Source organism: Bifidobacterium pseudocatenulatum DSM 20438 = JCM 1200 = LMG 10505, from assembly GCF_001025215.1.
GTDB classification, from domain to species: Bacteria; Actinomycetota; Actinomycetes; order Actinomycetales; family Bifidobacteriaceae; genus Bifidobacterium; species Bifidobacterium pseudocatenulatum.
In genome coordinates, this window is sequence record NZ_AP012330.1 from 633701 (window position 1) to 749043 (window position 115343).

At 56.4% G+C, this 115343-nt stretch carries 92 protein-coding genes, 5 tRNA genes and 3 pseudogenes (2 of these 100 running past the window's edge); 75 read left to right on the plus strand and 25 right to left on the minus strand.

Annotation, left to right across the window (positions count from 1 at the left end; genetic code table 11):
• On the minus strand, positions 1-192 hold the start of the coding sequence (locus tag BBPC_RS02600; protein ID WP_004219681.1) for a LacI family DNA-binding transcriptional regulator. It extends 816 nt beyond the left edge of the window; the window shows 192 of its 1008 coding nt (coding positions 1-192); its start codon is at positions 190-192; its stop codon lies beyond the left edge, outside the window.
• Between the two features lie 236 nt (positions 193-428).
• On the opposite strand from BBPC_RS02600, the gene BBPC_RS02605 reads away from it, so the two are divergent.
• From BBPC_RS02605 to BBPC_RS02615, 3 genes are read left to right on the plus strand one after another with little or no spacing between them, the layout of a single operon-like run.
• Positions 429-1358: a carbohydrate ABC transporter permease gene (locus BBPC_RS02605; protein ID WP_370622450.1), complete on the plus strand. Its 930-nt coding sequence runs from the start codon at positions 429-431 to the stop codon at positions 1356-1358.
• 57 nt (positions 1359-1415) lie between these two features.
• Positions 1416-2429: a carbohydrate ABC transporter permease gene (locus BBPC_RS02610; protein WP_004219678.1), complete on the plus strand. Its 1014-nt coding sequence runs from the start codon at positions 1416-1418 to the stop codon at positions 2427-2429.
• A 39-nt stretch (positions 2430-2468) separates the two neighbouring features.
• Complete coding sequence (locus BBPC_RS02615; protein ID WP_004219676.1) at positions 2469-4538, plus strand: beta-galactosidase; 2070 nt, start codon at positions 2469-2471, stop codon at positions 4536-4538.
• A gap of 98 nt (positions 4539-4636) precedes the next feature.
• Here BBPC_RS02615 and BBPC_RS02620 read toward each other — a convergent pair whose 3' ends face one another.
• Positions 4637-6196, minus strand: coding sequence for an alpha-N-arabinofuranosidase (locus tag BBPC_RS02620; RefSeq protein WP_004219675.1), 1560 nt, complete (start codon positions 6194-6196; stop codon positions 4637-4639).
• A 278-nt stretch (positions 6197-6474) separates the two neighbouring features.
• Between BBPC_RS02620 and BBPC_RS02625 the strand changes: the two genes are divergently transcribed.
• The 5 genes from BBPC_RS02625 (at position 6475) to BBPC_RS02645 (ending at position 11602) form a co-directional block, all read left to right on the plus strand.
• Positions 6475-7833, plus strand: a complete 1359-nt coding sequence (locus BBPC_RS02625; RefSeq protein WP_004219673.1) for an ABC transporter substrate-binding protein — start codon at positions 6475-6477, stop codon at positions 7831-7833.
• 259 nt (positions 7834-8092) lie between these two features.
• Complete coding sequence (locus tag BBPC_RS02630) at positions 8093-9460, plus strand: ABC transporter substrate-binding protein (protein WP_171025391.1); 1368 nt, start codon at positions 8093-8095, stop codon at positions 9458-9460.
• Between the two features lie 20 nt (positions 9461-9480).
• Positions 9481-10128, plus strand: a complete 648-nt coding sequence (locus BBPC_RS02635) for a response regulator transcription factor (RefSeq protein WP_004219669.1) — start codon at positions 9481-9483, stop codon at positions 10126-10128.
• A 188-nt stretch (positions 10129-10316) separates the two neighbouring features.
• Positions 10317-11156 (plus strand): sensor histidine kinase, encoded by an 840-nt coding sequence (locus tag BBPC_RS02640; protein ID WP_197540803.1) that lies wholly within the window; start codon positions 10317-10319, stop codon positions 11154-11156.
• A gap of 26 nt (positions 11157-11182) precedes the next feature.
• Positions 11183-11602, plus strand: a complete 420-nt coding sequence (locus tag BBPC_RS02645; protein WP_033524263.1) for a nuclear transport factor 2 family protein — start codon at positions 11183-11185, stop codon at positions 11600-11602.
• Positions 11603-11747: 145 nt separating this feature from the next.
• On the opposite strand, the gene BBPC_RS02650 is transcribed toward BBPC_RS02645, so the two are convergent.
• Both BBPC_RS02650 and coaBC read right to left on the minus strand, forming a co-directional pair.
• Positions 11748-12518 carry a type III pantothenate kinase gene (locus BBPC_RS02650; RefSeq protein WP_004219663.1) on the minus strand — a complete coding sequence of 257 codons (771 nt, stop codon included), beginning with the start codon at positions 12516-12518 and terminating at the stop codon, positions 11748-11750.
• A gap of 58 nt (positions 12519-12576) precedes the next feature.
• Positions 12577-13860, minus strand: coding sequence for a bifunctional phosphopantothenoylcysteine decarboxylase/phosphopantothenate--cysteine ligase CoaBC (gene coaBC, locus BBPC_RS02655; protein ID WP_033524264.1), 1284 nt, complete (start codon positions 13858-13860; stop codon positions 12577-12579).
• A 201-nt stretch (positions 13861-14061) separates the two neighbouring features.
• On the opposite strand from coaBC, the gene BBPC_RS02660 reads away from it, so the two are divergent.
• From BBPC_RS02660 to BBPC_RS02710, 11 genes are all read left to right on the plus strand, one after another.
• Positions 14062-15717: an ABC transporter substrate-binding protein gene (locus tag BBPC_RS02660; RefSeq protein WP_004219657.1), complete on the plus strand. Its 1656-nt coding sequence runs from the start codon at positions 14062-14064 to the stop codon at positions 15715-15717.
• Positions 15718-15907: 190 nt separating this feature from the next.
• Positions 15908-16888 carry an ABC transporter permease gene (locus BBPC_RS02665; protein ID WP_004219655.1) on the plus strand — a complete coding sequence of 327 codons (981 nt, stop codon included), beginning with the start codon at positions 15908-15910 and terminating at the stop codon, positions 16886-16888.
• Entirely contained in the window at positions 16885-17805 is a 921-nt protein-coding gene (locus BBPC_RS02670; RefSeq protein ID WP_004219653.1) for an ABC transporter permease, read from the plus strand. The genes BBPC_RS02665 and BBPC_RS02670 overlap by 4 nt, the downstream gene beginning before the upstream one ends.
• Positions 17802-18587, plus strand: coding sequence for an ABC transporter ATP-binding protein (locus BBPC_RS02675; protein WP_004219652.1), 786 nt, complete (start codon positions 17802-17804; stop codon positions 18585-18587). Before BBPC_RS02670 ends, BBPC_RS02675 begins: the two co-directional genes overlap by 4 nt.
• A gap of 38 nt (positions 18588-18625) precedes the next feature.
• Entirely contained in the window at positions 18626-19378 is a 753-nt protein-coding gene (locus tag BBPC_RS02680; protein WP_004219651.1) for an ABC transporter ATP-binding protein, read from the plus strand.
• A gap of 439 nt (positions 19379-19817) precedes the next feature.
• Positions 19818-20828: a cystathionine beta-synthase gene (locus tag BBPC_RS02685; protein WP_004219641.1), complete on the plus strand. Its 1011-nt coding sequence runs from the start codon at positions 19818-19820 to the stop codon at positions 20826-20828.
• Between the two features lie 78 nt (positions 20829-20906).
• The gene (locus tag BBPC_RS02690) at positions 20907-22088 is read left to right on the plus strand and encodes a cystathionine gamma-synthase (protein WP_004219637.1); all 1182 of its coding nucleotides are present in this window, start codon (positions 20907-20909) and stop codon (positions 22086-22088) included.
• Between the two features lie 218 nt (positions 22089-22306).
• Positions 22307-25102, plus strand: coding sequence for an ABC transporter ATP-binding protein/permease (locus BBPC_RS02695; protein WP_004219634.1), 2796 nt, complete (start codon positions 22307-22309; stop codon positions 25100-25102).
• 26 nt (positions 25103-25128) lie between these two features.
• Positions 25129-27054 (plus strand): DNA helicase RecQ, encoded by a 1926-nt coding sequence (gene recQ, locus BBPC_RS02700; RefSeq protein ID WP_004219632.1) that lies wholly within the window; start codon positions 25129-25131, stop codon positions 27052-27054.
• 166 nt (positions 27055-27220) lie between these two features.
• Positions 27221-27706, plus strand: coding sequence for an S-ribosylhomocysteine lyase (locus tag BBPC_RS02705; protein WP_022245363.1), 486 nt, complete (start codon positions 27221-27223; stop codon positions 27704-27706).
• A 108-nt stretch (positions 27707-27814) separates the two neighbouring features.
• Entirely contained in the window at positions 27815-28351 is a 537-nt protein-coding gene (locus tag BBPC_RS02710; RefSeq protein WP_022245364.1) for a GNAT family N-acetyltransferase, read from the plus strand.
• Positions 28352-28547: 196 nt separating this feature from the next.
• Here the strand turns inward: BBPC_RS02710 and BBPC_RS02715 are convergent, their stop codons facing one another.
• Complete coding sequence (locus tag BBPC_RS02715) at positions 28548-29975, minus strand: amino acid permease (RefSeq protein WP_004219622.1); 1428 nt, start codon at positions 29973-29975, stop codon at positions 28548-28550.
• A gap of 243 nt (positions 29976-30218) precedes the next feature.
• Between BBPC_RS02715 and alr the strand changes: the two genes are divergently transcribed.
• The 6 genes and pseudogenes from alr to BBPC_RS02745 all read left to right on the plus strand — a co-directional run bounded on the left by alr (position 30219) and on the right by BBPC_RS02745 (position 38702).
• Complete coding sequence (alr, locus tag BBPC_RS02720) at positions 30219-31577, plus strand: alanine racemase (RefSeq protein ID WP_033524280.1); 1359 nt, start codon at positions 30219-30221, stop codon at positions 31575-31577.
• A 105-nt stretch (positions 31578-31682) separates the two neighbouring features.
• The gene (gene dnaG, locus BBPC_RS02725; RefSeq protein ID WP_033524266.1) at positions 31683-33767 is read left to right on the plus strand and encodes a DNA primase; all 2085 of its coding nucleotides are present in this window, start codon (positions 31683-31685) and stop codon (positions 33765-33767) included.
• A 360-nt stretch (positions 33768-34127) separates the two neighbouring features.
• A pseudogene (locus BBPC_RS02730) lies at positions 34128-35319 on the plus strand (SLC13 family permease).
• Between the two features lie 188 nt (positions 35320-35507).
• Positions 35508-36497: a DMT family transporter gene (locus tag BBPC_RS02735; protein ID WP_004219611.1), complete on the plus strand. Its 990-nt coding sequence runs from the start codon at positions 35508-35510 to the stop codon at positions 36495-36497.
• 53 nt (positions 36498-36550) lie between these two features.
• Positions 36551-36627: transfer RNA gene (locus BBPC_RS02740), tRNA-Arg, on the plus strand.
• Positions 36628-36713: 86 nt separating this feature from the next.
• Positions 36714-38702, plus strand: coding sequence for an elongation factor G (locus tag BBPC_RS02745; protein ID WP_004219610.1), 1989 nt, complete (start codon positions 36714-36716; stop codon positions 38700-38702).
• 128 nt (positions 38703-38830) lie between these two features.
• Here BBPC_RS02745 and BBPC_RS02750 read toward each other — a convergent pair.
• From BBPC_RS02750 to BBPC_RS02765, 4 genes are all read right to left on the minus strand, one after another.
• A tRNA-Gly gene (locus tag BBPC_RS02750) sits at positions 38831-38906 on the minus strand.
• A 33-nt stretch (positions 38907-38939) separates the two neighbouring features.
• A tRNA-Val gene (locus BBPC_RS02755) sits at positions 38940-39012 on the minus strand.
• Positions 39013-39057: 45 nt separating this feature from the next.
• A tRNA-Val gene (locus BBPC_RS02760) sits at positions 39058-39129 on the minus strand.
• Between the two features lie 84 nt (positions 39130-39213).
• The gene (locus tag BBPC_RS02765; RefSeq protein WP_226555485.1) at positions 39214-39822 is read right to left on the minus strand and encodes a GNAT family N-acetyltransferase; all 609 of its coding nucleotides are present in this window, start codon (positions 39820-39822) and stop codon (positions 39214-39216) included.
• 273 nt (positions 39823-40095) lie between these two features.
• Between BBPC_RS02765 and BBPC_RS02770 the strand changes: the two genes are divergently transcribed.
• The 12 genes and pseudogenes from BBPC_RS02770 (at position 40096) to BBPC_RS02825 (ending at position 51104) form a co-directional block, all read left to right on the plus strand.
• The gene (locus BBPC_RS02770; protein WP_004219607.1) at positions 40096-40752 is read left to right on the plus strand and encodes an amino acid ABC transporter permease; all 657 of its coding nucleotides are present in this window, start codon (positions 40096-40098) and stop codon (positions 40750-40752) included.
• Entirely contained in the window at positions 40739-41413 is a 675-nt protein-coding gene (locus BBPC_RS02775; protein WP_004219606.1) for an amino acid ABC transporter permease, read from the plus strand. The genes BBPC_RS02770 and BBPC_RS02775 overlap by 14 nt, the downstream gene beginning before the upstream one ends.
• Positions 41406-42254 carry an amino acid ABC transporter ATP-binding protein gene (locus tag BBPC_RS02780; protein WP_004219604.1) on the plus strand — a complete coding sequence of 283 codons (849 nt, stop codon included), beginning with the start codon at positions 41406-41408 and terminating at the stop codon, positions 42252-42254. The genes BBPC_RS02775 and BBPC_RS02780 overlap by 8 nt, the downstream gene beginning before the upstream one ends.
• Before the next feature lie 69 nt (positions 42255-42323).
• Complete coding sequence (locus BBPC_RS02785) at positions 42324-43232, plus strand: cysteine ABC transporter substrate-binding protein (RefSeq protein WP_004219603.1); 909 nt, start codon at positions 42324-42326, stop codon at positions 43230-43232.
• A 254-nt stretch (positions 43233-43486) separates the two neighbouring features.
• Positions 43487-44509: a ketopantoate reductase family protein gene (locus BBPC_RS02790; RefSeq protein ID WP_033524267.1), complete on the plus strand. Its 1023-nt coding sequence runs from the start codon at positions 43487-43489 to the stop codon at positions 44507-44509.
• 39 nt (positions 44510-44548) lie between these two features.
• Complete coding sequence (locus BBPC_RS02795) at positions 44549-45427, plus strand: MetQ/NlpA family ABC transporter substrate-binding protein (protein ID WP_004219599.1); 879 nt, start codon at positions 44549-44551, stop codon at positions 45425-45427.
• A gap of 155 nt (positions 45428-45582) precedes the next feature.
• Positions 45583-46644: a methionine ABC transporter ATP-binding protein gene (locus BBPC_RS02800; RefSeq protein ID WP_004219598.1), complete on the plus strand. Its 1062-nt coding sequence runs from the start codon at positions 45583-45585 to the stop codon at positions 46642-46644.
• 5 nt (positions 46645-46649) lie between these two features.
• Positions 46650-47309: a methionine ABC transporter permease gene (locus BBPC_RS02805; RefSeq protein WP_004219596.1), complete on the plus strand. Its 660-nt coding sequence runs from the start codon at positions 46650-46652 to the stop codon at positions 47307-47309.
• 62 nt (positions 47310-47371) lie between these two features.
• Positions 47372-48550: a pyridoxal phosphate-dependent aminotransferase gene (locus BBPC_RS02810; protein WP_004219595.1), complete on the plus strand. Its 1179-nt coding sequence runs from the start codon at positions 47372-47374 to the stop codon at positions 48548-48550.
• Positions 48551-49003: 453 nt separating this feature from the next.
• Positions 49004-49504: pseudogene (locus BBPC_RS02815) on the plus strand (PLP-dependent transferase); the annotation flags it as partial.
• 187 nt (positions 49505-49691) lie between these two features.
• On the plus strand, positions 49692-49949 hold the full coding sequence (locus BBPC_RS02820; RefSeq protein WP_004219588.1) for a mycoredoxin: 258 nt from the start codon (positions 49692-49694) through the stop codon (positions 49947-49949).
• A 255-nt stretch (positions 49950-50204) separates the two neighbouring features.
• Positions 50205-51104: an SPFH domain-containing protein gene (locus BBPC_RS02825; RefSeq protein WP_033524268.1), complete on the plus strand. Its 900-nt coding sequence runs from the start codon at positions 50205-50207 to the stop codon at positions 51102-51104.
• On the opposite strand, the gene BBPC_RS09765 is transcribed toward BBPC_RS02825, so the two are convergent.
• Positions 51064-51291, minus strand: a complete 228-nt coding sequence (locus tag BBPC_RS09765; protein WP_072043341.1) for an AAA family ATPase — start codon at positions 51289-51291, stop codon at positions 51064-51066. The two genes, BBPC_RS02825 and BBPC_RS09765, sit on opposite strands and share 41 nt — an antisense overlap.
• Positions 51292-51578: 287 nt before the next feature.
• Positions 51579-52016: a hypothetical protein gene (locus BBPC_RS02830; protein WP_004219580.1), complete on the minus strand. Its 438-nt coding sequence runs from the start codon at positions 52014-52016 to the stop codon at positions 51579-51581.
• 297 nt (positions 52017-52313) lie between these two features.
• Here BBPC_RS02830 and BBPC_RS02835 point away from each other — a divergent pair, with 297 nt between their 5' ends.
• From BBPC_RS02835 to BBPC_RS02845, 3 genes are read left to right on the plus strand one after another with little or no spacing between them, the layout of a single operon-like run.
• Entirely contained in the window at positions 52314-53048 is a 735-nt protein-coding gene (locus BBPC_RS02835) for an ABC transporter ATP-binding protein (protein ID WP_004219579.1), read from the plus strand.
• Between the two features lie 24 nt (positions 53049-53072).
• Positions 53073-54194 carry a COG1361 S-layer family protein gene (locus tag BBPC_RS02840; RefSeq protein WP_004219577.1) on the plus strand — a complete coding sequence of 374 codons (1122 nt, stop codon included), beginning with the start codon at positions 53073-53075 and terminating at the stop codon, positions 54192-54194.
• Between the two features lie 2 nt (positions 54195-54196).
• Positions 54197-55669 carry an ABC transporter permease gene (locus tag BBPC_RS02845; protein ID WP_033524269.1) on the plus strand — a complete coding sequence of 491 codons (1473 nt, stop codon included), beginning with the start codon at positions 54197-54199 and terminating at the stop codon, positions 55667-55669.
• Positions 55670-55757: 88 nt separating this feature from the next.
• On the opposite strand, the gene BBPC_RS02850 is transcribed toward BBPC_RS02845, so the two are convergent.
• Positions 55758-57674: a 1-deoxy-D-xylulose-5-phosphate synthase gene (locus tag BBPC_RS02850; protein ID WP_004219574.1), complete on the minus strand. Its 1917-nt coding sequence runs from the start codon at positions 57672-57674 to the stop codon at positions 55758-55760.
• Between the two features lie 171 nt (positions 57675-57845).
• On the opposite strand from BBPC_RS02850, the gene BBPC_RS02855 reads away from it, so the two are divergent.
• From BBPC_RS02855 to uriT, 11 genes are all read left to right on the plus strand, one after another.
• Entirely contained in the window at positions 57846-58835 is a 990-nt protein-coding gene (locus tag BBPC_RS02855) for a zinc-binding dehydrogenase (RefSeq protein ID WP_004219569.1), read from the plus strand.
• Positions 58836-58898: 63 nt separating this feature from the next.
• Positions 58899-59396, plus strand: coding sequence for a 5-(carboxyamino)imidazole ribonucleotide mutase (gene purE, locus BBPC_RS02860; protein ID WP_004219566.1), 498 nt, complete (start codon positions 58899-58901; stop codon positions 59394-59396).
• The gene (gene purK, locus BBPC_RS02865) at positions 59380-60549 is read left to right on the plus strand and encodes a 5-(carboxyamino)imidazole ribonucleotide synthase (protein WP_004219564.1); all 1170 of its coding nucleotides are present in this window, start codon (positions 59380-59382) and stop codon (positions 60547-60549) included. Before purE ends, purK begins: the two co-directional genes overlap by 17 nt.
• Before the next feature lie 80 nt (positions 60550-60629).
• On the plus strand, positions 60630-61034 hold the full coding sequence (locus BBPC_RS02870) for a Fur family transcriptional regulator (RefSeq protein ID WP_033524281.1): 405 nt from the start codon (positions 60630-60632) through the stop codon (positions 61032-61034).
• Positions 61035-61325: 291 nt separating this feature from the next.
• Positions 61326-63386, plus strand: a complete 2061-nt coding sequence (locus BBPC_RS02875; RefSeq protein WP_226555494.1) for an LTA synthase family protein — start codon at positions 61326-61328, stop codon at positions 63384-63386.
• Between the two features lie 17 nt (positions 63387-63403).
• Entirely contained in the window at positions 63404-64501 is a 1098-nt protein-coding gene (locus tag BBPC_RS02880; protein WP_004219558.1) for a PfkB family carbohydrate kinase, read from the plus strand.
• A 193-nt stretch (positions 64502-64694) separates the two neighbouring features.
• Positions 64695-65690 carry a carbohydrate kinase family protein gene (locus tag BBPC_RS02885; RefSeq protein ID WP_004219556.1) on the plus strand — a complete coding sequence of 332 codons (996 nt, stop codon included), beginning with the start codon at positions 64695-64697 and terminating at the stop codon, positions 65688-65690.
• 53 nt (positions 65691-65743) lie between these two features.
• Complete coding sequence (locus BBPC_RS02890) at positions 65744-66439, plus strand: phosphoribosylanthranilate isomerase (RefSeq protein WP_004219554.1); 696 nt, start codon at positions 65744-65746, stop codon at positions 66437-66439.
• 3 nt (positions 66440-66442) lie between these two features.
• On the plus strand, positions 66443-67606 hold the full coding sequence (locus BBPC_RS02895; protein ID WP_004219553.1) for an iron-containing alcohol dehydrogenase: 1164 nt from the start codon (positions 66443-66445) through the stop codon (positions 67604-67606).
• 115 nt (positions 67607-67721) lie between these two features.
• The gene (uriH, locus tag BBPC_RS02900) at positions 67722-68663 is read left to right on the plus strand and encodes a uridine-preferring nucleoside hydrolase UriH (RefSeq protein ID WP_004219551.1); all 942 of its coding nucleotides are present in this window, start codon (positions 67722-67724) and stop codon (positions 68661-68663) included.
• Positions 68664-68695: 32 nt separating this feature from the next.
• Positions 68696-70111, plus strand: coding sequence for a uridine transporter UriT (uriT, locus tag BBPC_RS02905; protein WP_004219549.1), 1416 nt, complete (start codon positions 68696-68698; stop codon positions 70109-70111).
• 155 nt (positions 70112-70266) lie between these two features.
• Here uriT and purD read toward each other — a convergent pair whose 3' ends face one another.
• From purD to purF, 3 genes are all read right to left on the minus strand, one after another.
• The gene (gene purD, locus BBPC_RS02910; RefSeq protein ID WP_004219547.1) at positions 70267-71529 is read right to left on the minus strand and encodes a phosphoribosylamine--glycine ligase; all 1263 of its coding nucleotides are present in this window, start codon (positions 71527-71529) and stop codon (positions 70267-70269) included.
• 99 nt (positions 71530-71628) lie between these two features.
• A complete protein-coding gene (purM, locus tag BBPC_RS02915) occupies positions 71629-72663 on the minus strand; it encodes a phosphoribosylformylglycinamidine cyclo-ligase (protein WP_004219545.1) in 1035 nt (344 codons plus the stop codon).
• 18 nt (positions 72664-72681) lie between these two features.
• Complete coding sequence (purF, locus tag BBPC_RS02920; protein WP_033524270.1) at positions 72682-74196, minus strand: amidophosphoribosyltransferase; 1515 nt, start codon at positions 74194-74196, stop codon at positions 72682-72684.
• 262 nt (positions 74197-74458) lie between these two features.
• On the opposite strand from purF, the gene BBPC_RS02925 reads away from it, so the two are divergent.
• Both BBPC_RS02925 and BBPC_RS02930 read left to right on the plus strand, forming a co-directional pair.
• Positions 74459-76093, plus strand: coding sequence for a Y-family DNA polymerase (locus BBPC_RS02925; protein ID WP_022244936.1), 1635 nt, complete (start codon positions 74459-74461; stop codon positions 76091-76093).
• Positions 76090-76317, plus strand: coding sequence for a hypothetical protein (locus BBPC_RS02930; RefSeq protein ID WP_004219532.1), 228 nt, complete (start codon positions 76090-76092; stop codon positions 76315-76317). Before BBPC_RS02925 ends, BBPC_RS02930 begins: the two co-directional genes overlap by 4 nt.
• Positions 76318-76437: 120 nt before the next feature.
• On the opposite strand, the gene BBPC_RS02935 is transcribed toward BBPC_RS02930, so the two are convergent.
• From BBPC_RS02935 to purT, 3 genes are all read right to left on the minus strand, one after another.
• A complete protein-coding gene (locus BBPC_RS02935; RefSeq protein ID WP_004219530.1) occupies positions 76438-80172 on the minus strand; it encodes a phosphoribosylformylglycinamidine synthase in 3735 nt (1244 codons plus the stop codon).
• A 108-nt stretch (positions 80173-80280) separates the two neighbouring features.
• Complete coding sequence (gene purC / locus BBPC_RS02940) at positions 80281-81033, minus strand: phosphoribosylaminoimidazolesuccinocarboxamide synthase (RefSeq protein ID WP_004219527.1); 753 nt, start codon at positions 81031-81033, stop codon at positions 80281-80283.
• Positions 81034-81169: 136 nt separating this feature from the next.
• Positions 81170-82423, minus strand: coding sequence for a formate-dependent phosphoribosylglycinamide formyltransferase (purT, locus tag BBPC_RS02945; protein ID WP_033524284.1), 1254 nt, complete (start codon positions 82421-82423; stop codon positions 81170-81172).
• A 26-nt stretch (positions 82424-82449) separates the two neighbouring features.
• Between purT and BBPC_RS02950 the strand changes: the two genes are divergently transcribed.
• Entirely contained in the window at positions 82450-83640 is a 1191-nt protein-coding gene (locus tag BBPC_RS02950; RefSeq protein WP_004219521.1) for a glycosyltransferase, read from the plus strand.
• A gap of 132 nt (positions 83641-83772) precedes the next feature.
• On the opposite strand, the gene BBPC_RS02955 is transcribed toward BBPC_RS02950, so the two are convergent.
• Both BBPC_RS02955 and BBPC_RS02960 read right to left on the minus strand, forming a co-directional pair.
• On the minus strand, positions 83773-84798 hold the full coding sequence (locus BBPC_RS02955; protein WP_004219520.1) for a threonine aldolase family protein: 1026 nt from the start codon (positions 84796-84798) through the stop codon (positions 83773-83775).
• A 111-nt stretch (positions 84799-84909) separates the two neighbouring features.
• A tRNA-His gene (locus BBPC_RS02960) sits at positions 84910-84982 on the minus strand.
• A gap of 277 nt (positions 84983-85259) precedes the next feature.
• On the opposite strand from BBPC_RS02960, the gene BBPC_RS02965 reads away from it, so the two are divergent.
• From BBPC_RS02965 to gmk, 11 genes and pseudogenes are all read left to right on the plus strand, one after another.
• Entirely contained in the window at positions 85260-86300 is a 1041-nt protein-coding gene (locus BBPC_RS02965; RefSeq protein ID WP_033524271.1) for a bile acid:sodium symporter family protein, read from the plus strand.
• A gap of 744 nt (positions 86301-87044) precedes the next feature.
• Positions 87045-87416 carry a 30S ribosomal protein S12 gene (gene rpsL, locus BBPC_RS02970; protein WP_003808601.1) on the plus strand — a complete coding sequence of 124 codons (372 nt, stop codon included), beginning with the start codon at positions 87045-87047 and terminating at the stop codon, positions 87414-87416.
• Positions 87417-87421: 5 nt separating this feature from the next.
• A complete protein-coding gene (gene rpsG / locus BBPC_RS02975) occupies positions 87422-87892 on the plus strand; it encodes a 30S ribosomal protein S7 (protein WP_003836460.1) in 471 nt (156 codons plus the stop codon).
• A gap of 30 nt (positions 87893-87922) precedes the next feature.
• The gene (gene fusA, locus BBPC_RS02980) at positions 87923-90052 is read left to right on the plus strand and encodes an elongation factor G (protein WP_004219516.1); all 2130 of its coding nucleotides are present in this window, start codon (positions 87923-87925) and stop codon (positions 90050-90052) included.
• Positions 90053-90221: 169 nt separating this feature from the next.
• Complete coding sequence (gene tuf / locus BBPC_RS02985; RefSeq protein WP_003836467.1) at positions 90222-91421, plus strand: elongation factor Tu; 1200 nt, start codon at positions 90222-90224, stop codon at positions 91419-91421.
• Positions 91422-91602: 181 nt separating this feature from the next.
• Entirely contained in the window at positions 91603-92166 is a 564-nt protein-coding gene (gene efp / locus BBPC_RS02990; protein ID WP_003836469.1) for an elongation factor P, read from the plus strand.
• Positions 92167-92188: 22 nt separating this feature from the next.
• Positions 92189-92629: pseudogene (gene nusB / locus BBPC_RS02995) on the plus strand (transcription antitermination factor NusB); the annotation flags it as partial.
• Positions 92630-92746: 117 nt separating this feature from the next.
• Positions 92747-93937, plus strand: a complete 1191-nt coding sequence (gene carA, locus BBPC_RS03000; protein ID WP_033524285.1) for a glutamine-hydrolyzing carbamoyl-phosphate synthase small subunit — start codon at positions 92747-92749, stop codon at positions 93935-93937.
• Positions 93930-97310: a carbamoyl-phosphate synthase large subunit gene (gene carB, locus BBPC_RS03005; RefSeq protein WP_004219514.1), complete on the plus strand. Its 3381-nt coding sequence runs from the start codon at positions 93930-93932 to the stop codon at positions 97308-97310. The genes carA and carB overlap by 8 nt, the downstream gene beginning before the upstream one ends.
• Before the next feature lie 2 nt (positions 97311-97312).
• Positions 97313-98254 carry an orotidine-5'-phosphate decarboxylase gene (gene pyrF, locus BBPC_RS03010; RefSeq protein ID WP_022244927.1) on the plus strand — a complete coding sequence of 314 codons (942 nt, stop codon included), beginning with the start codon at positions 97313-97315 and terminating at the stop codon, positions 98252-98254.
• A gap of 72 nt (positions 98255-98326) precedes the next feature.
• Positions 98327-98914: a guanylate kinase gene (gene gmk / locus BBPC_RS03015; protein WP_004219511.1), complete on the plus strand. Its 588-nt coding sequence runs from the start codon at positions 98327-98329 to the stop codon at positions 98912-98914.
• Positions 98915-99061: 147 nt separating this feature from the next.
• On the opposite strand, the gene ilvD is transcribed toward gmk, so the two are convergent.
• Positions 99062-100921 carry a dihydroxy-acid dehydratase gene (ilvD, locus tag BBPC_RS03020; RefSeq protein ID WP_004219507.1) on the minus strand — a complete coding sequence of 620 codons (1860 nt, stop codon included), beginning with the start codon at positions 100919-100921 and terminating at the stop codon, positions 99062-99064.
• A 212-nt stretch (positions 100922-101133) separates the two neighbouring features.
• On the opposite strand from ilvD, the gene rpoZ reads away from it, so the two are divergent.
• The 5 genes from rpoZ to fmt all read left to right on the plus strand — a co-directional run bounded on the left by rpoZ (position 101134) and on the right by fmt (position 106903).
• On the plus strand, positions 101134-101418 hold the full coding sequence (rpoZ, locus tag BBPC_RS03025; RefSeq protein WP_003836480.1) for a DNA-directed RNA polymerase subunit omega: 285 nt from the start codon (positions 101134-101136) through the stop codon (positions 101416-101418).
• A gap of 176 nt (positions 101419-101594) precedes the next feature.
• The gene (gene metK, locus BBPC_RS03030) at positions 101595-102809 is read left to right on the plus strand and encodes a methionine adenosyltransferase (RefSeq protein WP_022244924.1); all 1215 of its coding nucleotides are present in this window, start codon (positions 101595-101597) and stop codon (positions 102807-102809) included.
• A 14-nt stretch (positions 102810-102823) separates the two neighbouring features.
• Positions 102824-105055: a primosomal protein N' gene (locus tag BBPC_RS03035; RefSeq protein ID WP_004219505.1), complete on the plus strand. Its 2232-nt coding sequence runs from the start codon at positions 102824-102826 to the stop codon at positions 105053-105055.
• Positions 105056-105133: 78 nt separating this feature from the next.
• Positions 105134-105844 carry an HAD family hydrolase gene (locus tag BBPC_RS03040; protein WP_033524272.1) on the plus strand — a complete coding sequence of 237 codons (711 nt, stop codon included), beginning with the start codon at positions 105134-105136 and terminating at the stop codon, positions 105842-105844.
• A 96-nt stretch (positions 105845-105940) separates the two neighbouring features.
• Positions 105941-106903 carry a methionyl-tRNA formyltransferase gene (gene fmt, locus BBPC_RS03045; protein WP_004219500.1) on the plus strand — a complete coding sequence of 321 codons (963 nt, stop codon included), beginning with the start codon at positions 105941-105943 and terminating at the stop codon, positions 106901-106903.
• Between the two features lie 137 nt (positions 106904-107040).
• On the opposite strand, the gene serB is transcribed toward fmt, so the two are convergent.
• On the minus strand, positions 107041-107715 hold the full coding sequence (gene serB / locus BBPC_RS03050) for a phosphoserine phosphatase SerB (RefSeq protein ID WP_004219498.1): 675 nt from the start codon (positions 107713-107715) through the stop codon (positions 107041-107043).
• A gap of 133 nt (positions 107716-107848) precedes the next feature.
• On the opposite strand from serB, the gene arc reads away from it, so the two are divergent.
• The 5 genes from arc to pafA all read left to right on the plus strand — a co-directional run bounded on the left by arc (position 107849) and on the right by pafA (position 113727).
• Positions 107849-109393, plus strand: a complete 1545-nt coding sequence (arc, locus tag BBPC_RS03055; RefSeq protein WP_022244921.1) for a proteasome ATPase — start codon at positions 107849-107851, stop codon at positions 109391-109393.
• Between the two features lie 43 nt (positions 109394-109436).
• Positions 109437-111020: a depupylase/deamidase Dop gene (dop, locus tag BBPC_RS03060; protein WP_033524273.1), complete on the plus strand. Its 1584-nt coding sequence runs from the start codon at positions 109437-109439 to the stop codon at positions 111018-111020.
• 132 nt (positions 111021-111152) lie between these two features.
• Entirely contained in the window at positions 111153-111983 is an 831-nt protein-coding gene (locus BBPC_RS03065) for an inositol monophosphatase family protein (protein WP_004219491.1), read from the plus strand.
• Between the two features lie 86 nt (positions 111984-112069).
• A complete protein-coding gene (locus BBPC_RS03070; RefSeq protein ID WP_004219490.1) occupies positions 112070-112261 on the plus strand; it encodes a ubiquitin-like protein Pup in 192 nt (63 codons plus the stop codon).
• On the plus strand, positions 112261-113727 hold the full coding sequence (gene pafA / locus BBPC_RS03075) for a Pup--protein ligase (RefSeq protein WP_004219489.1): 1467 nt from the start codon (positions 112261-112263) through the stop codon (positions 113725-113727). The genes BBPC_RS03070 and pafA overlap by 1 nt, the downstream gene beginning before the upstream one ends.
• A gap of 140 nt (positions 113728-113867) precedes the next feature.
• Here pafA and BBPC_RS03080 read toward each other — a convergent pair whose 3' ends face one another.
• The 3 genes from BBPC_RS03080 to BBPC_RS03090 all read right to left on the minus strand — a co-directional run.
• Positions 113868-114668, minus strand: coding sequence for a hypothetical protein (locus BBPC_RS03080; protein ID WP_004219488.1), 801 nt, complete (start codon positions 114666-114668; stop codon positions 113868-113870).
• On the minus strand, positions 114665-115024 hold the full coding sequence (locus BBPC_RS03085) for a hypothetical protein (RefSeq protein ID WP_022244919.1): 360 nt from the start codon (positions 115022-115024) through the stop codon (positions 114665-114667). Before BBPC_RS03085 ends, BBPC_RS03080 begins: the two co-directional genes overlap by 4 nt.
• Positions 115025-115170: 146 nt before the next feature.
• Positions 115171-115343, minus strand: partial view of an HU family DNA-binding protein gene (locus BBPC_RS03090; RefSeq protein ID WP_003808664.1) — the 3' portion only. The gene runs 109 nt beyond the window's last position; only the last 173 of its 282 coding nucleotides appear in the window; the start codon falls outside the window, past its right edge; its stop codon occupies positions 115171-115173.

The following is a 115343-nucleotide window of genomic DNA, read 5'->3' on the forward strand; positions in this document are numbered from 1 at the left end:
GTTGAAATGTCCGCTTTTCAAAGCACGTGCCGCATAATTCGGCCTGTATCCGAGATGCTCCATGGCTGCCTCGACCTTAAGTTTCGTCGCTGGGCGTACGGCATCGCTCCCATTAGCCACTCGGGAAACGGTCTGCGGTGAAACCCCTGCTTCCCTGGCGACGTCTTGCAGCGAGACTGAGTTGCGTGCCATGTGTATCTACCTTCCGAACGAAAATGCGTACTGTGCTTAATTTTACATGCTTACTTCTGTATTGTTTTCGTCACCATGCAATTTGTTCGATGAAGTGAATATGTGGTCTAGAATGTGCGAAAAGTAGACACTTTTGGAATATGGTGTTATTATGATAACGCAAACATTTGGAAGGAGCTGTTTTACGGGGGTGTAAATTGCCCTGTGAAATGGTATTGCCTCGAAGGAGAGGAATGATGTCAGCAACGGAAGTTGTTGCCAATATGCCACTGCATTCGGCAACCGTGCGTGTCAATAAACACAAGGCGGATTGGCGTGGTTGGAAGTTCATGTGGCCGTTCGCGTTGGTGTTCGTGTTCGTGTTCGTGATCCCGATTCTGTACGCGATCTACATCAGCTTCTTCCAGAAGCAGATGATCGGCGGCACGAAGTTCGTGGGAATCAGCAACTACATTCGTCTGTTCCACGACCAGCAGTTCTGGAGCTCGGTCGGCAGGGTCGCGCTGTTCACCTGCGTGCAGGTGCCGATCATGCTGTTCCTGTCGGCGGCGATGGCCCTGGCGTTGGATTCCATGAAGCTGCACGGCGCGAAGTTCTTCCGCATCTCCACGTTCCTGCCGTACGCGGTGCCGGCCGTGGTGTCGACTTTGGTGTGGGGCTTCATGTACGGCGCGAAGTACGGTCTGGTCGGCTCCCTGAACGACTGGCTGGGCACGAACCTCGACGTGCTGAGCCCAAGCGTGCTGCTCGCTTCGATCGGCAACATCGTGACGTGGGAGTTCACCGGCTACAACATGCTGATCTTCTACAGCTCGCTGTCCACGATCCCGCATTCGCTGTACGAGGCCGCCTCGATCGACGGCGCGGGCGAATGGCAGATCGTCAAGTCCATCAAGCTGCCGGAACTGAAGGGCTCGCTCGCGATCACGGTGATCTTCTCGATCATCGGCTCGTTCCAGCTGTTCAACGAGCCGAGCATCCTGCAGAACATGGTGCCGGGCAACGCGATCACCACGTACTACACGCCGAACATGTACGCGTACAACCTGAGCTTCGCGGGCAACCAGTCGAACTACGCCGCCGCCCTGGCGATCACGATGGCCGTGATCACGATGGCGATCGCGTACGCGGTGCAGCTCAACAGCATGAAGGAGCAGATGAAGTAACGCCCGGTGGCGCGAACCATCCGCATATAGGGGAAGAAACGCTAAGGAGCATCGAAAATGAGTGACGCAACAATCGCCGCGGGCACGGAGCAGAGGCTCACCGCTCAGGAGCTCAAAGCCCAGGAGAAGGCCGCGAAAAAGACCGAGAAGGAACGCCTCAAGAGGGTCGCGCGCGACGAGAAGGCCGAGCGCAAGAGGGCTGCGAAGTCCGGCTTCGCGAACGTGGCGAACCCGCGCAGGAGCACGCTGCTGACCATCGTGTGCGCGCTGTTCGCGGTGTACTGCCTGTTCCCGTTCGTGTACCTGCTGATCAACGCCACGAAGACGCAGGCGGACTTCACGTCCACGTTCGGTCTGGGCTTCGGCCGCACGTTCGCTTTGTGGGACAACATCAAGACCGTGTTCACCTACCAGGACGGCATCTTCGGACGCTGGTTCCTGAACACGATCCTGTACGTGGTCGTGGGCGCCGGCGGCGCGACCCTGCTCGCCATCATGGGCGGGTACGGCCTGGCGAAGTTCCGTTTCCCGGGACGCAAGGCCGTGTTCGCGGTGATCATCGGCGCCATCTCGGTGCCGGGCATCGCCCTGGCCGTGCCGCAGTTCCTGCTGTTCGCCAAGCTGAACCTGACGAACACCCCGTGGGCCATGATCATCCCGAGCCTGGTGTCGACGTTCGGCCTGTACCTGATGTGGATCTTCTCCGACCAGGCCGTGCCGACCGAGCTGCTCGAAGCCGCCCGCGTGGACGGCGCCGGCGAGTTCCGCACGTTCTTCCAGGTATCCCTGCCGCTGCTCGCCCCGGGGATCGTGACGACGGCCCTGTTCACGATCGTGGCGACGTGGAACAACTACTTCCTGCCGTTGATCATGCTGAAGGATTCGAACTGGTATCCGCTGACGATCGGTCTGAACCAGTGGAAGGACCAGGCGAGCACCGCTGGCGGCCAGGCGATCCAGAACCTGGTGGTCACGGGTTCGTTGATCACGATCGTCCCGTTGGTCATCGCGTTCCTGTGCCTGCAGAAGTACTGGCAGTCCGGCCTTGCCGCAGGCGCCGTCAAGGAATGAATTTGTTAGGATAGTTGACAAAAAAACAAAGGAGTGGATATGACTCAACGTAGAGCCTATCGTTGGCCGCAGCCGTTGGCTGGACAGCAGGAACGCATCTGGTACGGAGGTGACTACAACCCGGACCAGTGGCCCGAGGAAGTGTGGGATGATGACGTCCGTCTGATGAAGAAGGCGGGCGTGAACCTCGTGTCCGTCGGCATCTTCTCGTGGGCGAAGATCGAGACGAGCGAGGGCGTGTACGATTTCGACTGGCTCGACCGCATCATCGACAAGCTGGGCGAGGCCGGTATCGCAGTGGACTTGGCGTCCGCCACCGCGTCGCCGCCGATGTGGCTCACCCAGGCGCATCCCGAGGTGCTGTGGAAAGACTACCGCGGCGACGTGTGCCAGCCGGGCGCCCGCCAGCATTGGAGGCCCACGAGTCCGGTGTTCCGCGAGTACGCGCTGAAGCTGTGCCGTGCGATGGCCGAGCATTACAAGGGCAACCCGTACGTGGTCGCATGGCATGTGAGCAACGAGTACGGCTGCCACAACCGTTTCGACTATTCCGAGGACGCCGAACATGCGTTCCAGCAGTGGTGCGAGGAACGCTACGGCACCATCGACGCGGTGAACGACGCGTGGGGCACGGCGTTCTGGGCACAGCGCATGAACGACTTCAGTGAGATCGTGCCTCCGCGCTTCATCGGCGACGGCAACTTCATGAACCCGGGCAAGCTGCTCGACTTCAAGCGGTTCAGCTCGGACGCGTTGAAGGCGTTCTACATCGCCGAGCGCGACACGCTTGCCGAGATCACGCCGGATCTGCCCCTGACCACGAACTTCATGGTGTCCGCGTCCGGTTCGGTGTTGGACTACGACGATTGGGGCGACGAGGTCGATTTCGTGTCGAACGACCATTACTTCATTCCGGGCGAGGCCCACTTGGACGAGCTCGCGTTCTCCGCGAGCCTGGTCGACGGCATCGCACGCAAGGATCCGTGGTTCCTGATGGAGCATTCCACCAGCGCGGTCAACTGGCGTGAGATCAACTACCGCAAGGAGCCCGGCCAGCTGGTGCGCGACTCTTTGGCTCATGTGGCCATGGGTGCGGACGCGGTGTGCTACTTCCAGTGGAGGCAGTCCAAGGCAGGCGCGGAGAAGTTCCATTCCGCGATGGTGCCCCACGCGGGCGAGGATTCCGCCGTGTTCCGCGACGTGTGCGAGCTGGGCGCCGATCTGAACAAACTGTCCGACGAGGGCATTCTGGGATCGAGGCTCGCGAAGTCCCGTGTGGCCGTGGTATTCGACTACGAGTCCGAATGGGCCACCGAACACACCGCCACGCCGACCCAGCACGTGCATCACGTGGACGAGCCATTGGCGTGGTTCCGCGCTTTGGCCGATCAGGGTGTGACCGCCGACGTGGTGCCGGTGCGCGGCGCCTGGGATGACTATGAGATGGTCGTATTGCCGAGCGTATACCTGCTTTCCGAGGAAACGACCCGCAGGGTGCGCGATTACGTCGTGGGCGGCGGTCGACTGGTCGTGACCTACTACACGGGCATCTCGGACGAGAAGGACCACGTGTGGCTCGGCGGGTATCCGGGCTCGATCCGTGACGTGGTCGGCGTGCGCGTGGAGGAATTCATGCCCATGGGCGACGATTTCACGGGCGTGCCGGATCGCCTCGAGTTGTCGAACGGCGCGGTCGCGCACGATATCGCCGACGTGATCGGCTCGGTCGACGGGACGGCCACCGTGCTGGAAACGTTCAAGGACGATCCGTGGACCGGCATGGACGGCGCTCCGGCGATCGTCGCGCACACGTTCGGCGAAGGTCGCAGCGTGTACGTGGGCGCGCGCCTCGGGCGGGACGGCATCGCGTTGAGCCTGCCGGAAATTCTTGATTCGCTCGGCATGGCCGAAGCGGGCGGAAACGACGGCCGAGTGCTGCACGTCGAACGTGAGGGCGCGGACGGTTCGAGGTTCGTGTTCTCGTTCAACCGCACGCATGAGACGGTCCGGGTTCCGGTGGAAGGCGAAGTCGTGGTCTCCTCGTTCGCGGACGTGGACGGCGAAACGGCCTCGATTAAACCGAACGGCGTGATCGTCACTAAGCAGTAAGCGGACAGCAAGCAAATAATCGCAACATTATGGGTGTCGGCAGGTTGATGATTGTCAATCTGCCGACACCCATTTAATTTATACTATTCGAATAAAAACTAGGCGTGGAATTCCACTGCAGCCCAACTGATTGCTGGCAAAGTGCAGTGAACTGATCCATTGTCGATTGTTGCATGAAGCTCTTGGGGTGTCACTGCGGTTGGGTCGTCTGCGGAATTACGCTGATATGGATTGTCGTCATGCAGAATAATGGCCTTGTCTATATGGAAGTCGGATATGTCGAAATACGGCAGTTGAGACAGAGAAGCCGTAACCTTATGTGCGTCGGATGCGTCGCGATTCACCATAAGCAGAAGACCGGAATGATTCGTTTCGTCCCAAGTGATTACTGAATCAAGGGCATTGACCAAGCCGAAAGATTCAGTCTCTACGTTGGGAGAGTCGATGACTGGACTGTAGGCAATGCCATGGGCGTGTTGTGCGGCTTCGGCAAACGGATAGAAGACAGTTTGACGCCATGCGGGACCGTTCTTTTCGGCCATGATTGGCGCAATCACATTGACCAACTGCGCGCGCGAGGCAGAACGCACTCGGTCGCAGTGCTTAAGCAGAGTGATCATCAGCGACCCTTCTACCACTGCATCGGCTGCATTGTAGATATCTTCGAGCAGACGCGGTGCTTTCGGCCATGACTCATGATGAAGATCCTTGCCTGATTGGGCTTTCCATTCAGCTTCCTGCTGATTCCAGACGTCGGAATACCAGACGCCCCACTCATCAAATGACAGTGCTATATCATGATCGCCTGTGTGGGCATTTTTGGCTTCGTCTGCACATGCCGCCACGGTGGAGATGAACGTTTGCATGTCTTGTGAACTTGCCAGATAATCTTGCAACGATTTTGCCCCACGTTCGTAGTAGTAGGCATGGCAGGAGACGAAATCGAGATTGTCGTACGCTTTGGTAAGCACGCTGCGTTCCCAGGATCCAAACGTTGACATATGGGCGCTGGAGGAGCCGCAGGCCACGAGTTCCAAGCCTGATTCCGCGAGTTTCATGGCGTGTGCGACTCGGTCCACGGCTGCGGCATACTCGTCAGGGCTCATATGTCCCACCTGCCAAGGGCCATCCATTTCATTGCCGATGCACCACATTTTGATGTCCATTGGTTCGGTGATTCCGTTACGTACGCGGCGATCGGCAAGCTCGGTGCCGGGCGCTCCGTTGACGTATTCCAACTCTTCCAGTGCGGCCTTCAATCCTCGGGTGCCCATATTGACGGCAAGCATGATTTCGGTACCGGTCTTCTTGCTCCATCGGTAGAAATCGTCGATACCGACTTCATTGGTTTCGGTGCTGTGCCATGCGAGATCTCGTCGTATTGGGCGTTGCCCCCGTGGCCCTGTGCCATCCTCCCAATTGTAGGCAGAGACGAAATTGCCGCCGGGGTAACGCACGCAGGTCACACCAAGTTCTTTGACTAGATTGATGACGTCTTGGCGGAATCCGTTTTCGTCGGCTGTGGGGTGACTTGGCTCATAAATGCCTCCGTAGACACAACGTCCAAGATGTTCTACAAATGATCCGAAAATGCGGGGTGGTATATCGGCAATTGCGCTGTTTTTTTGCACTGTGATTGTGCTGGTTCCGGAAGTCATGCCGTTCCTTTCGATGAGTGGTCTGATGAAATGTCTGCGTTGCGCGAGCTTCGACGGATATGCATACGTCTAGTATGCAATCATATCGTGTTTGCGTAGCTAAACAAAATATGCTAGGTAACTAAAGAAATACTGTAAAATCAACGATTTGCCTATTTGTTTGCGTAAACATAACTTTTGTGTTATCCTCATGACTGTCGGAAGGGTCAATGAATGATTCATAGCCGATAATGTTGGTCGATGTAGGAGGTCGGCCATATTTAAAGGAAGGAAGAACGATGAAGTTCACTGCATCCAAGAAAACAATCGCTCTGGTTGCTGCTGCTGCGATGCTGACTAGTGTCGCAGCCTGCGGGAGTTCCTCGAATTCGAGTTCTTCGGGGGTGACAGAGGGTGGTAAGACTGAAATTACGGTATGGTCTTGGGATTCCACTTTGCCGCGTACCGTGAAGGATTTTGAAAAGGCCAATCCGGACATCACTGTTAAGGTGACCAATGCCGGCACGAACAAGACCGAATACACGGCTTTGAACAATGCGCTTTCTGCAGGTAAAGGTGCGCCAGATTTGGTGCAGATTGAGTATTATGCACTTCCCGAATATCAGGTTCGTGGAGAGATTGAAGACCTGAGTCAGTTTGGTGCGGGCAAGTTCTCGGATTTCTATACGCCGGGCACGTGGGCTTCTGTGAAACTTAATGGCGGTGTGTATGCACTGCCGATGGATTCCGGACCGATGGCATGGTTCTATAACAAGGATGTGTTTGATAAGGCCGGGGTCGATCCGACTCGGGTGAGGACGTGGGATGAGTTCTACGATGCTGCCAAGAAGGTTCGCGCAACAGGGTCCTACATTACGTCCGATTCTGGTGATGCTGGCTTCTTCGATTCCATGACATGGCTGGCGGGCGCGACGCCGTTCTCCACTGGTTCCGATGGACAGTCCGTCACCATCAACCTCAGCAATGATTCCAAGGTCAAGACTTTTGTTGATTTCTGGCAGAAGATGATTGATGATGATCTTATCGATACCAAGACCGCAGGCTGGAGTGATGATTGGAACAAGAGTTTGAATGACGGCTCTATCGCTTCGCTGCTGACCGGTGCTTGGATGCCGTACAACTTGCTTTCCGGTGCTCCTGACGGTGAGGGGAAGTGGCGTGTTGCTCAGATGCCGACTCCGGATGGATCTGAAACCAATTCCGAGAACGGTGGTTCTTCGCTGGCGATGGTCAAGACGGATGACAAGGCCAAGGCCGAAGCTGCATACAAGTTCGCTGAATATGCGTGCCACAATGCCGAAGGCATCAAGACTCGCGTCGCTGGCGGCGCATTCCCTGCCGATAACGACACTCTCGCTTCTGATGACTTCCTGAACATGACCTCTCTGACTGATTCCGATGGCAATGCGCACGAATACTTCGGTGGTCAGAAGTTCAATGAGGAGCTCGCCAAGGCTGCGGCCAATGTTTCGACTGGCTACAAGTTCCTGCCGTTCGAGGTTTATGCGCGTGGCGTATATAGCGATGATGCCGGTGGTGCATATACCGACAAGTCCGTCACCCTTGCTGAAGGTGTTCAGGCTTGGGAAAAGAATATCAAGGATTATGCATCTCAGCAGGGCTACACCGTGAAGTAGCTGCATGATTCCATAGTGGAATCGGTAAATATGAGCGTCTGTGGATTGAGGGATTGTCAATCGGCGGACGCTTTTTTGAGCTATCAGTGGATTGCGTGGCTGAATCGAAGAGATTGGAGGATTGTACGCTGGCTTTCGGGTGACTGACGTACACTCGAATGCGTATGTCTGTACGTACGTTTTCGTGTGGGAACATCAAACGGAAGGAATCGGCTTGAAACTGGTGAAACGACTCATCGCCATCTGCTGTGCGGCCATTATGGCAGTCAGTGCGGCCGCTTGCGGAGCCAACGTCGATTCCCGCACCGAAATCACCGTGTGGTCGTGGGAGCCGAGCATGAAACAGGTCATTGCCAGCTTCGAAAAGGAAAACCCCGACATCCACGTTATTTGGAAGAACACAAGCGGTTACGACAATCTCAACAACGCCATTCAAGACGGTTACGGCATTCCCGACGTGGTGCAATTGGAATACTATGCGTTGCGCCAGTACGCGGTAAGCGGCCAGCTGGTGGCGATCACCGGGCGTACGGAAGGCTACGGCGATTTCTACACGCCCGGTACGTGGGCTTCGGTGCAGCTGAACGGCCGCGTGTACGGCCTTCCCATGGATTCCGGTCCAATGGCGTTCTTCTACAACGACAGCGTGTTCGAGCAGGTAGGCATCGATGCCTCCAAGATTCGCACGTGGGACGACTATTACGAGGCGGCCAAAAAGCTGAAAAGCATCGGCGTGTACATCGCAGCCGATTCGGGTGACGCCAGCTTCTACGACACGATGATCTGGCTTGCCGGAGGCCGTCCGTTCTCCACCTCCAACGACGGCAAAAACGTGACGATCAACCTCACCGACGATGAGGGTACGAGAACCTTCACCGAATTCTGGCAGAAAATGATCGACGAAGGTTTGGTCGCCACCAATCTGACCACATGGTCCGATGGGTGGAAGGAAGCCGTGGGGGAGGGGAAGATCGCCTCCATGTTCTCCGGTGCTTGGCTGCCGTCGCTGCTCATGTCGAACCTTCCCGGAACTGCGGGTTTGTGGCGTGTGGCACAGATGCCCACGCCGGATGGCAGTTATACCACGTCGGAAAACGGCGGTTCGGCGCTGGCTGTGTTGCAGCGTTCGCGCAAGCCCGAAGCGTCATATCGTTTCATCGAATACGCATGCCATAACGCGGAAGGCATCAAAGCCCGTGTGGACGGCGGTGCGTTCCCCGCCGATAACATCACGTTGTCTGATCGGGAATTCCTGCGCAAAACCACCGTGACCGACGAACGTGGCATTGAAATCCCGTATTTCGGCGGTCAGGAATACAATCGCGTGCTTTCCCAAGCCGCGGAAAACGTGTCGACCGGTTACCAGTATCTGCCGTTTGAAGTGTATGCGCGAAGCGACTTCCGCACTACCGTAGGCAAGGCCTACAAATGGTCGAGCCGGTTGCGCAAAGAGCAGGACAGGCTGAATATCATCGCGGCCGGTGGCAAAGTGTCCGACAAATCCGCCATCGGCGACGCGTTGAAGGAAACTGATTCCGCTGATCGTCTCAAATTGAAAAGCGGTATTGCGCTGTGGCAGAAGGATTTGAAGGAATACGGAGCCAATCAGGGCTTCACTATTCAATAAATATTAATTATTCATATAAGATGTCAGACTATAACCTGACCGCAGACGGCTACGGCATGACTTCTGCCCTAAATGCCAGAACCGCAGCCGACGCCATCCGCCAGCGGGAATTTGATTTAGCGCTGCTGGACATCAACCTGCCGGATGGAAATGGTTTTGAGATGTGCAAGCTGATAAAGCCCCAACACCCAGACACCATCGTGATTTTCCTAACCGCCAACGATCAGGAGAGTGACCAGATACGGGGCTATGAGGCGGGCGCGGTGGACTACATCACAAAGCCCTTTGTAATCGGGGCCTTGCAGCGAAAAATCAAAGCCATGTTCACCATGCTGAAACACCACAGACCGGCCAAGGATATTTACGACGACGGGCGGCTGTTTCTGGACTTCCCGGAGCAGACGGCTTCCTTAAACGGCAAGCCCCTGACCCTATCCCCGATGGAGTACAAAATGCTGAACCTGTTCCGCAAAAATCCCCGGCAAGTGCTGACCCGCGGGCAGCTTTTGGAAAAACTGTGGGATATAGACGAAAGGTTTGTGGACGAACACACCCTGACAACCTCCATCAGCCGGATTCGCAGCAAGATCGAAGCCGACGGCGGCGCACCCTACATTAAGACCGTTTACGGCATGGGGTATCGATGGACGGGAGGCGAGGCAAAATGAAGTTTCAAAACCTCTCAGTAAAGCGGCTGTTTGGCCGGGTGGCAATAGGGTTGTCCTCTCCGTGTCCGGGATCACCATAGCCCTGTTTCTTGTGACAAAACAGGTTGCGGTGCTGCTGACGGGCGGGGCGCCGCTGCTTGTGCGCCCTTGTGGGGATTTTTGTACTGACGCAGGCGTTTGGAAAGCGGTTGTCACAGTTTACCGCTGACCTGTGCCAGACTTTAAACCACATGATCGCCGGGAATGAAGCGCCCCAGCGCCCAGAGGACAGCGAAACCCAGCTTGCCAGAATCGGACACCGGCTGGCAAGGCTTTACCAGATCATGCAGGAGAACCGCCGCCGGGTGGACGAGAAACGGCAGGAGTTACAAACCCTTGTATCAGATATTTCCCATCAGGTAAAAACGCCTGTAAGCAATCTGAAAATGGCGACGGACACCCTGCTGGAAAAGCCCATGACCGAGGTGGAGCGCACCGATTTTATCCGGGGAATCCGCAGCCAGACGGATAAGCTGGACTTTCTCTTTCAAGCCCTTGTGAAAACCTCCCGGCTGGAAACGGTCGTGATCCAGTTGGATAAGAAATCGGGCCGCCTCTTTGATACCGTGGCGCAGGCCATGAGTGGGATCGTGTATGCAGCGGAGAAAAAGGAAATCGCCGTGTCTGTGGACTGCCCGGAGGATTTGACCGTTTCCCATGACAGCAAGTGGACATCCGAAGCCCTCTTTAACCTGCTTGACAATGCAGTGAAGTACACCCCGGCAGGCGGGAAGATCTCTGTGTCGGTGGTACTGTGGGAAGTGTATGTGGAGATCAAAGTGACCGACACCGGCAAGGGCATTTCCGAAAGCAATCAGGCCGCCATCTTCCGGCGCTTCTATCGTGAGGAAGAAGTACACGAGCAGCAGGGCGTGGGCATTGGCCTGTATCTGGCCCGCGAAATCGTAACGTGGCAGGGCGGCTATATCAAGGTGATTTCGGAGCCGGGCAAAGGTTCGAAATTTTCTATTATGCTCCCTACAAAATGAAAGTAAATGAGCGAGGTGTTTCTATTATGAATGAACGAGAAAAAACGATCCGACTGTGGTTTGATATGTGGCTTTATCAGAAAGATATGGGTATTGATGATATTTTTACAGAAGATGTCCTCTATACAGAAAGTTGGTGTCCCCAGTATAGCAATCGTAAAACCGTAAAGCATTGGTTTCAGGAATGGAATACCCGTGGAAAAGTGGTAATTTGGGAAATCAGGCAATTCTTCCATAAAGACAATCAAACGATTGTAGAATGGTATTTCAAAAATGAAATGAATAATGGGGATATAGAGGAATTTGACGGCGTTTCTTTGGTCGAATGGACAGAGGACAATAAAATAAAAGCATTAAAAGAGTTTGGGTGTAACCGTAATACTTATAATCCCTATCAAGAAAGCGACATCCCTCAATTTAGAAATCAAAAGGCGAATTGGTTTTAGAAGTGTATGAAGTTCTACGCAATTCGGAGAGGCTTGTATTTTCTTAAAATACAAAAATAATGATGGTTGTCTTGTATTCGATTGAAAGCAAGACAACCATCATTATTATGTACTGAGATTGCACATATCTAAAATATAAGATTTTCTATCGTACGTTACGCTCGTAAATATGCAGCATGCCTTTGAAAATCAGATCAGGGTCATAAATGTCGATCATGTCGGTATCGTCGGCGAACACGCGGCTTAATCCGCCCGTCGCAACCACGCGGAAATCCTCGTCGATTTCACGATGGAATTGCGCGATCGTACGTTCGATGCCGCCAAGGAAGTTGTAATACAGGCCGGCCTGCATGGCTGGCCTGGTGCTTTTCGCCAGAATCGACGAGGGGCGCGTGATCTCCACTTCCGGCAACTGGGCCGTGGCATCCCACAAGGCGGCCGCGCCTGTGCGAATGCCGGTGGTGATGAGCCCGCAAATCACCGACGCATCGGCGGTCACATAGTTGAATGTGGTGGCCGTGCCGAAATCCGCCACCAGAATCGGCCCGCCATACTCGTAGTAGGCTCCCGCACAGTCGGCAATGCAGTCCGCGCCCATATTCTGCGGATTGTCCATGCGAATATTGATGCCGGTTTTGACTCCCGGTCCAACAATCATCGGATCGATATTGAGGAATTTCACAATGCTGGCACGGAACGAATGCATGACCTTCGGCACCACCGACGTGATGATCACATCGTCCACATCGCCCGGCGCATAGCCGCTCAGCCGCAGGAATTGCGTGATCATCAGGCCATATTCATCCGACGTGTGGTTCGCCTTCGTGGTGATGCGATACGTGCCGGCGATATGCCCGTCATCGAGAAAGCCGATCACCACATTGGTGTTGCCGATGTCGACTGCGACCAGAAGCATGTCGAATTCTCCTTACGATTGCTGTATTGACGCTATTTCCTGTGATGTTGGTTGATGGTTACGATGCTTGCGATTCAGCGGATTCGGTATTGCGCAACGCTGCCAATTCGGTGAGGATGCGTTCCGCCAATTCCTGCTTGCTCATCTTGTTCCAATGCTCGATGATCGGTTCGTCGGTGGTTTCGCCGGGTTTCAGCACGGTCACCACATTCGTATCCACCGCGAATCCGGCGCCGGGAGTGTTGAGATTGTTGGCCACCAGCATGGAACAATGCTTGGATGTGAGTTTTTTCGCTGCGTTCGATTCAAGATCCTGCGTTTCCATGGCGAAACCGCACAAGGTTTGACCGGCGGTTTTATGCGCGCCTGCCCATGCGAGAATATCGGGATTCGAAGTGAGCCGCAGATCGATATTGACGCGCCCGTTCTTCTTGATTTTCTCCGAAGACTGCTCAATCGGGCGGAAATCGCCGACGGCAGCGGCCATAATCGTCAAATCGGCCTGCGTGAAATGCTCTTGCACCGCGTTGAACATTTGCTGCGCGGTGGTGACGTGAACCGTATCAATGCCGCGGGGAGCGCTCAATGTGACAGGGCCGGATACCAGCGTCACATCCGCGCCCATATCGCGTGCCTGCTCGGCGATCGCATAGCCCATTTTTCCAGTGGAATGATTGGTGAGGTAGCGCACGGGATCAAGCGGCTCCTGTGTGGGGCCGGCGGTGACGAGCACATGCAATCCGTGCAATGGCAACGTTTCTGCGGGCTGGTCCGCACGCAGCAGATCAGCTACGGCAGCTTCGATCGCAGCAGGCTCCTCCATGCGCCCCTTGCCAACATCCTGGCAGGCAAGCATACCGGATCCCGGCTCCACAATGGTCCATCCAAGTTCACGGCAGGCATTGAGATTGCGTTGCGTCACGGCATTCTCATACATGTGCACGTTCATGGCAGGGCATAGGATTTTCGGTCCCTCGCTATAGGCAAGCACGGTACTTGTCAGCTGGTCGTCGGCAATGCCGCATGCGATTTTCGCAATGATATCGGCGCTCGCGGGAGCAATGACGAGCATGTCCGCCCATTTCGCATCATCCACGTGATTGATATGCAGCGGATCGGATGGCGTATGCGCAACATCGCCGTCATTGCGCTGTGCTGCGAACATGGACGTGCGCGTCTGCGTATGCGTGAGCGAGCTGAACGTCAACGGGGTGACGAACTCCTGCGCGGCCGCGGTCATGGCTACGCGAACCTCATGTCCCTGCTTGCTCCAGTCGGAGGCGAGATGGCAGGCCTTGAATGCGGCGATGCTGCCGGTCACGCCGAGAAGAATATGCGCCATAGCCGATATTGTCCTTCCCTTGACGTTGGCAAGACTTACGAAAACTGCGTCAAGTATATATCGAACCGGCTGAGGCATGCGGCATTGCGGCATTGCCGTCAGATGAATCCTGCGGGCATGGCGGATTGTAGAATCAGACTTTGGTGATCGACCCGTACAGGCGGTCAACCAGAACAAACACATAATCAAACAGGAGCAATCATGTCGCAATCTTCAGGTGCGTACGGCGAAGCCGACGCAACCGAACAGAAGAACGAACAACACAACAATCAGCCCGCAAACTCGGCAAGCACCGACGCAACTTTGAACGCGCGTGCCAAATCACCGAAATCCAAGGGGCCCAACAAGTGGATCATCGCCATCATTGCAGTGATCGCAGTGGTCGCCATCATTGTGGGCGTCGTCGTGTTCCGTAACAACAACGCATCCAGCGATACCGCGGAAAATGGCGCCTCCAACACCGTGACCATTGGACTGAAACTCGCCCCCGTAAGTCTCGACATTCGTCACCAGTCCGGATCGGCGATCGAACAGGTGCTGATCGGCAATGTGTACGAAGGGCTGCTGTCGCGCGATTCCGACAACAAAGTGCAGCCGGGACTGGCGAAAAGCTGGGATATTTCCAACGACGGCACAACGTATACGTTCCATCTCAACGAGAACATGAACTTCTCCAACGGAGACACGTTGGACGCCGAAGATGTGGCCTGGTCCATTAACCAGCTCAAAGAACAGCAGTATTACAACGCCAATCAGGTCGAAAGCCTCGAAAAAGCCGAAGCGGTCGATAGCGACACCGTGAAGCTCACGCTCAGCACCCCCGATTCCAACCTGCTGTGGTACCTGACCGGACGCCCCGGCCTGGTGTTCGATAAGGACGCCGAATACAACGCGAAAACCGAAGCCGTCGGATCGGGCCCGTACACGGTGGAATCCTTCGATTCCGCCAGCAAAATGGCGCTCAAAGCCAACCCGAAGTATTGGGGAAGCGCACACAAGGCCGCAACCGAAAACGTGATCATCAAATTCCTCACCGACGATAACGCAGCCGTCAACGCGCTGAAAAGCGGCGAAGTCGACGTGCTTTCCCCGGTGAACGCCACGCTCGCCAAATCGCTTGACACCAACACGTATCAGGTGTCCGCGGCGGACGGCAGCGACAAATACGTGCTCGCCTTCAACTGCGCGAACAGCAAGCTTGCCGACAAGCGCGTGCGTCAGGCAATCCGTTACGGCATCAACCATGAGGAAATCATCGCTTCGCGCGGTAACGTCGACTATGCGCTCGGCGGGCCGATCCCATCCGTGGACCCGGGCTATGAGGACTTGACCGACCTGTACCCGTACGATGTGAACAAAGCCAAGGAATTCATGGCTGAAGCCGGCTATTCCACCGATAATCCGCTGAAACTCACCCTCACCTACGCCAACACGTACGGCACGGAACTCGGCGACCAACTGCGTAGCCAGCTCGCCAAAATCGGCATTGATCTCAGCATCAACTACGTGGAATTCTCCACATGGCTGCAAGACGTGCACGCCAACGGCGACTATGAACTTTCGTTGGTGGACCACGCCGAAAGCCACGACTTCTACAAGTGGACCACGCCCGACTACTACTTCCACTACGACGGCAAGCAAGCCCAAGAACTGTATGCCAAGGCGCTCGCCGCCACCGATGAGGAATCCAGTGCAAACTACCTGAAGCAGGCTGCGAAAGCAGTAAGCGAGGATGCCCCCGCCGACTGGCTGTTCGGCTATCGTGTGACGGTGGCATACAACAAGAACGTGCAGGGATTCCCCAGCAAGCTGAGCCAGACGGTGCTGCCATTGTGGCAGATCACCAAGGCGCGGTGAATCGACGAAAAATCGATGGAAAATCGGCGGAAAACAAGTGATGAAAACTGATGTGTGGCGGTGTTTGCAGCGGCATCGTTGCGGCACCGCCACACGTTGGCGCGATATTGTTGGGTAGGGTAATGACGGTGAATAGGTGCGTATCGCTGCAAACGCACGGATCGAGCGATAGACCAATGGTGGTTCAACTATGAGATTTGTAGTCAAACGGCTGGGACTGTTCGTCGTGGCCCTGTTCGGTCTGTCGCTTCTGGTGTTCGTGCTGTTGCGCATGCTGCCGGGCGATGTGGCTGCGGTGATCGCAGGAACGAACGCAGCCCCTGAACGTATCGCGTCGCTTCGTACCGAACTTGGCTTGGACAAATCGTACGTGGCGCAATACGGCGATTGGATGCTGGGATTGCTGCATGGCGATCTTGGTGTGTCCACCATCGGAGGCAAAGCGGTGTCGGCACAGGTTGCGTCTCGTGCTTCGGTAACGTTTCCACTGATCATCGTGAGTTTGCTGATCGCATTGGCGATCGGCCTGCCGCTTGGTTGCGCTGCTGTGCTGACCCGTAATGCCCGCTTGCGTGGGCTTTGTCACGGTATTGCGATTGTTGCCGGCGCCATTCCCGCATTATGGGGCGGATTGCTGTTGATTCTGCTGTTCTCACGCGGTTCAGGACTGTTGGGATTGCTGCCTGCTCAAGGTTTTCCCGATAATGGCTGGGGCGCGCCCTTGCAGGCGTTGGCTTCTTTGATACTTCCGGCGCTCGCCACCGGCGTTACCGCAGGCGCGTCCATTATGCGTTACACGCGTGCCGCCGTGGGGGACAAGGCCTCGTCTCAGGCGGTCGACATGGCCATGGCATGCGGCATGACCCGCAAACAGGCGGTATTGCGCGTCGCTTTGCGTCTTGCCACACCGCAATTGGTGTCGGTGATCGGTTTGACGTTCGCCCAGATGGTCACCGGTGTAATGGTGGTTGAGAATCTGTTCGCGCTTCCGGGGCTTGGCACCATGCTGGTCACCGATGTTGGCAATCGAGATCTGATTGCAGTGCAGAGCGAATTGTTCCTGTTGGCTACGTTCTTCCTCTTGCTTGGATTAGTGGTTGATGTGGTGCATCGTGCGCTTGATCCGCGTCTGAAAGATGCCGGATTGGTGTCGGGGGAGGTGCTTGCATGATGAAACAGTCTGCTGAGAAAACTACTTCGAAAAACGCTGTGAAAACCGTGATTCCCTCCATATGGCGTACCGCTGGTGGCAAGTATTCGCTGATCATGCTTGCGATATGGCTGGTTGTGTCGGCTATTTCGCTGGTGTGGACGCCATATTCGCTGCTTGATACTGACGGATTCAACACGTGGGCTTCGCCGTCCGGCGCTCACATGTTGGGTACTGATGGTGTTGGCGCTGATGTGTTGAGCTGGCTGATGGCCGGTTCCCGTACGAATCTTGCGATCGCGCTGCTTACCGTGGTGGTTGCCGCGGCCATCGGCCTGCTGCTGGTGGCGGCCATGGTGTCTCGCCATGGCGCATTGGCTTCCACGTCGGTGGTTGTGGTGGATGCGTTGATTTCCATTCCAACAGTGCTGATCGCCTTGATGCTTTCCGTGCCGTTCGGCGCGTCGGCAGCGGTGATCATCGCCGCATGCGGACTTGCATACGGGCTGAATTTGGCGCGTATTCTACGCCCCGCGGCCATGCTCGCCGCACGTTCTGACCATGTGGAATCGGCTTTGTGGTCGGGTGCGAGTTCGTTACGCGTGTTTTTCACGCATATTGTGCCGAATACGGTTCCGGTGTTATGCGTTCAGCTGTCGATGAGTGCGGGCACGTCGCTCTTGGCGGAGGCTGGATTGACGTATCTGGGTGTTGGCGTCGGTGCGGGAGTGCCCAGTTGGGGGCATTCGCTTGCCACGTCCGTGAAATTCATCAGCATTTATCCGATGGCTGTGGTGTGGCCGGGATTGGTGGTCACCTTGATGGTGATAGCGCTGAATCTGTTTGGCGATGCGTTGCGTGACGCCATCGATCCGCTGACGAATCCGGCATTGCGGCAAGGTGAAGCCACCCATGTTGAATCGGAGGAACGCGCATGAGCGTCAGCATCCGTAATCTCAATATCGTCATCGATGGAATGCCGATTGTGCATGATGTCGATATGGACATCGCCGACGGTGAACGTGTCGGTTTGATCGGTTCGTCCGGTTCCGGCAAATCCATGATCGCCAAATCCATCATGGGCTTGCTGCCGCTTTCCGCGCAGGTTTCCGGCAGTATTGACATGGGTGGTACTGAAATCGTCGGAGCGTCGGATCAAGCGATCGCCGATCTGCGTGGTCGTTATGTGGGCATGGTGTTCCAGAATCCTTCCGCCGCATTGAATCCGGTGATGACCGTGGCGCAGCAGGTCGCGCTGCCACTGCGTTTGCATTACGATCTGACCCGTGACGAACGGTTGGACCGTGTCAAAGCAATGTTCGCCAAAGTCAGGCTGCCGGAAGATGTGCTGAACAAATATCCGCATGAACTTTCCGGCGGACAACAGCAGCGCGTCGGCATCGCGGCCGCATTGGTCACGTCGCCGCGCCTGATTATCGCCGACGAGCCAACCACCGCGCTGGATTCGATCACGCAACGGCAGATCGTCGATCTGCTGGCATCGTTGGTGGACGATTCCGGCGCATCCATGCTCTTCATCACCCACGATTTCGCGGTACTCAATCATGCAACCACACGCTGTTATGTACTTGCTGATGGACGTGTTGCCGAATCAGGACAAACCGCCGATATCCTGCAGTCGCCGCACACTAAAGTCGCTTCGCAATTGGCGACTTCGGCACGTGCGCTGTCGTTGCGGATCGATGCCGAAACCAAATAAGGAGAACGGTTGTGACGGGCGAAAACGAAAAAACCACAATGCTGCAAGGTCGCGGCATCAACAAATACTACGGTGCGAAACAACAGCGTCGTCAGGTGCTGCACGATGTTGATATCGACGTACGTTCGGGGGAGTGCCTTGCGGTGATCGGCGGATCCGGATCCGGCAAAACCACCCTTACACGAGTATTGCTGGGGCTCGAACACGCTGAAACGGGCGAGATTACGTATTTCGGCAAGCCTGTGCAAGGCGAAGTCGCCGGCGAACTGCGGCGTAGCTGCGGATTGGTGTTCCAAAGCCCATTCGGCTCGTTGGATCCGCGTTGGAGGGTCGGCAGATCCGTTGCCGAACCATTGCGGTTGCATCACCCTGATTGGTCGCAGGAACGGATTGCGGAACGCGTGTCGGAAGCCTTCCGCATGGTGAGTCTCGACCCTGCCGCATATGAAAATCGGTTCCCCGTGGACCTCTCTGGCGGTCAGGCGCAACGCGTGGCCATCGCACGTGCCATTGCGGATCATCCGAAAGTATTGCTTGCCGACGAGCCGATGAGCGCCGTCGACGTGGCCGCACGAACGCAGATTCTCGCATCGTTCGCTGCGATTCGTAGCGGCGAACCTGATATGGCGCTGATCATGGTGTCACACGATTTGGGAGTGGTGCAGCATATCGCAGATCGCATTATGGTGTTGCACGACGGTTGCGTTGAGGAATGCGGACTTACGGAAACCGTGTTGCACCATCCGACCAGCGATTACACCAAACGATTGCTGGACGCGGCTTCGCTCTGATTTGTGACACTGCGCAAAAAGCCTGCGATCATGTTGAAATCCGCATGATTGCAGGCTTTTTTGCCGCTATATGAACAGGTAAGACACGCCGATGTCGTTACGTGTGCTATTGTGTGAGCCATGTTCAATTTCTCTTGTTGTTGCTGTCGCTGACCAACCGCCCGAGGGGCGCGTGGTTCATCGAAGCATAACTTGAGACAGGGCATTCTTTTTCGGCATACGCAACTTGCGTTGCATGCCAGAGTATCGCAGAAATCATCCCATAACCAGTGCCTTACGCGGTTGGTATTACGCGGCATATGTGGATGAACCGCAGCGAAAACACCATCACAGGTCCCGTTTCAAATCATTGCAAGTGATAAACGCGAGCTTCTCGAAATCAAAACAACGAAATCATTCATCGGAAGCCAACGGAAATCACTCTTCGCAAGGAAACGACATGACCATCCACAACTCCCTTTCCGAGCTCATCGGCAACACTCCGCTCGTCAAACTCAACCATGTGACCGACGGCATCAAAGCCACCATCGCAGTCAAAGTCGAATATTTCAATCCTGGCGGCTCCTCCAAAGACCGCATTGCGGAACGCATCATCGACGCGGCCGAACGCAGCGGCGAACTCAAGCCGGGCGGTGTGATTGTGGAACCGACCTCCGGCAACACCGGCGTAGGACTTGCCCTCGTGGCCCAGCAGCGCGGATACCGCACCATCTTCACCCTGCCAGACAAGGTTTCCGAAGCCAAGCGTGCGGTACTCCGCGCATACGGTGCAGAAGTGGTGGTAACCCCTACCGATGCTGGTCCGGATGATCCGCGCTCCTACTACCAGGTGGCGGAACGCCTCGCCAAAGCGATTCCCGGCGGATACCGCCCGAACCAATACGACAACCCGAACGGACCGGAAAGCCACTACCACACCACCGGTCCGGAAATCTGGGAAGCCAGCGACCATCAGGTCACGCATTTCGTGGCTGGCATCGGCACTGGCGGCACCATTTCCGGCACCGGACGCTACCTGAAGGAAGCTTCCGACGGCGCAGTACAAGTGATCGGCGCCGACCCGGAAGGATCCATCTATTCCAATCCGAACGACGTGCATCAGTACAGCATCGAAGGCGTGGGCGAGGATTTCTATCCGAAAGCGTTCGACCGTGAACTTCCCGACGAAATCGTGCAGGTCAACGATGCCGAAGCATTCGAAATGACCCGCCGTTTGGCTGCGGAAGAAGGTCTGCTGGTCGGAGGCTCGTCCGGCATGGCCGTTACGGCAGCGCTTAAATACGCACGCGAGCACGATTTGGACGAAGACCAGCTGGTCGTGGTGTTGCTGCCGGATTCCGGTCGCAGCTATATGGAAAAGATCTTCAACGACGATTGGATGCGTGCCAACGGATTCGCCGACGTTGTGGAACGCACGTCCAAGCCAAGTCTTGCGGAGCGGTATCTGTAGACCGCCAATTCATATCTCAACATCATGCCCATCATTCGTTCAACCCAAACCATTCGATATTTTCAAGGAGTTCCCATCATGACCATCTCGACCAACACCGAAGCCCTGAACGCCACTGCACTCGCCACCCGCGCCATTCACGCAGGTCAGGAACCCGATCCGACCACCGGAGCCGTGGTCACTCCTATTTATATGACATCCACGTTCAAGCAGGATGGTGTCGGCGGCCTGCGCAACGGTTATGATTACAGCCGTTCCATCAATCCGACCCGCAACTCTTTCGACGAGCAGCTCGCCGCGGTCGAAGGCGCGAACTACGCGCTGAGCTTCGCTTCCGGACTGGCCGCCATCGACGTGCTGTTGCGTGCCACGTTGAAGCCGGGCGACAATATTCTGCTGGGCAATGACGTATATGGTGGCACCTACCGTTTGCTTTCCAAGGTGTTCGTGCCGTGGGGCGTCGGTCTTGACGTGGTGGACATCACCGACACGGCGGCCGTTTCCGCGGCGCTCAGCCAGAAGCAGTACCAGTACATTTGGGTGGAAACCCCGTCGAACCCGCTGCTCAACATCACCGATATCGCAGCCACGTCAGCGGTCGCTCACGCGCATGACACCAAAGTGGTGGTAGACAACACCTTCGCATCCCCGGTATTGCAGCATCCGTTGACGGATGGCGCCGACGTGGTCGTATATTCCACCACCAAATACATCGGCGGACATTCCGACGTGGTCGGCGGAGCTGTGGTGCTCAACGACAAGGAAATCCGCGATGAAGTGGCGTTCCTGCAGAACGCGGCCGGAGCTGTGCCATCTCCGTTCGACTCCTGGCTTGACATTCGTGGCCTCAAAACGTTGGATCTGCGCGTCAAGCAGCACAGCCGTAACGCCATGAAGGTGGCGCAATGGCTGGAAACCCGCCCTGAAGTGGAACGCGTATGGTACCCGGGACTGGAATCCCATCCAGGCCACGAGATCGCGGCACGACAGATGCATGGCGGCTTCGGAGGCATGATCTCCGTACAGATCGCAGCCGGATTCGAAGCGGCCAAGAAGTTCGCCGGTGCTACGGAAGTGTTCACTTTGGCTGAGTCGTTGGGAGGCGTGGAATCCCTGATTGAGCATCCGGGCGCCATGACCCACGCTTCCGTTGCCGGTACCACGCTGGAAGTGCCCGCCAATCTCGTGCGACTTTCCGTCGGTCTTGAAGATGCTGACGATTTGATCGCGGACTTGGAGCAGGCATTTCGTCGTGTTTGAGATAAGATCGCAGCCTCGTTACGGTTTTGTGTAATCCGTCAAAAAGGCAAAACGTGCATAAATCCTCGCCATCGGATTCGCCAAAAGCGTATATTATGCTATTTCGAATCTGCTTATGGCGAGGGTTTTGCCATATAATACTTTCGACAACGTTCGTGTTCATCTACCAGCGCATTCTCTGTGGAATCGAACGCCCATGATTATCGAGACGAGGCGGCATGCTGCAAATTCAAGGCATCTCCAAACAGTATAAAACCGGCGACTTCGTGCAGCGGGCGCTGGATAACGTCAGCCTTAACCTGCGTGACAGTGAATTCGTGGCCATTCTCGGACCTTCCGGCTCCGGCAAAACCACACTGCTCAACATCATCGGCGGACTTGACCACTATGATTCCGGCGATCTGGTGATCAACGGCATTTCCACCAAACAATACAAAAGCCGCGATTGGGACTCCTATCGCAACCACACCATCGGTTTCGTGTTCCAGAGCTACAATCTCATTCCCCATCAGACCATTCTGTCGAATGTGGAACTTGCCCTAACCATTTCGGGCGTATCGCATTCGGAGCGTCGAGAGCGTGCGCGCAAGGCGCTTGAACAAGTGGGTTTGGGCGAGCATGTCAACAAAAAGCCGAACCAGCTTTCCGGCGGTCAGATGCAGCGCGTGGCCATTGCGCGCGCGTTAGTGAACGATCCGGACATCGTGCTCGCCGACGAGCCGACCGGTGCGCTTGATTCCGATACTTCCGTGCAGATCATGGATCTGCTCAAAGAGGTTGCCAAAGACCGCCTCGTGGTGATGGTGACACATAACCCCGAACTGGCCTACCAGTATGCCACGCGCATTGTGGAGCTCAAGGACGGTGTGATCCGTTCCGACTCCGACCCGTTCGAACCAGCCCAGAACGAAACGGCCACCGCTCCCGTGCACAAGACCATGGGCCGCGCATCCATGTCGTTCGGCACGTCGTTGGCATTGAGCTTCAACAATTTACGCACCAAGAAGGGCCGCACGTTCCTTACGGCATTCGCAGGATCCATCGGCATTATCGGCATCGCATTGATTATGTCCGTTTCGGCAGGCGTGAACACTTATATCGACAATATTCAGCGCGAGACGATGACTGCTTACCCGATCAGTATCGACGAACAGACCTTCGACCTGACCAGCATGATGACTTCCGGTCAGCAGAGTGCGGACAATCAAGGCAAGAAGCATAAGAGCGACGCGATTTATCCGGATGATGCCGCCATCAAGGGCACCGCTTCGATGACCAGCAGCATTACCGAAAACAATCTGAGCGCGTTCAAGAAATACCTTGATAATAAGGACAGTGACATCAATCGGTATATCGGTTCCGCGGGAATCCAGTATTCGTATGATACGAGGTTCTCCGTATTCTCACACGATCCAGACGGCACGCTTGTCAACGCCGATGGTGTGACGGTGGGCAAAACCGGCACCAAATCGATGGCCGACCAGATGGCGGATGGTTCGCTGATGTCTGCCGACTCGTCCACCTTTACGTCGACGCGCGTGAGCATGCTCACGGGTAAAACCGACCAGAATGCTGCACCGAGCTCGTTCCATGAGATCATGCCAAGCGCTGATGGCAAAAAGAACGTCGGCAAGGTCATTTCCGACAATTATGAGGTAGTCGAAGGATCCTGGCCAAAGAACAAGAACGAGGTTGTGCTCGTACTTGACGAGAACAATTCATTGTCGTTAACCGCTGTGTATGAGCTAGGCCTCAAATCCGCCAGTGAATACCACGATATGATGAACCAGCTCAATTCCGGCGACGATGTGAAAACCGATACCAAGAAGATTGACTATTCCGACGTTATCGACCGCACGCTGAAGCTGCTGCCGGCCTGCGACCAGTATGTCAAAGGCGATAACGGCCATTGGACGTACGTGGGCGACGATGTGGACCAGATTAATGCGCTGATCGACTCCGACAAGGCCATCGATCTGAAGATCGTGGGCGTGGTTAAGCCGGTAGAGGATGCTGACGCAACCCCGCTTTCCTCCGGTGTGGGCTATACGCGTGCTCTGACCAATGAGCTGATCGACCGTGCCGAATCCAGTGAAATCGTCACCGAACAGCAGTCCGATAAAGACCACAATGTACTCAACGGCATGACGTTCTCGCCATCCGACGATGCCACCAAGGCCCAGGATGCCCGCGATTACGTCGCATCCCTCGGCGTAAGCAGCAAGGCGCAGATGGCGCAGAACATGATGGCGGCCGCAGACGCATCCGGAGGTGACTCCCAGCAGGCCGCGGCCATGGCTCAGATGGGCGAACAGCAGCTCGCCGACCAATTCGACGCCTATATCGCCACCGCCGACGAGGCCACGCTGGTCGCCATCTACAACCAGTACGTGTCCACCGGCTCCTACAACGATAATCTCGCTGATTTCGGCGTGGTCAGCCGTGACGCACCAAGCTCCATCAACATTTACGTCGACAGCTTCGAAGACAAGAATTCCATCAACGACGCCATCGACGAATACAATAAGACCGCCAAGGAAAAAGACAAGATCACCTACACCGACTACGTTGGTCTGATGATGAACTCGGTAACCACCATCATCAACGTCATCACCTATGTGCTGATCGCTTTCGTGGCTGTGTCATTGGTGGTCTCGTCGATCATGATCGGCATTATCACCTATATTTCCGTACTGGAACGTACCAAGGAAATCGGTATTCTGCGCGCCATGGGCGCATCCAAACGCAATGTGTCGAACGTATTCAACGCGGAAACCGGCATTATCGGCCTGCTGGCCGGTCTGATCGGCGTTGGTGCCACCGTGCTGCTCAACTTCCCGATCAACATCGTGCTGCACCACTTCATGGGTACCACCGAGGTCAGTGCCGTGCTGCCGGTCGGTAATGCCATCGCTCTGGTGATTCTCAGCGTAGTGCTCACCCTGATCGGCGGCCTCATCCCAAGTCGTGGCGCCTCCAAGCAGGATCCCGCCACCGCCCTCCGCACCGAGTAGAGGCGGTGGATACTAGACTGCTGCGTATGACAGAGTTTACGTCGGCGCGTGACGCCCTACGCACCTACTTCGGATATGACGCCTTCCGTCCTGGTCAAGAAGGCATAGTCAATGCGATTATCCAAGGTCGTGATGCGCTCGGCGTCATGCCCACCGGTGCAGGCAAGTCAATCTGCTACCAAATTCCTGCCACGCTTCTTCCGGGCATGACCGTCGTCATTTCCCCGTTGATCTCGTTGATGCGCGATCAGGTCGACGCGCTCAACGACGTGGGCATTCCAGCCGCATTCATCAATACCACGCAAAGTCCCGACGAACAGGATCTGGTGTTCGTGCAGGCGTTGTCGGGACGGATCAGACTGCTGTATGTGGCTCCGGAACGTTTGGAAACCGAACGTTTCCGCACGTTCGCCAGTCGTGTGCCGATTTCTCTGGTCGCCGTTGACGAGGCGCATTGCGTGTCGCAATGGGGCCAGGATTTCCGTTCGTCATATCTTGGTATCGGCGATTTTCTGAAGGCGTTGCCGACCCGTCCGACGGTTGCCGCGTTCACTGCGACCGCGACGGAACGGGTGCGCCGCGATATTATCGGAATTCTCGGATTGCGTGATCCGTCCGTCACCGTCACCGGCTTCGACAGGGCCAACCTGTATTTCGACGTGATCAGGATGGAAAGGAAACATAAGGCTTCGTGGGTGGCTTCGTATATTGCGGATCATCCTGACGAATCCGGCATCGTGTATTGCGCGACCCGCAAGGAAGTGGAGTCACTTGCCGAATCGTTGAATATCGCCGTGCGCGAGCTGCGTGCGGCGAAAGGTGAGGATGCGACGCGAATCGGCACGGTCGCGGTCGCCTATCATGGCGGTATGTCGGCCGAAACGAGGGATCGGGCGCAACGTGATTTCGTAACCGACCGTGTGCCTGTGGTGGTTGCCACGAATGCGTTCGGCATGGGAATCGACAAGTCGAACGTGCGTTATGTGATCCACCATAATATGCCGGAATCGATCGAAGCGTACTATCAGGAGGCAGGTCGTGCGGGGCGTGACGGCGAGCCGAGCCGGTGCACGTTGCTGTGGAATGAATCTGATATTGCTACGAGGCGGAGGCTGCTTGATTCGGATTATGAGAACGAGCGTTTGACCGCTGAAGAGCAGGAGGTTGTGCGTGCATCGAAACGGCGTCTGCTCAACGCTATGATCGGTTATTGCCGTACTACGGATTGTCTGCACGAGTATATGACCAGGTATTTCGGCGAGGCCGGGGGAGCAGCCGTCCGCGATGACGGCGCATGCGTGGGAGGATGCGCGAACTGCGGGAATACGTTTGAAACCGTTGACGTCACGGATATCGCGCGGGCCATCAGCCGCTGCGTGCATGACGTGAACCAGAAGGTCGGTTCGGGGAAGATCGTCAAAGTGCTGCGAGGGTCAAAAGCGCAGGATTTAAACTATCTTCATCCTGTCGATCTGCCGACGTACGGCATGTTGAGCGCGACTTCGGAGGTACAGATTCGTGACGTGCTCAGCCAGATGGCGACGGATGGTTTTCTTTCCATTTCGGAAGGCTCCATGCCGATCGTTCGCTTTGGTGAACGTGCGGCGGAAACGGTAGCGCCGAATTTTCATTATGAAATCAAGAAGATCGAACGGAAGCACGCTACGAAACGTGCGGAATCGCCGTCCGTAGGCTCTCAGGCCATGGGATCGTATGTGCCGGGCGACGGAGACGAGGAATTGTTCGCCAAACTGCGCGCGTTGCGGCTTGACATCGCCCGCGAACTCGGTAAACCCCCGTATATCGTCTTTTCCGATAAAACGTTGCGCGATATGGTGCGTGTCAGGCCGGTCACCGGCGAGCAATTCTCGCAAGTCAATGGCGTTGGTGCGCTCAAATTGGAAGCGTATGGCGAACGGTTCATGGAAGTGATCCGCGATTTCGTTGCATGAATCATGTGACGTGTCAGCTTGAGGAATAATCGTATCGATTATTGCAAAACCCTGCGTTTTATATGATACGTAACACGTTATCGGCAACATGTATGGCGGTGAGGTTGACGTATGCCGGCAAAACGGCGACAGTAGAGACGAACAGTTGTTGAAGAAAGGATTGATGATGGCAGAAGACAAGCCGGTTGTGGAAAGCTTCCAGCTCGACCACACCAAGGTGAAGGCTCCGTATGTGCGCTATATCGACACGCAGACCGGTCCGAATGGCGATGTGATTTCCAATTATGATTTGCGTTTGGTGCAGCCGAATGAGAATGCGATTCCGACCGGTGGCCTGCACACCATCGAACATACGATTGCGGTGCTGTTACGTGAACGTATCGACGGTTATATCGATTGTTCCCCGTTCGGCTGCCGTACCGGTTTCCACCTGTTGACGTGGGGTGAGCATTCCACAGAAGAAGTGGCTCGCGCGTTGAAGGAGGCGTTGGAATTCATCGCATACGAGGCCACATGGGATGATGTTCCTGCCACCACCATCGAAAGCTGCGGCAATTACCGCGACCATAGCCTGTTCACGGCGAAGGAATGGTGCAAGGATATTCTTGCCAAGGGCATCAGCTCTGACGCGTTTGAGCGCCGTCTGGTCTGATTCGCGCGTGGTTGCAAGTCTGCTTTTCGGGCATATTGCGAATACTGTGCCGTGGGCATGGTATTTTTAACGCTCGGAAGAAGACAAGGCGATGCAAAGGTGAACGAGATGGGTGAGGAGAGCGTCATTACTTCTGAACGGCGGTTCCGCCGCGCCACTATGGCTGATTGGCCGACCATGCAGAAGATTTATGAGCATGCCCGCAAGTTGATGGCCTCCAATGGCAATCCCACGCAGTGGGGTGATAAGTTCCCGCGTGAGGAAGTGGTTCGTGACGATATCGAATCGCAACGCACTGTGCTGCTTGTTGATACGGTTGATGGCGAGGAACGTGTGCTCGCCCAGTTCGCATTGTGTCCGGGCGTCGACCCGACGTATGTGAATATCGATGGTGCCTGGCTGGATGACGATCCGTATGTGACCATCCACCGGATTGCCTCGTCGGGTCTCGCCAAGGGTGCGGCGAAGGACTGCATCAACTGGTGCATCGAACATTACGGCAATGTGCGTGCGGATACGCATCCCAACAACAAGGCCATGCAGCATGTGCTCGAATCGAATGGTTTTGCGCGCTGCGGCTTGATTCAGTTGCTTGACAGGCCGTTCGATACCACTCGTATCGCCTATCAGCGTCATGAATGGTGAGATTTGCGGATTTATATGGATTGGTATCAATCAATATAAATTCATCGCAAACAATCGCAAACAATCTTCGATATTGAGAAACAAAAATCCCGTTGAATATCGTATTTCAGATGTTCAACGGGATTTTTATATCCGATTGCGTTGTTTTTGATATATCTTACGAAAGATATATCAAAAACAACAGTATTGCCGGTTTTTAGAACAGTCCTGGCTCGTTCAATGCGGAATGCTTGCGGCTGTACACGAAATACACAATCAAACCAAGGGCGAACCAGATTGCGAAACGCACCCAAGTCTCCCAATTCAAACCGCAAATCAGAATGAAGCAGAAAATGATTGCGCAGATCGGCGTGAACGGTACGCCCGGAGCGCGGAAGCCGCGGTGTGCGTCCGGCTGGGTCTTACGCATCCACAGAATGCCTGCGGACACGATGATGAATGCCGACAGCGTACCGATGTTCACCAATTCGAACAGCACGTTGATGTTGATGAAACCGCCGGCGATGGCCGTTAGAATACCGAAGAACCATGTACCTTTGAACGGGGTGCGGTACTTCGGGTGCACTTCGCCGAAGAACTTCGGGAACAGGCCGTCGCGGCTCATGGCATAGCAGATGCGGGACTGGCCGTACAGCTGCACCAGCATCACCGTGGTCATGCCGATCAGAGCGCCAAGATTGACAACGAACGCCAGCCAGTTGAGACCGGTTTCGAGAATCACGCCGGCCACCGGAGCATCAATGAAGTTTGCGAACTCCTTGTATGGCACCACACCGGTCATGATCAGCGTCATGACGATGTAGAGCACGGTGGACACGGCCAGCGAGATCAGAATGCCGCGCGGCAGTGTCTTGTTCGGATTGATGGTCTCCTCGGCGGAAGAGGACACCGCGTCAAAGCCGATGAAGCTGAAGAACACGATCGACGCGGCCGGCACGATGCCGTACGGCTGCGTCGAGCCCGGCTGGAACGTGTAAATGCCGTACGGGGAGAACGGCTTCCAATTGGCGGGATTGATGTACCAGACGGTGCACACGATGAACAGCACGATGATGGCCAGTTTGATCATCACCATAATATCGTTGGTTTTCTTCGTCTGGTTGATGCCGATGGACAGCACCCAAGTGATGATGAGCACGATCACGAAACCAGGCAGATTGAAGTATGTGGTCACGCCTGGTGTGGTGCCGTATGCCGCGGTCAGCTCAACTGGCAGATGCAAGCCGAAACCTTCCAACAGTTTGTTGAAATATCCGGACCATCCGGCGGACACGGTGGCCGCCTGCAATGCGTATTCCAAAATCAAATCCCAGCCGATCACAAACGCGATCAGCTCGCCGAACGCCAAATACGCGTACGAATATGCGGAACCGGACACTGGTGCCATCGCGGCGAACTCCGCATAGCACAATCCCGCGAAACCGCAGCAGACCGCGGCCAGAAGGAAGGAGACGCACAATGCCGGACCTGCGGTGAGGGCACCCTTACCGGTGAGCACGAAAATGCCGGTGCCGATGATGGCGCCGATTCCCAGCATGGTAAGGTCAAACGTTTTCAATGTGCGTTTCAGCGGAGTCGACTCGGACACGAGCTGGTCCACTGACTTTTTGCGAAAAAGATCCATGGTCTTAATTCCCTAAAAATGGTTTTATATGGGCTGGACCGGACGGATTTCCGGGACTCTGGCACGCCTCAAACGCCAGAAATCAAAGAAGGGCTGAACGCCTCATATACGGGAGGTGTACGCGCCTTATGTAAGGAGAGTGTAAAAACCTGGCGCGGACAAAACCGTGAAAACCCCGTGAATCGTCTCACCATGTGTGCGCGCCTTTCCGAAGCCGTCACGTGGGAGCGCAACAATAGAGCCATGACTTTCAACGCTGCCCGTGAATGGCAATTCTCATCCGAACAAGGCAAGGCCAATTATGAGGCCGCCCAAAAGCAATATCCGGCGCAGGCCATCGTCGATATGGCCGCATTGCGAAACAACATGCGTCATCTGGTGAGCGTGGTTGGCGGCCCGAATTCCGGCACCGCCGTGATGGGTGTGGTCAAGGCCGACGCGTACGGGCATGGTCTTATTCCGGCCGCGCTCGCGGCACTTGCGGGAGGTGCGACCTGGCTGGGTACGGCGCAATCACATGAGGCGCTGCTGCTGCGCAAGGCGGGCATCGGGCCGGACCGCTGCCACATTCTGACATGGGTATATAACGGCATGGCTGTGCCTTTTGACGAGCTGATCGACAATGATATCGATATTTCCGTCGGATCATTGCCGGGCATTGACGGCGTTGCGGCTGCGGCGCGTCGTCTTGGAAAAACCGCACGTGTGCATGTGAAGGTCGATTCCGGTTTCGGCCGCAACGGGTTCACGCCCGCCACGTTCGACGCGGCGCTCGCCAAGCTGGTGCCGCTCGCCAAGGAGGGTGTGCTGCATATCGTCGGCCAGTGGAGCCATTTGGCGGTGGCGGACGCTCCGGACGTTCCTGAATTCGTGGCATCCACCGACAGGCAGATCGAGAATTTCAAGGATTTCACCCGTCGTATGGAGCAGGCGGGCATTGCGCCGGAGATTCGTCATCTCGCCAATACCGCTGCCACGCTTTCACGTTCCGAGATTCATTTTGAGCTGACGCGCCCGGGTATCGGCCTGTATGGTTATGAGGCTGATCCGGCCATGGGCACGCCAGGTACATACGGTTTGACGCCGGCCATGACGTTGCAGGCGCAGCTTGGTACGGTCAAGGATGTTGAAGCGGGCCATGGCATTTCCTATGGCCGCACGTACCTGACTCCGTCCGATACGTCCACCGCGATCGTGCCTGTCGGCTATGCGGACGGCATTCACCGTTCCGCTTCCGGTTTTGATATGGAAGGCGCGAAGCATGTGGTCAAGCCAGGAGGCCCGGTGCGTGTGATGACCACGGAAGGTCCGCGCCTCTACCGTGTGTCCGGTCGCGTGTGCATGGATCAGTTTATGCTTGACCTGCACGGTTCCGCGGAAAAGCTTGGCGTGCATGAGGGCGACACCGTGCAGCTGTTCGGACCGGGTCGCGGAGAGGATTATGCCGAGCCGACCGCCGACGATTGGGGCCGTGCCGCAGGAACCATCAGCTATGAGATCTTCACCTGCCTGTGCAACCGTATCCCGCGCCTGTACGAGCATGCCTCTGACGTGCTGTCGGTCGAAGATCTCGCCAAACTCGATCCCGCAACCCTCCTATAAAGAATCAGGCGTGCGATGGGAGGCACGCCGTGAAAGTCAATATGGTGGGCGCGGTACGTTCGGCGGTTGGTCAACGTGCCGCGCTTGCTGTTAAGGTGGTGAGCTATGCCAGGAATGATTCTGAAGGAAGATATCGAAAAAGTTCGCGCCACCGCCGATCTGTACGACATTGTGTCCGCAACGGTTACGCTCAAACCTTCAGGAACTGGCACATACGTGGGGCTGTGCCCGTTTCATGACGAGAAAACGCCAAGCTTTTCCGTACGTCCGGCGCTCGGTGTGTGGCATTGCTTCGGCTGCGGTCTTGGCGGAGACGTGTTCGGCTATGTGGAGCATCAGGAGAACGTCGACTTTCGTGATGCCGTCGAGCTTTTGGCCGATCGATACCATATCGAATTGCGTTATGACCAGTCGAACGCCAAGAAGGAGCATACCGGTTCGAAACGTGCCCGCCTGTTGGAAGCCAACGAGGCCGCGCAGGAGTTTTTCGTCTCGCAGCTGATGACCAAAGACGCGCTCGCCGCGCGCAAACTGCTTGATGGCCGTAATTTCAGCCAGGCCGATTGCCAACGATTCGGTTGCGGATATGCTCCGCAAGGCTGGGATAATCTGGTGCGGTACTTGGCAGGCAAGGGCTTCACACAGCAGGAAATGTTGGACGCAGGTTTGGCCCGTCAAGGCCAGCATGGGGTGTATGACTATTTCCGTGGCCGCGTAACATGGCCGATTCGCGATTCAACCGGACGCACGCTTGGTTTCGGCGCTCGCAAGTTGTATGAGGATGATTCGATTAGCGCGAAATACATTAATACTCCCGACACGCAGTTGTATCGGAAAAACCAGGTGCTGTATGGCATTGATATGGCGAAGTCGGCGATTGTGAAGAAACGTCAGGCGGTGATCGTCGAAGGGTATACGGATGTGATGGCCATGCATTTGGCCGGCATTGATACCGCGATCGCGACATGCGGCACCGCGTTCGGTGCCGAGCATGCCAAGATCGTGCGTCGTCTGATCGCCGACGATTCGTTGGGTGCGGTACAGCTGGTTGGTCCGTTGAAGGTTGAAGGACAGGCGTTGAGTTCGCGTATCGTGTTCACCTTCGATGGCGATGCGGCCGGTCAGAAGGCTGCGATTCATGCGTTCGGCTTGGATTCCGCTTTTTCGACGCAGGCGTTCGTTGCTGTGGCCGACGACAATCTCGACCCGTGCGATTTGCGTATCAAGCGAGGTAATGAGGCGGTTCGCGCGTTGATCGATCATGCCGAACCACTGTATGATTTCGTGATCAAAACCGCGATCGGGCGTTTCGACACCACTTATACCACTGGGCAGATGGGCGCAGTCAAGGCGGTGGCGCCGTTGATCGCACAGATTCGTGACCGTTCCCTGTTGGATTTGTATTCACGCAAGGCGGTGCGCCAGATCGGCGTCGACTTGGATATCATGCAGCGTGAAGTGCGTGACGCACGACGCAAACTGCAGGTGCGGGACGAAGATGCGTACGCTCCGAAACGTCGTTTTGCAGGCAATGCCGGAGCTGCGGTGGAACCGCGTATGGAACAAGGCACGAATCCGTATGCGAATCCTTCCGCGCGGAAGGCGTTGGAACATCGTGATGCGGCGGAGCAATCCTACTATCGCATTGATGATGCCGTGTTCATTTGCGAACAGCAGTTCATGGCAACCCTGATTCAAGTGCCGCTTGCCGTTGATCCGACACTGTTCGCCAGTCTTACGCTGTCGAGCTTCATGACCCCCGTATTCCGCACGTTATTCCAAGCGGTCGCGGCGGCCGGGGGACTGCCGTCTGCTGATACCCCGCAAGGATTGTGGATGCACAATCTCACCAAAGCGGGTGGTCCGATGTTGGAATCCGTCATCAACGAGCTTGCCGTCATGCCATTGCCGCTTCCTCCGAGCGATACTGACGCAGAACGTGCGTCGCAACAATCGCAGGAAGGCAACGTGCAATTGCGCAAGCCGACCGATGACGAACGCAGATACGCGTCTGAACTCATCATTCGACTGCTTGACACGGGCATCATGCGCAAAATCGGCGCGGACCAGCGTCGCATGGCGCAACTGCCGGACGGTGCCGAGAAAATCGAGCTGCTTGGCCAGATTACCAAGCTGGAAACGTTGCGCAAGGATCTGCAGACGAGGGTGTTCGGCAATAACGTCGCCTGAATATTTGGTGTGCCGGAGCGTCAACCCCCGAACGTCTTTGTCGTTCACCTGAATTTGCCACATGCCTGAGTGCGGTATGAACAGCCGGCGAACGTGTGGTGAACGCAGGAAGAATACTTAACGAATTCTTGGCTGGTGCACGGTATCCTTCGGCGTGTTTTGCAATTGCAAAACAGTTTTGCCGGTTTGCAAAGTCAGGGAACAGTAAGGCGTAGTGGCTGAAAAACGTTGGAATGGTCGGAAAAATAGTATGCCAAGGGTATGTGGTACGCGATTTTTCGGGTAAAGTGAATACGGCGTTTCTTGAGTAAATCGCCCGGGGCTGCAAACGGTTTGCAAACTGGATTCACGGAGGAATGAATGCGACGATTGGTCGTCAAAATCCTGAAAAACGAGACCATTCTCGTAGTTGCTTCCATACTTGCTCTTATTTCATGCTTTATCGTGCCTCCTGACAAGGAGTATGCCGGATATATTCATGCCAGCACCATTTCGCAGCTGATCTGCCTGATGCTGGTGGTGTGCGGTTTCCAGCGCATCGGTGTGTTCCGCATCATCGGTTCGCGGTTGCTGCATCATGTGAGCACCGCCCGCGGATTGGTGATCACGCTGATTTCGCTCACCTATTTTTCCGGCATGCTGATTACCAATGATGTGGCGCTGGTCACGTTCATTCCATTCGCGATCGCGGTGCTCACCATGGCTCACATGGAGGAGCATGCGGTGCTGGTCGGCACGTTGATGACCGTCGGTGCGAACGTGGGCAGTATGTTGACGCCGATCGGCAATGCGCACAACCTGTATTTGAAAGCGTTGACGGGCATGCCGTCCGCTGAAATGATCGGCATTATGGCACCGTATTCCGTTGCTGCGGCGGTATTGCTGGTGGTCATCGTCTGTGTGGTGTTCGGTAAGAAACCTGTTTCCGAATTTTCCTCTATCGACGGCAGCGGCATCGAACAGAATGTGCTCGCTCCGAATTCCGATCAGCCGCAGCCGGATGAGATTCGTGTGACCGGCTACGGCGCAGGTTACGGTGGTTGGCGCACGATCGTATATTGCGCGCTGTTCATCGTGTGTTTGCTGGCTGTGAGCGATTTCATTCCGCTATGGGCCATGTGCGTGATCGTGGTGGTGGCGTTCCTGTTCTGCGATCGCCGCGTGTTCCGCAATATCGACTGGGGATTGCCGCTCACGTTCTGCATGTTCTTCATTTTCATCGGCAATATGAAACGCGTGCCGGAATTCTACGAGCTGGCCGCCTCCTTGGTGGGGGCGCATCCGCTGGAAGTGTCCGTGGTGTCCAGCCAGTTCATCTCCAACGTGCCGACCACGTTGCTGCTGTCGGGCTTCTGCGATCAATGGCGTGCGCTGATCATCGGCACCAACCTTGGTGGCATGGGTACGCTGATCGCATCCATGGCGTCGCTGATCGGCTACAAGAACGTCACGCGCCTACCCGGACAAGAAAGGCTGTTATCTGGCCGTCTACACCGCGGTGAACGTGCTGTTCGTCATCGTGCTCGTCGGCCTGAGCTGGATTATCGAGTAGCGTTTGGCCGTCGACCGGTTTCCCTGACCGCTAATCTCAAGGTCGCCGGTTCGCACCTTTTGCTGGGATTGCATGAAAACCCTTGGAATCATTGGATTTCAAGGGTTTATTGTTACGTCGGCTGATGGTCTGGTGCTGTGATAATCTGTGCCGGGAAGCGTGTGCCGAGAAACGTAGGAAGGCTGAACATGCTGCAAGGATTGCTGGGAATTTTCTCCGGACTGATCACGCCGGTGCAGACCGCGGTGAACACGCGGCTCGGCCGTTCCATCGGCTCGCCGTTGCGCGCCTCGCTGGTGTCGTTCAGCGTCGGCCTCATTGCGATGCTGACTTTGACGCTGCTGCTTGGCCCGTATCCGCTGATTCCCGCCACCGCGGCGAACGGCCCATGGTGGATGTGGTTCGCGGGCGTGTTCGGTGTCACTTTCCTGACCGGCAATGTGCTGCTGCTGCCGAAACTGGGCAGTCTCAAAACCGTGATCATGCCAGTCACCGGGCAGATCGTCATGGGCCTGCTGATCGACGCTTTCGGCTGGTTCGGCACTACCGCGCAGCCGATTTCCCCGCTGCGTATCGCAGGCGCGGCGATCACGCTGGTCGGCTTCCTGCTTGCCGTCGCCGGACCGAATCTGCGATTGAGGCCTGCCATCGATCGCCCGGCTGGCGGTTCGGAAAATTCCGGCGATTCCGAAAAATCCGAAACTGACGGAAAAGCCGTACATGTGCCAGGTTCCGCGACTGTGCTGTGGAGTTGCGCAGGCATCGCGTTCGGCATGTGTTCGGCCGTGCAGACGGCGTTGTTGGGCAAGCTGGGCGTCGCGTTGGGATCGCCGGTGAAGGCATCGCTCGCCTCGTTCGTGGTCGGTCTGATCTCGCTTGCGATCGTCGTCGCATTCGTCGACCGCACCTACAGCCTCGGCGACGCGCTGAAGAAAGGCAATCCGTGGTGGATGTGGGTAGGCGGATTGCTGGGTGCGATGCTGGTGATGTGCAACGCGTACCTGTCCGCGCATATCGGCACCGGCATGACGGTGATGCTGGTATTGCTCGGTCAGGTCGGCGGAGGATTGCTGGTCGACCGTTTCGGCCTGCTTGGCGTGCCACGCAAGCCCGTGGCCGGCATCCAATACGTCGGCGTGCTCGTAGCCATCGTCGGCATTGTGCTCAAGGCGATGTGATTGCCGTGTCGAGTTGGCAACCGTGTGCGAACTGACTATACTGTGTTTAGTTTGGCCCTGTAGCTCAGCTGGATAGAGCATGTGACTTCTAATCTCAAGGTCGCCGGTTCGAGCCCGGCCGGGGTCACCATCAAGCCCTCGCGTCGTTTCATGCGGTGCGGGGGCTTTCCTGTCCATTGAACGGCAAGCCATTGGCTTGCGAAGATAGGGGAGACCATGAAGCGAATCGTCGCGGGCATTCTGGCGCATGTGGACGCGGGCAAGACCACGTTGTCGGAGGCGCTGCTGTACGCTACCGGCCAAGTACGCAAACTCGGCCGCGTCGACCACGGCGACGCCTTCCTCGACACGGACGCCATGGAACGGCAGCGCGGCATCACCATCTTCACCGAGCCGGCCGTCATCGCCACGCCCGACCTCACCATCACCCTGCTCGACACTCCTGGACACGTCGACTTCTCCGCCGAAACGGAACGTACGCTCGCCGTGCTCGACTACGCCATCCTCGTCATCTCCGGCGCGGACGGCATCCAAGGCCATACCGAAACGCTGTGGCGACTGCTCAATCGCTATCAGGTGCCCACATTCGTCTTCGTCAACAAAATGGACTCGCCCGGCGCCGACAAAACGCAACTGCTCGCCCAACTCAAGAAACGCTTCTCGGACGGCTGCGTCGACTTCACCGAGCCGATTGACGGCGAACGCATGGAGGAGATCGCCATGCAAAACGAAACGGCCATGGACGCGTATCTCGACACCGAAACCGTGCCGGACGAAACCATTCGCGCCATGATCGCCCGCCGTGAGCTGTTCCCCTGTTATTTCGGATCAGCGCTGAAAATGGACGGTATAGAACAGTTCGTCGCAGGTTTCGAACGGTTCGCGCAAGAGCCGCAATACAATGGCGAATTCGGCGCACGCATATATAAGGTGTCTCATGACGCGCAAGGCAACCGTCTGACCTGGCTCAAGGTGACCGGCGGCGAACTGAAGGCCAAGATGATGCTAAGCGGCACCGCGCACGCCGGCGACGCGGATGTGGTTGCCGAAGACGGCCAATGGCATGAGAAAGCCGACCAGGTGCGCGTCTATTCCGGCGCGAAATCCACCACCGTCGACACGGTCCCCGCAGGCACCATCTGCGCCGTCACGGGTCTGACGCAGACATTCCCCGGCGAAGGCCTCGGCATGGAGCGGGACGCCGGCAGTCCGGTCCTCCAGCCGGTGCTCACGTACACGCTGGAACCGGGGGAGTGCGACATTCACAAATGTCTCGTCGCCCTACGCGAACTGGAGGACGAGGATCCGCTGCTGCACGTCGTCTGGCAGTCTCGCCTAGAGGAAGTGCACCTGCAGTTGATGGGCGCGGTGCAGCTGGAGATCATCCAGCAGATCATGCACGACCGTTTCGGCCTGGACGTCACGTTCGGACCGGGCAGCATCCTGTACAAGGAGACGATCGCCGCGCCGGTCGAAGGCATCGGCCATTTCGAGCCGTTGCGTCACTACGCCGAAACGCATGTGCTGCTCGAACCGCTGCCGCAGGGCTCGGGCATGGCATACGCCACCGTGTGCAGCGAGGACGTGCTCGACCGCAACTGGCAGCGCCTCATCATGCAGCATTTCCAGGAACGCGAGCATCTGGGCGTGCTCACCGGCTCGCCGATCACCGATATGAGAATCACGCTGCTGACGGGCCGTGCGCATCTGAAGCACACGGAAGGCGGCGATTTCCGCCAAGCCACCTACCGCGCGATACGCCAGGGCCTGATGGAAGCGAAGAAGAAGGGCGATTGCCGTCTGCTTGAACCTTGGTACGGCTTCCGTCTGGAAGTGCCGCAGGACATGGTCGGACATGCGATGGCCGACATCCAGCGCATGTCGGGCACGTTCGACACGCCTACCGGCGACGGCGAATATATGGTGTTGAACGGCACGGCGCCGGTATCCGAAATGCGTGACTATGCGATGGACGTGAACGCGTACACGCACGGCCGTGGCCATTTAAGCTGCGTGTTCGCCGGCTACCAGCCGTGCCACAATGCCGACGAGGTGATCGAGAACATGGCTTACGATCCGGAATCCGACCTGGAGAACACGCCGGATTCGGTGTTCTGCGCGCATGGCGCCGGCTATCCGGTCAAATGGTACAAGGTCCCCGAATTCATGCACCTCGACTACGCCTGGCACGGCGAAGAGGCGTAAAACATGTAGATAGGCTGCCGACGCCGGACTGTGCAAAGTTCCGCGTGTCGGCAGTTTTTTTTTATATAAAAAACGCGAGTGGAGTAGATGTGTGAGAAAAAGAAAACCCCACACGAGGTGGGGCTTGGTGGAGCGGACAACGGGACTCGAACCCGCGGTCTCAACCTTGGCAAGGTTGCGCTTTACCAACTAAGCTATGTCCGCAAAGAACTTCCGCCGTGAGAAGCGGAAATTCAGTGGGTGATATAGGAATCGAACCTATGACCCCTTCCGTGTGAAGGAAGTGCGCTAGCCGCTGCGCCAATCACCCGTGGGATAATTCCACCGGTTTCCCGGCTTCGTTACCCGCTTCGCGTGGGCGATACAAGATTCGAACTTGTGACCCCTTCCGTGTCAGGGAAGTGCGCTACCTCTGCGCCAACCGCCCGAAGCGAGTGCTAACTTACGTGGATTCTCGGCGGAATGCAAATCGTCGGCGTGTCGCGATGGTGTTGCGAGGGGTGACTCGCCGTCAATTAGCGATCGAAACCATTGGAATTTCCATGGTTTTTGCGTCTGGATCGGACTTGACGAACGATTCTTCAGAAGGGGATTGCGTCAACGGCAAGCGCATCTGATGCCATGCCACATTGCCGTGCGTCGAAGCAGACATGCCTTCGTCCACGAATCCCAGGCGGGCGTAAAATCCGACAAGACGTTCCTTACAAGTCAGCACAATGCCTTTGCGTCCGGCAATCGTCGAATCAAGGATCACACGACGCAGCAGATAGCTGGCGCAACCGCGATGCTGGTAGACGGGAGCCACGTCCACGCCGAAAATCATCTGCCAATCACCCTGCTCGTCATGCATGGAAACATCCTCATACATGACGTCGGCCAAGTCCTTTTCGTTGGTCGTCATACCGTTGACGAAACCAACCAATGTGCCGTCTTCCACAGAAGCTGGGAAGCAGGCATCGTCATCGGCATCAGTGTTGATCAAAAGCCAGAAATGTTCCGGATATGTGGCGACGCGTGCAGTCAGGCTCTCGTTCGTTGCGGCCTCCGCAGGTGGGAAACAGGCAGCCTCCACAGCCTCAATCGCGTCCAAATCCTCCATCGTTGCATGTCGAATGAGCATGTGCATACTCTCTCGCAAGGTATACCCAATCTTCACATTTCAATATGGGCGAACAGTGGAAACGCCAGCGTGCAATACTGTGAAAGGATCACCGGACGTATTGTCGGAAGCTGATAAACGCTTATATGAAAAACCGATAACGACGTGGCCTGTTCCGCGATTGTTGCGCGGTACGATGGGGCGCATCCACGGCGAAAGCCTGGAAAAGCCTGAAAAGGTTCCGAGGGATCCGTAGAGCATTCGAAAACCTAAAGAGAAAGATGGGAGGCGCGTGTGTTCGATTGGACATTTGTGACGCACTACGCGCCGTTCTTCGTCAGCGGCGCGGAGATGACGCTGTTCATCTCCGTGTTCGGCATCGTGCTTTCGATCGTGGTCGGACTTATCTGCGCAAGCATTGAAATCGCGCGCATTCCAGTGCTGAAGCAGATCGTGCGCGTCTACATCGAACTCAGCCGTAACACGCCGTTGTTGGTGCAACTGTATTTCCTGTATTTCGGTCTGCCGAAACTTGGCGTCGTCTGGTCCGCGGAACAATGCGCGATCGTGGGACTCGGATTCCTTGGCGGTTCGTATATGGCCGAAGCGATGCGCGGCGGCCTCGAAACCATTCCGACCGTGCAGCGCGAATCCGCGTATGTGCTGGGCCTAAGCCAATGGCAGACGTTGAGCCGCGTGGTGATACCGCAGGCCATCAGCACGTCCATTCCGGGCATTGTGGCCAACGTGATCTTCCTGATCAAGGAATCGTCCGTTGTGTCGGCCATCGCGCTCGCCGACGTGATGTACATGGCCAAGGATCTGATCGGCATGTATTACAACACGTATGAATCGTTGTTGATGCTGGTTGTCGCATATCTGGTGATTCTGCTGCCGATCTCATTGTTCGGCACTTGGCTGGAACGGAGGTTCGACTATGAGCGGCGCTGAGATTCTGCTCGAGCCGGGCGTGTTTCCGCGCCTGTTACAGGGCCTGTGGGTTACGGTGTGGATCGCCGGTGTGTCGGTGGGTCTTTCCGTGCCGGTTGGATTGGTTGTCGGCTGGCTGATGACGATGAAAAATCCTGTCATTCGTGTGTTGACCAGGATTTATTTGGATTTCATTCGCATCATGCCGCAATTGGCGTTGCTGTTCATCGCGTTTTACGGTTTCGCCCGTGCGTGGAATTGGAATTTGGATGCGACCGGCGCATGCGTGTTCGTGTTCGTGCTGTGGGGCGGCGCGGAATTGGGCGATTTGGTGCGTGGCGCGCTTGAGTCGATTCCGAAAGCCCAGTATGAGTCCGCGTATGTGCTTGGGTTGAGTGGCTGGCAGACGTTCGTCACAGTGATTCTGCCGCAAGCGTTGCGTAGGCTTCTGCCGGCTTCGGTGAATCTGGCGACACGAATCGTGAAAACGACGTCGTTGGCCGTGCTTCTCGGCGTGGTCGAGGTCATCAAAGTGGGTCAACAGATCATCGACGCGAACCGTTTCCAATACCCGACCGGAACCTTGTGGATCTACGGGGTGATTTTCTTCATGTACTTCATCGTGTGCTGGCCGCTGTCCATCGTGGCCCGCCGACTGGAAAAGAGGTGGTCGCATGACTGATGCAGCGGGCAAGCAGACTCAGGCAGGCCAGGCAAGTCTTGGGATTGCGCATTTGGTCAAGCAGTACGCCAATGCCGACAGGCCAGTGCTGAACGATATTTCGTTCGACGTGCCGCATGGCAAGGTGTTTGTGATTGTTGGGCCTTCCGGTTCCGGCAAATCGACGTTGTTGCGCACCATCGCAGGCCTTGAGCCGATTCAGGGCGGCACCATTTCGCTCAACGGCGAAGTGATCGAAACGGGCAAGCCGGGCACTGAGTCCGCTGGACGCAGCAAGCGCAGCAGCGAACTACGCACCCGCGTTGGCATGGTGTTCCAAAGCTACGACCTGTTTCCCAACAAAACCGTGCTTGGCAACATCACACTGGCGCCGACCTTGGTGCAGAAGCGAGATAAGGGCGAAGTCGAGCAGGAGGCGATCAGGCTTCTGGAACGCGTCGGCCTTGCCGACCGCAAGGATTCCTGGCCGCACGAGCTTTCCGGCGGCCAGCGTCAACGCGTGGCCATCTGCCGTGCGCTGATCCTGCATCCGGAAGTGCTGCTGTTCGACGAAGTCACCGCCGCGCTCGATCCGGAAATGGTGCGCGAAGTGCTCGACGTGATGCTCGAACTCGCCGATTCCGGCCAGACCATGCTCATCGTGACGCACGAAATGCAATTCGCGCGAGCCATCGCCGACCAGGTGATCCTGCTTGAAGATGGCGGCATTGTGGAACGGTCCGACGATGCCGAACGATTCTTCACCAATCCGACCACCGAACGTGCCAAGCAGTTCCTGCATACGTTTGAATTCGATCGGCATCGTAAATCAGCCGAGCAATCCGAACGGTCCGAGCAGTAGCGCGAAATAGCGCGAATCGGCGAAACCCAAGATTTTGATAGCAGTTATCTTTGCAAGAGAGGAGAAACCATGACCGCATCAATCATCAACAAAACATTCAAGAGCATCGTGGCCGCATCGGCCGCGTTGATCATGGCAGCCTCCGTGGCTGCTTGCGGTCCGTCCGCGGCCACTCCGAGCGACGAAGGCTCCACGGGTAGCGATTCCAGTTCCAGCAGCAGCGCCACCGCCCGCACTCTGGATGAGATCAAGAAGTCCGGCAAGCTCAAGGTCGCCGTGTTCTCCGACAAGGCTCCGTTCGGCTACGTCGACAAGGACGGCAACTATGCCGGCTACGACGTCTACTTCGCCGAGCGCTTGGGCAAGGATCTTGGCGTAGACGTTGAATACACCTCCGTTGACGCCGCCGCCCGAGTCGACGTGCTCACCTCCAACAAGGTCGACATCACGCTGGCCAACTTCACCGTCACCGACGAGCGCAAGGAGAAGGTCGACTTCGCCAAGCCGTACATGAAGGTGGCGTTGGGCGTCGTTTCCCCGGAAAACGCCGAAATCACCGACGTTGACCAGCTCAAGGGCAAGACCCTGATCGTGACCAAGGGCACCACCGCCGAAACCTTCTTCGAGAAAAACTACCCCGACATCAAGCTGCAGAAGTACGACCAGTACGCCGATGCCTACAACGCGCTGCTCGACGGCCGTGGCGACGCCTTCTCCACCGACAACACCGAGGTGCTCGCATGGGCCAAGTCCAACAAGGGCTTCAAGGTCGGTATTACCGAACTGGGCGATAAGGACACCATCGCTGCCGCAGTGCAGAAGGGCAATAAGGAATTGCTTGACTGGATCAACGACGAAATCGACAAGCTTGGCGATGAAAACTTCTTCCACAAGGATTATGAGGAGACACTGAAGCCGGTGTATGGCGACGAAGTCGATCCTGATGAAATCGTGGTCGAAAAAGGTGTGGTCGACTGATAACTAGTTAATCAAACTAAATATTTTGAACCTTCCGTCGCTTCAGGCGGAAGGTTTTTCTATATTCACATAATCATATTTACATACAAATATATGATTGCTGATAACGCTATATAAAAAACAATTATTACGATTCGCGCCTTCCATAAAAAGCGTATATAGCCACGCCGATGTTGCCATGTTGTTTTTCCGATATCTTGTGATTGTCGGCTTGAAAAACAAGCGAGATGTTTTACGAGAGAGGAGCGCGGAACATGAAGTACGCAGTGATCGGTGCCGGCGGAATGGGCATCCAGTACGGTGTGCTGCTGCAGGAATTCGCGCACAAAGACGTCGACTTCGTCGATACATGGAAGCCGAACGTCGAGAAGATCCGCGAGCAGGGCGGTGCCTACGTGTCGCAAGACGGTGAAGACCGCCATCTCGTGCCGATCAACGTGTACTATCCGGAGGAATACGCCGGCCAGCCGGACGTGTGGATCGTGTTCCTCAAGCAGATGCAGCTTGACGGCGTGCTCAAGCGCTGCGCCCATCTGTTCAATGAGAAGCAGATCGTGTTCTCCGCCATGAACGGCTATGGACACTTCGAAAAGCTCAACGAATACTTCTCCACAGACCGCATTTACGGCGGTACCGCACTGATCGGTGCCTACGTGTACGGCCCCGGCGATTTCAACTTCACCGGCGGAGTACATGCCAAGGCCATGAACCTGTGTGCCTACGCGGATGATGTGACTGACGAGGTGCGCAAACACGAGCAGGCGCTGTACGAGGATTTCGTAACGGCCACGCTCAACCCGACCATCGTGGACAACTTCATCGGCATGTGCATGGCGAAAATCGTATTCAACTCGGTACTGAACACGCTGTGTACCATGTACCAGATTCGTTTCGGCGAATTCCATGCGCATCCCGACGCACGCTGGCTCACCGAACAGCTGGTCGATGAAGCCTACAGTGCGGCCGAAGCAGCCGGATACCAACTGTTGGGCACGCGCGAAACGGAAGTCGAAACCATTCTGCACACCGCGGGCGTGGCACATCCGCTGCACTATCCGTCCATGTATCAAGACCTGACCAAGGGACGTCCAACGGAAGTCGACTACATCAACGGCTATATCGCCAAAGTCGGACGCGAGCATGGCTACGAATGCAAGCTGCACGAATTCCTAACCCGCGAAGTGCATCTCGCCGAACAAGCCTTCGCCATCCACAATCCAGACATCGTCGCACAGGCCAAAGCCGACGTCGAAGCCAGTAAGCCGGTAACGGAATAATCGTATTTTTTCAAAACAAGTAGGAGAGGGAAAACAACCATGACCATCGCTATTTTCAAGAAGCCGAACGGCATCAAACGAATCGTTGCAGCAGTACTTGCCGCTGCAACACTTATTTCCGTTGCGGCATGCGGTTCCGGCAACGGCGCATCCGCATCCAAGGAAAGCCTGAACACCACGAAGGGCAAAACCACCACAATCACCGTCGGCGTGTGCGCAGGACCATACGGCGACATGGTCGACAAGGTCATCGCGCCACTGCTGAAAGATGACGGTTTCAAACTGAAAACCAAGCTGTTCAACGATTATGTGCAGCCCAATCAGGCACTTGCATCTGGTTCCATTCAGGCGAATCTTTTCCAGCATGGCAATTATCTGAAGAAGTTCACCGCCGACAACAATCTCGACCTGACCGCCCTTGGACAGACCCCAACCCTTGGCCTGGGCATCTATTCCAACAAGTACAAGTCCATCGATGACATCGAAGACGGAGCTACGGTCGCAATCGCGAACGATGGCTCTAACCTGGCACGTTCTCTCGGCGTGCTCCAGCAGCAGGGTCTGGTGACGCTCAAGGGCGAAGTCGATGCCACCAAGGCCACGGTCAACGATATCGCATCCAATCCGAAGAACCTCAAAATCAAAACGATCGATGCTGCACAGCTGGCCCGTTCCTTGGACACCGTTGATGTGGCTCTGGTGCCGGGCAACTACTCTTGGGCTGCTGATCTGAAGCCTGCCGACGCGCTCGCCATGGAAAAGCAGGATGATGGCGTGATCGAAGTGTTCGTGGTCCGTACCCAGGACGTCGATTCCGACTTCGGCAAGGCCGTCAAGAAACTGCTCGTCAGTCAGAAATTCAAGGACGCCATCGCCAAGAGCGAGTTCAAGGATTTCGGCAAGCCGACCACTTGGTGACCGCTGCAGCGCGGCGATAGGTAATATGCAAAGACCCGTATGAATTGGGAAACTCATACGGGCTTTATGCAAACGAGATTCATCGAACGAAACGTATCGAACGAAACGTATCGAACGAACGTAAACACGTACTTGAACGGAATGAGGAACGAACCATGAGCGTTATTGAACTCAACGACGTGTCCGTGACCTTTCATGAAGGCGGACGAACCGTCGAAGCGGTCAAACATGTGAACATCAGCGTGGAAAAAGGCGAAATCTTCGGCATCGTGGGCTTCTCCGGAGCAGGCAAATCCACGTTGGTGCGCACCATCAACCTGCTGGAACGACCGACGGGCGGTCATGTGGTGATCGACGGCAGCGACATCACCGCACTCAAAGGCGGTCAGCTGCGCGACCTGCGCAAGAAAATCGGCTTTATTTTCCAAGGATTCAACCTGATCACCAATGTCACGGTCGGCAAGAACATCGAATTCGCGCTGAAAGCCGGCGGATATCCGAAAGCGCAATGGTCGGCACGCATCCGCGAACTGCTGGCACTGGTCGGTTTGGAAAACAAAATCGACAGCTACCCGTCAAGCCTGTCGGGCGGGCAAAAACAGCGTGTATCCATCGCACGTGCGCTCGCCAACAAGCCGGAAATCCTGCTGTGCGATGAAGCTACCAGCGCACTTGACCTGGAAACCACGGAAGGCATTCTGGCGCTTCTGCAACGCATCAACCGCGAACTGGGCATTACCATCGTGTTCATCACGCATCAGCTTGACGTGGCGAAGCAGATTTTCGACCGAGTGGCCGTTATGGAAAACGGTGTGGTAGTGGAGCAAGGCAACACCTTCGACGTGTTCAGCACGCCGAAGCATCCGACCACCAAAGCGTTGGTGGAATGCTATCTGGGCATTGCGGTGCCGCCGCAGCTGGTGCCGTCGCTGCCGGCCGGCACCATCGTGGAACTGCGATACAAGGGGGATGCGGCACTCGAACCGCTCATCAGCCGGGTCGCGCAGGATTACGGCGTGAGCATCGACGTGCTGCATGCGAATGTGGAGTATTTCGGTTCGCAGGCCATCGGCATTCTGATTGTGCTCGTTTCTGGCGCGGGGGAGCCGCTGGTGCAGGCGTTGAATACGTTGAGAACGCATGTGTTCAGCTATCGGGAACTTGATCGTGGGCAGCTGGTTGTGGCCGCCGAAGCTGCGGATAATCAGGAGGCGTGAGAACAATGGAAGAAACTCTGGAAATCCTTCAAGACAATCTCGGTCAGGCGTTGATCGACACGGCATACATGGTTGTGGTGTCGGCGATTATCGGCGTGGTGTTGGGCACGTTGGTGGCGTTGCTGCTGTATTTGACCGAAAATCGTTTGTTCACGCCGAATCATGCGTTGAACGTTATTGTCGGTTTCATCGTCAACGCGATTCGTTCGCTGCCGTTCCTGATTCTCATGGTGGTGCTTATTCCGGTTGCGCAATTGATTCTGGGTGATCCTTACACGCCGACAGGTGGCGCAATTTCCCTGTCGATCGCCGCGGTGCCGTTCTTTGCGCGAATCGCGGAAAGCGCGTTTTCCGAAGTTGATCCGGGCTTGCTTGAAGCTGCCATCTCCACTGGTGCCACCACACGCCAAATCATTGTGGATGCGGTATTCCCTCAGGCCTTGCCGTCGTTCATTCGTGGTGTGGTGCTCACCATTATTTCACTGATTGGCTATTCCGCAATGGTCGGAACGATCGGCGCTGGCGGCATCGGCGATATGGCCATTCAATACGGCTATAACCGTTACGAAACCGGCGTGCTCGTCGTGATTGTTATTATTCTGATCGTCATTGTGCAGATCATTCAATGGATCGGCGATTGGTTCGCACGCAAGGTGACGCACTGATGGTTGCGTATATGCGTGAATGTGCGCATATACAGTCGCACGATGATAGAGAGGGTTGATGAATGACTTCGTATGTTTCTCCTGTTGCGTTCACTACGGTGGCGCAGTCGATTCCGCCGAATGTGTTCGCCGATATGGATCGCAAAGTGGCTGCCGCGGTTGCGGACGGGGCCGACGTGATCGACCTGGCCAAAGGCAATCCGGATGCGTTCCCCGCTGACTTCATTCGAGAAGTGGCCAAAAAGGCGGTTGACGATCCGGCCAATGCCCGTTATTCGCCGTTCGATGGCAAGCCGAGTTTTCTGCAGGCTGCCGAACAGTGGTATCGCAACACGTATGGTGTTGAGGTTGATTGGAAAACACAGCTTTTTGCCGTGGAGGGCGCGGTTGATGGTCTCGCGGCGCTGTTCGCCGTGCTTGTTTCGCCGGGCGATGCTGTGGCATATGCGGATCCGTATTACCCCTCGTATCATTGCATGACGGTGATGAGCCGTGCCGAGGAGGTTCTGCTGCCGTCACTGCCAGAGCGCGGCTTCCTGCCGGACTTGGATGCGGTGCCTGCGCAAGTGTGGAATCGTGTGAAAGTGCTGGTGCTCAACTATCCGAACAATCCGACGGGTGCGCAGGCTCCGCGTGGGTTTCTGCAACGTGCCATCGATTTGGCTCATGAATATCATTTCGCGATCGTGCAGGATTTCGCTTATGCGGGATTGGGGGTCGATGCGCAGCAAATCAGCATACTGTCGCTGCCGGGTGCCTTCGATATTGCGGTGGAAGTATGCTCGCTGTCGAAAATGTATGCGATGGCCGGCTGGCGTGCCGGTTTCATCGCGGGCAACGACGACATTGTGTCTCATGTGAAGCAGTACCACTATCAAATGGGTTCCATGGTTACGTCCAGCATTCAAGACGCGGGCACTGTGGCACTGCTGTCGGATCAGAGCTGTGTGGCCGAACTTGCGGAACGGTATGCGTCTCGTCGCGAAATCGTGGCAGGCGGATTGCGTGAAGCCGGACTTGATGTTTTCGATTCAGACGGTGGCATCTACGCTTGGGTGCACGCTCCTGAAGATCAGACGGGTGAACAATTTGCCGACACGCTGCTGGAACGTGCGGCCGTCGCCGCGCTGCCGGGCACGTGTTTCGGCAAAGTAGGCAAGGATTACGTACGATTCAGCCTGCTTAAATCCGAGGACCAGTTGCGTGAGGCTGTGCGCCGGGTGACTGCTGTGCTAGCGTAATTTTTCCTACGTAGCCTTTTTGCATGGATGAGCGATTGCGTGCTTGCGCAATCGCTTTTCCTATTTTCCTCCGATTGTTTGCGATCGTCTTTCGATCGGTTGTGGACGTCCCATCCTCCAATTGCCATCGAAACGTCTTTCCCTTAGGAAACCGACACACGCTCCTTATGCAGGCGACGTTTTTGCGATTGCGGTGCGGTGTCTTGCATCTCCGCCGTTTGATAGCTGCTTACAGGAAAATGTTATGGCGATTCGCGCGTTCTATAGCCAACGTTGATAAGGCGCGGCGCGCGTTGAAACGCAGGATGCGGTTTAGTGGGTACCAGCGACCGCGTGAATGGCACGCGGCAATGAACCACAACCCAAGGGGGTGCACATCATGACCAGATTCAACACTCAGTTTGTCCACGGACTGCCGGTCAACGATAACAACACCGGAGCCGTGAACCCGCCGACTACGAAGCGCTTGATGCCGCTGTTTCCGGGCACTCCGCCAAGGGACCCGCGCATGGTTGTCCGGCGAAGGCCGTGTATTTCGAAGTTCTTACCAATCCGTTGCTGCAGGTCAACAATGTGACGAAGATTGCTGAAATCGCTCATCGCTATGGTGCGATTTCCATTGTCGACAACACATTCGTTACCCCGTATCTGCAGCTGCCGCTCGACCAAGGTGCCGACATCGTCATCCATTCCGCTACCAAGTATCTGGCCGGCCATTCCGAAGTCAACGCCGGTCTTGTGGTGGTCAAGGACGACGGGTTGGGCAAACGTGTCTACTTCGCGCAGAATCGTTTGGGTGGCGTGCTTGCGCCGAACGAATGCGATTCGGTGCGTCGTGGTATTCAGACGCTCGCCCTGCGCATGGACCGCCAGCAGGAGAACGCGCGTGCGATCTCCAGCTATCTGTTGCTGCATCCGCTGGTAAAATCCGTGCATTATCCGGGATTGTCGGGGCATGAGTATGAGATTTGGACATTGTTCAGGAAGTTGCGGATGAGGTGACGGTAATGAAAGACGGCCATCTTGTCGAATATGGAGCTGTCGGTTCCGTGTTACGACACCCTAAAGATGCGTATACGAAGATGTTGCTTGAGGCATCGCCTAAATTTGATGAGATTAATGCCTCGTAAGGAGTGATTTTATGATTGACAATGCGGCAATTGATTTCTATGGAGCCGACTGGTGCGGCGACTGCCATCGAGCCAAGGCAGCACTAGACCGTTTCGGGGTCGCCTACAGCCTTCATGATATCGAGCATGAGGATGGTGCTGCAGAGAAGGCCATTGCGATCAGCGGACAACAGCACATTCCCGTGATTCGGTTCGCCGATGGCTCATGGCTGGTGGAGCCTTCGGCCACGCAGTTGCAAGCCAAATGCAAGGAACTCGGCCTGATCTGATTCAACATTGCGTATGCCATCTCACGAGTCGGACAAGGAGAATTGTCTCCTGTTCGGCTCGTAGACGTATGTGGGTCGGCTTCCGGACGGTCGATGTCCGGCTTCCGAATGGACTTTGCCCAACTCGCGGACATTGTCTGCACGTGATTGCATTCTTTGGTAAGTTTTTGCTTGGGTTCGGCAATGGTTGCAGAACCTACGGAAAGCCGTCAATCAACAGGCTTTCGAGAGAAAACCAAAGAAGGGAGTAATGTCATGCCGTTCCTTATTACGCTCCTTGTCATTGCACTTATCGTCGCGTTCCTGTTCCTGTCCACGTTGTTTATCGTGCCGCAGCAGCAGGCCTATATTATTGAGCGTTTCGGCAAATTCAACAAGGTGCAGTTCGCCGGCATTCATATTCGAATCCCGTTCGTGGACCGTATCGCCATGAAAACCAACATGCGCGTCAATCAGCTTAATGTGCAGTTGGAGACCAAGACGCTTGACAATGTGTTCGTCACGGTGGTGGCGTCCACTCAGTTCCGTGTTGACCCGAGCAATGTGGCCACCGCATACTATGAGCTGCGTGATCCGGCTGGTCAGCTGCGTTCCTACATGGAGGATGCGCTGCGTTCCGCCATTCCTGCATTGTCTTTGGACGATGCCTTCTCCCGTAAGGACGATGTGGCTTTTGACGTACAGAAGACCGTCGGCAACGAAATGTCCCGCTTCGGTTTCACTGTGGTCAAGACGCTGATCACTGCCATCGATCCGAGTCCGCAGGTCAAGAACGCCATGGATTCCATCAACGCTGCCCAGCGCGAGAAGGAGGCCACCCGTCAGCGCGCCGAAGCCCAGCGTATTCAGATCGAGACCCAGGCGGCAGCCGAGGCTGAGAAGACCCGTCTTCAGGGTGAAGGCCAGGCCAACTATCGTCGTGAGATCGCCAATGGTATCGTCGACCAGATCAAGAGTCTGCAGGCAGTCGGCATGAACGTGAACGACGTGAACAATGTGGTGTTGTTCAACCAGTATCTCGACACCATGCGTAATCTCGCCTCGTCGCAGAATGCGAAGACGGTGGTGTTGCCGGCTTCGACGCCTGGCGGTTTCAACGAGATGCGCGACCAGATCACCCAGGCCATGATGTCCGCGGACGAAGCTGCGAAATAGTCGCAAAATAGCCGTGCCGATGCTCTGCATCGATGACAAGATGACCTTCGTATTCGTGTTGTGCGAATTCTTGCGCCAAAGTGCTTTTTCCAACACGTCGTGCTCCCTCAATAAGCATGGCGCGCTTGCCATTCGACTGGCTTTTCCAAGCCATGAGTGTTTGATATGTCTTGCGCCTGAAGAGCATGGTGTACTCCTTGAAAATTAAGGCATTTACACGAAATGCAGAGTAAGGACAGCGCGTTTTATACACGAAATGCAGAGTGTCGATACGGGGCGAGGATGTTTCGCTGACGTTCCAGAGGCATGAAGAATCCCTCCTTTCGAGACGGCCGCTTATATGTGACGGAGAGCGCGGCGGTGAAAGGAGGGATTATTGTTTGGCGCGTTGCCGTACCGCAACGCACGTCTATGTGATTGGCCTGTCGGCAATGACCGTGTTTTGCGCACGCATGTCATACGTTTCGGCGTATGTCACGCCATGCTGACAAGACCTTCCTTGGAGTTTGAATTCGGCAGTGAGCAGTTCATCGCATGTGATTCAAGCAGGTGAAGCTGTTTCTGCAGGTCCATGACTTTCTTTTCCAGCCATTTGATGGTCATGGCTTGGGTGATCACCAGCAGATCGCGCTGCCCGGAATCGGATTTGTTTGCCAACGTCTGTGCTTCAAGCATGATTTTCGGATCGGCTTTCCAACGGGCGATCGCGCGTTCGATGCGCTTGCCTCCCATGATTTTCGGATCAAGACCTGCGCTGGCGAAAATACTGGTAGGACCGTTGCCGCGCAGATATTGCGCCATGCAACGCACCTGAAATTCCTTCGAGTACGTGATGCGGTCCATGGAAGCTCGCTCTACCGCGGGCAGGGTGTTCAGGTAATACACCTCGGTTTGAGTAAAACGACGACGCATGATGGTTCCCCTTGTGTGATATGCGGATGACGCTTCCGACAACGTCATCCGAATGTCTGCCTCGTTGTTTTCATTCTATTTTTGCGAGATTCGGGGATTTTGCCGTCTGGCACGAAACGAAGTGTTTTTGGCACGAAACGAGAAAACCACCCTAGTTAGGGTTGCTTTAGGAGGATGTGAGACGGGGTCTGTGCTTCTCGGGGTGTTCCCCTAAGGGATGCAGGGAACTGGAAAACGGTATAAACTCGGTTGTGGGACAGACGTATTGACGCCGTGTGGGGGAGGGCAACGAAGACTATGACAGATCATGAAGGGCAAGAGTCGATGGCGGGGACGCGCAGGCCCATCATCGAAGTCAAGAATCTGCGTAAGGAATATCCGGTGCTCGACGAAACCGTCGTGGCGCTGGAACGCATCAATCTCACCATTCCGCAAGGGCAGATCTGCTGTATCTACGGCGAATCCGGTTCTGGCAAATCCACTCTGCTGAACCAGCTAGCAGGTATGGAAAAACCGACCAAAGGCGGCGTGCGCATCGGGGGAGTGCCCATTTCTCGGTTGAATGAACGGCAATTGGCGGAATTTCGGCAAAAACATCTTGGTTTCGTATTCCAGTCATACAACCTGCTTCCCAATCTGACTGCCGTGGAAAACGTGGCAATGCCGCTGATGTTCCAAGGCATGCCGAAAAACAAGCGTGAGGCAATCGCCAAGAAAATGCTGAAACGAGTAGGGCTCGGCAAACGCATGAACCACTACCCGACGCAAATGTCGGGCGGACAGCAACAGCGTGTCGGCATCGCGCGAGCGTTCGCAGCCAGACCGCAAGTCGTATTCGCCGACGAACCGACCGGCAACCTCGACTCCAAAACCAAAACCGACGTGATGAACATGATCTGCGCGTTCGCTCGCGACCTCGACCAAACCATCGTGCTCGTCACCCACGATGACAATATGGCGCAATATGCCGACCGTATCGTAACGCTACTTGACGGACGCATCATCGATGACCGTCTGATGAACAACGCGTGACGGCAGAGAAGAGAAGGAAATTCCATGAGTAACAGCAACCATTCCGCAAAATTCATCAACATGCTCATCGCATTGATGGCGTCCATCGCCATCGCGCTGACCTGCATTGTGCCGACGGCGCTCGCCGAAGACGGTGATGGCACTGACGACAACAACGGCGGCTCCACCGTGCAGCCGGCCGGTCCGGTGCCGAACATCATCATCACCAACTTCACCTATGGCGACGGTTCCGTGGCGGTCGGCACGAATTTCGATCTTGGCTTCACCTTCCAGAATATGGGCAAGGTCGCGGTCGGCAATATGGTCGTGACCGTTGATGGCGGCGAGAATTTCGCCATTTCCGGCGGTACGAACACGTTCTACTACGATTCGCTGTGGGCGGGCTATTCCCTGACCCAGACCGTGCCCATGCAGGTGCTGTCGAGTGCGAAGAACGGCGCGCAGGGCATCGATATCAACTTCAAATACGAGTATGTCGATGGCGGCACCCGCAATTCCAACACTTCGGATATCAAGATTTCCGTACCTGTTTCGCAGCCCGACCGTTTCGAACTGGGCGATCCCGTGCTTCCAGACGCCATCAATGCGGGCGAGGAATCCACCATTTCCATGGAATACGTGAACAAGGGCAAGGGGGATGTATCCAATGTCGAAGCGTCCATCGAGGGTGACGGCATCACCGCCACGCAAGCCACGCAGTATATCGGCAATGTGGCGTCCGGCGCTTCTGGTTCCATCGGATTCGCTTTCACTGCGGATGCGGCCGGCGAATATGATGCCAAGCTGAAGGTGACGTACGAGGATGCCGACGGCCAGCAGCAGACCAAGGAATCGCCGGTGAAGATTACGGTGTCTGAGGCTCCGGCTCCCGCCGATCCCGGTATGGATGTTGACCCGCAGGAAAATCAAGGCATTCCGACTTGGGTGTGGATTGTCGTTGCCGTGGCTGTCGTTGCCGTGATCGCCATTGTGGTTGTGGTGGTTGTGCGTCGCCGCAAGAAGGCGAAGAAGGCTGCCGAGGATGACGATTGGGATTGGGATCCCTCCGATTCGCATGCAGGTGCTGATGATGGTGCGGCTAATACGGCTGGTGCCATTGACGCGCCGACCCAGGTGATTGATTCCGTGCCCTCCGCCAAGGAGTGAGCATGCGATTTTCGGATATTGCACGTTCATGCACGCAGAATCTGCTGCGTCGCAAATCGCGTACGATTCTTACGGTACTTGGCGTGATCGTCGGCTGCTGTTCGATCGTGCTCATGATTTCCATTGGCCAAGGCATCAACGAACAGAACGAGCAGATGCTCAAAAACATGGGCAACCTGAACGACATCACCGTATATGCGGACGGCGGAGGTTCACATTCCACGGCAACGTCATCCAGCGTGAGCGGTGCCGACGGCGAACAGGCGAAACTCGACGATGACGCCGTGCAGAATTTCCGCAGCATTGCCGGTGTGGCCGGAGTGCTTCCTCAGAAAACGATGTCATACAGTGTGGATGCCGCGCAAGGAGCTGGCTCCCGGTACGTGTCGCAATATGTCAACGTGGTGGGAGTCGACGCCACGCAATTGGAAGAATCCGGCTATAAATTGGCCAGCGGACGTCTTCCGATGCGTGCCGGCGAAGTGTTGGCGGGCAAATCCTTCGTGTATTCGTTCTACGACAAGTATGCGTCAGATCCGAGCAATCATCGTATAGAAGCGGGCGGTTATTACTGCGATGAGCACGGTTGCGCCCAATCCGAAGGCGAAGACCCGTTCTTCGATATGCTGAACTCCAAAATCACGTTGATTACCGGAGCCAACTATCAAAGTCCCGACGACTACCACAAGGTGGGCGGCGGATCCGTGGCGCCATCCGATTCCGGCAGTGGTGAGAGTCCCACCATTACCATGCCATACACGGTGGTGGGTGTCATTGATTCCTCCGCCAACAACTATGATGCGTTCACTTCCGGCATTGTGATGAGCATCGACGATATGAAAACGTTGAACGCCAAAATATCGGGGGACACCAAGGCCAACACGTCGAGCAAGGTCGTTTACGATCAGGTACTGGTGCACACCCAAGACATCAAAGACGTTGCCGACGTTGAAGTGCAAATCAAGGGCGCCGGTTATCAGACTTCCTCGTTTGAGCAAACGCGTAAGGAGATCGAAAAGCAGTCGCGGGGCATCCAGTTGGCTTTGGGCGGCATCGGCGCGGTGTCGTTCTTCGTTGCCGCGATTGGTATTGCCAACACCATGATTATGTCGGTGTCGGAACGTACGCGCGAAATCGGCATTATGAAGGCTCTTGGCTGCTATGTGCGCGATATTCGCATGATGTTCCTGTGCGAGGCTGGTGCGATCGGCCTTGTCGGCGGTGTGATCGCTTGCTTGATTTCCGCGATTGGTTCGATAGGCATCAATATGGCGTCTTTGGGTGGATTCAGCATTGAGAATATCGGCAAAGCGATTATGGGCGGCGACGATGTGACTCGCATTTCGGTGATTCCGTGGTGGCTTTTTGTGGTGGCCATGCTGTTTTCGATCGCCGTTGGTGTGGTAGCAGGTTTCGGCCCGGCCAATAAGGCTGTGAAGATTCCCGCTTTGGATGCCATCAAGAATGATCAGTGATTGCTGATTACAGATCGCTGATTTATAGATTGGCGGGGAATGGTCCACAGATATACCGATCATTCCCGCCAATTCGCTTATGTATCGATTATTCGCTGAGAATACCGCGGATTCGAGAGACGATGGTTTCTGAAGTCAATCCGTAACGTTCGTTAAGCTCGCCAAGAGGCACTCGGTCGGTGAACTCTTTGGCTGCGCCGAAATTCAGCACACGAACGTGAGAAGCCTTGGTATTACTGGAATTGGCATAAAATGCGGTGACTTTCTCACCCCATCCGCCTTCTAGCTGGCCATCTTCCAACGTAACAACCAAACGATGCCCATCGGCAAGCATCGCCAGTAATTCGGCATCCATCGTGGAATATTGCAATGCGTCAACAAGCGTTGCGGTAATCGCAGCATGTTCTTCATCATTTTCGGCCAGTGCCGACGTAATTTCGGCAGCCAACGGCATGGTATTGCCGAGTCCAAGAATCGCCACATCCCTGCCGGGCTGAACGATCTGATAGCGGGCGAACGGGCATGCTCCGGCAATATTGACGGCTGGATCATGCTCTTCGGCACGCTGCAACGGGTCGAACGCCATATCGGCGGCACGTTCAAGTGCGAGAATCTGCTCGCCGGGCATACGAATCGCCACTACGCCATGTCCGGACGGGCCGGTAGCCCAAGCCAACATGTCAAGCATCTGTTCGCCGCTCGCGGGAGCCAAACAGGTCACGTCGGGAACATTGGCGAACATCGTCATATCGAATGTGCCCGAATGCGTATTGTCCGCGCCGGAAATTCCCGCGCCGAAAATCAGCAGCGTGGCGGGAACATGATTCAATGCCAACTCTTGCTGCAGCTGGTCGAACGTGCGTTGGAAGAACGTGGCGGAAGTCGCAAGCACCGGGCGTCCGCCAGCCCTGGCGATACCCGCGGCGAATGCGGCGGCATGTTCTTCCGTGATACCGGTATCGACGTAGTGGGCGCCGGCACGTTCACGAAAATCTCGGGTGATGCCATTCGATCCGGGGGTTGCGGGGGAGATGACCACCAATCCCGGCTCATTGTCGAAACGACGTTCCAGCGATGCCATGGCCATTTCGCCATAATATTTGCGTGCGTCGAGCGGTTTGCCGAGCGAGGCCTCCGGATCCTGCCAATGGTTGGCCTCGCATTGGCCCGCATGAGGTTGAGGATTGGTCTGATTGCAGCCATCCGAACCATTGTCGGCTTCCGTTTCGTCATTGAAGCCCAAGCCTTTGGTGGTGTGGATATGCACTACGATCGGGTGGTCAATGTCTTTGACCTCGTTCAGTACTTCCACCAGCGCGTCAACGTCATTACCCTGCTCCACATAGCGGTAGTCCAAGCCGAATGCCTTGAACAGATTCAGTTCGGCCATGCCATTCGACGTACGCAACTTGGCAAGCTGCCCGTACATACCGCCGAAATCCTCAGCGATCGACATTTCGTTGTCGTTGACGATGATGATGAGATTACCGCCCTGTTCGGCCGCATTGTTCAGCCCCTCGAACGCAATGGCCGAACTCAGGGATCCATCGCCGATAATGGCGATAACATTGCCGATAGTGCTTTCGCCGGCGGCGCCGCGCTGCATATCGCGGGTTTTGGCAAGACCGCAGGCCAGAGAAATCGAAGTGCCGGTATGGCCGAGCACAAAGGAATCATGTTCGCTTTCCAGCGGATTCGTGAAACCGGTCACTTCATCAAAACGAGATTGGTCCAAGTATGCTTCGGCGCGGCCGGTAAGCATTTTGTGCACGTAGCTTTGGTGCGACACGTCGAAAATGAAACGGTCGCGGGGCGAGTCGAACACGCGGTGCAATGCCACAGTGAGCTCCACCACGCCAAGATTCGAGCCGATATGCCCGCCATGTTTTTTGCCGTAGTCGAGCAGCGTGGCGCGGATTTCGAGGCATAGATCGCGTAATTGCTGGGCTGAAAGGGCATGTACGTCCGCCGGAGTGTGAATCGAACTCAAAATGCCAGCGGTCATCGTGCGCAATCACCCTTCCCTACGATCAGTGCAACCAAGTGCGAAATCATATCCCACTGTATGCCCCGACGAGGGTGTTTGCGGGCAAAGGAGCGCAAAGTCTTCTCAACTTGAGGCACAATAGAGGTGTTTGCAATCGTGAAAAGCCGTTATTCGCAAAGGAGCGCGAACATGAAAGCCGTATATGCCACCGGAACGAATTATGATGATCCGCTGTCCGTGCTTGAAGTGGGCACTATGCCTGAGCCTGAAACCAAGCCATTCTGGTCCACCATTCGTGTGAACTCGGCGAGCGTGAACCATCATGACGTGTGGAGTCTGCAAGGTGTGGGGCTTTCCGACGAGCAGACGCCGATGATCCTCGGCACGGACGCGGCTGGCGTGTTGGAAGAAGACATTCCCGTACGAAAGGGACTTAAGGCCGGTTCCGAAGTGGTCTTGTATACCTTCGTTGGTACCGATGGCGCCGGTGTGATGCCGGGGGAGAGACGCTCGATCCTGTCCGAACGGTATGCGGGAACCATGGCCGAATACACACAGGTGCCCAGCGCCAACGTGTTCGCCAAGCCCGCGAATCTGAATCTTGATGAGGCTGCCGCATTGGGTACCAGCTGGCTTACCGCATATTCCCTGCTGTTCGCATCGGCGAATGTGAAGCCGGGAGACACGGTGCTTATTCAAGGCGCCGGAGGCGGCGTGTCGACCGCGGCGATTCAGCTTGCTCACGCGGCCGGATTGGAAGTGTTCGTCACGTCACGAAGCGAAGACAAGCGTGCGCGAGTGTTGCAGCTCGGTGCCGATGCGGCTTTTGAAACGGGTGCGCGACTGCCACGCAAGGCGGATGCCGTCATTGAATCCGTCGGCGCGGCCACATGGAGTCATTCCGTCAAATCCGTACGTCCGGGAGGAACTATCGCCATTTGCGGCGCGACTACTGGCGACCAGCCGGGTGCAGAGCTTACGAGAATCTTCTTCCAGGATATTCGAGTGCAGGGCAATACCATGGGCTCCCGTGAGGATTTCGCACGTTTGCTGAAATTCGTGGAACATGCCGATCTGCATCCGGTCATCGATTCCGCATATGCGATCGACGACGCGCATCTTGCGTTCTCCAAGATCGTGAATGGCGACGTTTTCGGAAAAATCGTGCTGCACATCTAGCCGATTGCGTAAAGTAAACGGTGTTCAAGAACATGTTCTTTTGGATTCTTTCGGAGGTCCTTGATGGCAGACAACAAGCCTGAAGTCGCAGTGATTATGGGGTCGGCGAGCGATTGGGAAACCATGAAGCATGCCTGCGAGATGCTTGACCAGTTCGAAGTGCCGTACATGAAGCAGGTGATTTCCGCGCACCGCACCCCGGAATTGATGGGCGAGTTCGCGCATAGTGCCCGTGCCAACGGTCTGAAGGTCATCATCGCCGGAGCCGGCGGCGCGGCACATCTGCCGGGCATGGTCGCGGCCCAGACCACCCTGCCGGTCATCGGCGTGCCGGTGCGTTCCCATGCGCTGTCCGGTTGGGATTCGCTGCTGTCCATCGTGCAGATGCCAGGCGGCATCCCGGTCGCCACCACCGCAGTCGGCAACTCCGGTGCCACAAACGCAGGTCTTTTGGCTGTGAGCATTCTGAGCACCACCGATGAGCGTTTGGCCAATGCTTTGCAGGAATATCGTGACTCTCTGAAGGAAAAGGTGGCTGAATCCAATGCCCAGCTTGTCTGAGGAAACCAATGGCCGTGTTGAACGTCTGATGCCAGGGGCCACCATCGGCATTATCGGTGGCGGTCAGCTTGGCCGCATGATGGCGTTGTCCGCCCGCTACATGGGCTTCCGCATCGGCGTGCTCGACCCGACTCCGGATTGCCCGACCGCACAGGTGGCCGACTTCCAAGTCACTGCCGAATACGACGACATCACCGCGATCCGAGAACTGGCTGAAAAGTCCGACGTGCTCACGTACGAGTTCGAAAACGTGAACGCCGACGCCATCGACGAAGTGCGTTCCTTGTCTGCAGCCCCGCAAGGCACCGATTTGCTGCGTGTCACGCAGGATCGCGTCAACGAGAAGCAGTTCATCAATGATCATGGCACGCCGACCGCACCATGGAAGGCCGTCAACAGCGTTGAGGAGCTTGATGCGGCGCTCGGTGAAATCCATTACCCGGCCGTGCTGAAAACCCGTTCCGGCGGGTACGACGGCCACGGCCAGACCGTGCTGAAATCCGATGCCGATCTCGAAAAGGTACGAGCCCGTGCCGATCGCGGTGGCGGATTCCCGCCGAGCATTCTCGAAGGATTCGTCGATTTCGCATTCGAAGCGAGCATTCTCGTTGCCGGTAACGGCAAGGATTATGTGACCTTCCCGATCGTGCGCAACGAGCATCGTAACAATATTCTGCACATGACCATCGCTCCGGCCGAAGTCAGCGAAGACGTGGCGAAGGAAGCGCACGAACTCGCTTTGCGTTTGGCGCAAGGCTTCGAACTGGCCGGCATCCTCGCTATCGAACTCTTCGTTACCAAGGATGAGCGGGTTATCGTCAACGAGCTTGCCCCGCGCCCGCATAACTCCGGTCATTACACCATCGAAGCGTGCTCGTTCGACCAGTTCGACGCGCATATTCGAGGCATCGCCGGGTGGCCGCTCGAACAGCCCGAACTGCTCAAGCCGGCTGTTATGGTCAATGTGCTCGGGCAGCATGTGGCCCCGACCCGCGCGCTGATCGCCGAGCATCCCGAATGGAATATGCACGACTATTGCAAGGCTGAAGTGCGTCATGATCGCAAGATGGGGCATATCACCGTGCTGACCGACGACACCAGGCAAACTGTGGCGGATCTTGAACGGACCGGCTGCTGGGATGATTTGAAATAAAACCGATGACGGCATGTTTCGCGCGTCAGCCTTTCCCTGAGGGGAGGACGGCGCGCGAAGCCATCAAGAACGGACATAGATTGACGGACGGACGCGTGGAGCGCAACACCAAACAAAAAGAACTGATTCATGATGCGTTGAAGGCAAACGATGAATTCATTTCCGCACAGGATTTGCATCGCAAGCTGGAAGACGAAGGCGTGAAGGTCGGCCTTGCCACTGTATATCGTCAATTGAATGCCTTGGCTGAGGCAGGCGAGGCTGATACCGTGCGTTTGGAAGGCCAACAGCTGTTCCGTCTGTGTGGTGATGACGGGCATCACCATCATCTCGTATGCACGAATTGCGGCAAAACCGTGGAAATCGAATCGCCATCCGAAACTTGGCTGCGTGGCATCAGCGAGAAATACGGATTCACCATCGAACGGCATACGCTTGAGGTGTTCGGACTATGCCCCGACTGCCGGAATGAGGCACGACGGTAATTCCGTCGATCTCAACAATTTCGCCGATTTCAGCAACAACGGTTATGCGGACGGCGGAATCCTTGACGACAACTAGATACTGCCATCCGAACTGTCTATACCCCCTCATCGTTCTTTTGCGATTTCATCGACATATGCGTAAGAAAATCAGAAGAAACTGTGGATGAAATCGATCATTACAGCTTTTTGTCAGATATGGTCGCGAGAATAGTGCCTTGGCGTCGCCGTAAGGCGGGAAACGAAGCGAACTGACACGTTACGAGTGGAGATAAACACTTGACGAACGAATCCGTGAATACAGAGACGATTGAGGAACTGAAGATCTCGACGATTGATCCAAACGCACCCGCCAAGGAACGTAAGGAATTCCCAGGGTGGTTGTACGGCATACTGTTTGTGGTGTTCGACGCCATCGGTGTGGCAGCGCTACAGATTGGCGTCAGTCAATCCGCTACACGCGTCAAGCTTTCGAACAACATGTGGCTGACCGGTTGGGGCTTCGTCACCAAAATGTTCACCAACCTCAACTTTGTGGCGGTGCTCAACCTGATTTTGTGGGGCGTGCTGTATGTGATACTGCTCATGCTCATCAACCGCTTCTGGATCGCCACGCCAATATTTCTGGCGGTGACATTCATTATCGCGGTGATCGAACATTTCAAAGTATCCATCCGATATGAGGCGATTCTTCCCAGCGATCTGAACTTCCTCAAAGCCGATGCGGGCAATCTTATGAGCTTCATGCCGGCAGGCGCACAGTGGACCATTCTGCTCGCCGTCGTCATATTCGTTGCTTTCATTGCGCTTTTCGTATTCCTGAATCATCGTGACGGCCGTCACGGCAAGCTTTTCCGTGGCGACGACAAGCAGTCGCGCTCGCTGAATGCCATCGTGCGACTACTGCTGATCATCGTGCCGGGAACGTTCTTCACGCTGTATTCCATGCAGGTGAGCACTGTCGGATCTTGGGCGAAAACCTTCTCTTCGGCAATGGGGGACATGCCGTCCATGTGGGATTCCGTCTACGATGCGCAGCGCAACGGACCGATGGTCGCCTTCACCAGGCAGCTGAATCCGAAAGTCATGGTGAAGCCTGACGACTATTCCGAAGAAACCATGAAGGAAGTCGCGGCACGATACGAAAAAGAAGCGAAGAAGATCAACGCATCTCGTACCGAGAACATGACCGACAGTACGGTGATCTATGTGCTGTCCGAATCCTTCTCCGACCCGTCTCGCGTGCCGGGGCTTAAGATCAACAAGGATTCCATGCCCAACATTCGTTCCATCAAAGAGAATACGACCTCCGGTTTGATGCTTTCTTCCGGATATGGCGGTGGTACCGCAAACCTCGAATACATGGGATTGACGGGTTTGAGCATGTCGAATTTCGATTCGTCGCTCACCAGCCCGTATCAGCAGCTTGTGCCGAGCGAGCATTGGACGCCGACCATCAACCAGCTGTGGGGGGCGTCGAAGAATTCCATCGGACTGCACCCGTACGAATCGTCTATGTACTCGCGTGCGACCAACTATAAGAAGTTCGGATTCTCGCATTTCTACACGTTGACCGGTCCGGACGTCATCTCGCATCAAGACAAGATCGACGATTCGCCGTACGTGTCTGACGAAGCGACGTACGAGAGCACCATCGAAGAAGTCAAGAAAACCGATGGCAACCAGTTCCTGCAGGTCATCACCATGCAGAACCACATGCCATACCACGATTGGTATAAGAACAACGATTTCAAGGCCGAATCCACTACGGACACTCCTTTGGAGGACGATGAGAAGGAGTCCATCGAAACCTATCAGAAGGGTGCGGCTCTGACCGACGAGGCGACCGCCGACTTCCTTGACAAGCTCGACGCCATCGACAAGCCGATCACCGTGGTGTTCTACGGCGATCATCTGCCGGGCATTTATTCGTCCGCTTCCGAAGACGACAACAATTCGCTTGCCTTGCATCTGACGGATTATTTCATCTGGTCCAACAAGGCGTCCAGCTCGCAAGGCAACGAGATCGACAACGCCGACTATTCGTCGCCGAACTTCTTCGTGGCGCAGGCCGCCGAGCATATGAACGCCAAGGTGTCCCCGTATCTGGCGTTCCTCACGCAAATGCATGAGAAAATCTCCGCCATGGAGCCACCTGTCGTCAACAATATCCAGGGATGGGACCGTATCCCTGAAGGTCAGAACATCTATCTCGACGCTGACGGCAATCCCATGGCCGAAAGCGACTTCGACGCGGAAACCCAGCAGTTGCTTGCCGACTACCAGCTGATTCAGTACGATATCACCACAGGGAAGAACTACCTGAAAGACACCGATTTCATGGATCTTCCCTAGAGGCAAGGGGGGAAGAGATGGCCGCAACCGATCGCGAACAGCAGATTTTGGCGTGGATTAAGCAGAATCCTTTGATCAGCCAAAACGAGCTTGCGGAACTGTGCGGCATCACCCGTTCAGGGGTGGCCGCGCACATCTCCAACCTGATGAAAAAAGGGTACATCCAAGGCAAAGGGTATATCGTCACTCCGCCCAGCTATGTGGCTGTTGTTGGCGCCATCAATATAGACCATTACGGTGTCGCCATGCAGGATGTGGTTGGGGAAAGTTCCAACATGGGGCGCATTGTGTCATCCGTGGGCGGCATTGGTTACAATATCGCCTACAATCTGAACCGGCTTGGCGTGCCGAATTATTTGATTTCCGTCTATGGTGATGATGAGAACGGCGAACGCGTCAAGCAGGACGCGTATGCCAACGGCATTGACATCACGCATGCCAAGCAGATTTCCCATATGCCTACTTCCACCTTCTTGTCGGTTGTTTCCGCGCAGGGGCGTCAGATTGTGGGTCTTGATGATATGCAGATCAGTGCGGAAATCACCCCGGAATTTCTAGCGCAACGAGAGCAGACCATCGTCAATGCGGAAATGGTGGCGATTGATTCGAGCTTGCCGTCTGATGCCATAGCATGGGTTTGCGAAAAAACAAGTCGACCGATTTTCGTGCGCGTGGTTTCCGTTAATAAAGCGGCGCGAATCACGCCGGTGCTCGATCGCATCGACACTATGGTGCTTAATTCCGCCGAAGCCAAATTCGTGTCGGGGATTGAGGTGCATGACGAGGCCAGTGCCAGAGATTGCGCCGAACATTTGCTGCGGTCCGGTGTGCGTAATGTGTTTCTTTTTGTGGATGATTCGGACATGCTGTACTGCTGCGAACATGAAAGCTTTTTCTGGTCTTTGCCGGGAAGGGCGGAGGAACGTCGATATACCAATGGTGGTGCGTCGGCGGCGTTGAGTGCGCTGGTGTGGGCGCGTCGTGAGCATAAAACACAGCGGGAATGCGCTAGATATGCGTCTGCGGCGGCTGCGATGAATATGTCTCAGGTGCAGTCGATTTGCGCTGATTTTTCTGAAGAAGCTGTGCGGCGCAAAGCTGATTTGCTGCAGTAACGCAGGTATGGCGGTCTTACATTTGTTTCTTTCGTAATCGCGAGACACGCGATTTTTCCATATGTTACATCGATGAAATATAAGCAAAAGTTGACTGGCTTAAACTTTTGTTGTATTCTAAATTGAAGATAAAACGTTTCATCAAGGGTGTATCAAGGCAGATATATCCCCGAAAATGTAGGAGGCAATATCCATGGCGGATATGACTTCAGGAAATACTGTTCCTGACCGTTACGTTGTGGTCATCGGTGGCATGAACATGGACATCTGTGGTAGACCGACGAGCACCGTAGTGGACCGAGACTCGAATCCGGGCGTCGTCAGCATGTCCGCAGGTGGTGTCGGGCAGAACATCGCACAGAACATGGCTCATCTGGGCATGCCGACATACCTGATCACCGTCTACGGCGACGATGAAAACGGCAAGACCCTGGAACGTTCGTGCGCGGCCAACAACATCAATCTTGACTATGCCGCACAGCTGGAAGGACGCCGTTCTTCCACCTACATGTTCATCACCGATGATACGGGCGATCTGCTGGTGGCCGTCAACGACATGGAAATCTGCAAGGAAATCAATCCGGCATTCCTCGAATCTCGCCTCGACTTCATCAACGGTGCCGCCATCTGCCTGCTTGACGCCAATCTTGAACCGGAAACCATGGCATGGATTGGCGAACACGTCACCGCGCCACTGTTCGGAGACACCGTTTCCACAGTCAAAGCGCACCGTTTCGACACGATCCTCAACAAGATGACCGTGCTCAAGCCGAATGATTTGGAAGCATCCGTACTCACCGGCATCGGTATCGCCGACCAGTATTCGGCAGGTGCCGCAGCGAAGACCTTGCTCGACAGGGGCGTGAAGAACGTATTCATTTCATTGGGTGCCAACGGAATCCTGTGCGCGAGACACGAAAACGACGAATACAGCTTCAAGCATGTGCCGCCATACCGTACCGAAATCGCCACGGCAAATGGGGCCGGAGATGCCGGCATGGCAGCCATCACCTGGAGCTTCTTCGATAACCCCGATCGAGATCTTGAAGAAGTCGGCAAAATTGCGCAGGCAGCATCCAGCATCGCGCTCGAATGCACAAAAGCAGTGCCCGATATCACCGTGGAACGCATACGTAAGAAGATGTCCGGCGAGATCGAGCCGTTGCTCGACGAAGTGCGTACTGCCTGAATTTTGCTACATCACACGTCCATCAACCCATACAAACACAAGGAGAACCGACAATGGTAGTCAAGCAGATCTATTCTCTGATCGAATACGATGAGGCCGTCAAAACCATGGAGGCTGGTGCCGACAACATTGGACTGGTGCCGATGCAGAATGGTGGCGTTCCGGCACATCGCGTGCCAATCGAACGCGTGCACCGCATTTTCGACGAATGCAAGCGTCGTGGCGTCACCTCCGTGGCCATCATGCTGACCAACGATCCCGACGAGATGATCGAGCTTGCCAGAGAGGTGCGGCCTGACATTCTGCATATCGCAGGCGATGGGTACGCCGCAGATGAAGCATTCGCGGCCCGACTTAAGGAAGCCGCTCCGAACACCAAACTCATGCAGGCCGTGCTCGTTGACGATGAATCCGCCGTCGACCGTGCCAAGAAGTACGCACAATACTGCGATCTCATCCTCACGGACTCCGGTCTGGCCCCCGACACCGGCATTGGTGCCAGCGGTCTGACCCACGACTGGAGCATTGACGCCCGTATTGTGGCCGAATGCGGCAAACCGGTCATCATGGCTGGCGGTCTTGGACCAGACAATGTTGCCGAAGCCATCGAACAGTGCAAGCCGTATGGCGTGGACTCCCTGACGAAGACCAGCATCAAATACGACGGCGGCTACATGGAGAAAGACATCGACAAGGTTCGTCAATTCTGCATCAATGCCGACGCTGCGGCCGCAAAGATCGGACAGTGACCGATGGCTATGGAAGTCAAACTGCTGCAACCCGTCAAAGTGGTCTGCACTGACGATTTAGGGGAGACTCTGGTCGATATCATGCAGACCGCGGGCTATTCTCGTCCGCTGATGGTCACGGATTCCTTCGTCGGAAGCATGCCGCTGGTCGTTGCCGCACGTACCAAGCTTGAACAGGTCGGTGTCGATGTGGCGGTATTCGACCAGGTCAAGCCCGACCCGCTTTGCGAAACCGTGGAATCCGGCGTCGAAGCATTCGAAGCGCATAAGGCTGACAGCATCATCGCCATCGGCGGTGGCAGTTCCATGGATGTTGCCCGAGGCATCAACATCGTGCGTGTCAACGGCGGATCCATCATCGAATACACCGATCCAGCCAAGCCGATCGCACCATGCAACGGTATGATCGCAGTTCCGACCACCGCCGGCACCGGCAGCGAAATGTCCAACGCGCTGGTGGTCACCGAAGGATCCACCGGTCGTAAACTCGCGGTGCTTGCCGATCCGGCAGTCAGCGAATATGCCGTGCTGAACGCGGATCTCATGCTGACACTGCCCGCAAAAATGACCATCGCTTGCGGACTTGACGCATTCTGCCACGCCGCGGAAGGATACCTTTCCCGAATGGCAAGTCCGGTCACGGATGCCATTTGCGAAAAAGCGATGTTCCTGCTGTACAACTATCTGCCGCGTGCTGTGGCAAACGGTCAGGATCGTGAAGCCAGGGAACGTGTGATGGTCGCGTCGACGCTTGCAGGATGGATGCTGAACAATGCGGGAACCATTGCGGGGCATTCCATCGCACACGTGCTCGGAGCGAAATACCACATCGTGCACGGTGAAGCCGTTGGCTACGCGTTGCCGGCGGTTATGGAGTTCGTTGCTCCCGTACGTGCGCATAAGGTTCGTGAGATCGGTCAGATTCTAGGTGCGGTCTACCCGGAAAATGCGCCGGACGAGCAGGTTGCGATTATCGCAAGCAGAGCGTTCAAGGATTTCCGCGACCGCATGCTCGGTCTGCATCCTGTTGAGGATTACGGCATCAGCGTTGAAGAACTCGTTTCCAATGCGCAGGCCGTAGTTGACGAGCGTTTTGCAGGAAACACACCTCGTGACATCGATCTTCAGGCAGCCGAACAACTGCTCGAAGGTTTCGGAAGTCGCTGATATCAAAGGCCATTGCCGGCCTTGCAACAAGTTGTGTGACCGATGAGCCGGAGTCAGTCAATCGTCGACCACCTCATTATCGGTTCAAAGTTGGAGCACATAAGGAGGAACCATAATGTCCAAGAAAATCATCCTTGATTGCGATCCGGGACATGATGACGCCGTCGCCATCCTGCTTGCCGTGGGCAATCCCAATATCGATCTGCTGGGCGTCACCACGGTAGGCGGCAATCAGAGCCTTGACAAGGTGACCTACAACGCCCGTGCAGTGCTGGAAAAGGCGCATGCCACCGACGTGCCGGTGCATGCCGGATGTGACCGTCCGCTGGTGCGCAAGCAGGAAGTGGCAGCTTCCATTCACGGCGAAACCGGTCTTGACGGCGTTGAACTGCCTGAACCCAGCCGTCCGCTGGAAGCCGGACATGCCGTCAACTGGATTATCGACACCATTATGAGCAACGAGCCAGGCACCATCACTCTGGTGCCGACCGGACCGCTGACCAACATTGCCATGGCTGCCCGCATGGAGCCGCGCATTGTTGAACGTGTCAAGGAAGTCGTGCTTATGGGCGGCGGATACCATGTGGGCAACTGGAGTGCCGTGGCCGAGTTCAACATCAAGGTCGATCCGGAAGCCGCTCACATCGTGTTCAATGAAGCCTGGCCGATCACCATGGTCGGATTGGATCTGACGCATCAGGCATTGTGCACGCCCGAAGTGCAGCAGCGTATCGAAGGCGTTGGCACTGATCTCGCCAAGTTCGTGTCTGGTCTGATGGACTTCTTCCGCAAGACCTATCAAGACAATCAAGATTTCATCGATCCTCCGGTCCATGATCCGTGCACGGTGGCATACCTCATTGATCCGAGCGTCATGACTACCCGTCGTTGCCCGGTTGATGTCGAAATCCATGGAGATCTCACACTTGGCATGACCGTCGCCGACCTGCGAGGTCCAGAGCCGAGCGCCGAAGAATGCCACACCCAGGTTGCAGTCAAGCTTGATTTCAACAAATTCTGGGATTTGGTAACCGACGCAATCAAGACCATCGGCTGAAAGAAGAGAAAGATAAGTAAAGGGGTGCTCTAATGACAGAGACCAAAAACAGCAAAATGCTCGACGAAGGCGGCAAGTCCGTCGTCGCATTGATGGCAGCATTGATGGCAGCCATCTTCGCGTTCCAGCTCAACGCGTCCATGCTTTCGCCTGCATTGACGACCATGCGTGTTGAACTCAACACCACCGATGCGCAGATTGGCTTGACCCAGACGGTGTTCTTCACCTCGTGCGCAGTGTTCTCGCTGTTCCTGCCGCGACTCGGCGATTTGATCGGTCGCAAGAAAGTGCTGCTTGGCATTCTTGTGCTTACCGCTTTGGGCTGCGTGGTTTCCGCGCTCGCGGTCAACGTGCCGATGCTGATGATCGGTCGTGTGATTCAGGGTGTTGCCGGTCCGATTGTGCCGATGACGCTGATCATGCTGCACGCCAAGGTTACTGAAGATAAGAAGTACGCCAAGCTCATGGCTATTCTGACTTCCGTTAATGGTGGCATCGGCGGTGTCGACGCTATTCTTGGCGGCTGGCTTGCTGGCACGTTCGGTTTCCGTTCCGTGTTCTGGGTCATGGTTGGCGTTGCGGTGCTTGCCATTGTGCTTGTGTTCGTGTATGCGGAAGAATCCACCGCTTCCGAGACTCCGAAGATGGATTGGGCTGGCGTGGTTTCCCTTGCCGCCGCATTCTTGGCCGCATATCTGGCCATCAACGAGATTCAGAAGCTGGGCTCCGCCAATTGGGCGCTGGTCGCTGTCGAAATCGTTATTGCAGCCGTGCTGTTCGTGGTGTTCTGGAATGTTGAGAAGCGTCAGAAGGCTCCGATGGTCACCACGCATTACCTCAAGCAGCGTCGTACTTGGGGTCTGCTGCTGACCACCCTGCTTACCATGACCGGCGTGTTCGCCATCATGAACGGTATCGTGCCTGCTCTCGCTCAGGATACCGAAGTCGGCGCCGGCATGAGCGCCAGCGTGGTATCGTTCGCCACCCTGACTCCGTATGCGTTGATCGGTCTCGCATTCGGTCCGGTCGCAGGCGTGCTCGCTTCGAAGTTCGGCTACCGTGCGGTGCTGCGTACTGGCTTGATTGTCTCTGTTGTGGGCGTGCTGTTCGGCATCTTCGTGTGCAACGTTCCGAGCATCTGGGCACTTGTGGTCATGTCTTTGGCTTTGGGTGTTTCCTACGCAGGTACTGCCAACATCATGCTGAACGGTCTGGGCATCGTGCTCTCTCCGGAAGACAATCCGGGCTACCTGCCTGGTCTGAACTCCGGTGCATTCAACCTGGGTGCCGGTCTGAGTTATGCAGTGCTGTACGCTGCTCAGAACGCGTTCACCGCATCCGGCGGTGCGACCAGCGGCTACATCGCAGCCATGGTTGGCGGTGTGATTCTGCTCGGCCTCGCGTTCTGCGCATCCCTGCTCATTCCGAAGCCGGGAGAGCAGAAGTAATCAATATAAGCTTGCCTGTGTTGTGTGATTAAAAAACGGCGGTTTTGCAGTCGGACTCCTCTCTGTCCGACCACAAAACCGCCGTCCTTTTTATATATATGATTGCGATTGTATGGTTACAGACATTTCTGATGGTATGCAATCGCTGGGTGCATTCAGATGTTCAGTGCCTTGGCGCCGATGTCGTGACGGTAGAACATGCCCTTGGTATCGAGCTGGTCGATAATCGCATACACCTTGTCTTGAGCGGCCTTGATGTCGGCTGCGGAGGTTTCCACCAACAGCACGCGGCCGGAATTGGCGACCAGACCTTCTTCGCTACGAGCCACGCCAGCGTAATAGACGTGGGAATCCTCATCGACTGGAATCTCAGGAATCGCAGCGCCCTTGATCACATCGACAGGGTAGCCGTCGGCGGCGAGCACCACACCAAGCGTGGCGTTGTCATTATCCCAAGTGAACTCCGGAGTCTCGCCATTGAGCAGAGCGCTGATGCCGGCGCCGAGATCAGACGTGAGCTTCGGCAGCACGACTTCCGTTTCCGGATCGCCGAAACGAGCATTGAACTCGATAACCTTCGGACCATCCGCGGTGGCGATCAAGCCAGCGTACAGAATGCCCGTGAACGGCGTACCCTCATCGGACATAGCCTGCACGGTCGGCTTCACAATGGTTTCGATAGCGGTGTCAACCACATCCTGACCGATCTGCGGAACGGGACTGTACGCACCCATGCCACCGGTGTTCGGACCCTTATCGCCATCATAAGCGCGCTTATGATCCTGAGAAATCGGCATCGGCCAGAAATCGGTGCCATTCACAAAACTCATCAGCGAGAACTCCTGACCCTCCAAGAAGTCCTCGATAACGACCTTCGCGCCGGCGTTGCCGAAACGATGGTCGACGAAAATATCTTCAAGAGCGGCGATGGCGGTTTCCTCATCCATGGCAACGGTCACGCCCTTGCCGGCGGCCAAGCCGTCAGCCTTGATCACAATCGGAGCGCCATGCTCACGAACATAAGTCGTGGAACGCTCCAAATCGCTGAACGTTTGATACCTTGCGGTCGGAATGCTGTGACGTTCCATCAGCTGCTTGGCGAAATCCTTGGACCCCTCGATCTGTGCGGCGGCCTTGCTCGGACCGAACGCCTTGATGCCAGCCTGAGCGAAATCGTCAACGATGCCCTCGATAAGCGGCACTTCCGGACCGACGAACACCCAGTCATAGCCGTTGTTCTTTACGAAATCAATCAGCGCGGCATGATTGGACGGGCTGATTTGCGTGATGCGGATGCCGTCAAGCTCCATACCTGGATTGCCCGGAGCCACTGTGACCTCGCTGACGCTGCTGCCACGCATAAGCGCATGAGCGATGGCATGCTCGCGTGCGCCGGAACCAATGACCAGAACCTTCATGTTTCCTCCTGTTATGTCCCTTTTGGGAAAATCCTATGTTCAGGAAAGTCTTCGGAAATAAAAGGGGGTGGCCGTTATGGCTCACCCCCATATATGTATTTACTGCAGTTCGACGTCGCTATTGGTCTTCTTGACGATATTGCCGAGCACATAACCGGCTTCGCCATTGGACTTGAGCAATTCCATGGTCTTATCAGCATCTTCGGCGTTGACTGCCAGCACCATGCCAATACCCATATTGAAGATGTTGAACATTTCCATATGATCGATTTCGCCGGCCTTCTCGAGCACATCGAAAATCGGCAGCACCGGCCAAGAGCCGAGATTGATGTGCGCAGCCAAGCCGTCCGGAATCATACGCGGAATGTTTTCGATGAAGCCGCCGCCGGTGATATGGGCGACGCCCTTGACCACGCCGGCCTTGAATAGCGGGGAAAGGGCCTTCACATAGATCTTCGTCGGGGTAAGGAGTACGTCGCCGAGCTTTTCGCCATCAAGTTCGTCAAGTACGGTGTCGACCGTGTAGCCGGCCTTCTCGAACAGGGCCTTGCGTACCAGAGAGAAGCCGTTGGAATGCACGCCGGTGGACGGCAAGCCAATGAGTACATCGCCTTCAGCGATGGTGGAGCCGTCCACGATTGCGGACTTCTCGGCAACGCCGACCGCGAAACCGGCCAGATCGTACTCGTCTTCGTCATACATGCCCGGCATTTCAGCGGTTTCGCCACCGATCAGACCGGAACCAGCCTGTACGCAGCCGTCGGCAACGCCAGCCACAACCTGCTCGAGCAGTGCTGGATCGTTCTTGCCACAGGCGATGTAATCCAGGAAGAACAACGGTTCCGCACCTTGAGCGGCAATATCGTTAACGCACATGGCTACACAGTCAATGCCGATGGTGTTGTGCTTGTTGGCCATTTTGGCAACGACCAGCTTGGTACCGACGCCATCGGTGCCGGAAATCAGTACCGGCTCCTTGTATCCGAGGGAAGCCAGATCGAACAGGCCGCCGAAGCCGCCAATACCGCCGACTACGCCCGGACGGTTGGTGCGAGCCACATGGGACTTGATGCGCTTGACGACTTCGTAACCGGCCTCAACGCTCACGCCGGCTTCTTCATATGCTTTTGGCATATCAAACCTTTCTAGGGTTCAGTGTTCTTCTTGGGGTGAAGTGGTGGTGTATTCGTTGCCTTCGTACTTGCTCTTATACAGGGCGAATTCAGGCAGACGCACGCGATCTTCTGGGGTGAGGGACTTCAAAAAATCACTTTCATAATCGTCGAGTGCGGTCGGGTAGTCGCCATTGAAGTAGGCCACGCACAAACCGCCATACGGGGCGTCCGCGCCTAATCCAATGGACTCGACCAAACCGTCAAGCGAAAGGAACGCCAACGAGTCGGCGCCGATGAAATCGCGAATTTCCTCAACGGACTTCTTTGCGGCGATCAGTTCCTTGGTGGTGGAAATGTCGATGCCGTAGAAGCACGGGTACTTCAGCGGCGGCGAGCTGATACGCATGTGCACTTCGGCGGCGCCAGCTTCCTTCAGCAGCTGTACGATGCGCTTGGACGTGGTACCGCGCACGATGGAATCGTCGATAACGATCACGCGCTTGCCTTTGACCACGCCGCGCACGGCGGACAGCTTCATGCGCACGCCCTGCTCGCGCAGTTCCTGCGTCGGCTGGATGAAGGTTCGAGCCACATACTGGTTCTTGATCAGGCCCATCTCGTTTGGCAGACCAGCTTCTTCCGCATAGCCGGAGGCCGCGGACAGCGAGGAATTCGGCACGCCAATGACCATATCGGCATCGACCGGCGATTCTTGGGCCAGACGCGCACCCATACGCTTGCGGGCGGAATGCACGTTTACGCCGTAAATGTCGGAATCGGGGCGTGCGAAGTAGATGAATTCCATCGAGCAGATGGCCAACTGGGTCTGATTGGTGTACTGCACGATCTTGTAGCCGTGATCGTCGATAACCACGATTTCGCCCGGGCGAATATTGCGCACCAATTCGGCGCCGACAACGTCAAGCGCGCAGGTTTCGGAAGCGAGCACATAAGCGCCGTTTTTCATCTTGCCGAGGGAAAGCGGGCGGAAACCGTTCGGATCAAGCGCGCCGATCATGGCGTCTTCGGTCATGATCAGGTAGGCGAAACCGCCATGCACGGTGTTGAGCGCTTCCTTGAGCTTGTCCATGAACGTACGCTGTGTGGAGCGGCGCAACAGGTGCATCAACACTTCGGTGTCGGAATTGGAGTGGAAGATTGCGCCTTCGTCTTCCAACTGACGCCTCAGAGTCGGGCAGTTCGTCAGATTGCCATTGTGGCACAAGGCCATATCGCCGTCATGGAAGCGGAAGATGAATGGCTGGATGTTGTCGGTGCCGCCTGAACCGGCAGTGGCGTAACGCACATGGCCGATCGCCTTGTCTCCCTTCAGGCGTTCGATTTCGCGTTCGTCGCCGAACACTTGGGTCAACAGACCCGTTCCGCGATGACCGATGAGATGACCGTTATCGTTCGAGACAATGCCGGCGCCTTCCTGACCACGATGCTGCAGCGCGTGCAGGCCGAAGTAGGTGAGTCGGGCGGCGTCCGGGTGACCCCAAACGCCAAAAATACCGCATTCCTCGTGGATGTCTTCGAGTTCAGCTGACAAGCCAAAGCTCCTTCCAAAACCATGGAGACAAGGGGTTCGCTACCGTTCAACCCTACCAACCGGAGGCTACAATTGGCGGTTTTCGTGGAGTCCTTAGGGGCACTTGGCATGTCGGGTGTGTCGAACAATTGTTCGAACTCTCTGATATGCTGAATGCAGGAAAATACAGTGCGGTGCATCGGCGATGCTTTGTCGGTGCTTTGCGAGGCGAAGTGCTCGTTGACGTTTCAAGATGGAGCCAAATCATGGAAGGAGTCTGAAGATGGCCGAACGTACCTATATCGCTATCGATCTGAAATCCTTCTATGCGTCTTCGGAATGTGCGGAACTCGGATTCGACCCTCTATCCACGCATCTGGTAGTGGCCGACCAATCGCGCACCGACAAAACCATCTGTCTTGCCGTGTCGCCATCGCTCAAAGCATATGGACTGCCGGGGCGGGCGAGACTGTTCGAAGTCAAAGCGAAGCTTAAAGAAGTCAATGCTGCACGGCGGGCAGCGGCACCGGGCGGTGTGCTGAGAGGTGAATCGTATGATGCGAAAGCGCTCGCAGCTAATCCGAATCTGGCTGCCGGCGTGTATATAGCCAAGCCTCGAATGTCGCATTATCTCAACATCAGTGCGAAAATCTACAGCATATATTTAAGGTACGTATCCGAAGCTGACATTCATGTCTATTCGATAGATGAAGTATTCATGGATGTTACCGGGTATTTGCGGGCTTACGGCAAAAGCGCGCATGATATGGCCCGTGAAATGATCCAGCAGATTCTTCGGGAGACGGGCATCACCGCAACGGCCGGTATCGGTACGAATATGTATTTGGCGAAAGTGGCTATGGACGTGGTCGCCAAGCATATTCCCGCGGATAAGGATGGCGTGCGTATCGCGCAATTGGATGAGATGTCGTATCGTCGGCTGTTATGGGCGCACAGGCCGTTGACTGATTTCTGGCGTGTGGGACGAGGGTATGCGAAGAAGCTCGAAGCCCAAGGTCTAATGACAATGGGCGATATAGCCCGATGTTCCATAGGCCGTGCCGACGAGTATTACAACGAGGGCCTGCTGTACAAGATGTTCGGTGTGAACGCCGAGCTGCTTATCGACCATGCGTGGGGTTGGGAACCTTGCACGATCGCCGACATCAAAGCGTATAAGCCAGCTGGTCATAGTATGAGTTCGGGGCAGGTGCTTACGGGCGCGGTCGGTTTTGACTCGGCGCGGCTGATTGTGAGAGAAATGGCGGACGCCTTGTCTTTGGACTTGGTTGCCAAAGGTGTGAAGGCCGGCCATATGGGGTTGATGGTCGGTTACGATACCGCCAGTCTTGATCCAAAGCGGCTAGGGGAGTGTGGCACTCCGGAATTGAAGGCGATGGCTGAGCGAGCCATTGCCGAATATAGCGGTCCCGTAACTCTTGATAGGTATGGTCGGCGTGTGCCCAAGCCGGCTACAGGGTCGATTGGTCTGGACGACCATACGTCATCCACCACGCGCATATGCGATGCGGTTGACGAATTGTTCTGCAGAATCGTCGATCATCGGCTGTTGGTACGTCGATTGAATGTGGTTGCTTCTGATTTGCAAACGGTCGAACAGCTGGCTGAGCGGAATGCTGCGGCGAATTACGTTCAGCCCGATCTGTTTTCGGATATGCAGGAAGTCTCAAATGGAAGCGATAGCAACGATTGCAGTGATAACGTCGATAACAACGTGCGGTCTTCCTACGCTGACGATATGCGGGTTGTCGATGAGATTTCCGAACAGCATGTGCAGCAGACGATTCTTGACATCAAACGCAAGTTCGGCAAAAACGCCGTCATTAAAGGGATGGACATGTTCGCTGATGCCACAGGTCAACAGCGCAACCGGCAGATTGGAGGTCATGCAGCATGAGTTTGCAGCAAACCGACCGTTACGATGACATCATCAACTTGCCTCATCATCGCTCGTGCACGCGCCCGCACATGAGCATGCACAACCGTGCCGCGCAATTCATGCCTTTCGCCGCTCTCACCGGCTACGACGACATCATCAAACAAACCGCCACCCATTCCAACGAAGCAGTGGAACGCGCCAACACCCCCGTCAATCTCGCCGAAGGCTACCTCTCCGCCTAACATGCGTCGGAGACCAAAAAAGAGGCTGTTTGGTTTGACTAGGGAGGAATCCCGATCAAACCAAACAGCCTCTGTATGTTCGAATCTACGTCAGAACGCTTTTATGGATGCGGTCGCGGATCAGGCGGCGAAGTACTCCACGCCGGCTGCGAACAGCGGCTGATCCTTCTCGCCGGGCACGTTCTTGAACGTACCGTTGCTGTAACGCTCGGAGTGGCCCATCTTGCCGAACACGCGGCCGTCCGGGCTGGTGATGCCTTCGATGGCCAGCAGTGAACCGTTCGGGTTCACGCTCAGGTCCATGCCCGGCACGCCGGCCTCGTCCACGTACTGCGTGGCGATCTGGCCATTGGCCTTGAGCTGGGCGAGCATATCGTCGGAAGCCACGAAACGGCCTTCGCCGTGGGAGATGGCGATGGTGTGCATGTCGCCCACCTCGGTCTTTGCCAGCCACGGGGAGAGATTCGACGCCACGCGGGTGCGCACCAGACGGCTCTGGTGGCGGCCGATGGTGTTGAACGTCAGCGTCGGGCATTCGGCGGTCATCGGCACGATGTCGCCGTACGGCACCAGGCCGAGTTTGATCAGCGCCTGGAAACCATTGCAGATACCGAGCATCAGACCATCACGGTTGTTCAACAGGTCACGCACCGCTTCGGTAACGGCAGGAGCACGGAAGAACGCGGTGATGAACTTGGCGGAACCATCCGGCTCGTCGCCGCCGGAGAAGCCGCCAGGAATCATGATGATCTGGCTCTTCTTGATTTCCTCAACCAAAGCTGCGGTGGACTCAGCCACAGCAGCAGGGGTGAGGTTGTTCACGATGAGTGTGCTCACGTCGGCACCCGCGCGCTCGAAGGCGGCTGCGGAATCGTATTCGCAGTTGTTGCCGGGGAACACGGGGATGATCACATGCGGCTTGGCGGCGCCGGCGCCGGTGTATACGGTCTTCTTCGGCGCATTGAAGGACACGGTCTCAACGGTCTTGCCCTTTTCATCGCCCTTGGATCGGTACGGGAACACGGATTCGATACCGCCCTCCCAAGCGTCCTGCAGTTCGGCCAGATCCAGCGTCTCACCGGCTGCCACGAACTGGTAGGCCTCGGTGGTCTCGCCGACCTCACTGACCTCAACCAGGTTGGATACGGCCGGAACCTTCGCGGTGTCGGCAAGTTCGATGATGAAGGAACCATAGGCCGGGGCGAACAGGTCGTCCACGCTGATGCCATCGGCCAGCTTCACGCCGATCTGGTTGCCGACCGTCATCTTGAAGATAGCCTCGGCGGTGGCACCGTAGCCAGGCGTGGACACGGCCAGCGCATCGCCGAAATCGGTGAACTCCTCGACTGCGGAGAACACCTCCAGCAGCGAATCCTTGTCCGGTGTGAGGCCGTCGGCCTGGTAACGCGGCGCGATGCGGATCACACGGTGACCAGCGCCCTTGAACTCTGGGGAAGTGGCACGCTTCATGTTGCCCACAGCCACGGCGAAGGAGATCAGGGTCGGCGGAACGTCCAGCTGTTCGAACGTGCCGGACATGGAGTCCTTACCGCCGATTGCGCCAGCGCCTAGATCGACCTGCGCCATCAGAGCGCCCAGTACGGCGGCCATCGGCTTGCCCCAACGCTCCGGCTCGTCGCGTAGCTTCTCGAAGTATTCCTGGAAGCTCAGATACGCTTTCTCATGTTCGAAACCGGCGGCCACCAGCTTCGAGAGCGACTCGACCACAGACAGATAAGCGCCTGTGAACTGGTTCTGCTCCATGATGTACGGGTTGAAGCCCCAAGCCATCGCGGAGGCGGTGGTGGTCTCGCCGAACACCGGCAGCTTGGCGACCATGGCCATGTTCGGGGTCAGCTGCTTCCTGCCGCCGAACGGCATGAGCACGGTGCCTGCGCCGATGGTGGAGTCGAAACGCTCGGAAAGACCCTTGTTGGAAGCCACGTTCAGATCGGTGAGCATGGTGTGCATGCGTTCGGCGAGCGTGCCGGTCTTCCACGGGGTGGCGTAGCCGTGCTGCGCTTCGACATGCACCACCTGATGCTTCGGAGCGCCGTTGGAGGCGAGGAACTCGCGGGACAGATCCACGATCGTGTCGCCGTTCCATACCATCGTCATGCGCGGCTCTTCGGTCACTGTCGCGATGACTTCGGCCTCGAGATTCTCTTCTTTGGCGTAGCCCAGGAACTCGTCCACATCCTCGGCGGCCACGTCCACGGCCATACGCTCCTGGGATTCGGAAATCGCAAGTTCGGTGCCGTCCAGGCCCTCGTACTTCTTCGAAACCTTGTTGAGATCAACATACAGGCCGTCAGCCAGCTCGCCGACCGCCACGGATACGCCGCCGGCGCCGAAATCGTTGCAGCGCTTGATCAGACGGCATGCGTCACCGCGGCGGAACAGACGCTGCAGCTTACGTTCGACGGGAGCATTGCCCTTCTGCACCTCGGCGCCGTCAAGCTCCAAGGATTCGACGTTATGCGCCTTGGACGCGCCGGTGGCGCCGCCGATGCCGTCACGGCCGGTACGCCCGCCGAGCAGGATGACCTTGTCGCCCGGAGCCGGGGTTTCGCGGCGTACATGATCGGCCGGAGTCGCGGCCACAACCGCACCGACCTCCATGCGCTTGGCCACATATCCGGGGTGGTAGATTTCGTCCACCTGACCGGTGGCCAGGCCGATCTGGTTGCCGTAGGAGGAATAACCGGCGGCGGCGGTGGTGACGAGCTTGCGCTGAGGGAGCTTGCCTTCAAGCGTCTCGGACACCGGCACGGTCGGATCGGCGGCACCGGTCACGCGCATGGCCTGATATACGTAGGAACGGCCGGAAAGCGGGTCGCGGATGCAGCCGCCGATGCAGGTTGCCGCACCACCGAACGGTTCGATTTCCGTCGGGTGGTTGTGGGTTTCGTTCTTGAACAGGAACAGCCAATCCTCATCATGGCCATTCACATCAACCTTCACCTTGACGGTGCAGGCGTTGATTTCTTCGGATTCGTCAAGATTCTTCAGAATACCGTTCTTCTTGAGCCACTTCGCGCCGATGGTGCCCATGTCCATAAGGCATACGGGCTTTTCGTCGCGGCCAAGCTCGTGACGCATCTCAAGATACTTATCGAACGCGGCCTGCACGGTCGCGTCGTCAATCTGCACATCATCAAGTTGCGTGCCGAACGTGGTGTGACGGCAATGATCGGACCAATACGTGTCGATCACCTTGATTTCCGTGATTGTCGGATCACGCTGTTCCTCGGTGAAGTGAGCACGGCAGAACTGCAGATCAGCCAAATCCATGGCCAGGCCACGGTCGGCGATGAACTGCTCAAGATCGGCGTCGCTCATGGTGCGGAAACCTTCGATGACCTCCACCTTGCCCGGTACCGGCACCTGCGTCTTCAACGTGGTCTTGGTATCCAGCGAAGCTTCGCGAGCCTCGACCGGGTTGATCACATAATGCTTGATGGCGGCGATGTCGGCGTCGCTCAGCTCGCCTTCAAGTGCATACACCTTGGCGGAACGAACAGTCGGGCGCTCGCCCTGGGAGATCAGCTGAATGCATTCGCTGGCGGAATCCGCACGCTGGTCGAACTGGCCGGGCAGATACTCCACAGCAATCACATTATCAGAACCGAAATCAGGCAAATCGGCGGAAACATTATCGACCTGCGGCTCACTGAACACGGTAGGGGTGGCCTGTGCGAACAGTTCCTCGCTAATGCCTTCCACGTCATAACGATTGACGAGACGCACATTCTTCAGCGATGCGATGCCAAGAATGGTCTTCAGCTCGTTGGCGAGCTGCTTGGCCTCGACATCAAAACCCTGCTTCTTTTCCACGTACACGCGAAAAACCATGGTTGACTCCTTGAAAGAGGGGCTTGGTGAGATTGATAAAAATAAGATTTTTAAAAACGATGAAGCCCGCATCCGAGTTTGTACTGCAGATGCGGGCTATCGCAAGTATTATTCGGCTACTTCAATGCCTTCGGACTTGGCGAGTTCAGCCAAGCGGCTTTCGACCTCTTCGTAAGCCGGAATGATGTCGCCCAGATCGCGGCGGAACAGATCCTTGTCGAGATGCTCGACCTTGCCGGAGCCGTCACGCTGATCCCACAGACGGCAGGAATCAGGCGTAATCTCATCGGCCAGCAGCAGCGTGCCATCGGAAGTGCGACCCATTTCGATTTTGAAATCAACAAGCTTGATGCCGATCTTGGCGAAGATCTCGATCAGGGCTTCGTTGATGCGGCGTGCGAGAGGTGCGATCTCAGCCAGATCCTCACGGGTGCAGACGCCCAACGCAACCAGATCGTCGTCGTTCACGAACGGATCGTGCAGATCATCGTTCTTCAGGAAGTACTCCAGCACCGGCTCCTTGAGCTCGATGCCCTCTTCCACGCCCAAGCGAGAGCAGAAGTGGCCGGCGGCGGTGTTACGCAGCACGATCTCGAGCGGGAACATGGTGACCTTCTTGACCAGCTGGGAGGTTTCGCCCACGCGGGCTACCAGATGGCTGTCGATACCACGCTTCTTGAGCAGATCGAAGATCAGCGTGGTGATGAGGTTGTTCAGCCTGCCCTTGCCGGCGAAGTCTTCCTTCTTCTCGCCGTCACCTGCGGTAGCGGAGTTCTTGTATTCGACCCAGAGCACCTCCGGATCGTCAGTTGCGTACAGTTGCTTGGCTTTGCCCTCGTAGAGCTTTTCCAACTTCTCCATTACTCGCCTTTCCTGGTGTTTGGGAGGTAGATAGTTTGGTGAACTTGACGGTTAACAAGATACCAACGGGAGGCTACAATCGAATGGTTTTTGGGCGCGTTCCGGCAGTCTTCCGTCAGTATCCGGCAATAGTGCGTCAGGCGATGTCGATTTCGAGCGATTCGGCCACATTCTCGGCTTTAGCACGCGCGTCGGCCTCATCTGTTCCGATGGCCAGCGCGACCGCCATACGACGATGGCCGTGCACTTCCGGCTTCGCGAAAATACGCAGATCGGTGCCCGGCTGAGACAAAGCGTTGGCGACGTTGCGGAATTCGGCTTCACCATCGCCCTGAATGACGATCGCATGGCTTGCCGCGACGGCACCGTCCGGGATCGACAAGGCGACATGTTCCTGCGTAATCGGCAAACCGAGAATCGCACGCGCATGCAACGCGAATTCGCTTAACCGTTGCGACGCCATCGTGACCATGCCAGTGTCATGCGGACGTGGGGAGACTTCATTGAACAACACGGAACCGTCGGTCAGCACGAACAATTCCACGCCGAACACACCCCAACCCTTCTCGTCGGAAGCCTTGGCCTTCGCCACCAGACCTTCCACTGCGGTGCACGCTATGCGTTGCGCCTGCGCAAGCACATCCTGTGTGAAGGAGGCCGGTTGCCAGGATTCGCGATAGTCGCCGCTTTCCTGACGCTGTCCGATCGGAGCGCAGGTCACGATGCCGGCGCTGGAGCTGACGGTCAACACCGTCAGCTCGTAATCAAGCGGAGCCAACGCTTCTACAATCACTCGGGAAACGTCTCCCTCGTCGTGCGCGCGACGACCTTCCTGTGCCTCAACCCAAGCCGCATCAATCGCATCGGCGGAACGCACCACGGACTGGCCGTGACCGGAAGAACTCATAATCGGCTTGACCACGCACGGGTAGCCAACCGTTTTTGCCCCAGCGCGAAGCTCTTCCAGCGAGCCTGCGAAGCGGTACGGCGTGGTCGGCAATCCCAATTCCTCATGCGCAAGTACGCGCAAACGTTCGCGATCCATGCAAATGGATGCGATTTCGGCACTTGGCACCACCTGTGCGCCACGCTCGGCCGCGGCAGCCAATTCGCTGGTGGCGATCGCTTCGACTTCCGGAACAATGATGTCCGGCTGAATTTCGTCAAACAATACGCGCAACTGTTCGGCATTGGCCATGTCGAGCACACGGTATTCGTGCGCCACCTGTTGTGCCGGAGCGCCCTCATAGGAATCGGCCGCGCATACCCATGCGCCAAGCCTCATCAGTTCGAGAGCGACTTCCTTGCCCAGCTCGCCGGAGCCAAGAAACAGAACACGAGTCGGATGCTTACCAAGCGGAGTGCCCAAGGCACGATTCTCTTCAGTCATGCCTTCCATTGTGCCATCGGCGTAGGATGGAGTGCATGTCTGAGACGGAACAGGAAGAAACACAGCGACCCCTGACCATCGCCATGGTGGTCGACACGTCGGGAAACCGAGGTAACGGCACGTCGAATTCGGCGTTGCAGTGGGCGGAGGAATTGAAGCGGCAAGGCCATACGGTCAGGCTTGTGGGCATTGGTGCGCCTGAATACCCGGCACGAGTCAACCATGTGCCTCTGGTCAGTTGGGTGGCGAAAAAGCAGCAGATGCAGTTCGCCGAACCGAGCGACACGCTGTTCAGAACCGCGTTCCGAGGCGTGGACGTGGTGCACATCTACACGCCGTTCCGTTTTGGCCAGCATGCGTGCAAAGTCGCCAAACAGATGGGAATCGCGGTTACTGCGGGCTATCATGTGCAGCCGGAGAACATCACGTATTCGGCAGGTCCGCTGAAATATATTCCGGGCATCGACAAGTTCATCTACTGGCTGTTCAATTTGTGGCTGTACCGCAAAATCGACCATGTGCATGTGCCGACCGAGCTTGGCGCAAGTTTGCTGCGTTCTCACGGGTACAAATCGAAACTGCATGTGATTTCCAACGGATATGAATCACGATTCACTGCGAAAACGCAGCGCGATGCGGGGAAGTCTGCTCCGGTTCCGTTCCACATTGTCGCTTCCGGACGATTGACGAACGAAAAGAATCATGTCGCATTAATTCATGCGATCGCCCGTTGCAGGCATGCGCAAGATATTGAACTGACGATTGCCGGCACCGGTCCTTTGAAAAAGAAATTGCAGCGACTCGCCGCACGTTTGCTTTCCCGACCGGCATCGATCGGATTTCATAAGAACACCGAAATGCCCGCGTTGCTGCGTTCCGGCGATTTGCTGGTGCATCCTTCGATTGCCGATCTCGAATCGGTGAGCGTCATTGAAGGTATGGCCGCCGGTTTGGTGCCGGTCATCGCATCGTCTCCGTTGAGCGCCGCAGGCCAGTTCGCGTTACGTGACGAATCGCTATTCCCTGTCGACGATGTGGAAGCGTTGGCAAGGCGCATCGATTGGTGGGTCGATCACCCCGATGAACTGTCGAAATGGGGCGAAATCTATGCCGAACACACTAAAGAGCATTATTCGGTGGCTGCTTCCGTGCGTAAATTCGTGGCTATGGAACGCGAGGCGATCGCCGATAATGCCAATAAGCAAATCAATGCGTAACAATCAGCATAAATGGAACCACATGCGTGATAAATGATCGTAACGTAAGCAAAAAGGCGCGGGATGTAATTCCTGCGCCTTTTTGTTGTTTGTCGTAATGATTATTTTTCCGATTGACAGCGACGATGCGCGCTACAGCAATGCGATCAGCTGCTCCACCTGCTCATCGGTGGTGGCCCAGCTGGTGCAGATGCGCATCACCGTGTGCGTGTCGTCGGCCTTTTCCATGAAGCCGAGGCGCACATTGCGCTGCAAACGCTCGGATGTCGCGTTGTCGAGCGTGATGAAGATCTGATTGGTCGGCGCGTCGAAGGTGAGCGTATAGCCACGTTCCACCAGCACTTCGCGAATACGGTCGGCCGCATCGTTGGCGTGGCGGGCGATCCTGCAATACAGATCGTCGGTGAACAGCGTGTCGAACTGCACGCCCAGCAGCCATCCCTTGGCGAGCAGCGCGCCATGTTGCTTGACGAGCGTCACGAAGTTTTTCGGCATATTGCCGTGCGTGAACACCACGGCCTCACCGAACATGGCTCCGACCTTGGTGCCGCCGATATAGAATACGTCCGCGATACGCGCGATGTCTTCAAGCGTCACGTCGTTGCCGGTTGCGGTCAGCGCGTAGCCAAGTCGTGCGCCGTCGATGAACAACGGCATGTCGTACTTCGTGCAGACCTTGCGGATCGCCTCAAGTTCGGCGAGCGTGTAGAGCGTGCCGTATTCGGTGGCCTGCGAAATGTAGACGCATCCGGGGAACACCATGTGCGTGTAGTTGCCGTCCGCGTAGAACGTGGCGCAGTACTCGTCGAGTTCGGTCGCATCGATTTTGCCGTCATGGTGGGGGAGCGTCAGCACCTTGTGTCCGGTGAATTCGATGGCGCCCGCCTCATGCACGTTCACATGGCCTGTGCTTGCCGCGATTACGCCGGCATACTGCGGTGTGATGGAGTCGATGATGGTCTGGTTGGTCTGCGTGCCACCTACCAGGAAGAAAATCTGTGCGTCAGGGCAGGCGCATGCTTCGCGGATTTTGGCTTTCGCGCTTTCGCAGATGCTGTCGTTGCCGTAACCCGGATATTGGTTTTGTGCGATTTCGCTGATGCGTTCGATGATTTCCGGTGTTGCCGTGCAGGAATAGTCGTTTTCAAAAGACAGCATGATGCGCTCCTTGTATCTGACCTATGCTGATGACTTGCGACCGGCTGTTTGCTGTATTCAAGCCGTCCGGATAGCAAAAGACCTCGGAATTTCTTCCGAGGTCTCTACCGGGGTGGCTAACGCGGCTCGAACGCGCGACCTTCTGAACCACAATCAGATGCTCTACCAACTGAGCTATAGCCACCATGTTTTCGCTTCATGCAGAAGCGCAACAGATGAAAACTATACACGATTTTCCAGCTATGTCTACATCGGCGTGTTGCGCGTGCCTGTCGTCGGCTTGCGCTGTGGATTGTTCATTATGTGAACGGCATATTACACAAATCCGAAACTCACGCGTACCTTGTAGTCGCTGCATGCGTAAGGGTGTGCTGTAATGGCGGTGTGGGCCGTCTCGGAGTGTTTACGGCGTATGCGGATCATCGGCCGAAAAGCTGTGAAATGTGAAGGAAGAGAGATTCATGCAGAAGGTCAAAGCGTTTGGTGATTGGCTCACCAAGTGGTTCACCGCGATTGTGATTGTGTGGGCCGTGTTCAACTATTTCGTGCCGCAGGCAAGCTTGTGGGGCAAATCCTATACCGGTTATTTCCTAGGTATCGTGCTGTTCGGCATGGGTCTTACCTTGACCCTTGACGATTTCAGGCGCATTCTCACCCAGCCTCTGATGGTCATCGTCGGTACCGTGGCCCACTTCGTCATCATGCCGTTGGTAGCTGTGCTGCTGTGCTGGATTTTCCGTCTTGATGGTGCGCTCGCCGTCGGTGTGATTCTGGTCGGCTGCTGCCCGTCCGGAACCTCGTCCAACGTGATGAGCTATCTGAGTCGTGGCGATGTGGCGCTGGACGTGTCCATCGGCATTTTGTCCACGTTGTGCGCGCCGTTCATGATTCCGCTGTTGATGCAGTGGCTGGCTTCCCAGTATGTGTCGGTCCCGGTGGAATCCCTGTTCCTCAATGCGGTCAAGGTGGTGCTGTTCCCGATCGCTCTTGGCGTGATCTGCCATGCTATTTTCGGCGAGAAGATCGAGAAGATTACGGTCGCTCTGCCGATCGTGTCCCAGGTGGCCATCCTGCTTATCATCGGCGTGGTCGTCGCAGCCAACGGTCCGAAGCTGTTCGTGGCTTCCTCGCTGCTTGCCATCCCGGTGGTCATTCTGCACAACCTGTGCGGATACGCGTTGGGCTTCGGTTTCTCCAAACTTATGTACAAGGTATATCCGAAGGGCTTCCGTTATGCACAGCAGAAAGCCATCACCTTCGAGGTCGGCATGCAGGATTCCGCTTTGGGAGCGACTTTGGCGCTGACGTCGTTCGCTTCCAATCCGTTGGCCGCGGTGCCGTCCACGTTCTTCAGCGTTTGGCACAACATTTCCGGTTCCGTGCTGTCCAGCTGGTGGCGTGAGCATGATGACAGGCATCAGATCCATCCTGATTCCGACAATGGCGAGAAGGGCTCGGCTGCGAAGGCCCGCGAAGACGCTGCCGAAACAGCTAACAGCTGACATTCGTCAGTAGATTCCGTCGTCATATTGCGCATTCCCTGAATCTTTCAAAACGATTCAGGGAATGTTTTGTTTTGAGTGGTGCAAACGTGTCATTGTGATGTTTTGTTGCTTTGCGCTGATGTAGGCAAAATGATTGAAATTATTGGGATTTAAGGGTGTCTTCACCCGTGTTTTTTGTTCGTTTTGGGGTATACTGTAACTGAAGGCCGGAGTTGTGGATCAGTCGAGAATTCGTCAGGTCGCAACGAAGCGCCGATGGCCGTGAGGTTCATGCGCAACGCCTTTAAGATATAACTGAACAATAGCGATTCGAAACAGCGGCAATGGGGTAGTACGGCGCAGGCGCCGGGCCGCAAATGCAAAACAGACAACGAGACTGAAGAGTGCGCGTAAGGTAGCGCGTAGCAAAGAAGTGGGAACCTCCTTCCCGAGTGGATGGCCCCGGATTCGAAAGGATCCGGGGCCATTCCTTTTGCGATTTGCGACACGGCATGTTGGAATGTCTTGGGAATCCGTATACTGATAATTCGTGTGTGCCAACGGCATGCCTTATGTGACAGGCGTGCGGGTTGGGATATCCCGGAACTCGATTGCATCACGCGCAGCAATGCGACGGTGAGAGAGGGATGGGCCATCGGGCCGGTGGACTGTGGCTATCTTCACGATTCAGATGCGTGGAGTGTGGGTGCAGTGCGGCGGTCACACAAAAGCAAGAGAAACCACTGAATCGGAGAATTCAAGTTGCCTACTATTGAACAGCTCGTCCGTAAGGGACGTCAGGCAAAGCCGAAGAAGTCCAAGACTTTGGCACTGAAGGGAAGCCCGCTGCGCCGCGGCGTGTGCACCCGTGTTTACACCACCACCCCGAAGAAGCCGAACTCGGCACTGCGTAAGGTCGCTCGTGTGCGCCTGAGCTCCGGTGTGGAAGTCACCGCTTACATCCCGGGCGAAGGCCACAACCTGCAGGAGCACTCCATTGTGCTCGTGCGCGGCGGCCGTGTCAAGGATCTGCCGGGTGTTCGTTACCACATCGTTCGTGGCGCCCTCGATACCCAGGGTGTGAAGGATCGCAAGCAGGGTCGTTCCCTGTACGGAGCAAAGAAGGCGAAGTAAGAGATATGTCACGTAAAGGACCTTCCAAGAAGCATCAGCTGCTGCCGGATCCGATTTACGGTTCCACTGTTGTGGCACAGCTCATCAACAAGATTCTGCTCGACGGCAAGAAGTCGATCGCCGAAGACATCGTCTACTCCGCTCTCGATATGGTCAAGGAAAAGACTGATCAGGAGCCGGTGGCAGTGCTTAAGCGCGCTCTTGACAACATCCGTCCATCCCTCGAGGTTCGCTCCCGCCGCGTCGGTGGCGCTACCTACCAGGTTCCGGTCGAAGTGAAGCCGGCTCGTGCGAACACTCTGTCCCTGCGCTGGCTGACCGACTTCTCCCGCGCCCGTCGTGAGAAGACCATGGCTGAGCGTCTGGCCAACGAAATCCTCGATGCCTCCAATGGCCTTGGTGCTTCTGTCAAGCGTCGCGAGGATACTCATAAGATGGCAGAGGCCAACAAGGCCTTCGCTCATTACCGCTGGTAATTAGTCGAGAACGAGAGTTAAGGAACACTCATGGCACTAGACGTGCTCAATGATCTCAACCAGATCCGTAACATCGGCATCATGGCTCACATCGATGCCGGTAAGACCACTACCACCGAACGTATCCTGTACTACACCGGCAAGAACTACAAGATCGGCGAGACCCATGACGGTGCCTCGACGATGGATTTCATGGCTCAGGAGCAGGAACGCGGCATCACCATCCAGTCCGCTGCAACCACTTGCTTCTGGAACCGTCAGACCCATGACGAGAAGCAGAAGTTCCAGATCAACATCATCGATACCCCAGGCCACGTGGACTTCACGGCCGAGGTGGAGCGCTCCCTGCGCGTGCTCGATGGTGCCGTTGCCGTGTTCGACGGCAAGGAAGGTGTGGAGCCGCAGTCCGAGACCGTGTGGCGTCAGGCTGACAAGTACGGCGTTCCGCGTATCTGCTTCATCAACAAGATGGATAAGCTCGGCGCTGACTTCTACTACTCCGTCGACACCATCAAAACCAAGCTGGGCGCGACCCCGCTTGTCGTACAGCTGCCGATCGGCGCTGAGAACGACTTCGCTGGCGTTGTCGATCTGATTCGTATGAAGGCTTACGTCTGGAACGACGTTTCCGGCGACATGGGCGCTCACTACGACACTACCGACATCCCGGCCGATCTGCAGGACAAGGCCGAGCAGTATCGTGCAGAGTTGCTCGACCAGGTCGCAGAATCCGACGAAGAGCTGCTTGAGAAGTATCTCGAGTCCGGCGAACTGACTGAGGACGAGATCCGTAGCGGCATCCGTAAGCTCACCATTAACCGTGAAGCCTACCCGGTGCTCTGCGGCTCCGCCTTCAAGGACAAGGGTGTTCAGCCGATGCTGGACGCCGTCGTCGACTACCTGCCGAGCCCGGAGGACGTTCCGTCCATCGTCGGTTTCGATCCTAAGGACGAATCCATCGAGATCGATCGCAAGCCGACCACCGATGATCCGTTCTCTGCCCTGGTCTTCAAGATCTCTACCCACCCGTTCTATGGCAAGCTCGTGTTCGTGCGCGTCTACTCCGGCGCCGTCACCCCGGGCGACACCGTGCTTGACTCCACCAAGGGCAAGAAGGAACGCGTCGGCAAGATCTTCCAGATGCACGCCGACAAGGAGAACCCGGTCGATGCCGCCGAAGCCGGCAACATCTACACCTTCGTGGGCCTGAAGAACATCACCACCGGTGACACCCTGTGCGACGAAAAGGCGCCTATCTCCCTCGAATCCATGACCTTCCCGGATCCGGTGATCGAGGTGGCCGTGGAGCCGAAGACCAAGGCCGATCAGGAGAAGATGAGCATCGCTCTGGCGAAGCTGTCCGACGAAGATCCGACCTTCCAGGTGAAGACCGACGAAGAGTCCGGCCAGACCCTGATCTCCGGCATGGGCGAGCTGCAGCTCGACATCATCGTCGACCGTATGCGTCGTGAATTCAAGGTGGAGTGCAACGTGGGTAACCCGCAGGTTGCATACCGTGAGACGATCCGCAAGGCCGTCATGAACCAGGAATACACGCACAAGAAGCAGACCGGTGGTTCCGGCCAGTTCGCAAAGGTCTTGATGAACTTCGAGCCGCTCAACACCGAAGAGGGCGAGACCTACGAGTTCGTCAACGAGGTCACCGGTGGCCACATCACCAAGGAATTCATTCCTTCCATCGATGCTGGTGTGCAGGAAGCCATGGAATCCGGCGTGCTCGCCGGCTTCCCGGTGGTTGGCGTCAAGGCTACCGTCACTGACGGCCAGGTCCACGACGTCGATTCCTCCGAAATGGCCTTCAAGATCGCAGGTTCCATGTGCTTCAAGGAAGCTGCTCCGAAGGCCAAGCCGGTCATCCTCGAGCCGATCATGGCCGTGGAAGTGCGTACTCCGGAAGAGTACATGGGCGACGTGATGGGCGATATCAACGCCCGTCGTGGTTCCATCCAGTCCATGACCGACTCCACCGGTGTCAAGGTCATCGACGCCAAGGTTCCGCTGTCCGAAATGTTCGGCTACATCGGCGACCTTCGCTCCAAGACCCAGGGCCGCGCAATGTTCACCATGCAGATGGACTCCTACGCTGAGGTTCCGAAGAACGTCTCCGAGGAGATCATCAAGGCCCAGCGCGGCGAGTGACACGCGCTGCCGCTTAAGTGGAAACTGTCTCCAGTCAGCGCTAGTATTTTGTAGCGCTGACTGGGTTCGGGCTCCAAAGTGGCACAAACCCGTCAAACCCAGTAAAATGTAGCGAGTGCCTTGAAGTGAGTTCAAGGCTTACTACGAGACGTCCAGGAGGACAAAACACATGGCAAAGGAAAAGTACGAGCGTACTAAGCCGCACGTTAACATTGGTACCATCGGCCACGTCGATCACGGTAAGACTACCCTGACCGCAGCCATCTCCAAGGTCCTGCACGAAGAGTACCCGGACATCAACCCGGCTTACGACTTCAACCAGATCGACGCCGCTCCGGAAGAGCAGCAGCGTGGTATCACCATCAACATCGCCCACATCGAGTACCAGACCGCTGAGCGTCACTACGCTCACGTCGACTGCCCGGGCCACGCCGACTTCGTGAAGAACATGATCACTGGCGCTGCCCAGATGGATGGCGCTATCCTCGTTGTGGCCGCCACCGACGGCCCGATGGCTCAGACCCGCGAGCACGTGCTGCTCGCTCGTCAGGTGGGCGTGCCGCGTATCCTCGTCGCTCTGAACAAGTGCGATATGGTCGACGACGAAGAGCTCATCGAGCTTGTTGAGGAAGAGGTCCGTGACCTCCTCGACGAAAACGGCTTCGATCGCGATTGCCCGGTCATCCACACCTCCGCTTACGGCGCGCTGCACGACGACGCTCCGGATCACGAGAAGTGGGTTGAGTCCGTCAAGGAACTCATGAAGGCTGTCGACGAGTACATCCCGACCCCGACTCACGATCTGGACAAGCCGTTCCTGATGCCGATCGAAGATGTCTTCACCATCTCCGGCCGTGGCACCGTGGTTACCGGCCGTGTCGAGCGTGGTAAGCTCCCGGTCAACTCCAACGTCGAGATCGTTGGTATCCGTCCGACCCAGACCACCACCGTCACCTCCATCGAGACCTTCCACAAGCAGATGGATGAGTGCGAGGCTGGCGACAACACCGGTCTGCTGCTCCGCGGCATCAACCGTGACCAGGTCGAGCGTGGCCAGGTTCTGGCTGCTCCGGGCTCCGTGACCCCGCACACCAAGTTCGAGGGCGAAGTCTACGTGCTGACCAAGGACGAAGGCGGCCGTCACTCGCCGTTCTTCTCCAACTACCGTCCGCAGTTCTACTTCCGTACCACCGACGTCACCGGCGTTATCACCCTGCCGGAAGGCGTTGAGATGGTGCAGCCGGGCGATCACGCTACCTTCGGCGTTGAGCTGATCCAGCCGATCGCTATGGAGGAGGGCCTGACCTTCGCAGTGCGCGAAGGCGGCCACACCGTCGGCTCGGGCCGTGTCACCAAGATCATCGAGTAGTTTCTGCTTGATATCAAGGCACGCTTGAACTAGCGTTTTTTAGGAAAACCTCCCGAGGCATGTTCGCCGAGGGAGGTTTTCCTATATATGGAAGGCTTACCGACAAAGTATGCACACCGTGGCATAATGAGCAAGGCTCTTTTAAGCTTTCCCTGTTAGACGAAGAAATAGGTGAGTTAATTTGGCACAGACTACCAATGACATCAAGAACGGTTCCGTCCTGAACCTCGATGGCCAGCTGTGGGCCGTCATCAAGTTCCAGCACGTCAAGCCGGGCAAGGGCCCCGCTTTCGTGCGCACCACCATCAAGAACGTCCTCTCGGGCAAGATCGTTGACAAGACCTTCAATGCCGGCATGAAGATGGAATTCGAAACCGTCGACAACCGCAACCTCCAGTACTCCTACGAGGACGGCGACAACTTCGTGTTCATGGATATGACCACCTACGATCAGATCTACATTCCGAAGACTCTCGTCGGCGATCAGGCCAAGTTCCTGCTGGAAGGAACCGACTGCGTCGTGTCCTTCCACGACGGCACCCCGCTGTCCGTCGAACTGCCGGCTTCCGTGATCCTGACCGTTACCCATACCGAACCGGGTCTGCAGGGCAACCGTTCCAACGCCGGTACCAAGCCGGCCACCGTTGAGACCGGTGCCGAGATTCAGGTTCCGCTGTTCATCGGCGAAGGTGAGAAGGTCAAGGTGAACACCACCGACGGCTCCTACCTCGGCCGCGAGAACTGAGAGTAAGGACGAAAGAAGTTTCATGGCACGTTCCACCGCTCGTAAGAGGGCTCTGAATACGTTGTATGAAGCGGATGAGAAGGGACAGGACATCCTGTCCCTTCTTGCTGAGCGCATTGAGCAGCCCGGCGCCCAGACTCCGCTGCCTGAATACGCCATCGAAATCGTTCGTGGCGTTGCGGAACATATCGCAGCCATCGATTCCACGCTTGACGAGCATTCCACCGGTTGGAAGGTCAAGCGTATGGGCGTTGTCGATCGCAATATTCTGCGTATCGCCGCATGGGAGATCATGTTCAATGATGATGTTCCCAATATGGTGGCCATCGACGAGGCGCTTGGCCTTGCCAAGACGTTGTGTGATGACGAATCACCGGCATTCATCCACGGTCTGCTCAGCGCGGTAAGCGCTGATGCGGATGCCGCTCAAGTGGATGAGCAACCGACCGAACCTTCAGCTGAATAAAGCTGAAAGTTAAGCGATTCGGCCGGGTCGCGAGTCCTAACCGGCCGCTATCCTTGGTACGAATACCTTGACTATAAGGGGGTTTTGGTGAACCAGTATGATTCCGAAGCCGTGATGTTTGACCCTCAAGATGCCGTTCTCGTTCTCGAAGACGGGCAGGTGTATGTGGGTGAACCTTACGGCGCGATCGGCACGACCAGCGGGGAGATCGTTTTCGCAACCGGTATGACCGGATATCAGGAAACGCTTACGGACCCCAGCTACGATCGTCAGATCGTGGTGCAGACGTTCCCACACATTGGGGACACGGGAATCAATGGGGAGGATCCAGAATCCTCACGAATCTGGGTTGCCGGTTATGTTGTGCGCGATCCCAGCCCGAATGTGAGCAATTGGCGTGCCACCGGCAGCCTCGATGACGATTTGGAATCCAATCACATCGTTGGCATCAGCCGAATCGACACTCGCAAGCTTGTACGCCACCTGCGTTCCGCAGGCGTGATGCGTGCAGGTATTTTCTCCGGTGATGCTCTGCTTGACGCCAATGGCAAGCTGCGTACCATCGAGTCCATGCTTGACGAGGTCAAGTCCACTCCGCAGATGAAGGGGATGAGCCTCTACGACGAAGTCAGCACCAAAGAAGCCTATACCATCGAGCCGTGTGGTGAATTCGAAGGCAAGGAACCGCTGTTCACCGTCGCCGCGGTCGATCTCGGCATCAAGGCCATGACTCCGCATCGTATGGCCGAGCGTGGCTGCCGTGTACATGTGGTGCCATCCACCATCACGTTCGATGAGCTTGAAGCCCTCAATCCTGACGGTGTCTTCTTCTCCAACGGTCCGGGAGATCCGGAACAGGCTGATCCTGAAGTGAACCTGCTTCGCCAGGTACTTGACGCAGGTCATCCGTTCTTCGGCATCTGCTTCGGTAACCAGCTGCTCGGCCGTGCGCTCGGCTTCGGCACATATAAGCTGAAGTTCGGTCACCGCGGCATCAATCAGCCGGTCAAAGACATGACCACCGGCAAAATCGAAATCACCGCGCACAACCACGGCTTTGCTGTTGACGCGCCGATCGGCGAAACCGTTGACGCGCCGTTTGAAAACGGCAAGTACGGCAAGGTGTTCGTCAGCCACATCGATCTGAATGACAACGTGGTTGAAGGCCTGCAGTGCGTTGATATTCCGGCATTCTCCGTGCAATACCATCCGGAGGCCGCAGCCGGCCCGCACGATGCCGCATACCTGTTCGATCGTTTCGTGGATCTCATGCGTTCCGCCAAGGAGGGAACCCACAATGCCTAAGCGCACAGACATCAAGTCCGTGATGGTCATCGGCTCCGGTCCGATTGTGATCGGCCAGGCCGCAGAATTCGATTACTCGGGCACTCAGGCCTGCCGCGTGTTGCGTGAGGAAGGCATCCGAGTCATTCTCGTCAACTCCAACCCGGCCACCATCATGACCGATCCGGAAATGGCGGATGCCACCTACATCGAGCCGATTTCCACGCCGATTCTCGAGCAGATCATCGCCAAGGAACGTCCTGACGCGCTGCTGCCGACCTTGGGTGGCCAGACCGCGCTGAACGCGGCCATGGCGTTGGGTGAGGCCGGTGTGCTCAAGAAGTACAACGTCGAGCTGATCGGTGCTTCTCTGGAAGCCATCGATCGCGGCGAGGATCGTGAGCTCTTCAAAAAGGTCGTTGAGGAAGCTGGTGCAGAATCCGCACGTTCCGACATCGCACACTCCATTGAAGAAGTCGACAAGATCGCCGAAAAGTTCGGTTATCCGCTGGTCGTGCGCCCAAGCTTCACCATGGGTGGCCTTGGTTCCGGCATCGCGCACGACGAAGAGGAACTGCACCGCATCGCAGGCGCAGGCATCCATTATTCTCCGACCGACGAGGTGCTGATCGAAGAAGGCATCGAAGGCTGGAAGGAATACGAACTCGAGCTGATGCGCGACAAGAAAGACAATGTCGTGGTCGTCTGCCCGATTGAGAACGTGGATCCTGTCGGCGTGCACACCGGCGATTCCATTACCGTGGCGCCTGTGTTCACTCTGACCGATCGCGAGTATCAGAAGCTTCGTGACATCGGCATCGCCATCATTCGTGGCGTGGGCGTCGATACCGGCGGCTGCAACATCCAGTTCGCCATCAACCCGAACACCGGACGCATCATCGTCATCGAAATGAACCCGCGTGTGTCCCGTTCCTCCGCTCTGGCATCCAAGGCGACCGGCTTCCCGATTGCGAAGATCGCCACCAAGCTGGCTCTTGGCTACACGCTCGACGAAATCCAGAACGATATCACGCAGTCCACTCCGGCCAGCTTCGAGCCGACCATCGACTACGTGGTCACCAAGGTCCCGCGTTTCGCCTTCGAAAAGTTCCCGGGTGCCGATCCGACGCTGACCACTTCCATGAAGTCCGTGGGCGAGGCCATGGCTCTGGCAGGCAACTTCCAGGAATCCCTCGGCAAGGCCATGCGTTCCATCGACAAGCGTCATATGGGCTTCAACTGGGACGGCGACAAGCCTGACGTACAGGAAGTCGAGCAGCTGTTGGAAGCCATCAAGGTGCCGACCGAGCATCGTTATCTGCAGATCCAGCGCGCCCTGTGGGGAGGCGCCACCGAACAGCAGATCTTCGATGCCACCAAGATCGACCCGTGGTTCATCCGCCAGTTTGTACTCATCAACGAGACCGCCCTTGAAATCAAGGAAGCGAGCAAGCTGAGCCGCAAGCTGCTAAAGAAGGCGAAGCTGGCAGGTCTTTCCGACCTTCAGATCGCACACCTGCGCCACTTGGGCGACGAAGGCGAAAACACGATCCGCGAACTGCGTTGGTCGTATGATCTTCGTCCGGTTTTCAAGACGGTCGATACCTGCGCTGCCGAATTCGACGCGGTCACGCCGTACTATTACTCCTGCTATGCGGACGAAAGTGAACTGCGTCCGCGTGAGCGTGAAGCCGTGATCATTCTCGGCTCCGGTCCGAACCGTATCGGCCAGGGCATCGAGTTCGACTACACCTGCGTACATGCCGTGCAGGAGCTGGGCAAGGACTATGACACCATCATGGTCAACTGCAACCCGGAAACCGTGTCCACCGATTACGACATGTCCGATCGTTTGTACTTCGAGCCGCTTACCTTCGAAGACGTACTCGAAATCTACGAGGCCGAAAAGAAGATGGGTCCGGTCAAGGGCGTTATCGTTCAGCTCGGTGGCCAGACCCCGCTGTCTCTGGCGGCTCGTCTGAAGGCTGCCGGTGTTCCGATTCTCGGTACCACGCCTGAATCCATCGATCTGGCTGAAAACCGTGAGCTCTTCGGCGAAGTGCTGAAGAAGGCCGAGATGAACGCGCCTCGCTATGGCACCGCTCTGAGCCTTGACGAAGCCCGTGAGGCGGCTCATAACATCGGTTATCCGGTGCTGGTGCGCCCGAGCTACGTGCTTGGCGGTCGCGGCATGGAAATCGTGTACGATGACGCCCAGCTGTGCAAGTATGTGGATCGCGCATTGAAGGAAGCTCAGGCCGATACCGTGGTTTCTGGCCGTCTGCCTTCTCCGTTGCTGATCGACAAGTTCCTGCAGGATGCCGTGGAAATCGACGTCGACGCCTTGTTCGATGGCGAAGAGCTGTATATCGGCGGCATTATGGAACATGTTGAGGAAGCTGGCGTTCATTCCGGTGACGCCGCATGCACTCTGCCTCCGAGCACCCTTTCCGATGACCAGATCCGCCGTCTGCGCGAAGGCACCTATGCCATCGCCAAGGGCTGTGGCGTGCAAGGCCTGATCAACGTGCAGTACGCCTTCATGGCCAACACCCTGTACGTTATCGAGGCGAACCCGCGTGCCTCCCGTACCGTGCCGTTCGCATCCAAGGCGACCGGTGTGGCACTGGCCAAGGCCGCGGCCCGCATTATGGCCGGCGAAACCATCCAGCAGCAGCGCGATAACGGCTTGCTGCTGCCTCATGGAGACGGTGGTGACATTCGCCGCGGCCAGCAGGTTGCCGTCAAGGAATCCGTGCTTCCGTTCAAGCGCTTCCGTACGCCGCTCGGCAAGACCGTAGACGTGCTGCTCGGACCGGAAATGCGTTCCACCGGCGAAGTCATGGGCTTCGACCGTGACTTCCCGCATGCGTTCGCCAAGAGCCAGCTGGCCGCCTACGATGGCGGTCTGCCGACCAGCGGCAACGTGTTCATTTCCGTGAACGATACCGACAAGCGTCAGCTGCCGTTGTTCGCTGCGCGACTGGTGGAGCTTGGATTCAACATCTGGGCCACCGAAGGCACCGCATCCGTGCTTCGTCGTTACGGCATCGAGTCCAAGATCGTCGACAAGATCAGCGTGCGTATGGATTCCAATCCGGACGATCCGATCACCACCTACCATGCGGAGGGCAGCGTCGGCAAGAACGTCGTTCAGCTGATCGAAGAGGGTGCCATTGATCTGATTCTCAACACGCCGAATTCTCGTGGCTCCCGTTCCGACGGTTACGCCATCCGTTCGGCCGCTATTGCCGCGGATTTGCCTCAGTTCACCACCATGACGGAATTCTCCGCCGTATTGATGGCCATCGAGGCCGTGCGTAATAATGATTATCAGATCATGAGCATTCAGGATCATTCCCAGCAGCTATTCGAGTTGGAAAGCCGTGAGTAATGATGAGCAGCCTCAGCAGTGAAGAAATGAGTGCCCAGCGTTCGGACTTCGGTCTGCGACTGAGCAATTCCATGGCCCAATATGGTCCGCTATGCGTGGGAATCGATCCACACAGGCAGCTTCTTACTGACTGGGGCTACAACGTAGACGCATTGGGTGCCGAACTATACTCCATGCGTATGCTGCAGGCAGCCAATGGGCGAGCGGCAGCTGTCAAATTCCAGTTCTCCATGTTCGAGCGCTACGGTTCGAAAGGTATCGCAGCGCTCGAGCGGGTACTGTACGCAGCCCGTCAAATGGGTATCATCACCATCGTTGACTGCCTGCATGGAGGCTTGCCGACTACGGTGTCCGCATTCGCCGATGTCTATTTCAAGCCGAGGTCTCCGTTGCTTGCCGACGCCATCACTTTGCTGCCATATTATGGCGCACGCTCGTTGGGCGGTGTCATTAACGATGCCCTGAACAACGGTCGAGGTGTATTCATTGCATCGCTGACCTCGAACCAAGAGGGCGCCAGCCTGCAGACCGCCATTCGTCAGGCAGGCGAGTACAAGGGCAGAACAGTGGCGTACGGCATTGCCAGCACGGCTCAGAAGTTCAATAAGGGCAATGACGGTATGGGTTCCGTAGGCTTGATCATCGGTGCCACCATCGGTCAGTGGATCAATGATTCCGGTGTCGATCCAGCCAAGTTCACTGGTCCTATTCTGTCTCCGGGCTACGGATGGCAGGGTGCTGAAACCCGCGACCTCAAGACGGTGTTCAAAGGCACCAAGGGCAATGTGCTCGTCACCGTGTCTCGCTTCATCGCCACGCATGGTCCGGATATTTCCAGTTTGGCCGCGGCTACGGAATCCGTGGCGCTCGATATTCGTCAAGCGCTCATCGAGGCCCAGAACGAAGTCGATGATGAGATTTTGGATGATGAAGAAGACGAGTAAATCATCATCGATTTGTCAACAATAATTCCTTCTTGTAAATATCTTCAGCAACTAATACAGAGTGAGGAAGCAATGACCGACTCCCAGCATGGCCGTTTGATCGTCCTTTGCGGACCGGCAGGTGTAGGCAAAGGCACTGTTCTCGGGCGCGTGCGCGAGCAGCATCCGGAAATCTGGCTGTCGGTATCCGCAACCACACGACAGCCTCGTCCAGGTGAAGTGGATGGCGTGAACTATTTCTTCATGCCCGAACAGGAGTTTCTCGACAAGGAAGCTGCCGGTGAGTTCTTGGAAACCGCCGACGTGTTTGGTCTCGCACATTACGGCACTCCCGTGAAACCTGTCGTGGAACATCTTGAGCGAAATATTCCAGTCATTCTGGAAATCGATATTCAAGGTGCTCGCAGTGTCAAGCAGCGTGCGGGGGAGTTGGGTATCGAGGTAATGACCGTGTTCATCGCGCCGCCGTCATTTGAAGAACTGGAACGACGCTTGATCGGGCGCGGCACTGAAACTCCGGAACAGCAGGCGAAACGATTGGAAACCGCAAAAATCGAGCTTGCCGCGGAATCGGAATTCGACAAAGTCATCGTCAATAATGTTGTGGATGAGGCAGCAGATGAACTGTGGAACCTTATCGCAACGGAATTCGATTTGTAATCATAATAATTACAAGGATTGCAATATGCGCTCGAACATATCGGGCGCATATTTTTATATAAAAGAAGCCAAGTATGAAATAAAAATGAGGATTGCGCAGCATATTAACTGCACAATCCTCATTATGTTATTTAATATTCGCTAGGATCAGGCGAGACCGGAAAGCTTGTTGATCAGCTCCGGATCGCGCGTGGCACCCTTGTCTGCGGAACGGGCGAACGCCGCGTAGGCCTTCAGCGCCTGGGAGACCTTGCGGTCGCGGTGCGCCACATAGCCGTCGCCGGCTTCGAGTTCGGTGCGGCGCTGGGCCAGCTCTTCGTCGGAAAGCTCGACGTTCACCGTACGGTTCGGGATATCAATGTTAATGATGTCGCCGTTCTTGATCAGGGCAATCGGGCCCTTGTTTGCCGCCTCGGGAGCGATATGGCCGATGGCCAGACCGGAGGAGCCGCCGGAATAGCGGCCGTCGGTCAGCATGGCGACCTGCTTGCCGATACCCTTGCCCTTGACGAACGACGTTGGGTACAGCATCTCCTGCATGCCAGGGCCGCCCTTCGGGCCCTCGTAACGGATGACCAGCGCCATACCGGGCTTCAGAGTGTCGTTGAGGATGACCTCGATGGCCTGTTCCTGGGATTCGACGACCAGTGCCGGTCCACGGAAGGTCCAAATCTCCTTCGGCACACCGGCGGTCTTCACCACGCAGCCGTCAGGGGCGAGGTTGCCACGCAGCACGGCCAGACCGCCTTCGGTGACGGCCGGATGATCGATGTCGTGAATCGCGCCGTTCACACGGTCGCGGTCGAGGGAGTCGAACAGCGTGGTATGCGTCCACGGATCAGGGGACACGATGTGACCCGGGGCCGCCAGATACATCTGCTTGGCTTCCTCGGTGCAGGTATCACGCATGATGTCCCAGTCGTTGAGTTTGTCCTCAAGCGTCTTGTAATCGATGGAATGCACGTCGCGGTGCAGCTTGCCGGCACGGTCGAGCTCGCCGAGAATGCCAGTGATGCCACCGGCGCGATGCACGTCGGAGATCTCCCATTCGCCGGACGGCGAAGCCTTGCAGATGCAGGGCACGGTGTGGGAGATGCGCTCGATGTCGTCAAGCGTGAAGTCCACGTCGGCGGACTGCGCCATGGCGAGGATATGCAGCACTGTATTGGTGGAGCCACCCATGGCCACATCCATGGTCATGGCGTTCTCGAACGCTTCCTTGGTGGCGATGGAACGCGGGAGCACAGTCTCGTCATCATCGTCGTAATACTGCTTGGCGATCTTGACGATCTGCTCGGCGGCGCGCTTGAACAAATCCTTGCGGTAGGAGTGCGAAGCCAGAATGGTGCCATTGCCTGGCAGGGCCAGGCCGATGGCCTCGGTCAAGCAGTTCATCGAATTCGCGGTGAACATGCCGGCGCAGGAACCACAGGTCGGGCAGACGGTCTTCTCATAGGCGAGCAGATCCTCTTCGTTCAGATTGTCGTCGGCGGAGGCATACATCACGTCGATCAGATCGGTGTTCTTCTTCACGGTTCCGTCGGGAAGTACCGTGGTGCCGGCCTCCATCGGACCGCCGGAGACGAAGACGGTCGGGATGTTCAGACGCAGAGCGGCCATCAGCATGCCCGGCACGACCTTGTCACAGTTCGGGATGCAGATCAGGGCGTCGGCACAGTGCGCGTTCACCTGATATTCCACGGTGTCGGCGATGATGTCACGGCTCGGCAGGGAGTACAGCATGCCGGTGTGTCCCATGGCGATGCCGTCGTCAACGGCCATCGTGTTGAACTCACGCGGAATGCCGCCAGCTTCCTTGATGGCCTCGGAGATCAGTCGACCAACCTTGTTCAGGTGCACGTGGCCGGGCAGGAACTCATCGAAGGAATTGGCAATGGCGATGATCGGCTTGCCGAAATCCTTACCGTCCACGCCAGCGGCACGGTAGAGGGCGCGTGCGCCCGCGAATACTCGTCCATTCATCAGTTTTGCAGATCGCATTTCCATGTTCTCTATTGTGGTGGTTAAGCGGGACACGGTTTTGTCAAGAGTCACTATGTGGAATTCCCAGAAGCGTTATATTCGCGAGCATTGCCGAAGATGCTTGCGCTTGCCGAAAACATGAGAGAAAGGGCTTGAATCAGGTCCAGTGGCGGCCCTATACTTAAGACTTTGGAAAAGAAGCTTTTGGCTTATCTGATGATTGGGAGATAATCAATATGGCATTCGGCACTCAGCCAACCCCGACCGGTCTTGCGGAACCGCCGATCGATGACTTGATGGAGCATGCGGACTCCAAGTACGCTCTTGCTATTTTCGCAGCCAAGCGTGCTCGCCAGATCAATTCCTATTTCACCCAGCTCAACGAGGGCCTGCTGCAGAACGTCGGTCCGCTGGTGGAGTATCAGAATCAGGAAAAGCCGCTATCCATCGCTTTCCGTGAGATCAATGATGGTCTGCTTGAAGAGACCCTCGGCGAAGACGATCTGACCGAAGGCAACTGATGTAACGGTTCTTGCGATAAGAACCGGATTCCAAGTTTTCATTCGCCCCGATATCTGAGCGGTGCGCTTTGAATAGTCCATAGTGAAGCTATTGATTGCGTATGCGAAGGACGGGGCGTTTTTTCGTAGCAATCAGAAGGGCGAACGTGTGGGGCGTTCGTGAAAGGAGCAGCCAGATGGCTGAATTGAAGTTGATTTCCGCTGAGTCAGTGACGGAGGGGCATCCGGACAAGGTCTGCGATCAGATTTCCGACGCGATTCTTGACGATATGCTTGCTCAGGATCCGCAGTCCCACGTGGCCGTGGAGACATGCGCCACGGTTGGCCAGTTCTTCGTGTTCGGCGAAGTGACGAGTGAAGGCTATTCCGATATTCAGAGCATTGTGCGTTCTGTGGTGCGCAATATCGGCTATACCAGTTCTCGCGTTGGTCTTGATGCGGATTCATGCGGCGTGACCGTTTCGTTGACCGAGCAGAGCTCTGAGATTAATCAGGGTGTGGCTCGTTTGAGTGGCGAAGCGGAGTCGAAGGCATCTCGCGAGCAGCGTTATGAGGCTCAGGGCGCCGGCGATCAGGGCGTGATGTTCGGCTATGCGTGTGACGAGACCGATGTGCTGATGCCATTGCCGATTTATTTGGCTCATCGCTTGGCTTACCGTCTTACTGAGGTTCGTAAGAATGGCGAAGTGCCTCATCTGCGTCCCGATGGCAAAACCCAGGTGACCATTGAATATGATGAGCATGATGCTCCCGTTCGTCTTGACACGGTGTTGGTGTCCACGCAGCATGATCCTCAAGTCGATCAGGCGTGGCTTAAGGAGCAGTTGACGGAACATGTGATTCGTCCTGTGCTTGATGATGTGCTTGCCGATCGTGTGGCGCATGATGAATATCGCGTGCTTGTCAATCCGACCGGTTCGTTTGTGTTGGGCGGTCCGGCTGCCGATGCCGGTCTGACCGGTCGCAAGATCATCGTCGACACGTATGGCGGTGCGGCTCATCATGGCGGTGGCGCGTTCTCCGGCAAGGATCCGAGCAAGGTGGATCGTTCCGCTGCCTATGCGGCGCGTTGGGTGGCCAAGAACATTGTGGCGGCAGGTCTGGCCCACAAGGTTGAGGTGCAGGTGGCGTATGCCATCGGCGTGGCCGATCCGGTGTCCATCAATGTGGAAACGTACGGCACTGAAAATGGTGTGACTCGCGAGCAGATCCAGCAGGCTGTGCGTAAGGTGTTCGACCTTCGACCGGCCGCCATTATCGACGAGCTTGATCTGAAGCGTCCGATCTATTCCAAGACCGCTGCTTACGGTCATTTCGGACGCAACGATGCTGATTTTACCTGGGAGACCACCAATAAGGTCGATGAGCTGAAAGCCGCCATCGAAGGCTGAGTTACCCTTGAATCATGAGTACTGAGGATGCCGAGCAGCTGGCGCTTGACGGGCTCGCCCCGCGCAAGCGGCGCAAGCGTGCGCCCGCGGTTAAAACGCCGGCTGCGGAGCATCCCATAGCCCAAGTGGTGCTGGATATTCAGGCCATCCATTTGGGGCAAACCTTCGACTATTACGTTGAGGAGAAGTATTCCGAAGCCGCCCAGCCCGGCGTAATGGTGCGTGTCCGCTTCGGCGGGCAACGGGTCAACGGCATCATTTGGAAACGGACCGATACCAGCGAAACCCCTGAATCGTCATTGCGGTTCATCGAACGGGTGGTCATCGATCGTGTGCTTGTGTCGGAATCCATGCGTAACGATGCCACACTTATCGCGGACGCATTCGGCGGAACGCGAGCCAATATCCTGCGTTTGGCGGTGCCTCCGCGCGTGGCTCGCGTCGAACAGGAACAACGTATCGGCAATCGAACGGGTATTGAAAAAAACGGACGTATCGAATCGCTTGCCAAGATCGAGCGGGAATCGTACGAGCAGCTGCAGCGGCAATACGGTAATATCGACCTGCTTCGTACGGCATTGGAAGGGCAACGTTTCCAAGCGTTCGTGCTCGACCCATTGCCGGGATCCCATCATTGGAGGCAGTGCGTGGCCTGGATGGTGGCCGCGGCCTTATTGCAGGGCAAACCGGCGGTACTGGTGTTGCCGACCATGCGTGAGATTGAGGACATGGCCGAAACGTTGCAGTCGATCGGCTTGCGCTGTTTCGCGCCAACCCAATCATCCAACGGTGCGTACGGCGGCGATTTCGCCATTCTGAACGCGCAGATGGCGCCTGCTGAACGGTATCGTGCGTATCTGGCCATCAGTGGAGGGCAGGTGCGGTGCGTGATCGGCACACGGGCGGCGATGTATGCGCCGGTGGATGGCAATGCGTTGTTCCTCATTCTCGATGACGTGTGCTATCAGGATGCCGATGGCATGATGCCTTACGCCAACGCCCGCGGAGTGTTGCGGTTACGTGCAAAAGCGCATAATGGCGTGTTCGTCGCGATGGCCAATGCGCGCAGTGTGCAAAGCCAGTGGGAAACCGATGCGGCGCATGTCGGTGCCACCCAGGTCAGCGGTTTCAGTACGCCGATTCACGCATTCCCTGCCGTAACCAAGGAAGCGAGTCCTTGGATTCGTTGGCTGAACCGTGACGAATTGGCAAGACTTGCGGATTCGACCATCGGAGCGCGTGTGCCGCACACTGCGGTGCGAGTGCTGTCGAAGGCGTTGGAAAGCGGTCCGGTGCTGTTGAGCATTCCGCAGGATGGCATCGGTGAAGCATTGAGCTGCGCGAAATGCCACCGTCAGGCTCGCTGCTCGTACTGCACGGGTCCATTGGAACGGTTACGGGATGGGTCGGTGCGTTGTCGTTGGTGCGGTGTCGCCACTGTGCAATGGGCTTGCCCGGCATGCCATAACGAACGTATGCGCGTGGTTCGTGTGGGTGCCGCCGGAACTGCGCAGGAGCTGAGCCGACTGTTTCGTGGCGTGCCCATTGTGCTTTCAACGCCGAGCCAGCCACGCGGCATTGTTCCCGATATCGGGTTTGCGCCGCAGTTGGTCATCGCCACTCCCGGCGCAGAACCCCGTGTACGTGGGAGGAACCCCTCGGAATGCGAATACCGGGCCGTGGCCATTCTCGACGCATGGACCAGCTTGTACGCCTTCGGCATTGACGCGGGCGTAGACACGTTGACGTCGTGGATGCGCGCGGTTTCGCTGTGCGCGCCGCGAATCAGGGGAGGTCAGGCCCTGTTGATCGGCGAAACCGATCCCACGCTCGCTCAATCGTTGATGCTTTGGAATTCAACGTTGCTGGCGCAAACCGAATTGCGGGAACGTGAACAAACCGCATTGCCGCCTGTGTTTGCCGCCGCATGCGTATGGGGACGTCGTGACGCGGTGAAGGTCACGCTGGAACGTATCGGCGCGTTGGGTGGGGGTGACCTGTCCGCCATCGAAACCACCGAAGGCATGCTGCCGTCCGTATTGGGGCCGGTACCTATTCCGCAGCCTCGGACCATTGATTCGCGCGAATTGGAAGGCACTGCGGATCGTGTCAAGGCGGTGGTGCGTGTGCCGCAAAGTCGCCGAGGTGAGTTGGCGTTGCGTTTGCGTTCCGCCAGTGCCCGCCATGTGGCCGCGCGCGAACCGGGAGAACTGCGTTTTCAGCTTGATCCGAAGGAGCGAATCTGACGCACGTCCCCTCGCCGTGAAAAACTAGACAGGTTGGCAGTTCGGCATGAGGCCGCACAGCAGTGAATGGAGGATCATATGAAGGGTTGGCCTGGAGAGCCTGATATGGAGTACGACGTGCTCATGGCTGACGGCGAAGCTGCGGTGAATGCGGGCAAGCCGATCACCGATGTGATTTTCGATTTCGGCAACGTGCTCGTCTACTGGGATCCGGTGGCCGTGATGACGCCCCGCTATAGCGACGAGCTTGTTGAACAGTTCCTTGACAACGATATTTCCGGCTTCTACGACATCAACGATGAACTGGACTGCGGCATGTCGAATGATGACGGCGTCGCCCTGATGCGTGAACGTTATGGAGACAAATGGGCCGACATGCTGCAGTACTATCTCGACAATTTCGTCGACTCGTTGACCGGCGTGGTGCCGGGCGCCCGCGTGCTCATCAACGATTTGAAAGCGGCCGGCGTGCGTGTGTGGGGATTGAGCAACTGGCAGAAGGATCTGTTCCCGATCGCGCTCGACAATTTCGATATTCTGCGCAGCCTCGACGATCGTGTGGTTTCCGGATATGTCTCCCTGCGTAAGCCGAATAAGGATATTTACGAGTTCGCGTTGCAACAGTTCGGCATTGACGCTTCCGGCGCGGTGTTCGTGGACGATAAGGCCATGAATATCGTAGGTGCGAACAATGCGGGCATTCGTGGCGTTCGATTCAAGGATTCACGTGCGTTGCGTGCGCTGCTGATTGATGCGGGTGTGAAGATTCCCGCGGTGCATCAGGCATAGTGTGTTGCGTTCCGCTGCCTTACATGCTGTTGATGCGGACGGAATGATTCCCACGATGATAACGATGTGATGAGGATTTGATAAGGAGGACTTTTCGTGCTGAAAGTGCTGTTTGCCGGTACTCCGGATGTTGCGGTGCCGTCGTTGAAAATGCTGGCTGAAGATACCGAGCGTTTCGAAGTGGTCGCAGTGCTCACCCGACCGGATGCTCCTACCGGGCGTGGACGCAAACTGGTACCGAATCCCGTGAAGCAGGCCGCTCTTGATCTTGGTTTGCCGGTGATTGAATCCGATCCGAGCGAGGAAACGTTCATTTCCGAACTTGCTGCGACCGGTGCCCAGGCCGCGGCAGTGGTGGCGTATGGCAAAATCCTGAAGCAGGATGTGCTCGACGCGCTGCCGATGGGATGGTACAACCTGCACTTCTCGCTGCTTCCGCAGTGGCGTGGCGCGGCTCCCGTGCAGCGTTCCATTTGGGCGGGCGAGAAGGTGACCGGAGCCACGGTGTTCCGCATCGTGCGAGCCATGGATGCCGGTCCGATTCTGGCGCAGTCCACTGTGGAAATCGGAGCGCATGAAACGGCGGGTGAGCTGCTGAACCGTCTTGCCGAGGATGGTTCCCGTTTGCTTGCCGCCTCGCTGCAGGCCATGGCCGACGATCAGATCGCGCCTGTGGAACAGCCTGCCGGCGCATATGAGGTGGCTCAGAAGATCACGGTTGAAGACGCGCATATTCGTTTCGACATTCCTGTATTCGCGGTGGATCGTCAGATTCGAGCCTGCACGCCCAATCCGGGCGCATGGTGCGAACTGCACGCCAATGCCGAAGCAGAACCGGCCACGTTGCATGTGTTGCGTGCGCAGGGCGCCGATATGAGCAATCCCAACACACCCGTTTCGCTAGAACCAGGGCGGATCGTGGCCGGAAAAAAGAACGTGTGGGTGGGTACTTCCTCAGATCCTTTGGAATTGCTGGAAGTCAAAGCCCAAGGCAAAAAAGCCATGCGTGCCGCCGATTGGGCGCGTGGCGCGCATCTCGACGGAGCCTACTGCAAGTAGTGTCGAATAAACGGATCATAACGATATTGCCGTGTGAACATCATCATTTCACACGGCAATATCGTTATCCTGCAATATCGGATTTTGCTATATCGCGACTCGGATCTATCGGGATTCGCATCATCGAAGAATGCGAATCAACGAAGAAAATCAAGAATCCGGGTCAAATCACGTTCGTTCACACGATGCGGAGCATCCGCCTGAACCGCAGGCTTGGCGCAGAACGCCACGCCAAGTCCGGCGGCATGAATCATCGGCAGATCATTGGCTCCATCGCCAACCGCAACAGTCTGACCCATGCTGATGCCCATGCGCGAAGCCCAATCACGCAGTGACTGCAATTTCACATCTTTCGTAACGATATCGCCAAGCACATGGCCGGTTAAACAACCATCAGCGGCTTCCAAACGATTCGCAATCCAAAAATCAAGATGCGCGTCGGCGGCAAGACGGTCCACGACTTCATGGAAACCGCCGGAAACCACGCCGACCTTCCAACCATGCGCATGCAAAGCGTCAATCAAATCAAGCGCCCCCTGTGTGAAATGCACGCGACGATACACATCATCGAACACCGAAGTCGGCAGATCCTTAAGCAGCGCAACACGAGCCTGCAACGCCTCGCGAAAATCAAGTTCGCCATTCATCGCACGTGCGGTAATCGACGCGATCTGTTCGCCAATTCCAGCGGCGGCGCCCAGCTCGTCGATGACTTCCTCATCGATCAGCGTGGAATCCACATCCATCACCAGCAGTCCAGGCTGGGAAAGGGTGGGAGTGGGCGCAATGTTCGGCGATTCTTGTTCAAGCATGGTTTTGATTGTCGGAAATCATGAGGACAATGGGTATTCTTAAGGGTTGAGCATGTTGAATGCGAATGCGCCATGACATGACGAAATGACGGAACGGCTCGAAACGCATTCGGTGGAAAGCGAGGCTGATGCAATGGATCAACGTGATGAGACGTTGGCGTCGTTGGGTGAGGCCAACGACCAGTTGATGGCCAAGAATCATGCGTTGGCCAAGGCGTTGAGCCGTGCCACCCAGGAGCTCACCAAGGCCAAGGCCCAGCTGAACCAGTTGGCGGGACCGCCCATGACCTTCGCCACCATGGTTCGCGTGCATTCCTCTCGCACGGACGAACAGGGGGTACAGCATGCCAGCGCCGAGGTGATTTCCGGAAGCCGTCGCATGATCGTGCCGGTTGCGGCGAATGTGCAGGCATCCAGGCTTGAGGCTGGGCGCACGGTGCTGCTCAACGAGAACATGGTGGTGGTTTCGCAAGCCGGCACCGATGCTGTGGGCGCAGTGCGCACGGTGAAGCAGGTCATTGATGATGGGCGATTGCTGGTCGCGGATGGCGGTGGAAACGTTGCGTTGGTCCGCCGTTCGGGAGCGCTGTCGAAAACTTCGATCAATGTGTCCGACCGTGTTACGGTCGATTCGTCCATGAGATTCGCGCTTGCGTTGGTTCCCGCGCAGGATGATGCCGACTTGGTGCTTGAGGAAGTGCCGGATGTCACGTTCGCTGATATCGGCGGTTTGGATGAGCAGATCGAACGTATTCGCGATGCCGTGCAAATGCCGTTCCTGCATCGCGAACTGTTCGAACGTTATGATTTGAAGCCGCCGAAAGGCGTGCTGCTGTATGGGCCTCCAGGCAATGGAAAGACGCTGATCGCCAAGGCTGTGGCCAATGCGCTCGCCGAAGGCGCTGCCGGCGGTCGTGGCGTGTTCCTGTCGGTGAAGGGGCCGGAACTGCTCAACAAGTTCGTGGGCGAGTCGGAACGCCTGATCCGCATGATTTTCAAGCGTGCGCGTGAGCGTGCGGCGGATGGCAAACCGGTGATCGTGTTCATTGACGAGATGGACTCGCTGCTGCGCACTCGTGGATCCGGCGTGTCGTCGGATGTGGAAACCACTATTGTGCCGCAGTTTTTGGCTGAACTTGATGGCGTGGAAACGCTTGGCAATGTTATGGTCATCGGCGCTTCGAACCGTATCGACATGATTGATCCGGCGGTGTTGCGTCCTGGTCGTTTGGATGTGAAGATTCGTGTGGAGCGTCCGAAAGCGGCTCAGGCGGCGCAGATCATCCGCCATTATCTGACCGACGATTTGCCGTTGGTGCCAGGGGTGGATGCGAAGGCTTTGATTGGGGTGCTGGTCAGCGATATCTATTCGACGGACGAGCACCGGTATCTGTGCGACGTGTGCGATGAGCATGGGCAATGGCATCCGATCTATCTGGCGGATGTGGTGTCGGGTGCGGTGCTGAAAAACATTGTGGATCGTGCCAAAACCCGTGCTGTGAAAATCTCCATCGAAAGCGGACAGCCGGCGGCGATTGGCGTCGATCTGTTGGCGAAGGCCGTCGACGAGGAGTTTCTTGAAACCCGCGATGCGGTGTTGGACGCCAATCCGGAACAGTGGAGCCGTATCAATGGTTTGGAAGCAGGGCGCATCACCCGTATACGACCAGTCGAATAATGCTGGCAGGCAACGCGAAATCAGACGAAGGGAAGTCGTATCAATGAGCGTTCGTCGAATCATGGGCACGGAAACGGAATACGCGGTTTCCGCTCTCGGAATGGAGCATTACAATCCGGTGAAGCTATCGTTCGATGTGGTCGGTGCCGCGGCGAACGAACAAACCAAGCATATTCGCTGGGACTATCGGCAGGAGGATCCGGTCAACGACGCCCGCGGCACCAGGCTGGAACGTGCATCCGCGCATCCTGATCTGTTGACGGACGCGCCGCAGCTCAACATCACCAATGTGATTGCAGTCAATGGCGGCCGTGTGTATGTGGATCATGCGCATCCTGAATATTCCGCGCCCGAAACCGATGATCCCTTCGATGCCGTGCTCTACGACCATGCCGGCGATCTCATCATGCGTGAGTGCGCGCGCAAAGCCAGCGAACAGACCGGTATCGCAATCGCGCTGCACCGTAATAATGTCGACGGCAAAGGTGCAAGCTGGGGCACCCACGAAAATTATATGATGCTGCGTTCGGTGCCGTTTGACCAAGTTGCGAAACTCATGACGGCACATTTTGTAGCGAGACAGATTTTTACCGGATCAGGTCGCGTCGGTATCGGCGAACGAAGCGAAACCGCCGGATACCAGCTCAGCCAGCGCGCCGACTATTTTCATATGAAAGTCGGTTTGCAGACCACATTCGACAGGCCGATCATCAATACTCGAGACGAATCGCACAGCACGGATGCATACCGTCGATTGCATGTGATTGTCGGGGACGCCAATCGTATGGATGTGCCGCAGGCGCTGAAACTCGGCACCACCAGCATGCTGCTGTGGCTGCTTGAGCATGCCGAAGAGGCGGGATTGAACATAGACGAAGCGTTGGGGCCAATCATGCTCGCCGATCCGGTGAGCGCCATGCACGAGGTGTCTCATGATTTGACATTAGGTGCCATGTTGCCGCTGGAATATGGCGGCGAGACCTCGGCATGGCAGATTGAGGTCACCCTGCGTGGCTTGGTGTATGCTGCCGCTGCCGTGATCTATGGAACCGACACGTCCGGTGAACCGGCATGGTCTGACCGTTCGACCCGTAACATCATGGCGATGTGGGGGCAGGCGCTCGCCGATGTGGCTGCCATCAGGCATGCCGATGATGATGCGCGTTTGACGATGCGCGAGCAAGCTGGCCGCATTGAATGGCTATTGAAATGGCAGTTGTTGGAGAAGCTGCGTCGTAAAATTGGCTCCGGTTGGGATGATGCGCGTATTGCGGCCGTCGATTTAAAGTGGGCTGCGATTGATCCCGCTGACTCGATTTTCGATCGGTTGCGTGCCCAAACGGAACGCCTGGTCACGGACGAGCAGTTGGAACAGGCTTCGGTGGAAGCGCCTTCCGATACCCGTGCTTGGTTGCGTGCCGAAATGATTCGTCGTTTTCCAGAACAGGTTGTGGCCGCATCGTGGTCGCATCTTACGGTGCGCCATCGAACGATTGGTGATAATACCGTGGAGAATCCGATGGTCTCATTGGATATGTCAGACCCTCTGAAATATAGCAAATCTCAATGTTCCCGCTATTGTGAGCGTGTCCAAGATGCGGCGTCGATTTTGGAAATGTTACGGTGAAATGCAATCTGTGCGGGTAACATTGCCATCAATTGGTCGCGAAGAACGACCATTGACAACAGGTAACATCATCCCGGTATTTTGAGGAGAGGACGTGCCGGGACTGTACAGAGGAAACGAAAAGGCATATCTATGGAACTGAGGCAAATCGCCCTCGAAGTCGCACGCATCCTGCAGGACGCAGGCAAGCATGCGTTGAACGACCAGATGAATCCGCACGACATGAGAAAACTGGAAGTGTCCGAAGACTGCTTCCACTTCACTTCAGACACCGACAAGCGCCTGCAGCAGTTCATCAGCAACCGCCTGACCTATGTCAACGTGTTCGACGGCTTCTGGCAGCTTCGCCCTGAACAGTGCTATCCCGGCCAGCGATACTGGTGTGTGGGTGGCATCGACGGCGTGATCAATTTCGCGCGAAGCATGCCGGAATGGGCCATCACCGTGACATTGTTCGAATTCAACGACCAGTGCTCCGCACAGCCGATCCTTTCGATTGTGCACGCTCCGGCGCTGGGATTGACGTATCTTGCGGTGCGTGGATCCGGCGCGATTCGTATTCGCAAGACTCCGTTGGGAGACAAACGCGAGAAAATCATTCCTTCCACCACGTCGTCCCTCGATGGTTCGGTGGTGAGTTTCGGCATGTCTCCGGTATCGTCCGAATCGCAGCGTGCGCTCGATGTGGTGGCGAAGATTGCCGGACGTCCTGCCGATATTAAACGTGTCGGCCCGGCGTCCCTTGATTTGTGCAAGGTGGCCGACGGTACGTACGATGCGTATTTCGAACCGCACTTGCATGAGTGGGACGTACCTGCCGTGTCTGCTGGTGCTGTGGTGATTTGGGAGGCGCAAGGCCATCTGACCCAGTGGAACGGCGAAAGCGTTCACTGGCGCCAGGAGAACGATGTGATGGCCACCAATGGTCTGATCACCAATGATCTGAGCCAGTATTTGGCATAGTGTTGCATGCTGCGCCACACCTGATATAAGGTGTGGCGCAGCGTTTTTTTGCAGGTTTGCAACCGGAAGTTACAGGGAGGAATGTCATGCCTCAGGAATTTGAACAGGCTCAATCCGCATCCGCAGGCCAAGAGGTGGGTGACATTGTCGAATCCGCCGGCGTACAAGTCGACGGAACCGCTGATGCGTTGGATGCCGTGCTTGACGATATCGAATCGGTGCTCGAGTCCAATGCTGAGGAATATGTCGGTAGTTTCGTGCAAAAAGGCGGCGAGTGATGCCGCAGCTGCGAGACAGCGGCAATCATTCCTCGTCACCGCTTGATGCGGGAACGTTGCGTGAGGTTCATTCTTTCGCTCGTATTTTCGGCATTGAAACGGAATACGGCGTCAGTGTGACCGGTGCGGATGTGCCATGCGACGCCAGCCAGACGGCAATGATGATGTTCCAGCCGATCGTTGCCTCCGCGCGATCGACCAATACGTATATTGAAAACGGGTCGCGACTGTATCTTGATGTCGGATCGCATCCTGAATATGCCACGTCCGAGGCCTGCGATCCCATGGATGCCCTTGCCGTGGATGCGGCCGGCGAACTGGTGATGCGCGATCTTGCGTTGGACGCCCAGCAAAGGCTTCGAGCCACGCATGGGCCACGTGCCACAGTGCATGTGTTCAAAAACAATGTGGATTCCGCAGGGCATTCCTTCGGCTGCCATGAAAACTATCTGGTACGTCGTTTTGTGCCGTTGGACGTCATCGAACACGAATTGCTGCCGTTCCTGATTACCAGGCAGCTGTTCACTGGCGCAGGCAGGGTGACGGAATCAGGTTTCCAGATCACGCAGCGTGCCGATTTTCTGGATGAGGCTGTCTCATCGGCGACCACAAGATCGCGTCCAATGGTCAACACGAGGGATGAGCCGCATGCCGATCCCGACGCCTTCCGAAGGCTGCATGTGATCATCGGCGATTCAAACCGTTCTCAATGGGCCACGATGATGAAGCTGGCCACCACGCATCTGGTGCTGTGCGTTATCGAACAGGCTGGGCGTGAAGGACGTGAGTCGGGATTCTCGCGGTTCGCGTTCGCGGACGCCGGTGCCGCAAACCGTGCGGTCAGTCGCGATATGAGCGGCGTGAATGCTTCGTTTGCCATGGCCGATGGATCGACGTTGCAGGGTGGTGCCGTAGCCATGCAGGAACGTTATCTACAGGCTGTGGAACAGTTCGTGGATGAGCATCCGGAAGTGGCTTCGTCGTTGCCTCGCACCGATGTGCACGATGTGCTTCGCCAGTGGCGCAATACGTTGGAAGCGTTCCGTTCCGGCAATGCAAATGCTTTGGGAGACAGAGTGGACTGGGTGTGCAAGTACCGCCTGTTTGAAGCGTTACGTGCCCGTTCCAGTGCGGATCTTCCGCTGAGCAAGCTGGAACAGTTGGATCTGGACTATCATGACGTGGCCAATGGCGCGTTGTATGCGTCGTTGCTTCGCCGTGGTGCCTTGCGTTCGCTGATTGACGGTCGTGAGGCGCAAAAGGCGCGTACCATGCCGCCGGCGGATACTCGTGCCGCATTGCGCGGCAGATTCGTCAGTGCGGCCAAATCGCATGGCGCGCAGTATTCCTGCGATTGGACCAGACTATCGTTGCATGCGCCGCGGAAGATGGATATGGTGCTGCTGGATCCGTTCCAATGCAGGGAGAATGAGGATTTCCAAGCCATGATTGGCGCTTTGGAGTAAGCGATGGTGGCAATGGGAAACGTCGATGGGAGTGGGGTGTGGCCGACAGGCTTCGGTCACACCCCACTCCCATATCGGTATGTTCTCCTGAATTGTTTTGCGATTGCGCTGCGGTCGCTTTCGTTTTTGATTGGCTTGAATCAGGCTTCGCCGCGATATTTCGCCATCATCTGCGATTGCAGCTGTTGCGCGCTTGGCGGCGTCCATGTGATGGCATCCGCGCCCGCTTCGATGGTGGCGAGGATGCGATCTTCGGATCCGCCTCCCGATGCCAGGATCGGTATTTCCGGATGATGCGCACGTATGCTTGCCACGACTTGCGCGGTGCGTGCTCCGGCTGCGACGTTGATGATGGCCGCACCGGCGAGAATCTTGCATTCGGTGATTTCGTCGTCTTCCGTGACTGTTGCGATAACGGGAATGTCGACCATGGACATGGTGGTTTCGATGGTTTCCGCTGGTGCCGGCGCGTTGATGACGACGCCTGCCGCACCTTGCATTTCAGCCACCATGGCCAGCTCGGTCACACGCGGACCGGTGGTGGTGCCTCCTCCGACGCCTACGAAAAGTGGCATTTGTGCCACAGTGAGCAACGCCTGTGTGATCACCGGTTCTCCAGTGAACGGGTAGACGGCGAGAATGGCGTTGGCATTGGTATTACGGATGATCGCAGCGTCGGTGGTATAGGCGAACGATTTGAGCGTATGGCCTTTGACTGTGATGCCGCCGCAATGTTGCGATATGACTGCGGGTACTCTCGCATTGGGGGAGGAGAGGCGACCTTCGATGCGTGCGGTTCCATAACGGGTTCGTGACACATGTGGTGTTGTGGAATGCTGTTCCACGGCCACGGCTTCACTGGGAGTGAACAGGGATCGTTTGTCGATGCGGATTGGTTTGGGGGCATTTGCTTCGGGAATGGTCTCCTGCTCGTCGCTCATTCCTGCACCTCCGTATCTGTGTGATTCAGCATAAGGAATTCATGGATGGCTTTGCGTCGCTCGACAACCTCTTCATCGAGAATCCTGGTGTCGGTGTTGTCGATGATGCGCTGCAGAAGTTCGCTGAGGGTGGAAAGATCCTCGGTGCTGAGGCAGTCAAGCATGTGCGTTGCCGTGTCATGGCTTTTGGGAAGTTGTTGCAGCGGTGGCACGCCACGACGTGCCGCTTCGACGTTGCATACTCGTGTGGCGGCTCGTAGCGCGGTCTGTGTGCGTGTGGCCTTCAGCTTGGTATGCAGCAGCAGAATGTTCAATTCATGCAGTTGATTGATGACTTCCTTGCGTTGATCGGTCATGTCTCTCTCCATCTATATGGACACGATGTCTAATATATATGCATAGTGTAGCGCAGAATGACGCTTGTACAAGTGTCATGAACGACGAAAGCCCCGACCGTCATGGTCGGGGCTTTCGTCGTGTAAGCAACATATCAGTACATGACTTACTTGGTGACAGCCTTCTTCAGCAGGGAGCCGGCGGAGATGCGAACGCCGTAGGTTGCCGGAATCTCGATGGTCTCGCCGGTGCGCGGGTTGCGTCCGGTGCGGGCGGCGCGCTTGACGCGCTCAGCGGAGAACAGGCCGGTCAGCTTCAGGCCTTCGCCGGACTGCATCG

Bases quoted from the DNA above. Each gene is read 5' to 3' on its own strand.
- tuf (WP_003836467.1), top strand. From the start codon at position 90,222: ATGGCAAAGGAAAAGTACGAGCGTACTAAGCCGCACGTTAACATTGGT.
- BBPC_RS02685 (WP_004219641.1), top strand. From the start codon at position 19,818: ATGACCATCCACAACTCCCTTTCCGAGCTCATCGGCAACACTCCGCTC.
- BBPC_RS02665 (WP_004219655.1), top strand. From the start codon at position 15,908: ATGAGATTTGTAGTCAAACGGCTGGGACTGTTCGTCGTGGCCCTGTTC.
- BBPC_RS02935 (WP_004219530.1), bottom strand. From the start codon at position 80,172: ATGGTTTTTCGCGTGTACGTGGAAAAGAAGCAGGGTTTTGATGTCGAG.
- BBPC_RS02775 (WP_004219606.1), top strand. From the start codon at position 40,739: ATGAGCGGCGCTGAGATTCTGCTCGAGCCGGGCGTGTTTCCGCGCCTG.
- BBPC_RS02950 (WP_004219521.1), top strand. From the start codon at position 82,450: ATGGAGTGCATGTCTGAGACGGAACAGGAAGAAACACAGCGACCCCTG.
- arc (WP_022244921.1), top strand. From the start codon at position 107,849: ATGGATCAACGTGATGAGACGTTGGCGTCGTTGGGTGAGGCCAACGAC.
- carB (WP_004219514.1), top strand. From the start codon at position 93,930: ATGCCTAAGCGCACAGACATCAAGTCCGTGATGGTCATCGGCTCCGGT.
- BBPC_RS02880 (WP_004219558.1), top strand. From the start codon at position 63,404: ATGGCCGCAACCGATCGCGAACAGCAGATTTTGGCGTGGATTAAGCAG.
- BBPC_RS02765 (WP_226555485.1), bottom strand. From the start codon at position 39,822: ATGCTCATTCGACATGCAACGATGGAGGATTTGGACGCGATTGAGGCT.
- BBPC_RS02800 (WP_004219598.1), top strand. From the start codon at position 45,583: ATGAGCGTTATTGAACTCAACGACGTGTCCGTGACCTTTCATGAAGGC.
- BBPC_RS02795 (WP_004219599.1), top strand. From the start codon at position 44,549: ATGACCATCGCTATTTTCAAGAAGCCGAACGGCATCAAACGAATCGTT.
- BBPC_RS02810 (WP_004219595.1), top strand. From the start codon at position 47,372: ATGACTTCGTATGTTTCTCCTGTTGCGTTCACTACGGTGGCGCAGTCG.
- BBPC_RS02620 (WP_004219675.1), bottom strand. From the start codon at position 6,196: ATGACTTCCGGAACCAGCACAATCACAGTGCAAAAAAACAGCGCAATT.
- BBPC_RS02955 (WP_004219520.1), bottom strand. From the start codon at position 84,798: ATGCTGTCTTTTGAAAACGACTATTCCTGCACGGCAACACCGGAAATC.
- BBPC_RS02785 (WP_004219603.1), top strand. From the start codon at position 42,324: ATGACCGCATCAATCATCAACAAAACATTCAAGAGCATCGTGGCCGCA.
- BBPC_RS02855 (WP_004219569.1), top strand. From the start codon at position 57,846: ATGAAAGCCGTATATGCCACCGGAACGAATTATGATGATCCGCTGTCC.
- ilvD (WP_004219507.1), bottom strand. From the start codon at position 100,921: ATGGAAATGCGATCTGCAAAACTGATGAATGGACGAGTATTCGCGGGC.
- uriH (WP_004219551.1), top strand. From the start codon at position 67,722: ATGTCCAAGAAAATCATCCTTGATTGCGATCCGGGACATGATGACGCC.
- BBPC_RS02885 (WP_004219556.1), top strand. From the start codon at position 64,695: ATGGCGGATATGACTTCAGGAAATACTGTTCCTGACCGTTACGTTGTG.
- BBPC_RS02650 (WP_004219663.1), bottom strand. From the start codon at position 12,518: ATGCTTCTGGTCGCAGTCGACATCGGCAACACCAATGTGGTGATCGGC.
- pyrF (WP_022244927.1), top strand. From the start codon at position 97,313: ATGAGCAGCCTCAGCAGTGAAGAAATGAGTGCCCAGCGTTCGGACTTC.
- BBPC_RS03040 (WP_033524272.1), top strand. From the start codon at position 105,134: ATGAAGGGTTGGCCTGGAGAGCCTGATATGGAGTACGACGTGCTCATG.
- BBPC_RS02660 (WP_004219657.1), top strand. From the start codon at position 14,062: ATGTCGCAATCTTCAGGTGCGTACGGCGAAGCCGACGCAACCGAACAG.
- BBPC_RS03065 (WP_004219491.1), top strand. From the start codon at position 111,153: ATGGAACTGAGGCAAATCGCCCTCGAAGTCGCACGCATCCTGCAGGAC.
- BBPC_RS02710 (WP_022245364.1), top strand. From the start codon at position 27,815: ATGGGTGAGGAGAGCGTCATTACTTCTGAACGGCGGTTCCGCCGCGCC.
- BBPC_RS02830 (WP_004219580.1), bottom strand. From the start codon at position 52,016: ATGCGTCGTCGTTTTACTCAAACCGAGGTGTATTACCTGAACACCCTG.
- serB (WP_004219498.1), bottom strand. From the start codon at position 107,715: ATGCTTGAACAAGAATCGCCGAACATTGCGCCCACTCCCACCCTTTCC.
- gmk (WP_004219511.1), top strand. From the start codon at position 98,327: ATGACCGACTCCCAGCATGGCCGTTTGATCGTCCTTTGCGGACCGGCA.
- BBPC_RS02895 (WP_004219553.1), top strand. From the start codon at position 66,443: ATGGCTATGGAAGTCAAACTGCTGCAACCCGTCAAAGTGGTCTGCACT.
- rpsG (WP_003836460.1), top strand. From the start codon at position 87,422: ATGTCACGTAAAGGACCTTCCAAGAAGCATCAGCTGCTGCCGGATCCG.
- BBPC_RS02930 (WP_004219532.1), top strand. From the start codon at position 76,090: ATGAGTTTGCAGCAAACCGACCGTTACGATGACATCATCAACTTGCCT.
- dop (WP_033524273.1), top strand. From the start codon at position 109,437: ATGAGCGTTCGTCGAATCATGGGCACGGAAACGGAATACGCGGTTTCC.
- recQ (WP_004219632.1), top strand. From the start codon at position 25,129: ATGACAGAGTTTACGTCGGCGCGTGACGCCCTACGCACCTACTTCGGA.
- BBPC_RS02805 (WP_004219596.1), top strand. From the start codon at position 46,650: ATGGAAGAAACTCTGGAAATCCTTCAAGACAATCTCGGTCAGGCGTTG.
- BBPC_RS02790 (WP_033524267.1), top strand. From the start codon at position 43,487: ATGAAGTACGCAGTGATCGGTGCCGGCGGAATGGGCATCCAGTACGGT.
- BBPC_RS02705 (WP_022245363.1), top strand. From the start codon at position 27,221: ATGGCAGAAGACAAGCCGGTTGTGGAAAGCTTCCAGCTCGACCACACC.
- BBPC_RS02840 (WP_004219577.1), top strand. From the start codon at position 53,073: ATGAGTAACAGCAACCATTCCGCAAAATTCATCAACATGCTCATCGCA.
- fusA (WP_004219516.1), top strand. From the start codon at position 87,923: ATGGCACTAGACGTGCTCAATGATCTCAACCAGATCCGTAACATCGGC.
- BBPC_RS02680 (WP_004219651.1), top strand. From the start codon at position 18,626: ATGCTGCAAGGTCGCGGCATCAACAAATACTACGGTGCGAAACAACAG.
- purD (WP_004219547.1), bottom strand. From the start codon at position 71,529: ATGAAGGTTCTGGTCATTGGTTCCGGCGCACGCGAGCATGCCATCGCT.
- BBPC_RS02695 (WP_004219634.1), top strand. From the start codon at position 22,307: ATGCTGCAAATTCAAGGCATCTCCAAACAGTATAAAACCGGCGACTTC.
- BBPC_RS02630 (WP_171025391.1), top strand. From the start codon at position 8,093: ATGGCAGTCAGTGCGGCCGCTTGCGGAGCCAACGTCGATTCCCGCACC.
- BBPC_RS02780 (WP_004219604.1), top strand. From the start codon at position 41,406: ATGACTGATGCAGCGGGCAAGCAGACTCAGGCAGGCCAGGCAAGTCTT.
- BBPC_RS02605 (WP_370622450.1), top strand. From the start codon at position 429: ATGTCAGCAACGGAAGTTGTTGCCAATATGCCACTGCATTCGGCAACC.
- BBPC_RS02825 (WP_033524268.1), top strand. From the start codon at position 50,205: ATGCCGTTCCTTATTACGCTCCTTGTCATTGCACTTATCGTCGCGTTC.
- BBPC_RS03080 (WP_004219488.1), bottom strand. From the start codon at position 114,668: ATGAGCGACGAGCAGGAGACCATTCCCGAAGCAAATGCCCCCAAACCA.
- BBPC_RS02670 (WP_004219653.1), top strand. From the start codon at position 16,885: ATGATGAAACAGTCTGCTGAGAAAACTACTTCGAAAAACGCTGTGAAA.
- BBPC_RS02735 (WP_004219611.1), top strand. From the start codon at position 35,508: ATGCTGCAAGGATTGCTGGGAATTTTCTCCGGACTGATCACGCCGGTG.
- BBPC_RS02925 (WP_022244936.1), top strand. From the start codon at position 74,459: ATGGCCGAACGTACCTATATCGCTATCGATCTGAAATCCTTCTATGCG.
- alr (WP_033524280.1), top strand. From the start codon at position 30,219: ATGACTTTCAACGCTGCCCGTGAATGGCAATTCTCATCCGAACAAGGC.
- pafA (WP_004219489.1), top strand. From the start codon at position 112,261: ATGCCGCAGCTGCGAGACAGCGGCAATCATTCCTCGTCACCGCTTGAT.
- dnaG (WP_033524266.1), top strand. From the start codon at position 31,683: ATGCCAGGAATGATTCTGAAGGAAGATATCGAAAAAGTTCGCGCCACC.
- BBPC_RS02635 (WP_004219669.1), top strand. From the start codon at position 9,481: ATGTCAGACTATAACCTGACCGCAGACGGCTACGGCATGACTTCTGCC.
- purE (WP_004219566.1), top strand. From the start codon at position 58,899: ATGGCAGACAACAAGCCTGAAGTCGCAGTGATTATGGGGTCGGCGAGC.
- uriT (WP_004219549.1), top strand. From the start codon at position 68,696: ATGACAGAGACCAAAAACAGCAAAATGCTCGACGAAGGCGGCAAGTCC.
- BBPC_RS02820 (WP_004219588.1), top strand. From the start codon at position 49,692: ATGATTGACAATGCGGCAATTGATTTCTATGGAGCCGACTGGTGCGGC.
- BBPC_RS02690 (WP_004219637.1), top strand. From the start codon at position 20,907: ATGACCATCTCGACCAACACCGAAGCCCTGAACGCCACTGCACTCGCC.
- BBPC_RS02845 (WP_033524269.1), top strand. From the start codon at position 54,197: ATGCGATTTTCGGATATTGCACGTTCATGCACGCAGAATCTGCTGCGT.
- carA (WP_033524285.1), top strand. From the start codon at position 92,747: ATGTTTGACCCTCAAGATGCCGTTCTCGTTCTCGAAGACGGGCAGGTG.
- purC (WP_004219527.1), bottom strand. From the start codon at position 81,033: ATGGAGAAGTTGGAAAAGCTCTACGAGGGCAAAGCCAAGCAACTGTAC.
- BBPC_RS02675 (WP_004219652.1), top strand. From the start codon at position 17,802: ATGAGCGTCAGCATCCGTAATCTCAATATCGTCATCGATGGAATGCCG.
- BBPC_RS09765 (WP_072043341.1), bottom strand. From the start codon at position 51,291: ATGCTCTTCAGGCGCAAGACATATCAAACACTCATGGCTTGGAAAAGC.
- metK (WP_022244924.1), top strand. From the start codon at position 101,595: ATGGCTGAATTGAAGTTGATTTCCGCTGAGTCAGTGACGGAGGGGCAT.
- purK (WP_004219564.1), top strand. From the start codon at position 59,380: ATGCCCAGCTTGTCTGAGGAAACCAATGGCCGTGTTGAACGTCTGATG.
- BBPC_RS02625 (WP_004219673.1), top strand. From the start codon at position 6,475: ATGAAGTTCACTGCATCCAAGAAAACAATCGCTCTGGTTGCTGCTGCT.
- purT (WP_033524284.1), bottom strand. From the start codon at position 82,423: ATGACTGAAGAGAATCGTGCCTTGGGCACTCCGCTTGGTAAGCATCCG.
- BBPC_RS02835 (WP_004219579.1), top strand. From the start codon at position 52,314: ATGACAGATCATGAAGGGCAAGAGTCGATGGCGGGGACGCGCAGGCCC.
- BBPC_RS03035 (WP_004219505.1), top strand. From the start codon at position 102,824: ATGAGTACTGAGGATGCCGAGCAGCTGGCGCTTGACGGGCTCGCCCCG.
- BBPC_RS02850 (WP_004219574.1), bottom strand. From the start codon at position 57,674: ATGACCGCTGGCATTTTGAGTTCGATTCACACTCCGGCGGACGTACAT.
- purM (WP_004219545.1), bottom strand. From the start codon at position 72,663: ATGCCAAAAGCATATGAAGAAGCCGGCGTGAGCGTTGAGGCCGGTTAC.
- BBPC_RS02645 (WP_033524263.1), top strand. From the start codon at position 11,183: ATGAATGAACGAGAAAAAACGATCCGACTGTGGTTTGATATGTGGCTT.
- BBPC_RS02715 (WP_004219622.1), bottom strand. From the start codon at position 29,975: ATGGATCTTTTTCGCAAAAAGTCAGTGGACCAGCTCGTGTCCGAGTCG.
- BBPC_RS02610 (WP_004219678.1), top strand. From the start codon at position 1,416: ATGAGTGACGCAACAATCGCCGCGGGCACGGAGCAGAGGCTCACCGCT.
- BBPC_RS03085 (WP_022244919.1), bottom strand. From the start codon at position 115,024: ATGACCGATCAACGCAAGGAAGTCATCAATCAACTGCATGAATTGAAC.
- BBPC_RS02745 (WP_004219610.1), top strand. From the start codon at position 36,714: ATGAAGCGAATCGTCGCGGGCATTCTGGCGCATGTGGACGCGGGCAAG.
- coaBC (WP_033524264.1), bottom strand. From the start codon at position 13,860: ATGGCGCATATTCTTCTCGGCGTGACCGGCAGCATCGCCGCATTCAAG.
- BBPC_RS02615 (WP_004219676.1), top strand. From the start codon at position 2,469: ATGACTCAACGTAGAGCCTATCGTTGGCCGCAGCCGTTGGCTGGACAG.
- rpoZ (WP_003836480.1), top strand. From the start codon at position 101,134: ATGGCATTCGGCACTCAGCCAACCCCGACCGGTCTTGCGGAACCGCCG.
- BBPC_RS02890 (WP_004219554.1), top strand. From the start codon at position 65,744: ATGGTAGTCAAGCAGATCTATTCTCTGATCGAATACGATGAGGCCGTC.
- BBPC_RS03070 (WP_004219490.1), top strand. From the start codon at position 112,070: ATGCCTCAGGAATTTGAACAGGCTCAATCCGCATCCGCAGGCCAAGAG.
- BBPC_RS02965 (WP_033524271.1), top strand. From the start codon at position 85,260: ATGCAGAAGGTCAAAGCGTTTGGTGATTGGCTCACCAAGTGGTTCACC.